Origin of the sequence: Gordonia bronchialis DSM 43247, assembly GCF_000024785.1 — a bacterium.
Taxonomy (GTDB): domain Bacteria; phylum Actinomycetota; class Actinomycetes; order Mycobacteriales; family Mycobacteriaceae; genus Gordonia; species Gordonia bronchialis.
Map to the genome: position 1 here is coordinate 2,514,885 of NC_013441.1, position 115,343 is coordinate 2,630,227.

Below are 115,343 nucleotides of genomic sequence, written 5' to 3' on the forward strand. Positions count from 1 at the left end.
CGGCCAAGGCCATCGGCCTGGTGCTCCCGGAACTCAAGGGCAAGCTCGACGGCTACGCCCTGCGTGTGCCGATCCCGACCGGCTCGGTCACCGACCTCACCGCGATCCTGGAGAAGAGCGCGACCGCCGAGGACATCAACGCGGCGATGAAGGCGGCCGCTGACGGCCCGCTCAAGGGCATCCTCAAGTACTACGACGCGCCGATCGTCTCCAGCGACATCGTCACCGACCCGCACAGCTCGCTCTTCGATGCGGGTCTGACCAAGGTGATCGGCAACCAGGTCAAGGCCGTCTCCTGGTACGACAACGAGTGGGGCTACTCCAACCGGCTCGTCGACCTGACCGGACTTGTCGGCAAGTCTCTCTGACGGGTCACTCACACACGCTAGGAGCACAGCTGCAATGGGTGTACCCACACTGAAAGACCTTCTCGCCGAAGGCGTTTCGGGCCGAGGAGTGCTGGTTCGGTCGGATTTCAACGTCCCGCTCGACGGGTCGACGATCACCGATCCGGGCCGGATCCTCGCCTCCCTGCCCACCCTGAACGCGCTGATCGACGCGGGCGCCAAGGTGATCATCACCGCCCACCTCGGCCGGCCGAAGGGGGAGCCGGACCCGAAGTTCTCGCTGGCGCCGGTGGCCGAGCGTCTGTCCGCCGAGTTGGGCCGCAACGTCCAGCTCGCCGGTGACGTCGTCGGCACCGACGCGCTGGCCCGGGCCGAAGGGCTGACCGACGGCGATGTGCTCCTGCTGGAGAACATCCGCTTCGATCCCCGGGAGACCTCCAAGGACGAGGCGGAGCGCGAGTCGCTCGCCAAGGCCCTGGTGGAGCTCGTCGGCGACGACGGGGCCTTTGTCTCCGACGGTTTCGGTGTGGTGCACCGCAAGCAGGCCTCGGTCTACGACGTCGCCAAGCTGCTCCCGCATTACGCGGGTCAGCTGGTGGCGGCCGAGGTCGACGTGCTCGCCAAACTGACCCACGACGTGTCCCGCCCGTATGCGGTGGTGCTCGGCGGGTCCAAGGTGTCGGACAAGCTCGGGGTCATCGAGGCGCTGGCACCCAAGGTCGACACCCTGGTCATCGGCGGTGGCATGGCTTTCACTTTCCTTGCCGCCCAAGGGCATTCGGTCGGAACCTCGCTGCTGCAGGAGGATCAGATCGAGGTCTGCAAAGATCTACTTGAGCGATTCGGTGACGTGATCCACCTGCCCGTCGACGTGGTGGTCGCCGACAAGTTCGCGGCCGACGCCGACGCCAAGACGGTCAATGCCGACGAGATCCCGGACGGCTGGATGGGCCTGGACATCGGACCGGAGTCGGTCAAACGCTTCGCGGCGGTGCTCGGCGGTGCGCAGACCATCTTCTGGAATGGTCCCTCCGGGGTGTTCGAGTTCGAGAAGTTCGCCGCGGGCACCAAGGGGGTGGCCGAAGCGATCGCCGGTGCCACCGCCAACGGCGCGTTCACCGTCGTCGGTGGCGGCGATTCGGCGGCCGCGGTGCGCACCCTGGGTCTGCCGGATTCCGGGTTCTCGCACATCTCGACCGGCGGCGGTGCGTCGCTGGAGTATCTCGAGGGCAAGGAATTGCCCGGACTGAAAGTGCTGGAGAACTGATGGCAGACCGTAAGCCCCTGATCGCCGGCAACTGGAAGATGAACCTGAATCATCTCGAGGCGATCGCGCTGGTGCAGAAGATCGCCTTCGCCCTGCCGGCGAAGTACTTCGACAAGGTCGACGTCACGGTGATCCCGCCGTTCACCGACATCCGAAGCGTGCAGACCGTCGTCGACGGTGACAAGTTGTTGCTCACCTACGGTGCGCAGGATCTGTCCGCACACGATTCGGGTGCCTACACCGGTGAGATCAGCGGTGCGTTCCTGGCCAAGCTGGGGTGCACCTTCGTGGTGGTCGGCCACTCGGAGCGGCGCACCATGCACGCCGAGACCGACGAGGTGGTGCTCGCCAAGACCAAGGCGGCGCTCAGGCATGGCCTGACCCCGATCGTCTGTATCGGCGAGGGCCTCGACATCCGCGAGTCCGGCGAACACGTCGCCTACAACGTCGCCCAGCTCAAAGGCTCGCTGGCCGGCCTGTCGGCCGAGGAAATCGGCAAGGTCGTCATCGCCTACGAACCGGTCTGGGCGATCGGCACCGGCCGCGTGGCCAGCGCCGACGACGCGCAGGAGGTGTGCAAGGCGGTTCGGCAGACGCTCGCCGAGATCGCCGACGACGCCACCGCGTCCTCGGTTCGTGTGCTCTACGGCGGGTCGGTCAATGCCAAGAACGTCGGCGACATCGTCGGACAGACCGACGTGGACGGCGCACTGGTCGGCGGGGCATCGCTGAAGTCGGACGAGTTCGCGACACTGTCGGCGATCGCGGCCGGCGGCCCCCTACCCTGAGATCCCTGCCCGGAGATCCCTGCCCGGAGATCCCTGCCCGGAACCGGGCCCGGTTGGGGGCTCGCGTAGACTGTGCCGGGTTGTCCTGCAGTGGACCACCCGTACAGACTTTGCCGACTAGAACAGGAACACACCAGTGTCAGTGGAAAGCGCACTCGATATCGGATTGATCGTGACCAGTGTGCTGCTCATCGTGCTCGTGCTGTTGCACCGCGGTAAGGGTGGCGGTCTGTCCTCGCTGTTCGGTGGCGGCGTGCAGTCGAGCCTGTCGGGTTCGAGCGTGGTGGAGCGCAATCTCGACCGCCTGACGATCTTCGTCGGGCTCATCTGGTTCATCCTGATCATCGGCGTCGGGGTCAACATCAAGTTGTCCTGACCCGTCGAGATCCGACACAGACCCGGTGGCACCACGTGCCACCGGGTCTGTCGTCTGAGTTGGGGTGTCGGCAGCGCGCCTCGTGTCCCGGCGTCCCCGAGATGCCCCGTGCGGGATCAACCGGAATACTGAACCCATGAGCCAATCCGTTCCCTCCCGGGGTGCCCCGGCGTGGCGTCCGTCCATCTCGATCGTCGATCACATCACCGTCGACGACGAAGGTCGCGCCCTCACCGAACCGCTACGTGAGGACATCCGTCTCCTCGGCGGGCTGCTGGGGGACGTGATCCGGGAACACTCCGGGGACGAGGTCTTCGAACTCGTGGAGGCGGCCCGCGTCGCGGCCTTCCGGATTCGTCGCAACGAGATCGATCGCGGTGAGCTCGCCGACATGTTCTCCGGGGTGAGCCTCGACGTCGTGATGCCGGTGATCCGTGCATTCTCCAACTTCGCGCTGCTGGCCAATCTGGCCGAGGACATCCATCGTGAGCGGCGGCGCGCCATTCACCTGCGGGCCGGGGATCCACCGCAGGACAGCAGCCTGGCGGCCACCTACACCAAACTCGCCGAGGCCGGCCTCGACGACGAGCAGGTGGGCCGCGCCCTCGCGGACGCCACAGTGGTTCCGGTGATCACCGCCCATCCCACCGAGACCCGTCGCCGTTCGGTGTTCGAGGCGCAGAACCGGATCACCGAACTCATGCGGTACCGGTCGCGTTCGGAGCTGACCCCGGCCGAGGACGACGTCGTCATCAAAGCCATTCGGCGCCAGATCCTCACGCTGTGGCAGACCGCGCTGATCCGGCTCGAACGCCTGACCATTCAGGACGAGATCCGTTCGGGACTGCGCTATTACGACGCGTCCTTCTTCGACGTCGTGCCCAAGATCAACACCTCGGTGCGTGCGTCGCTGCGGGCTGCCTACCCCGATGCGGGGCTCGCCGACGACCCGATGATCCGGATGGGATCGTGGATCGGCGGCGACCGCGACGGCAATCCGTTCGTCACCGACGAGATCGTGGAGATGGCCACCACTCTCGCCGCGCGCACCGCGATCGGTCACCATCTGTCGGAGCTGCACAAGCTCGCCGAGGAACTGAGCATGTCGACGCGCCTGATGGATCCGGGTGAGGCGCTCTATGAACTCGCCGGAGTGCCGGCCGACGACCCCAAGGCGGATGAACCGTTCCGTCTTGCGTTGCGCCACATACGCTCCCGGCTGGCCACCACCGCGACCGAGATGTTCGGTGAGGAGGTGATGAAGGCGGCGGACCTGTTTCTGGTGAACGGCAAACCCGCCTACGCCGACGCTGCCGAACTCCTCGCCGACCTCGACGTGATCGACGCCGCGCTGCGGCACGGCAAGGACGACATCCTCGCCGACGACCGTCTGCTCACGCTGCGAGAATCGGTGCGCACCTTCGGATTCAACCTGTCCGGGTTGGACATGCGGCAGAACTCGGATATGCACGAGGAGGTGATCGCCGAACTGCTCGCCTGGGCCGGGGTACACCCCGACTATGCGTCCCTCGACGAGGATGAGCGGGTGGCGATCCTGTCGGAGGAACTGCAGAAGCGCCGGCCGCTGACCCGTCCGGACGCCGATCTCAGCGAGCTGGCGGTCAAGGAGCTCGGCATCGTGCGGGCTGCCGCCCGCGCCGTCGCCACCTTTGGCCCGCAGGCCGTGCCGAACTACATCATCAGCATGTGTACCTCGGTGAGTGACATGCTCGAGCCGATGATCCTGCTCAAGGAAGCGGGTCTGATCGACATCGACGCCGAGAGCGGCACGCTGACCTCGACGGTGCGCATCGTGCCGCTGTTCGAAACCATCGAGGACCTCCAGCAGGGCGCCACCACGCTGCTCGCCGCGCTGGACCTGCCGTTCTACCGGGGGCTCGTCGACTCCCAGGCGGGCATGCAGGAGATCATGCTCGGCTATTCCGATTCCAACAAGGACGGCGGCTACATGGCCGCCAACTGGGCGCTCTACCGCGGCGAACTCGACCTGGTGGAGGCGGCCGCGAAGGCGGGAATCCGGTTGCGGCTCTTCCACGGTCGCGGCGGCACCGTCGGCCGGGGTGGTGGCCCGAGCTATGACGCGATCCTGGCGCAGCCGCCCGGCGCGGTGCAGGGGTCGCTGCGCATCACCGAGCAGGGCGAGATCATCGCCGCCAAATATGCCGAACCGGTGAGCGCCGAACGCAATCTGGAGACCCTGCTCGCGGCCACCATCGAGTCGTCGCTGCTCGATGTCGAGGGCCTCGGTGACGACTCCGAGGACGCTTACGCGATTATGGATGAGCTTGCCGCCCTTGCCCGTTCGGCGTATAGCAAGCTGGTACACGACACCCCGGGCTTCGTCGAGTACTTCACGACGTCGACCCCGCTGTCGGAGATCGGTGCCCTCAACATCGGCAGCCGCCCCGCCTCGCGCAAGCAGACCGAGAAGATCTCCGACCTGCGCGCCATCCCGTGGGTGCTGTCCTGGACACAGTCGCGCGCCATGCTCCCCGGCTGGTACGGAACGGGCTCGGCCTTCGCCGAGTGGATCGGCGACTCCGACGACCGGCTCGCCACCCTGCAGCGCTACTACACCGAATGGCCCTTCTTCCGATCCGTCATGTCGAACATGGCGCAGGTGCTGGCCAAATCCGATATGAACCTCGCTCATCGCTACGCCCAGCTCGTTCCGGATGAAGAACTGCGCGACAAGGTCTTCGGCATGATCGTCGGCGAACACGAACGCACCATCGCGATGTATTCGAAGATCACCGGAACCGACGACCTGCTCGCCGACAACGCGGCACTGAAACGCTCTGTCTACAACCGCTTCCCGTACCTCGAGCCACTCAATCTGCTGCAGGTCGAGCTGCTGCGGCGCTTCCGCGCCGGTGACGACGAGCCGCGGATTCGGCGCGGCATACAGCTGACGATGAATGGTCTGGCGACGGCATTGCGCAACAGCGGGTAGACCACGTCGTCCACCTTTGCTGGTTGGGCCTGGTTGCCGGCACGGGCGAGCGAAGTGAGACCGAGCCGCGTCGAAAACACTTGTGCGACAATGAAGGTCGCCGACCCGGGTATGCCAACTCGTCGGGCCCTGGACTCGGGCCCAAGTCCCTGGGTGCTGCGGCTCAGGCCAGTCGGTGTGCGTCGTTGCCGCACTCCGCGGGTGATACGTGTGGGTGCAGAGCGATCGAGTGATCGTAGTAGCGTTCGTTGAGCGGCAGGTAGGGGATCGGCTGTTCGTCGACAACGCCGTGCAGCCGCCCGGTCAGCGCCTCTTCGACGTCGGCGATGGTGTCGGCATCGACGTCTCGCGCCCGGGTGATCAGGTGTGGCCGTAGCGCGGACATGCCCGTGTACCACAGTGTTCCGTGCAGAAGGGGCCACAGTACGTCGTCGATGCTTCCGCTGATACCCCGGGGTCCCAGACTGCCCGGACGGTCGCCGGCCGTCACGACCGTCAGCGCCCGGCGCCCGACGAGGCCACCGTCACCGTACTTGCGTGCCCGTCCCGTCACCGGATCGAGGACATCGTAGGCGAATTCGCGTTCGAAGACGCGGTCGATCCAGCCCTTCATGATCGCCGGCATGCCGTACCACCAGAGCGGGAACTGCAGGACGACGAGATCGGCGTCGAGAAGCTTGCGCTGTTCGGCCTCGACGTCCGGCCCGCCTTCGGTGTGCAGAACCGGGTCCCATCTCATCGCGTACAGATCGGATTCGGTGACCTGCCAGCCGTCGGAACGCAGCGTGTGGACGCCGAGTGTGCGCAGATGCCCGGTCAGGGAGTGCGAATCGGGATGTGCCGAGACCCAGAGTGCGCGCATGGCATGCACAACGGTGCACGGGGCGCGCGGATTCCCGATGCGGTCGCGCGCACGTCCCGGAGAAACTACCATCTGGAAGTAAGGTTCCCGATCGGCTTCATTCGTCGGAACTCAGAGTTCCGACGGGACACACATCCAGGAGGTTTCATGCCGGCACCCACCGATGCGGAGTCATTCGCGCTGGGCGACTTCACGCTGCAGTCGGGGATCACCTTGCCTGACGCGCAACTCAGCTTCAAGACCTTCGGCACACTCAACGACGACAAGAGCAACGTCATCGTCTATCCCACCTGGTATTCGGGATGGCACACCGACAACGAGTGGCTCGTGGGCACCGACAAGTCGGCGCTGAATCCGGACAAGTGGTTCATCGTCATCCCGAACATGCTGGGCAATGGTGTCTCCTCGTCGCCGTCGAACACGCCGATGCCCTACGACCGGTCCCGATTCCCGCATGTCAGTGTCCTGGATCAGGTTGCCGCACAGCACAAACTGCTCACCGAGCACTTCGGCATCGCCAAGATCGCATTGGTGACCGGGTGGTCGATGGGTGCCGGACAGACCTACCAGTGGGCGGTCAGCCATCCCGAGATGGTCGAGCGAGCTGCACCGTTCTGCGGGTCCAGTGTCACGGCGCCGCACAACAAAGTCTTCCTGGAATCGCTCTGGACCGCGCTGATGGCCGATGCCATTTTCGACGACGGTGACTACTCGCCGGACCGCCCGCCGGTCAAAGGGCTGCAGGCGTTCGCGCGGATCTACGCTGGGTGGGGCTTCTCGCAGGCGTTCTACTGGGCCGAGGAATGGCGGAAGATGGGATACACCTCGTACGAGGACTTCCGATTCGGCTTCTGGGAGCGGTTCTTTCGAGATCGCGACCCCAACAATCTGATCGCACTGCTCCGTACCTGGCACGCCGCGGACGTCGGCGCGACGCCGGGATTCGACGGTGACACCCAGGCTGCGCTGCGATCGATCCGTTGTCCGCTGCTCGCCATGCCAGGCGAGAAGGACCTCTATTTCCCGCCCGAAGACGAGAAGTGGGCGAGCCAGTTCATCGAGCATGGCGAGGTTCTCGTCATCCCCGGCATCTGGGGGCATTTCGCCGGTGGCGGAGCGAATCCGGTCGACATCGCTTTCATCGACGAAGCGATCGCCGGCCTGCTCGATCGCCCGGGGCTGTCCGACATGTGATCACCGCATCGAGATCAGCCGGGCAGCGTCGATGCCGCCCCGTCGTCGAGGAACCAGATGGTCTCTTCGGTGCCGTGGGCTCCCGCGCACGGCCAGTCCGCCGGATCGGCTCCCGCGTGTGCGGCGGCCACGGCCTCGGCCTTGTCGGCACCCGCGACCAGGAACCACACGGCGCGGCTGCGATTGACCACGGGCAGCGTCAGGGTGATTCGGCGTGGCGGCGGCTTGGGTGAGTCCTCAACCGCCACAACCGACTTGACGGTCTCAGCGGTGGCCGCGGTGTGGGGGAACAACGAGTTGATGTGGCCTTCGCCGCCCATGCCGAGCAGATGTAGATCGAAGTTGGGCGCCACCCCGTCGGCGGAGTTCGCGGCCAGAACGGCGGCGTAGTCGGCCGCGGCGGCGTCGATGTCGTCACCGAGCGGACCGTCGGACGGTGCCATCGGATGTACCCGGTCGGGATCGACGGGGACCGAGTTCAGCAGCGCCCCTACGGCCTGGCCGTAATTGCGTTCCGAATCATCGGCGGGGACGAAACGATCGTCCCCCCAATAGATGTCGACCCGCGACCAGTCGATGCTGCCGCTGTCGGCGGCGAGTTCGGCGAGGATCGCGATGCCGTTGCTGCCGCCGGTGAGCACCACGCTCGCGACACCGCGGTCACGCTGGGCGGCGGTGACGAGGTCGACGAATCTGCGTGCCGCGGTGGACACCAGCTCGTCCTTGGCGTCGAAGACGAGTGTTTCGACGGACATCAGGCAACTCCTTCGACGATGATCTCGGTGACTCCGCGCAGTGCCTCGGCGTACACCTCGTCGCTGTCGAGGCGCCGCAATTCTTCGATCAGGCACATCGGCAGGTCGCGGTGCATCATCGCGACTCGACCGTCCGGCTTGCCCGGTGCGGTGATGATGGCGTTGTTGTTCTCGTCGACCGCGAGGATCGTCGGACCCTCCTCCCGATGGACCCGCACCTCGAAGCTGCCGACCCGGCGATACACCGGCACCCCGAGGGTGGCGCGCAACCAGCCGGCGAGCAGGTCCACCGACGGCGCGACCTGCTGGCCGGTGACCTCGACGCTGGTGATCGCCGTATGCGGCGGACGATCCACCGCCGACGCGAGAATGGCGCGCCAGTGCGTGATACGGGTCCAGGCGAGGTCGGTGTCGCCGGGGGAGTAGGTGGCCAGCCGCCGGGCGAGCACGGTCTCGGGATGCGCGGATCTGGTGGCGTCGAGGATTCGTCGCCGGCCGAGCTGACCGATGGGATCGGCGGCCGGATCCTCCGGCGCGGCACCCGGCCACCACGTGACCACCGGGGTGTCCGGCAGCAGGAACGGCGTGACGACGCTGTGCGGATGATCGGCGAGTTCGCCGGAGAGCGAGAGGATCACGACCTCCGAGGCGCCCGCGTCGCCTCCCACGCGGATCTCCGCGTCGAGCCGGCTGTCCTCGGATCGCTCACCGCGGGAGACCACGATCACGCGACTCGGGTGTTCCCGGCTCGCACCGATGGCACCTTCGATGGCGCCCTCGGTCGGCTCGCCGTGATCGGCGCACACCACCAGGGTGAGGACCCGGCCGAGGCTCACCGCACCGCCGGATTCGCGGACCTCGACGATCTTCTTGGCGACGTCGTTGGTGGAGGTGTCCGGCAGTTCGACGATCATGCGATCTCCTGATAGCTGATGTGTGCGGTCACGGCCGGCGCCAGGCGCGTCCCGTCCGGGCCAGCATCTTCTCGGCCGACGCCGGACCCCAGGTGCCCGATTCGTATTCGTCCGGCCGCCCCTCCGATGCCCAATGCTCGAGGACCGGATCGAGGATCTCCCACGACAATTCGACTTCCTCATTCACCGGGAACAGCGACGGCTCGCCGAGCAGCACGTCGAGGATGAGGCGTTCGTAGGCTTCCGGGGAGGCCTCGGTGAACGCCGTGCCGTAGCTGAAGTCCATGTTGACGTCGCGGACCTCCATGCTCGACGCCGGAACCTTCGATCCGAAGCGCATCGTGATGCCCTCGTCGGGCTGGACCCGGATCACCAGCGCGTTCTGGCTGAGCTCCTCGGTCATCGTCTTGTCGAAGGGCAGGTGCGGTGCCCGTTTGAACACCAGCGCGATCTCGGTGACCCTGCGCCCCAACCGTTTTCCGGTGCGCAGATAGAACGGCACCCCGGCCCAGCGTCGGGAGTCCACCTCGAGGGCGATCGCGGCGAAGGTCTCGGTGGTCGAATCGGGATCGAATCCCTCCTCGTCGATGAGTCCGGGTACCTTCTGGCTGCCCTGCCAGCCAGGACCGTACTGGCCGCGGGCGGTGTTCTCGGCGATCGGCAGGATGTTGCTCGTCGCCGAGAGCACCTTGATCTTCTCGGCCTGTAATTGCTTGGGCTCGAAGGAGATCGGTTCCTCCATCGCCACCAGCGCCATCAACTGCAACAGGTGGTTCTGGATGACGTCACGGGCGGCGCCGATCCCGTCGTAGTAGCCGGCCCGTCCGCCGAGTCCGATGTCCTCGGCCATCGTGATCTGCACATGGTCCACGTAGTGCGAACTCCACAGCGGATCGAACAGCTGGTTCGCGAAGCGCAACGCCAGGATGTTCTGCACCGTCTCCTTGCCGAGGTAGTGGTCGATGCGGAACACCGACGACTCGGGGAAGACGCTGTTGACGATCGCGTTGAGTTCCTTGGCCGACTGCAGATCGTGACCGAACGGCTTCTCGATGACCACGCGCCGCCAGCTGTCGCCCTCCACCTTCGCCAGCCCGCTGCGATCGAGTTGCTCGCAGACGGTGGGGAAGGCGTTCGGCGGGATCGACAGGTAGAAGGCGTGATTGCCGTCGGTGCCGCGTTCGACGTCGAGCCGGGCCAGCGTGTCGCGGAGCCGGTCGAAGGAGTCGTCGTCGTCGAAGGTGCCCTGCACGAAGCGAAAGCCCTCCGCCAGCCGCTCCCAGACCTCCTCACGGAAACCGGTTCGGGTGTGCTCGCGGACCGCGTCGTGCACCACGCCCGCGAAATCCTCGTCGGTCCAGTCCCGACGGCCGAAGCCGATCAGCGCGAACGACGGCGGCAGCAGCCCCCGGTTGGCGAGATCGTAGATCGCCGGCATGAGCTTCTTGCGGGCCAGGTCACCCGTGACGCCGAAGATGACCAGGCTGCTGGGACCGGCGATCCGGGGGAGGCGCTTGTCACGGGGGTCACGTAGCGGATTGGTCCAGCCGGTCGGGCCCTTGGGCACGTGGGTCAGCCCTTCGCGGCGGCGAGCTGTTCGGCGGTCGCGGTCAGCAGATCGTTCCAGGCATCCTCGAATTTGCTGACGCCCTCGCTCTCGAGAACCTCGAAGACGTCCGCGAAGTCGACGCCGAGCGCGGCGATCGCGTCGAAGACGGCCTGCGATTCCTGTCCGAGTCCGACGATCGAACCGGTGTTGACCCAACCGTGGTCGGCGAAGGCGTCCATGGTCTTGCCGGGCATGGTGTTGACCGTGTTGGGCGCCACCAGTTCACTCACATACAGAGTGTCGGGGTAGTCGGGGTTCTTGACGCCGGTCGACGCCCACAGTGCGCGCTGCGGCCGTGCGCCCTGGGCCAGCAGATCGGGGAAGCGTGACTCCACCTCGAAGATCTCCTGGTAGGCCTGATAGGCCAGCCGCGCGTTGGCCAGCGCCGCCTTGCCGCGCAGTTCCAGGGCCTCCGGGGTGCCGATGGCGTCGAGGCGCTTGTCCACCTCGGTGTCCACCCGCGAGACGAAGAACGAGGCGACCGAGTGGATGGTCGACAGGTCGTGTCCCGCGAGGGCGGCGGCGTCGAGGCCGTCGAGGTAGGCGTCCATGACCTCCTTGTAGCGCTCCACCGAGAAGATCAGGGTGACATTGACGCTGATGCCCTCGGCGAGCACCTTGGTGATCGCGGGCAGGCCCGCCTTGGTGGCCGGGATCTTGATCAGCAGGTTGGGCCGGTCCACGATCTTCCACAGCTCGATCGCCTGCGCGACGGTGCCGTCGGTATCGTGCGCCAGGCGCGGATCGACCTCGATGGACACGCGGCCGTCGACGCCGTTCGACTCCTCGAAGACCGGGGCGAGGACATCACAGGCGTTGCGGACGTCATCGGTGGTGACGGTGCGAATGGTGGCATCCACGTCGGCACCGCGTGCGGCGAGCTCGTTGACCTGGGCGTCGTAGCTGTTGCCCTTCGACAGCGCTGCCTGGAAGATCGACGGGTTGGTGGTCACCCCGACCACCGATTTGGTCGCGATGAGGTCGGCCAGGTCGCCGGAGGCGATCAGGTCGCGCGACAGATCGTCGAGCCACACCGACACTCCGGCAGCGGACAGTTCGGCGAGATTCTGGTTCTGGGTCACGGGGGTTCCCTTTCAGTGCTGTTTGTTCTCGATGGCGCGCTGCGCGGCCCCGACGACCGCCTCCGCGGTGATGCCGAACTGCTGATAGAGCACCTTGTAATCGGCGGATGCGCCGAAGTGGTCCAGGGAGACGATCTCGCCACCCTCGCCGACGATGCGGTACCACGGCATCGAGATGCCGGCCTCCACCGACACCCTCGGCACCGACGGCGGGAGCACGGAATCGCGGTACCCCTGGGGCTGCTCGTCGAACCACTCGACACACGGCATGGACACGACTCGCGCGTTGATTCCCTTGTCGGCCAATGCTTTCTGGGCCTCGACGGCGAGATGGACCTCGGAACCGGTGCCGATCAGGACCACCTGCGCGTCGGCGTCGGAGTCGCTGAGGACATAGCCGCCCTTGGCCACGCCGTCGGCCGACGTGCCGTCCAGGATGGGGATGTTCTGACGGGTGAGCGCCAGCCCGACCGGCCGGTTGCGGCGGGTGAGCAGGTGTGCCCAGGCGTGGGCGGTCTCGTTGGCGTCGGCCGGGCGGACCACGTCGAGCTGCGGAATGGCGCGCAGTGCGGCGAGGTGTTCGACCGGTTGATGGGTCGGTCCGTCTTCGCCGAGACCGATCGAGTCGTGTGTCCACACGTAGATCGGGTCGATCTCCATCAGGGCGGCCAGCCGGACCGCGGGCCGCATGTAATCGGCGAACTGCAGGAACGTGCCGCCGTAGGCGCGGGTCGGTCCGTGCAGCGCGATTCCCGAAAGGATCGCACCCATCGCGTGCTCGCGGATGCCGAAGTGCAGGGTTCGGCCGTACGGGTCGGCGCTCCACTTCTTGGTGCTGATCGACGGTGGACCGAAGGACTGGGCGCCGTCCATGGTGGTGTTGTTGCTGCCGGCCAGGTCGGCCGAGCCACCCCAGAGTTCGGGCAGCACCGGCGCCAGCGCACTCAGCACCTTGCCCGATGCACTGCGAGTGGCGACGTCCTTGTCGCCGGGGGTCCAGGTGGGCAGGGCATCGGCCCAGCCCTCCGGGAGTTCGTGGGCGGTGAGACGGTCGTAGAGCGCCTTGGCGTCGGGGTTCTTCTGCGCCCAGGCGTCGAAGGCGGACGTCCATTCGGCCTTGGCGGCCTCGCCCCGCTCAACCAGTTTGCGGGTGTGGGCGATCACGTCGTCGGCGACGTCGAAACTCTTGTCCGGATCGAAGCCGAGGACCTTCTTGGTGGCGGCGACCTCGTCGTCACCGAGCGGTGAACCGTGGATGCCGCCGGTGTTCATCTTGGTGGGGGCGGGGAATCCGATTATGGTCCGCAGGCAGATGATCGACGGCTTGTCCCGCACTGCCTTCGCCGCTTCGATCGCCGCCTCAATGGCCACCACGTCCTCGCCGCCCTCGACGGTCTGCACGTGCCAGCCGTAGGCCTCGTAGCGGGCGGCCACGTCCTCGGAGAGTGCGATGTCGGTGTCGTCCTCGATCGAGATCTGGTTCTGGTCGTAGAAGACGATCAGATTGCCCAGCTGCTGGGTGCCGGCCAGCGAACTGGCCTCCGATGTCACGCCTTCCTCGATGTCACCGTCGGAGGCGACGACGTAGATGAAGTGATCGAAGGGGCTCTGCCCGGCGGGTGCGTCCGGATCGAACAGGCCGCGCTCGTAGCGGCTGGCCATGCTCATACCCACCGCCGACGCCAGCCCCTGGCCGAGCGGTCCGGTGGTGATCTCCACGCCCTTGGTGTGACGGAACTCCGGGTGGCCGGGAGTCAGTGACTCCCAGGTGCGCAACGCCTCGAGGTCGGCGAGTTCGAGTCCGAAGCCGCCCAGGTACAGCTGGATGTAGAGGGTGAGGCTGGAGTGTCCGCAGGACAGGACGAAGCGATCACGACCGGCCCACGTGGTGTCGGCGGGGTCGTGGCGCATCACACGCTGGAACAGCGTGTAGGCCAGCGGTGCCAGACTCATCGCGGTCCCGGGATGCCCGCTGCCGCATTTCTGCACGGCATCGGCAGCGAGTACACGGACCGTGTCGACCGCGCGGGTGTCCAGATCGGACCAATCATCGGGATGGCGAGGGGTGGTCAGTGCGCGGATCTCGTCTGTGTCGGCCACGATCGTGGTGTCTCCTGTGCCTGCTCGGTGCTGGACGTTGAACATGCCGACAAGCTGTTCCCGGCGAAGGCGGGAATCATCGGGACGTCGGCCTGTGCTCCACCCAGAGTAATCGTCGCAGCGCGACCGTCGCGCAGCGAGTGGACGATGCCCACCCGGGGCAGGTCGAAGCGGTGCGGCCGACTCGATTCACGGATCGAGTCGGCCTACGTCTACCATGCTCTGTAGTAGCCCGCTGTGCAGTGATCCGACGGGCCCGATGAGGTCGGAGTCCCCGGTGTCGAACACCGTTGGGCGGGCAGAACGAGGAGAGGCCGTGAGGATTGGGGAGCGTGTGAGCGGAGACCACACCGCCGCATCCCGCTCTTCCCGGCCCGCCGGGACCCTGACTCCCGCAGATGCCGACGACGCCGCGCCGAGTCGGCTGCGACGCATTCAGCTGACCATCCTCGCCTACATCGCGCTGACCAAGCCGCGCGTCATCGAACTTCTTCTGGTGGCGACCATCCCGGTGATGCTGCAGGCCGACCGCGGACATGTCGACCTGCTCGTCATCGCATGCACGCTGGTCGGCGGCTGGCTCGGTGCGGCCAGCGCCAACACGCTGAACATGGTGGTCGACGCCGACATCGACCAGAAGATGAAACGCACGGCCCGCCGTCCGCTGGCCCGACGCGCGGTCGCCCCGCGCAGCGCGCTCGTCTTCGGGATCGTGTTGTGGGCGGCGTCATTCGCGGTTCTGACCGTCGCCGCCAATCTCCTGAGCGCACTGCTGGTCTCGGCGACGATTGTCTTCTACGTCGGCGTCTACACGATGATCCTCAAGCGTCGGACCTGGCAGAACGTGGTGTGGGGTGGCGCGGCCGGATGCATGCCGACGCTGGTGGGCTGGGCGGCCGTGACCGGATCTCTCAGCTGGGAACCGGTGGTGCTGTTCGGCGTCATCTTCTTCTGGACCCCGCCGCACACCTGGGCGCTGGCGATGCGCTACAAGGAGGACTACAAGGCCGCCGGCGTGCCGATGCTGCCGGTGATCGCCACCGAGGAACGCGTCACCCGTCAGATGGTGATCTACACCTGGCTGACCGTCGTGTGCTCGCTCATCCTGGTCCCGGCGACGAGCTGGATCTACGCCGCCGTCGCGGTACTGGCCGGCGCGTGGTTCGCCAGTCGGGTGCACATTCTTTACCGCGACACCCGCCGTGGTGCGGAGGTCGCACCGCTCAAGATCTTCCTGCAGTCCAACGAGTACCTCGCTGTGCTGTTCTGCGGGCTGGCGGTCGATGCGGTCATCGGTTTGCCGACCATCGCCAGTCTGTTCTGACGCGGCCTGAACTCACCCGGTCTGTCCCTGAACTCACCCTCTGTCTCTGACCGATCAGTCCGGAAGCAGGACCGTTGAACCCGTGGTGACCCGTCCCTCGAGGTCGGTGTGCGCCTTCTCCGCGTCGGCGAGCCGGTAACGCTGCCCGACGCGCACGTCCACCGAACCGTCCGCGACGGCCCCCAGGAATTCACCGGCCCGCCACCGCAGTTCGTCGGTGTCGGCGATGAAGTGGGCCAGCGTCGGACGGGTCACCGACAGCGAACCGGCGGCGCTGAGCCGTTGCAGATCGAAGGGCGGCACCGGGCCGCTGGCAGCCCCGAACAGCACGATGATGCCGCGCACGGCGGTCACCGCGAGGGACTGCTCAAAGGTGTCGGCTCCGACGCCGTCGTAGGTCACCGACACCCCGCGGCCTCCCGTGAGGTCACGAACCTGTGTGACGAGGTCGTCGCCGTAGCGCAACACGTGATCTGCGCCGGCGCCCGCGGACAGCTCGGCCTTCTCGTCGCTGGACACGGTGGTGATCACGGTGAGTCCGCGCTTCTTCGCCAGCTGGGTGAGTACCAGACCCACACCGCCGGCCCCGGCGTGCACCAGCACGGTGTCGCCGGACCGCGGGTGTGCGCTGCCGTCGAGCAGATAGTGGGCCGTGAGTCCGCGCAGCAGCGATGAACCGGCCGCGGCGTCGTCCACCCCGTCGGGGATGGGAACCAGCCGCGCGGCCGGCACGGCGACGAGCTCGGCGTAACTCGCCGGTCCGTCACACCAGCACACCCGCTGCCCGGCGGTGAGGTCGGTGACCTCGGCACCGACGTCGACGATGGTGCCGGCGCCCTCGCTGCCCGGGATGTAGGGCGGTGTGGAGGGATACATCCCGCGGCGGAAATAGGTGTCGATGAAATTGACGCCGACGGCCGAGGTCTTCACGAGTACCTCGCCGGGGCCGGGGATCGGATCGTCCACCGTGCCGTAGGACAGCACCTCGGGTCCGCCATGTCGGGTTACCTGAATCGCGCGCATGTCTTCTGTTTACACCGCCGCCGCGTGGGGTCTCGACAGTGAGGTCTTGTTACCGGGCGGTATGCTCACGGGCATGACTGACGCTGCGACGGAACACGATCCCGACGAGCAGAACCCGTCCACACAGAAGCCGGTCACGGCGCCGGCCCAGGTGGTTTCCTCGGTCCGCGGGTTCGTCGCCCGGGAGGGTGGGGAGGCCAAGGCCGTCCTGCAGCCGATCGGGACCGCGGGCGTACGCATCACGCTCGTCGGCGAGGACGGCGGGATCCTCGGTGACCGCGTCGTGGACGACATCGCGACCGCGCACGCGGTCGTCGACGCCGTCGAGGGTGTCGAGATCGCCGAGTGGGACCGTGATCTGACGTCGGCGGCCACCGTGAAGCCGTCGCACTACCGCAAGATGGCGGGCTGGGTGGCCGGTCAGAAGCGGTTCCCCAAGGCGCGCAACTCGGCGATTCTCTGAAGACTCCGGCCGTCAGCCGATCGGTTGGGGCTCGCGGTCGTGCTTGCGTGACGGCGCGAACTCCAGGATCAGCCAGGTGGCGCCGATCAGCAGCGCCGCGCTGCCGGCCATGTGCAAGATCACCAGCAGGATCGGCAGATCCGTCACGTACTGCACCACGCCGATGACGCCCTGGACGGCGAGCAACCCGACGAAGGTCAGCGCCGTACGTTGCTGCGGCACGCCGAGGACGCGGGTGAACACCACGAGCGCCACCGACAACCCGATCAGGACGAACACGGCGTCGGCGTGCAACTGCGTGGCGTGGTCGGGCGCCAGGCCGTTGCGGGGCGCATCGGCGTCCCCGGCGTGCGGACCCGACCCGGTGACCACCGTGCCCAGGTAGATGGTCACCCAGGTCACCAGATAGGTGAGCCACGAGAGGTATCTACCCAGACGCTGCGCCGACGACGGTTCCGGCGCGGCGACCTCGGTGTCCGGGTACGGCCGCGTCCGGTGCACCAGCACAGTGGACCCGGACACCAGCGCCATGGAGAGCAGGAAGTGCAGGGCGACGACCCACGGGTTGAGATCGGTGAGGACCGTGATCCCGCCGATGACGCCCTGAAATGGGATGCCCAGCGCCAGCACGGTCGCCAGTCGGCGATCGGCGCGGGTCGAGCCCGCGCGGCGCCAGACGGCCACCCAGGTGGCGATGGCGATCGCGATGAGCACCCAGGTCAGCATGCGGTTACCGAATTCGATCACGCCGTGATAGCCGAGTGCCTGGTGCGGGACGAAGGACGTGTCGGTACAGCGGGGCCACGTGGGGCACCCGAGCCCGGAGCCGGTCAGGCGCACCGCGCCGCCGGTTGCGACGATGCCCACGTTGGCGACCAGCAGGGCGATGGCCCAGCGATGGACGAACCGCGCGGTCGGCGTGCCGAAGTAGGGGACGCGGGACCACCGGCCGGCCACCGGCGCCGCGGACTGCGCCGTGGCGTCGTTCTCCTGACCGGCGCGAGCCGGGCTCTGTGATGTCGTCATTCGAACCTGAACCACCTCACCGCCAGCGCGGCGGCAACCGCCGACCACACCAGCAACACACCTATACCGAAGACGTCGACCGTCCCGTGTGACGCCCGTTCGAGGGCCTCGGTCAGTGCACCGGACGGGACACAGCGGGCCACCCACCAGACGGCGTCGGGCACTCGGGAATCCAGCACCACGAGACTGCCGATCCCGACGAGCGCGAACCAGGCCAGATTGGCCAGCGCGAGAACCACCTCGGCTTTCAGCGTGCCGCCGAGCAGCAGCCCCAGTGCGGCAAAGCAGGCGGTGCCGATGGCGATCACCACTGCACCGAGCGCGAGGCCGAGGATTGCGGGCCGCCAGCCGAAGGCGACGCCGATCGCGCCGAGGATCACCGACTGCGCGATCACCACCACCAGCACCGCGATCGACTTGCCGACGATGATGCCCCACCGCGGAATCGGGGTTGCGCCAAGACGTTTCAGCGCTCCGTACCGGCGGTCGAAGCCGACGGCGATGGCCTGGCCGGTGAATGCGGTGGACATCACCGCCACGGTGAGGATCGCCGGCACGAAGACGTCGGCGCGTGCCGCCGGACCGGTGCCGAGTCCGGTGTCGACGGGCAGCAGACACAGACCGATGAGCAGGGTGATCGGGATGAACATGGTGAGCAACAGTTGTTCGCCGTTGCGCAGCAGCAGTCGGAGTTCGAGACGCGACTGGGCTGCGAGCATCGCGGCAATGCCGGCGGTCTGCGGCCGGGGCGCAAAGGTGCCGGGCGGGAAGAGTTCACCGGGCCGGGCATCGGCAGAAGGTCCGCGGGAGGTTCGGGTCATGAGCGCAGTGCCCGTCCGGTCAGGTCGAGGAACACGTCTTCGAGGCTGCGGGTCTCCACCCGCAGATCGGTGGCCAGCACGTTGATCTTGGCGCACCACGCGGTGACGGTGGCCAGGACCTGAGGGGTGACCTGCCCGACGACGAGGTAGGTGCCCGGTGTCGCTTCGGTGCACTGGTAGTCCTCGGGCAGGGCGAGCCGCAGCATCGCGAGGTCCAGCCCCCGGGGAGCGGTGAAGCGCAACTCGTTCTCGGCGCCTCGACTGGTGAGATCGGCGGGGGTACCGGCCGCAACGCAGCGGCCGCGGTCGATGATGACGACCTGGTCGGCCAGTTCCTCGGCCTCGTCCATCAGATGGGTGGTCAGCAGTACCGACACACCATCGGCGCGCAACCGGTCCACGAGTTCCCACACCACCAGCCGGGCATGGGCGTCGAGCCCGGCGGTCGGTTCGTCGAGGAAGACCATCTCGGGCCGGCCGACGATGGCGCAGGCCAGCGACAGACGCTGCTGTTGCCCACCGGAGAGGCGTCGGAACGAGGTCCGGCGGGCCTCGGTGAGGCCGAGGGCGTCCAGCAGCCAGTCGGGATCGATCGGGTCTGCGGCATAGGAGGCGACGAGGCCGAGCATCTCCTCGGCGCGGGCGCCGGGATAGGCGCCTCCGCCCTGCAACATCACCCCGATGCGGGTGCGCAGCCTGTCGTTGTCGGCGTGCGGGTCCAGCCCCAGCACCCGGACCGAACCCGCGTCGGGGGTGACGAAACCCTCGCAGATCTCCACGGTGGTCGTCTTGCCCGCCCCGTTGGGGCCGAGCAGGGCGAGGATCGAGCCGCGTTCGAGGTCGAGGTCGAGGCCGTCGACGGCGGTGTGGCGGTCGTAGCGTTTGACCAGGCCGCGAACGGTCAGCGCGGCGTTCGCGCGCGGACCGGCCGGGCGGTGGGTGGCGCGATCACCGGAGGGGCGATCGACCAGGGGATCGTCGCCGTCCAAGCGATGAGACGTTGTGCCGCGCACACAGCTCAGACTATGCGCTCGACGGCGCTGGACGAAAAACGGTGGCCGGCGATGCGACGGGATTCACGAACCCGCACCCGCACGGGACTCCTCGTGCGGGTCGGCGTCGGCCGGTGGGTGTCGTCGTCGGCGCCGCCGGGTGAACGGGTCGTCCTCGAAGAACACCGCGGTGAGCACGGCCACCATGATCACCCCGGCCAGAACACCTTGTGCCAGCACCACTCCGCTGGTGTTGGAGCTGGTCGGCATGACGACGATCGCGATGATCGCCGACGCCGCGATGGTCGAAAGCCGGAACCACGGACCGGTCGCCCACGCGGCGAGTGGGATGACCGCCCAGAGCAGATACCAGGCCTGGACGAACGGGAAGAACAGCACGACTGTGGCCATGGACACACCGAGGGCGCCCAGCGGGTGCAGGCGCCCGCCCAGGGTGGCGAGCATCCAGCGCACGATGAACCCCGCCGCGATGAGCTGACCGATCGGGCGTGCGACCTCGAGAACGGCCTGGGTGTGATCGCCGAGCCCCAGGTTGACGCCCAACCGGCCGGTGGTCACCGACAGCAGCGTGGGCATCGACATCCAGGACCGGACGATCTCACCGGTCGTGAGGGTGCCGGTCCAGCCGAACCCGAGTCCGGTTCCCACACTGATGACCACGATCACCACGCCGGCGACGACCGCGTAGAAACCGGCCGACAGGGACAGCGCGTACACGGTCTGCCGCGATCGTTGCCACCACTGCTGCAGCGGTGCGCGACGCAGGGCGGGCAGCGTGGCCCCCCAGCGCAGGGCGAGCGCGATCCCGACGAATCCCAGCGAGAGCATCGAGGTGAACTTGACCATCGCCGACGCCGCGAGCACCGCGGCACCGCCGATGAGGATCCAGCCGCTGCGCGACGGCCAGAAGGACCCCGGGTTCCGCAACAGGTCGGGCCCGTAGATCGCGCGGAAGCTGAGCTCGAGACCCACCAGCATCAGCCCGAGCATCAGGGCCTCGTTGTGGATGCCACCGACCAGGTGCAGGATCAGCAGCGGATTCATCGCGCCCAGCCAGATCGCCGCCACCGACGACACCCCGCACCGTCGGGCCAGGCGGGGGAGCGCCCACACGATCAGCGCGATGCCGACCAGGGCGATGAGACGGTGCAAGAAGATGGCGGCGGTGATGTTCTCGCCGGTGATCGCGGTGATGCCCTCGCCGATCCATAGGAACAACGGACCATAGGGGGCAGGTGTGTCTCGCCACAGATTGGGTACCGACCGGGTGAGCACGTGATCGATGCCGAGTCCGCCCATCGGGCCGACGGCGTACGGATCCATCCCGCGATAGGCGATCGCGCTCTGGGCCAGGTAGGAGTAGACATCCTTGCTGAGCAGGGGCGGGGCGACGACGATCGGCGCGATCCACAGCAGCAGTGTCCGGTCGGCCTGCCGGCGGCTCATGCGCCGGGCCGGGCTGCGCCCGTTGCGGACCTCCACCGACAACCGGCCGACGGCGAAGCGCCCCAGCAGCAGCCACGCCACGACCAGGGTGAGGGTGCCGCTGATGGACAGCGCGAGCGCCGTCCCGAACATGCGCGACGGCAACGACAGCACACGCATGCCGGCGACCGGATTCTGCAGCACCGGGATCGCTCCGGTACCCAGTGACCCGATCAGTATGAGTACCGACCCGGTGGCGCCGAAGAGTTTGATGCGCCGGAGGCGACGGGACTCCTCGGCGTTGAGTGGGCCGACCTCACGCTCGTCGTCGTGGAGTCGGGCGACGGTCTTGCCGTAGTCACCGGGACGGTCGATCGCATCGTCGTCGGAGTTCGACGTCGTCGTGGTCTTGCTCAGTCCGAAGTAGTCCAGCGCACGGCGCAAGACTGTGGTTTCGGGCACAGAACGACTCTAGTGGCCGCCGCACACGGTCCGGTGAGCACCCCGCCACGTGTTGTTCGGGCGAGATCGCTCGCGTGGCTAAGGGCACCCTTGCTGGCAGTGCGGAATCAATTACGTCACACTCGTGTTGTGAAAACCATGGGGAACGAAGTTGCGCTGTCCGCAGACAGCTCCAGCGACGTCCCGTCGTCCGGTGACGTCATCGGACCGGCAGAGGGGACCGCTCATCACGACGGTCAGACCCGCGCTGCGGTCGTCACACTCCTCGTCGAAGACGGGCCGCTGACGGCGGGCGAGATCGGTGAACGCCTCGGCATCAGTGCCGCCGGCGTCCGCAGGCATCTCGACGCTCTGCTCGCCGTGGGTGACGTAGAGGTCTCGTCGTCGGGATTCGGTCAGCGTGGCCGCGGCCGGCCGGCGAAGTGGTTCCAGCTGACCGCGACGGGCCGCGGCAAGCTTCGGCACGCCTACGACGACCTCGCCGGGGCGGCCATGCGCAAGTTGCGCGCCGTCGCCGGTGACGACGCCGTCGAGGAGTTCGCCCGGGAACGGGTCGAGCGCATCGTGGCCGGGGTGCCGGCCAGCGGTGGCTCAACCAGCGTTGCCGACACCGTCGAGGCCATCGCCGACGCACTGACCAGTGCCGGTTATGCCACAAACACCCGTGAGGTGGGCACCGGGATGCAGATCTGCCAGCATCATTGCCCGGTCGCCCATGTCGCGACGGAGTTCCCGCAGTTGTGTGAGGCGGAGACCGCCGTGTTCACCGAACTGCTCGGCACACACGTGCAGCGCCTGGCGACCATCGCCAACGGCGACTGCGCATGCACCACCCACGTACCGCTGCAGTCGGTGCCCGACGACCCCGGCGAACGCAGCGCACGACACCGGAGCGACGCACAGCCCGCGCCGACTCTTGCCCAGCAACCCCCGCAAGGGACAACCCGAAAGGTCTCGCGATGACAGTCACCGAGCCCACCGGCACGAGTGCCCCGATGAAGGCAGCACCGCTCACCCAGGAGGAGACGATCGCCTCGCTGGGTAACTACGGCTATGGGTGGTCGGATTCCGACGTCGCCGGCGCGAGCGCCCAGCGCGGACTGTCCGACGCGGTGGTCGCCGACATCTCGTCGAAGAAGAACGAGCCCGAGTGGATGCTCGAGCAGCGGCTCAAGGCGCTGCGCATCTTCGACCGCAAGCCGATGCCGCACTGGGGCGCCGAGCTCGACGGCATCGACTTCGACAACATCAAATACTTCGTCCGCTCCACCGAGAAGCAGGCGACCACCTGGGACGAGCTGCCCGAGGACATCAAGAACACCTACGACCGGCTCGGCATCCCCGAGGCCGAGAAGCAGCGTCTGGTGGCCGGCGTCGCCGCGCAGTACGAGTCCGAGGTGGTCTACCACCAGATCCGTGAGGATCTGGAGCAGCAGGGCGTGATCTTCCTCGATACCGACACCGGCCTCAAGGAGCACCCGGAGATCTTCCAGGAGTACTTCGGATCGGTGATCCCGGCCGGGGACAACAAGTTCTCCGCGCTCAACACCGCGGTGTGGTCGGGTGGCTCGTTCATCTACGTGCCCCCGGGTGTGCATGTCGACATCCCGTTGCAGGCCTACTTCCGCATCAACACCGAGAACATGGGTCAGTTCGAGCGGACCCTGATCATCGTCGACGAGGGTGCCTACGTGCACTACGTCGAGGGATGTACCGCGCCGATCTACAAGACCGATTCGCTGCACTCCGCGGTGGTCGAGATCGTCGTGAAGAAGGGTGGCCGCTGCCGCTACACGACCATCCAGAACTGGTCGAACAACGTCTACAACCTCGTCACCAAGCGCGCCAAGGCCGAGGCCGGCGCGACCATGGAGTGGATCGACGGCAACATCGGTTCCAAGGTGACGATGAAGTACCCGGCGGTGTGGCTGACCGGTGAGCACGCCAAGGGCGAGGTCCTCTCGGTGGCGTTCGCCGGCGAGGGGCAGCATCAGGACACCGGTTCCAAGATGGTGCACCTGGCACCCAACACGTCGAGCAACATCGTCTCCAAGTCCGTCGCCCGCGGCGGCGGCCGGGCCTCCTACCGCGGCCTGATCAAGGTCAACAGCGGTGCGCACGGCAGCCGTTCGACGGTGAAATGCGATGCGCTGCTGGTCGACACGATTTCGCGCAGCGACACCTACCCGTACGTCGACATCCGTGAGGACGACGTGACGATGGGTCACGAGGCGACCGTCTCCAAGGTCAGCGACGACCAGTTGTTCTACCTGATGAGCCGTGGCCTCACCGAGGACGAGGCGATGGCGATGGTGGTCCGCGGGTTCGTGGAGCCGATCGCCAAGGAACTCCCGATGGAGTACGCGCTCGAACTCAACCGTCTCATCGAACTCCAGATGGAAGGAGCCGTCGGCTGATGGCAGATCCGACATTGCCCGTCAGCGCGGCTGCTGCCGCCCCCGTCAATAAAGGCGAGATGTTCACGTCTTTCGACGTGAACGCCTTCGAGGTACCCAGCCCGCGTGAAGAGGTGTGGCGGTTCACCCCGTTCCGCCGGCTGCGCGGTCTGCATGACGGTTCGGCCGAGCGCACCGCCGAGGCAGCCGTCACCGTGACCGGAGAGGCCGCCGGAGTCTCCGTGGAGACGGTCGGACGCGACGACGCCCGTCTCGGCGACGGCGGCGTGCCGTTCGACCGCATTGCGGCGCAGGCATATTCGTCGTTCACCCAGGCGACGGTGATCACCGTCGGCAAGGAGACCCAACCGGCCGACCCGATCGTCGTGACGGTCGAGGGCCCGGGTGCGGGCGAGGTGGGCTTCGGGCACCTGCAGGTGCGGCTGGAGCCGTTTGCGCGCGCCGTGGTGGTGCTCGATCAGAAGGGGTCGGGAACCTACGCGGAGAACGTGGAATTCGTTGTCGGTGATCAGGCTTCGCTCACGGTCGTGAACGTGCACGACTGGGCCGATGACGCGGTGCACGTGGCCGCCCATCATCTTCGGGTGGGGCGCGACGCGAGCATCCGGCATTTCGCGATCAGCCTGGGCGGCAACCTGGTTCGGCTCTCACCGGTGGTGCACTACGACGCACCCGGCGGCGACGTCGAACTGTGGGGACTCTACTTCGCCGACGCCGGACAGCACCTCGAGCAGCGGCTGCTCGTCGATCACAGCCAGCCCCACTGCCGCTCCAATGTGGTGTACAAGGGTGCGCTGCAAGGTGATACATCCGGTGACCGGTCCCGCGAGGCCCACACCGTGTGGATCGGCGACGTCCTGATCCGGCCGGCCGCCGAGGGCACCGACACCTTCGAGCTCAACCGCAACCTGGTGCTCACCGACAACGCCCGTGCCGACTCGGTGCCCAATCTGGAGATCGAGACCGGTGAGATCGTCGGCGCCGGACACGCCAGTGCCACCGGCCGTTTCGACGACGAGCAGCTGTTCTACCTGCAGGCGCGCGGTATCCCGGAGGACCAGGCCCGCCGCCTGGTCATCCGCGGCTTCTTCCGCGAGATCATCGCCAAGATCTCGGTTCCCGACATCCGGGACCGCCTTGAGGCGGCCATCGAGAAAGAACTCGAGATCGCCGGCGCCTGAGTCGTCTCCCAGCCCACCACTCACGAACGAGAGAACACCGCACACCATGACCACACTGGAAATCCGCGACCTGCACGTCGATGTCGCCCAGACCGACGCCGACGCCGAACCCATCCACATCCTCAAGGGTGTCGACCTGACGGTGAGTTCGGGTGAGACCCACGCCATCATGGGGCCCAACGGTTCCGGCAAGTCGACGCTGTCCTATGCGATCGCCGGCCACCCCAAGTACCAGGTGACCCAGGGGTCGATCACCCTCGACGGTGAGGACGTCCTGGAGATGAGCGTCGACGAGCGCGCCCGGGCGGGCCTGTTCCTGGCGATGCAGTACCCGGTCGAGGTGCCCGGTGTGTCGATGTCGAACTTCCTACGGACCGCGGCCACCGCCGTGCGCGGCGAAGCGCCGAAGCTGCGGCACTGGGTCAAGGAGACCAAGGAGGCGATGACCGCGCTGGACATCGATCCGTCCTTCGCCGAACGCAGCGTCAATGAAGGATTCTCCGGTGGCGAGAAGAAGCGCCACGAGATCCTGCAGCTCGACCTGCTCAAGCCGAAGATCGCGATCCTCGACGAGACCGACTCCGGCCTGGACGTCGACGCACTGCGCGTGGTCAGCGAAGGTGTCAACCGCTACAAGGACCGCGAGCACGGTGGCGTCCTGCTGATCACCCACTACACCCGGATTCTGCGCTATATCAAGCCGGAGTTCGTGCACGTCTTCGTCAACGGCCGCATCGTCGAATCCGCTGGTCCCGAGCTCGCCGACGAGCTGGAGGACAACGGCTACGTGCGGTTCACCTCCCCGGCCAAGGCGGGCTGACACCAAGCGAAGGAGGCGAGATGTCTCTCTCCACACAGACTGCTGCGCCGGGCGTCGACGTCGAGTCGCTGCGGGCCGACTTCCCGGTCCTCGCGCGCACCGTGCGCGACTCGAAACCGCTGGTGTATCTCGACTCCGGTGCGACCTCGCAGCGCCCGGTGCAGGTGCTCGACGCCGAACGTGAGTTCCTCACCCGGCACAACGCGGCCGTCCATCGGGGCGCTCACCAGCTGGCCGAAGAGGCCACCGACGCCTACGAGGACGCACGTGAGGTGATCGCTGGATTCGTCGGTGTCACCGCCGACGAGCTGGTCTTCACCAAGAACGCCACCGAGGCGCTCAATCTGGTGACCTACACCCTCGGCGACGACCGCAGTGCGGACGTCTTCGGCGGCCGCCCGCTCGGGGCGGGCGACACCGTCGTCATCACCGAACTCGAGCATCACGCGAATCTCGTTCCGTGGCAGGAACTCTGCCGGCGTACCGGTGCGACCCTGCGCTGGTACGGCGTCACCGACGAGGGGCGAATCGACCTCGATTCGCTGGAACTCGACGACACCGTGAAGGTGGTCGCCTTCACCCATCAGTCGAATGTCACCGGCGCCGTCGCCGACGTCGACGAACTCGTTCGTCGTGCCCGCGCGGTCGGGGCGCTCGTCGTTCTCGATGCCTGCCAGTCGGTGCCGCACATGCCGGTCGACTTCCGGGCACTCGACGTGGATTTCGCGGCGTTCTCCGGGCACAAGATGTTCGGGCCGTCGGGCGTCGGTGCGCTCTACGGGCGGGCGGAACTGCTGGAGTCCTTGCCGCCGTTCATCACCGGCGGCTCGATGATCGAGACCGTCACCATGGAACTCTCGACGTACGCGCCGCCGCCGCAACGGTTCGAGGCCGGGGTGCCGATGACCTCACAGGCCGTCGGTCTCGGTGCCGCCGTGCGTTACCTGCAGCAGATCGGCATGAGTGCGGTCGCCGAACACGAACACGCCCTCGTCGATCGCGCGCTGACCCGGCTGACGCAGATCGAAGGTCTGCGGATCATCGGACCCGACACCACCGAGAATCGCGGTGGCGCAGTGTCCTTCGTCGTCGACGGTATCCACGCCCACGACCTCGGGCAGATCCTCGACGACGAGGGTGTCGCCATTCGCGTCGGACACCACTGCGCCTGGCCGCTGCATCGGCGGTTCGGGATCGCGGCAAGCGCCCGTGCGTCTTTCGCGGCCTACAACACCCTCGCCGAGGTGGACGCGCTGGCCGACGCCATCGTCACCGCGCAAAAGTTCTTCGGGGTGAGGTGAACTCGGATGCGAATGGAACAGATGTACCAGGACGTCATCCTGGATCACTACAAGCACCCGCACGGGCGGGGTCTGCGCGAGCCCTTCGGCGCCGAGGTCCATCACGTCAACCCGACATGCGGTGACGAGGTCACCCTGCGGGTGGCGGTCTCCGACGACGGGCAGACGGTCACCGATATCTCCTACGACGGGCAGGGCTGTTCGATCTCGCAGGCCTCGACGTCGGTGCTCCACGACCAACTGGTCGGTGCGAGTGTGGATCACGCGATGGCGACGCTGACGGCGTTCAACGCGATGATGACCTCGCGGGGTAAGGACGAGGGCGACGAGGAGATCCTCGGCGACGGCATAGCTTTGGCCGGGGTGAGCAAGTACCCCGCGCGCGTCAAGTGCGCGCTGCTCGGCTGGATGGCGTTCAAGGACGCACTCGCACAGACCATCGACAACCAGACGGACGCGGAGTCAGCATGACAGAGAACACCACCGAAACACCCGCCACTGATGCACCTGTGACCGACACCAGCCCCTCCGGGTCGCCGACCGGGCCGGCCACCTCGCTGCCGGCAGTCGACGATGTCGAAGAGGCGATGCGTGACGTCGTCGACCCCGAACTCGGCATCAACGTCGTCGACCTCGGCCTGGTCTACGGCATCGAGGTCACCGACGACGCGGTCGCCAAGATCGACATGACGCTGACGTCTGCGGCCTGCCCGTTGACCGACGTCATCGAAGATCAGTCGCGTGGTGCCCTGGTCAACAGCGGCCTGTGCACCGACCTGGAGATCAACTGGGTGTGGCTGCCGCCGTGGGGGCCGGACAAGATCACCGACGACGGCCGAGACCAGTTGCGCGCGTTGGGGTTCACGGTCTAACTGCTCGTATTTTGGCTGGTTGAGCCGCCCTGTCAGCCGGTTGAGCCGGCACGGCGATCGTATCGAGCCGAGCCGTCTCGAAACCAATGGTGAGACAACGTAGTTCGTGACCACTACCTTGTGTTCGCCGGGGGGCCGACATAGTCGAGTCACCAGTGGTTTCGACGCGGCTCGGACTCGCAGGCTCGTCCGTGCCGGCTCAACCAGCTGAGAGGTGCCGGCTCACCAGCTGAGAGGTGCTGGCTCAACCAGCTGAGAGGTGCTGGCTCAACCAGCTGGGAGGTGCCAGCCAACTAGCTGAGGTACCACTCGACGAGCAGCGGTGGCTACCACTCAGCGGGTTGCCGCTCGGCGCGTGCGCGGGCACCCTGGACGTCATGGTCGAGCATGATCGACACTTCCGCCGGGTACGCCGATGGCGTCCGCCGGTGGGGGAGTCGCGAGTGGAGATGATGATCCGCGAGGCTACCGAGCGTGGCGATTTCGACAATCTGCCTGGTATGGGAAAGCCGTTGAACCTCAAGGGTCTTGATGACCCGGACTGGTGGGCGAAGCAGAAGATCAAAGACGAGGACCTCGATTCGTCGGCGCTGCTGCCGCCGACCCTGCAACTCCGCAAGGAGCGCGACGGATTCCCTGGGTCGCTGCGCGACATCGCCGACGAGACGGCGGTGCGCACCATCCTGGAGGATTTCAACCGGCGGGTGAAGCAGGACCGGTTGCGCCCGACGATGGGGCCGGCGTCGCACCTCGTGGCCCGCACCGTCGACGTCGAGGAGATGATCGAGGACTGGCGCGCTCTGCGCCGTCGCTGATGCGAGGGTGAGGAAATCGATTGGCCGGACCCCGCCGGGGGTTGTAGCCTGGACATGCGACTGGCGAGGCCGGATAACCGGCGAGGAGCGAATTTCACGACATCGACCGCCTGGGTGTCCACTTCGAGTATTCGAAAAGGACCATGTCGCGCCGTCATCATCGGGTCGGGTTTCGGTGCATTGACCGCCGCCCGCCGACTCGCGAAAGCCGAGGTCGACGTCACCGTCATCTCGCGCACCAGCCACCATCTTTTTCAGCCGTTGCTGTATCAGGTTGCGACCGGACTGATCTCGGAGGGACAGATCGCGCCCCAGACCCGCGTCGTCCTACGCACCCAGAAGAATGCTCGGGTGGTTCTCGGGGCGGTCGAACGTATCGATGTCGCCGAGGGGACCGTGACGGTGCGTTCGCTGGACCGTATCAGCGCGTTCGCGTATGACAGCCTGATCGTCGCGGCCGGCGCGGACCAGTCCTATTTCGGGCACGACGAGTTCGCCGAGTTCGCACCCGGCCTGAAGACCATCGACGATGCACTCGAACTGCGCGGCCGAATTCTCGGCGCCTTCGAACAAGCCGAACTCTCCGACAACCCCGAGGAACGGGCTCGGCTGCTGACCTTCGTGGTGGTGGGCGCCGGAGCAACCGGAGTCGAGATGGCCGGTCAAATCGCCGAACTCGCCTCCACCACACTTCGCGGGGCCTTCCGGTCCATCGATCCCACCGATGCGCGGGTGATTCCCATCGACGCAGCATGTGAGATCCTGCCCGCGTACGGCGGCAGGCTCAGTCGTCGCGCAGCTCACCGACTCGAACGCGCCGGCGTCGAGATCCGTCTCGAAACCATGGTGGTCGACATGGACTACGACGGGCTCGACGTACGTGACTCCGACGGACGTGTTCATCGCATCGATGCCCAGTGCAAGATCTGGTCCGCGGGCGTGTCGGGTAGTCCGCTCGGCCGCCAACTCGCCGCCCAGACCGACGTCGAGCTCGATCGGGCGGGACGGGTGAAGGTCGCACCCGACCTCACGGTGCCCGGGCATCCCGAGATCGCCGTCGTGGGCGACATGGTCTCGATCGACGGGGTTCCCGGGATGGCGCCCGCCGCGATACAGGCCGCGGCCTATGCTGCGGAAGGGATCCGGATGCGGCTTGCCGGCGAACCGACCATGCCCCGAGAGCGGTTCAGGTACTGGGACAAGGGATCGATGGCGACGGTGGCGCGGTACAGCGCGATCGCGAAGATCCCGATACCCGGGACCGCGAAGAGCGTCGAGCTGGCCGGATTCTGGGCCTGGGTCGGCTGGTTGGTATTGCACCTGTTGTATCTCGTCGGTTTTCGAAACCGGTTCACGACGCTGATCGATTGGATGTTCTCGTTCACCACGCGCAGCCGAAATCAGTTGGCCATCACCGAACAACAGGTGTTCGCCCGCACCGCCATCGACGAACTCGAGCAACGCCGACGCGACGACGCGGCCGCCTGAGACGAACGGGGACAGGTCTCGTGGTCCCGGTAATCGGGTTGCGTGTCTCGATACGCTGGCCCGGTGATGTTGACACTGCAAGCAGATCGCGTCGCCGGGACCCCGGCGACCGATCTCGGCTACCTGCTCCACAAGCATCCCGATCGGGTGCAGGAGTTCACCACCACGCAGGGGACGGCGACGGTGTTCTACCCGGAGGCGACACCGGAGCGGTGTCGGGCGGTCCTGCACGTCGACGGCGACGGTGTCACACCCGAACGCTCATCGGATTCCGACCGGTACGTCAACGACCTCCCGTACGCGGCGTCATCGCGACTCGTGGTCGCGATCGGGAAGGTCTTCGGCGACGCGCTGGCCGGACGATGCACGGCCCGACCGGAACTCGCGGACATGGCGTGGCCGTTGACCGTGCGGCTCCCGGCTGTCAGGGTGCGTGGCCCGCACGGTCCGGACGAGTTGTTCGGTCCGCTGGGGTGGACCCTCGGCGTCGCTCCGCAACCTCTCACACCGCCGGAGTGGGGTGACTCGGACTACGCGACCATCACCCTGACCGGTACGCAGCGCGTGTCCGATGCCCTGCGTCACCTATGCGTGCTGCTTCCCGCGCTCAGCGACAGCAAGCACTACTTCGTCTCCGACGCCGAAGTCGAGCGGCTGTTGCATCTCGGCGCCGGCTGGCTGGCGACCCACCCGTTGCGCGCCGCGATCGTGGAGACCGGCCTCAAACGCATCCGGCCGCTCGCCGACGACGCGCTCGCCCGTCTGGGCGTCGCTGAAACAACCGATCCACCGGCCCGGGAGTCGTTGGCGCGCAAGCGGTTGAGTGCGGTGGTCGACCTGGTCCGGGCATCAGGGGCGCGTTCGGTCCTCGACGTCGGCTGTGGAGAGGGCAGGCTCCTTGCCGGCCTGGCCGCCAGTGAGGGGGCCACGCGGCTCGCCGGCGTGGACGTCTCCACCGCGGAGCTGCGCCGCGCGCGCGGCAGGCTGGAGCGATGGCGGTCCGTGGACCTGTGGCAGTCATCGCTGATGTACCGGGACCCACGCTGCCGCGGCTTCGACACGGTGGTGCTGATGGAGGTCATCGAGCACATCGACCCCGACCGGCTGCCGGTGGCCACCGACTCCGTCTTCGGCGACATGGAACCGGAGACGGTCATCGTCACCACACCGAATCGTGACCACAACTCCGTCTACGGGGTCGACGGTTTCCGGCACCCGGATCACCGATTCGAGTTCAGCAGATCCGAATTCGCGCAGTGGGCCGCCGCGGTCGCCGCCGAACACCGGTATGCGGTCGAACTCGGCACCATCGGGGAGCCGGTGAAGGGACATGGATCACCCACTCAGACTGCCGTGCTCCGCCGCATCGACCCAACCACAGAGGAAACACCGTGAGCGCCATCGAGATCCCACGACTGTGCCTCGTCGTGCTCGTCGGTGTTTCCGGTGCGGGCAAATCGACGTTCGCGCACCGTCATTTCCGGGACAGCGAGGTCTTGTCGTCGGATGTCTTCCGCGGAATCCTCGCCGATGACCCGACGGATCAGTCGGCGACCTCGGACGCCTTCGAGGTCCTCCACGACATCGCGGGCCGCCGGTTGCGGCGGGGACTGCTGACCGTGATCGACGCGACGTCACTTCGCCCGGAGGACCGCGCCGGTCTGCTCGCGCTCGCCAAGGAACACGACGTCTTCGCCGTGGCGATCGTCCTCGACGTGCCGCTCGCCGAGCTGAGACAACGCGCGGCCGACCGCGACGACATCGACGACGGCGTGCTCCGCCGCCAGCACACCTTGCTGCGCCGGCACGGAAAGAATCTGCGCAAGGAGGGATTCCGATTCGTGTACGTGTTGGACGGAGTTGACGAGATCGACACGGTGACGATCAGCCCGACCCGGCTGTTCAACGACCTGACCGATGAGCATGGCCCGTTCGACATCATCGGCGACGTACACGGCTGTTTCGGTGAACTGTGTGAGCTCCTCGAGGAGTTGGGCGCGACGATCAGGTCCGACCCGAGTGGAACGGTGCTCGGAGTGCATGATCATCCCGAGGGCAGGCGCGTGGTGTTCGTGGGCGACCTCGTCGACCGCGGGCCCGACACCCCGGCAGTGCTGGCGCTGGTGATGTCGATGGTCGCTGCCGGTCAGGCGATCTGCGTGCGGGGCAACCACGAGGAGAAACTCCTGCGGGCACTCCGCCAACGCCGAGGGGGTCGTCCGGGCAGGGCGATCACCCTGTCACACGGGCTGGCCGAATCGATCGCCCAGCTCGAGGCGTGCCCGGATGACTTCGTCGACGCCGTCGTCGAGTTCCTGGATGGTCTTGTCTCACACTATGTCCTGGATGGTGGGCGACTGGTGGTTGCGCACGCCGGACTGGCGCAGCGCTATCACGGTCGGTCGTCGGGGCGGGTACGCAACCTGGCGATGTACGGCGAGACCACCGGGCGGACCGACCGGTGGGGATTCCCGGAGCGTCTGGACTGGGCGCGTGACTACCGCGGCGACGCGGTGGTGGTCTACGGACACACCCCGGTGACCGACGTCGCCTGGGTGAACAACACGCTGTGCATCGACACCGGCTGTGTCTTCGGCGGACGGCTGACGGCGCTGCGGTACCCGGAGTCCGAGATCCGGGCGGTGCCCGCCGACCGCGTGTACTGGCACAGCGACACGGTGACCGGGTACGGCGATTCCGACGCCGATGCCCGCATGCGGACGCGTCTGCGCCTCGACGACGTCGTCGGAAAGCGCAGCATCCGAACCGGATTCGGGCCAGCGGTGACCATCCGGGAGGAGAACGCGGCACCGGCACTGGAGGTGATGAGCCGCTTCGCGATCGACCCGCGTTGGATCCGGTATCTGCCGCCCACGATGAGTCCGGTCGGTAGCGAGTCAGCAGATCTTCTCGAGGATCCGGCAGCCGCCTTCAGCTTCTATGCCGGACTCGGTGTCGAGGACGTGATCTGTGAGCACAAGCACATGGGGTCGCGCGCCGTCCTGGTGGTCGTCCGCGACGACGACACGGCCCGCCGGGTCTTCGGCGTCGCCGGTGCGGGTGCGATCCACACGCGGACCGGACGTTCCTTCTTCGGATCGGCCGACACCGACGAGATGCTGGTGCGCGCACGACGCGCCGGCGAATCGGTCTTCGACCGGTTCGGGTGGTCCTGGATGATCCTCGACGCCGAGATCCTTCCGTGGAACATCAAGGGCGAAGGCCTGGTTCGGGAGCGGTTCGCGAGCGTGGCCGCCGCGGCGACCGCGGAACTCGACCTCCTCGCCGCAGAACTGGCGGCGGTGGGTCACCGTCTCGATCTCGGTGATCGCAGCGAGCGACTCGCTGCTCGCAGACGTGACGTCGACGCGTTCACGGCCTCGTACCTCGATCATGTGCAGGTCGGGGCGACGGTGTCCGATGTCCGGATAGCAGCGTTCGAGGTGTTGGCGGCGGGCGGGGCTGAGACCACGGCCACCTTCGAGAACCGCTCGCACGCCTGGCATCTCGAGGTGGCCGACGCGCTGGCCGAGGCTGATTCGTCGCTGTTCGCGCCGACCGCCCGGATGCACGTGTCGACCTCGTCGAGCCGGTCGCGGGATGCCGGAGCGGCCTGGTGGACCGAGCTGACCGCATCCGGCGGTGAGGGAATGGTGGTGAAACCGGCGGCCAATCTGGTGCGGGACACCAAGGGTGGTCTGGTGCCGCCCGGCGTGAAGGTCCGCGGTCGGGAATACCTGCGGATCATCTACGGGCCGTCCTACACCGACGATCTGGATCGCCTGCGTTCCCGCGACCTCCGGCACAAGCGCTCGATGGCGATGCGTGAGTATCAGCTCGGGCGTGAGGCCTTGGCCCGACATGCCCGGGGGGCACCTCTCTGGAAGGTGCACGAGTGTGTGTTCGCGGTACTCGCTCTCGAGACCGAGAAGGTGGACTCCCGGCTATGAGGCTTGGTGTCTAGTGTTCTGAGTCATTAATTCGTGTGCAGTAGTGGGCGATGGAGTCGAGGATCTGGTCAGCGGTCTTGACCCACACGTAGGGGCGGGGGTTGTCGTTCCAGGTCTCGATCCATGCTCTGATGTCGGCGTTGAGCGCTCTCACGGTGCGGTGGGTGGAGCGTTGGAGCTTCTTGGTGGTCAGTTCGGCGAACCAGCGTTCGACGAGGTTCATCCAGGATGAGCTCGTCGGGGTGAAGTGGACAACGAATCGTGGGTGCGAGGTCAGCCATCGTTTGACCGCGGGCGTCTTGTGGGTAGAGGCGTTGTCCATGACCAGGTGGACGTCGAGCTCGTCGGGCACCTCGGCGTCGATCTTGCGGAGGAATCCGATGAATTCCGTTGCGCGATGCCGTGAGTGAAGCGAACCGATGACTTTGCCCGACGCGATGTCCAACGCCGCGTACAGGCTGGAGGTGCCGTTGCGCACGTAGTCGTGGCTGGCCCGTTGCGGGGTGCCCGGGAGCATGGGAAAGATCGGCTGGGTGCGATCGAGCGCTTGGATCTGGGTCTTCTCGTCAACGCAGAGCACCAGGGCACGTTCGGGTGGGTTCATGTAGAGCCCGACGACGTCGCGGACCTTCTCGGTGAACATGGGATCTTTCGACAGCTTCCACGAATCCTGTTTGTGTGGAGCCAATCCGAACGCTCTCCATACACGCGAAACAGTTGACTGCGACATGTCGAGATGCTCAGCCATCGCCCGCGTCGACCAGTGTGTCGCATTCTTCGGAGTGGTCTCGAGAGTTGCGGTGATCAGGTCTTTGATCTGCTCGTCGCCGACGGTTCGAGGTCGCCCGGGCCGGGGTTCGTCGAGCAACCCCTCGCAGCGGTGCTCGACGAACCGGCCTCGCCATCGCCGCACGGTACCTCGGTTGAGGCCGAGTCGTTGTGCCACTTCGGTATTCGACCCGCCATCAGCGGCAGCGAGAACGATTCGTGAGCGCATCGCCAAACCCGAGGCCGTCGTTCGCCGACGCGCCCACCCTTCGAGCTCACGGCGCTCGTCATCGGTCAGAACAATATCCACTGCTCGCGGACCCCGGGTTGCCATTCCCTAGCCTAACAACCGAACGGAAATTAATGACTCAGGACACTAGCGCGGGGTGAGCACCGCGCGCGCCAGCCGCCGCCGGGTCCGGTTGTCGCATGCGGCGAACAATGCGGCCATGGTCGCGCTCAGGGCGGCCGCGTCGGTGCGGTCGGACAGGTAGGTGCGCTGACGGTGGGTGGGCAGGTCGAAGAAGGTGTCGAAGAAGTCGACGGTGGCCGGCGCGTCGAAGTCGAGCAGTGCGCGCAGCCCGACCTGCCGAAGGCGATGAACGATGCGGGCCCGGGTTGGCCACAACTGTCGATTCGGGTCGCCGCCGGCCGCTAGTTCCCTCGCCAGCGGGTCGGCGGCGGCCAGCGCGGCGGCGACGCTGTAGCCGGTGGCCGGATGCATGATCCCGGCGCGTGCACCGAACAGTGGGGGAGCATGTCGCCAGGGGGCACCCAAAACGCCGGTCAGCCGGAACGACACCGCCTCGGTGCCGGTGACTGCCGCCGCATCGACACCGATCGCGGCGAGCCGGCGACCCAGCCGCTCCCGCAGGGCGGCCACTTCGATGGCGGGATCGCCTGCGAGACAGGTCTCTTCGAGAAGGACACGGTCGGCGTCGAGCGGTACGGCGTACAGGAACGACGGCGTGGCGCCGAGTTCGTCACCGCCGACCTGATGGTGGTCGCGCCAGTCCATCAGGACGGCCTCGTGCTCCCCGAGAGCGGGCCGGGCGGCGGAGCGCGGCACGACGACACCCCACGCGGTCTGACGTGGACCGGCCCCGACGCTGCCGCGTGCGTCGATGACCGCAGCGGCGGTCATCGACGTGCCGTCGTCGAGCCGGATCGTCGTCGGGGTGATCGATCCCGCGCGCGCAGCGACCACGAATGCGTCGTCGACGGACAGACACCGTTGTAGCGCGGCGGTATCGAATACCGAGTACGGCCGTGTCACCGTGTGGTGGCGGCGGCCCCAGACAGCCACCGTGGACACCGACGCGGCGATGGTGCGGTCGGTGTCCAGCCAGTCGGGTATTTCGTCGGCCCAGCAGGCGTATGTCGAGCGCCACGGCCGGTCGGGGGCCGGGTCGACGAGCGTGACGGTGACGTCCCGCGCGAGCAACCGGTGGGTCAGGGCACGGCCGGCCGGGCCGGCCCCGACCACGATCACATCCGGCATGCGGGGATCTACTACATGGTGCCGGTCGAGAGCAACCCGCCGTCGACGGCGAGGGTCTGACCGGTGATCCATGCCGATTCGTCGCTCACCAGGAACGCCGCCGCCCGGGCGATGTCCTCGGTCTCGCCCAGCCGGCCCAGCGGATACCCCTTGATCGCGCGGGCCTCGTTCTCGCCGGCGATGAGGTCCTTGGCGAACCGGGTGCGCACGATGGCCGGGGCGATGGCGTTGACCCGGATGTTGTTCTTGCCGAGCTCCCACGCGAGTTCGGAGGTCAGCCGGATCATCGCCGCCTTGGAGGCGCCGTAGGCGGCGATCACACCGGACGACCGCAGTCCGGCGACCGAGGCGATGTTCACCACGGCCCCGCCGCGCTGCGACATCCCGGCCCGGAAGGCCTCCTGGATGAACCCGAGACCGGCGACCACATTGGTGTCGAAGATCTTGCGGAACGCGCCGAGGTCGGCATCCATCAGCGGACCGAACAGCGGATTGATGCCGGTGTTGTTGACCAGGATGTCGATCGCCCCACCCAGCTCGACGGTGGCCGCGACGGCTTCGGAGCGGTGAGTTTCGTCACCGGTGTTGCCCGGGCAGGCGGTCACTTTCGCATCGGGAACGGCCGCGCGGATCTCGTCGGCCGCGGCGGCCAGCGGCTCTGGCTTGCGACTCGTGATGACCACGGAGGCCCCGCGTCGTGCCAGTTCGGTGGCGATACCGAGACCGATTCCGCGGCTGGCGCCGGTCACCAGGGCGGACTTGCCGGTCAGGTCGGATGTGCTCGGGATGGATGTGGAGTGCGTCACGTCTGCAACCGTATCTGTTCGCCCGCCCGCCACCGATCGACTCCGGGTGGAAAAGGGGGGCTGAGGAGCCCCGGTAGACTGTCTCGTCGTGATCACCGCGACCGACCTGGAAGTTCGAGCGGGTGCTCGGACCCTGTTGTCGGCGCCCGGCGACGCGTTGCGTATTCAGCCCGGCGACCGGATCGGCCTCGTCGGCCGCAACGGTGCCGGCAAGACCACCACCTTGCGCATCCTGGCCGGGGAGACCGAACCCTATGGCGGCGCGATCCGCAGCAGCGGTGAGATCGGGTATCTCCCCCAGGACCCCAAGGAGGGCGATCTCGACGTCCTGGCCAAGGACCGGGTGCTCTCCGCGCGCGGCCTCGACGCCATCCTGCGCGACATGGAGAAGCAGCAGGCGCAGATGGCCGAGGCGGCCGATGACCGCGCCCGCGACAAGGCTGTCGCCAAATACGGGCGCCTCGAGGAGCGTTTCGCCGCGCTCGGCGGATACGTCGCCGAATCCGACGCCGCCCGCATCTGCCACAGTCTCGGTCTGCCGGACCGGGTACTCGGGCAGGCGCTGCGTACCCTGTCCGGCGGGCAGCGTCGTCGAATCGAGTTGGCGCGCATCCTGTTCGCCGCATCCGACGACTCCGGGAAATCCGACACGACGCTGCTGCTCGACGAACCGACCAACCACCTCGACGCCGACTCGATCACCTGGCTGCGCGGCTTCCTGCAGAACCACGAGGGCGGACTTGTCGTGATCAGCCACGACGTCGATCTGCTCGCCGACGTGGTCAATCGGGTCTGGTTCCTCGACGCGGTGCGCGGCGAGGCCGACGTCTACAACATGGGCTGGCAGCGCTATCTCGACGCGCGGGCCACCGATGAGCAGCGTCGTCGGCGCGAACGCGCGAACGCGGAGAAGAAGGCGTCGGCGTTGCGGGCGCAGGCCGCCAAACTCGGGGCCAAGGCCACCAAGGCGACCGCCGCACAGAATATGCTCAAACGTGCCGACCGCATGCTCAGCTCACTCGACGAGGAGCGGGTGGCCGACCGCACGGCCCGCATCCGGTTCCCCGACCCGGCCACCTGCGGCAAGACGCCACTGATGGCCTCCGGGCTCTCCAAGAGTTACGGATCGCTGGAGATCTTCACCGGCGTCGATCTCGCCATCGACAAGGGCAGCCGGGTGGTGGTGCTCGGCCTCAACGGCGCGGGTAAGACCACGTTGCTGAAACTGCTTGCCGGCGTGGAGAAACCGGACACCGGCTCGATGGAACCCGGATACGGGCTCAAGATCGGGTACTTCGCGCAGGAACACGACACGCTCGACGACATGGCGTCGGTGTGGGAGAACATTCGCCATGCCGCGCCGGACGCGGGGGAGCAGGATCTGCGTGGTCTGCTCGGTGCCTTCATGTTCACCGGCCCGCAACTCGATCAGCCGGCCGGCACCCTGTCCGGTGGTGAGAAGACCCGTCTCGCGCTCGCCGGTCTGGTCTCGTCGGCCGCGAATGTGCTGCTGCTCGACGAGCCGACCAACAACCTCGATCCCATCTCCCGCGAGCAGGTCCTCGACGCACTCCGCAGCTACACCGGTGCGGTCGTGCTCGTCACCCACGACCCGGGTGCCGCGGCCGCCCTCGACCCGCAGCGGGTGATCCTGCTGCCCGACGGGACCGAGGATCACTGGTCCGACGAGTACCAGGAACTCATCGAGTTGGCCTGACAGCGCGGATGCATTGACGCGCCAGGTCGGGCACCGTCGACGCCGGCGGCTCCCGACAACGAGATCGCGGGGTTCTCGTCCACGCCGGGAGCCTATCCTGCTCCGATGTCAGACCGTGGCGGCCGGCCAATAGCGCTTGCGCAGTTGACCTTTCACGAGCTTTCCGGTGGGTGTCCGAGGAAGGTCGTCGACGAAGTCGACCGATCGTGGCGCCTTGTAGGCGGCAATCGAATCCTTCGTGAACGAAATCAGCTCGTCGGCGAGTTCATCCGACGGCAGGTATCCCTCGGAGAGTTGCACGCACGCCTTGGCGACCTCGCCCAGATCGGGGTCGGGCACGCCGATCACCGCGACATCGAACACAGCGGGATGGTTGATGAGGACGTTCTCGGCTTCCTGGGGATAGATGTTGACGCCGCCGGAGATGATCATGAAGGCCTTGCGATCGGTGAGGTACAAGTAGCCCTCGTCGTCGACGTAGCCGACATCGCCTGTGGTGGACCAGTTTTCATGCTCCGGGTGCTGGGACTTACGGGTCTTCTCGGGATCGTTGTGGTACTGGAAGGGCACCGCGTCGCGCTCGAAGTACACCTGTCCCACTTCGCCGGTCGGGAGTTCGGCACCGTCCTCGTCGCAGACGTGGATGACGCCGAGGAGCGGTTTGCCGACCGAACCGGGGTGGTCGAGTGCTTCCTGCGGCCCGATGAAGGTGGCACCGGCGGCCTCAGTGGACGCGTAGTACTCGTGAATGACCGGACCCCACCAGTCGATCATCGCGCGCTTGACCTCCACCGGGCAGGGAGCGGCGGCGTGGACGGCCAGCTTCATGCTGCTCACGTCGTACTTGTCGCGGATCTCGGCGGGCAGTTTGAGCATCCGGATGAACATGGTGGGCACCCACTGACTGTGGGTGACGTGGTACTTCTCGATCGCGGCCAGGGCCGCCTCGGGCTCGAAGCGATCCAGGAAGACAACCGTCCCGCCCACGGAGTTGGTGACCCCGCAATACCGCAGCGGCGCAGCATGATAGAGCGGGGCGGGGGAGAGGTAGACGGTCGAGTCGTCGAAGCCGTACATCGGCGCGAAGATCGCGGTGTAGGCGTCCGGCACCTCGTTGACCTGACCCTCGGGCATCGGGGTCTTGATGCCCTTGGGCCGCCCGGTGGTGCCCGAGGAGTAGAGCATGTCGGTGCCCCGCGGCTGATCGGTCCGTGGTTCCGGCGAGGCCGACGCCAGGATCGCGTCGTAGTCCTCGAAGCCGTCGAGGGTGCCGCCCCAGACGATGCGATGTCCGGGCCGGGCGAGCACGTCGATCTCCCCGGAGGCGGCGACCGCGTCGGCCACCGAGGCCCCGGCGAAGAGCACCTTGGCGTTGCAGTCGCCAAGAATGTAGTTGGTCTCGGCGGCGGTCAGGTGATGATTGACCGCGGTGACGTAGAGGCCGCTGCGCAGTGCGGCCCAGTACACGTCGAAAATCCGCAGGTCGTTCGCGGACACCACCGCAATACAGTCACCCGGTGCCAGTCCCAGCGACTCGAGGTGATTGGCCAGTCGCGTGGAGTTGTCGTCGAGTTGCGCGTAGGTGACCTGCTCGCCGGTGGCAGCCGCGATGACGGCCGGCTTGTCGGGGGTGGTGGCGACGAAATTTCCTGGGAACAACGCAACTCCTCGTGCTTGGATGAACTACCCCGCCGACCTTATACCGAGCGATCATTCGGCACCGGCGTTTCCGGCTAGCCGATGGAACGATTATTGACTATCGGTTCAACGCCGCGCCAGGAACCGTTCCATCGTCCGTTCGGCGAGTGCGGTGATGGTCAGCGCCGGGTTCACCAGTCCCACCGCGCCCGGCACGAACGAGCCGTCGACGACGTACAGGTTCTCGTAGCCGCGCACCGCGCCGTCCATCGTCGCCGCGCGGTTCATCACCACCCCACCCAGGCCGTGATACGTGCTCGCCGACCCGAAGCCGGCCGCCCGCGAATAGACGGGCACGCCGCTCGTGGTACGTCCGTGCCGGATCTCCGCGCGCTGCCGGAACCGCTCGGCGAACGCCGCGCCGCGGCGGTCGAGATCGTTGCCCTCCGGGTGGGGGTAGTTGATGACTGCCGAACGGGTCGCGTGATCGTAGTCAATGGTGCCTCGCTCCTCGGTATGCGCCTGGATGAGGTTGGTGGTCAACGTCTTTCCGAGTGGTGCGGGCACCGGTGTGGAGTGATAGACCATCGATACCGGTCCGCCGGGCATATCGTCCTCGTAGACCCGGCCGAACCCGGGCCCGCCCTGCACGGCACCGTAGTCGTCGGAGAGTGCGGTCCGGGCGGTGAGGAAGTCACCGTTGGCGCCGAAGCCGTCGCCGATGCGGGGTGAGAGCCGGGGCAAGGTGCCCTTTGCCCTCGCCTCCACCAGCATCCGGGTGGTGTGGAAGGAGCCGGCCGCGAGGAACAGATAGTCGGCTTCGAGGGTCACCACTTGGACTGTGCGGTGGTTCTCGTCGATGACGCGCGCGGACACGACGAATCCTCGGCGACGTTCTCGCGGACGGATCTCGAAGACCTCGTGCATGGGTTTGATCGTGACGTGGCCGGTGGCCTCGGCGGCCGGCAGGTAGTTGTGGTCCACGGAGTTCTTGGCACCGCTGTTGACGCCGAAGCCGAGTTCACCGGTGATGATGGCGGGCTTGATGCGCCCGGCCAGCTCGTCGCGGACCACGTCCCAGTTGATGGCGTAGTCGAAGCTGACAGGCTCTTTGCCGTAACGGCGGACGGTGGCCCGCCAGGAGCGGGTGCCCACGTAACGCGGATGCGCCATGATGTCGGCCGGCAGGGGCGACGCGCCGAGCATCTTCTTTGCGCGCGGGTAGTACGTGCGTACCAGTTCGTCGTAGTCGGCGCCCCCGGGGAAGACGTGCTCGAAGTCGACGCGGCGGGGTACGGGTGTGAAGGCGCCGAAGGCCAGCGAACCGCCACCGACTCCGGCGCCGTACACCGCGTCGATGCCGTTTCCCTTGATGCGGTCGAGGATGCCCGGGTACCGCGTGACCGGGATGCCGATCGTGCCGGTCAGTCCGACCGTGTCGCTGAACCAGGCCGCGCGCCGGTCCGGGGAGGTGAACGTGGCAAAGGTGTTGCCGTCCGGGCGGATCGGCCAGCGCCGACCGCGTTCGAGAACGGTGGTGGAGATCCCGGCCCGGCCGAGACGCAGCGCCGCGACCGCACCGCCGAACCCGCTGCCGATGACGATCGCGCTGGGACCCGGTGCCGGCGTGGCGTGCGCCCGGGGTGCGACGGCGGCGTCCAGCGCGCCGAGGGCACCGAGGCCGGCGGCGCCGACCAGAACGGAACGGCGAGAGACGCCTTGGGTGGAAATGTCTCGTTTCACGAGACGTGACCGTAGCCTATGAATAAGGTTAGGCAAACCTGGGTATCGGGTAAGCCTGGGTACGGGGTGATGAGCGCCTCAGTGACGTGTCAGGAAGCGATCCATGATGCGTTCGGCGAGCGCGGTGATGGTGAGCGACGGGTTCACCAGGCCGACCGCGCCCGGGCAGAATGAGCCGTCGACGACGTGGAGATTGTCGTAGCCGATGATCGCGCCGTCCGGCGTCGCCGCCCTACCCACGACCACTCCGCCGAGACCGTGGAAGGTGCTCGCCGAACCGAACCCATAGGCGCGGTCGAACAGCGGAATCCCGTTGAGCGGGTATCCATGTCGTGTCTCGGTTCGCTCGTGGAAGTGCCGGGCGAAGGCGATCGCGCGCCGGTCGAGTGTGCTACTGCCGGCGCGATGTGGATAGGTGAGCCGGGTGCCACCGGTGGCGTGGTCGAAATCGATGGTGCCGCGCTCGTCGGTGTGTACCTGAATGAGATGGGTGGTGGCCACGCCGCCGAGTGGCGACGGGAAGGGACTGGCCTGGTAGACGATCGCCACCGGACCGCCGGGAAGACGGTCCTCCCGGATCCGCGCATATCCCGGACCTCCCTGCAGGGGGCCGTAGGGATCGCGCAGGGCGGTACGCACGATGAGGAAGTCACCGTTGGTGCCGAAACCGTCACCGATCCTGGCTGACAGATTCGGCAACAGTCCGCGTGCCCTGGCCTGCACGAGCAGCGATGTCGTGTGGAAGGAGCCAGCGGCCATGAACAGGTGATCGGCCTCGGCGCTGACCACCCGAACGGTGCGGTGCCGGTCATCGATCTGCCGGGCCCGGACGACGAAACCCGCTCGGCGAGAACGTGTTCGAATCTCGAAGACCTCGTGCATGGGTTTGATGGTGACGTTGCCGGTGGCCTCGGCGGCCGGCAGGTAATTGTGGTCCACGGAGTTCTTGGCCCCGCTGTTCACACCGTAGGAGAGATCGCCGATGCTCACGCCGGGGCGGGCCCGGCCGGCCAACTCCTCGCGGACGATGTCCCAGTCGACGGCGTAATCGATGAATCGCGGTGTGACGCCGTACCGCGCGATGACCCTCAGCCACGACCGTGCGCCCACGTAGTTGGGGTGGGCCAAAACATCCGCTGGCACGTTGCTCGCGCCCAGCATGCGCCGTGCACGCGGGTAGTAGATCCGGTCGAGTTCGGAATAGCCTGTGCCGCCTGGGAATACGAGTTCGAAGTCGGGTCGGTCGGGTTGTGCCGAGAACGCGCCGAACACCAGCGAGCCGCCGCCGACGCCCGCCCCGTACACCGTTTCGACGCCGTTTCCGGAGATCGTGTCCAGCACACCGGGATAGCGCTCCACGGGCACCTGCAGGGCGCTGGAGATCCCTGCGCTGTCCCGAAACCACGCGGCCCGGCGGTCGGGCCGGTCAAAGGTGGCAAACGTGTTCTGGTCGCGACGGATCGGCCATCGGCGGCCGCGTTCGAAAACCGTCGTGCGAAAACCGGCCTGTCCCAGACGGAGTGCTGCCACCGCACCGCCGAACCCGCTACCGATGACGATGGCCGTCGGCGTGTTCCCGGCCTGCGCGGGGTCCGTGGCTCGGCCGGTGGCCGTCGACACCGCGGCGAGTGCCCCGAGGCCGACCGCACCCCGAAGGACAGCTCGCCGGGGCACGACCGGGCCCCGGCTCGTCTCGTCGACATCGACCTGTGCCCGACGTATCGCGATGGGAGGCGACTTCACGGACCGACGGTAGGACCGCGAACCTGAAAACCAGCTGAAAAGCGGCCTCAGGTCCGTTCGGCTGCCGCGATGCCCGACGGTGGCGTGGCGCGCACCGATTCCTCGACGAGATCGAGGACGGCATGCAGATCCTCGGTGGGGCGTCCGGAGGCCAGCCGGGTGATCAGACCGTCGAGGACGAGGTCGAGATAGTCGAGCAGCACCGCGGTGGGTACGTCGCCGCGCAACCGGCCGGTCTCGCGGCCGCGCTGCAGCCGGTCCAGGGTGGCCTTCTCCAGGTCGGCCGAGTGCGCCGTCCACGCATCGCGAAATGCCGCGTCGGTACGCAACTTTCGGGCGATCTCCAGCCGGGTGCCCAGCCAGTCGAAATCCTGTGGCCGGGCCAGCACGTTACGCATGACCTGTACCAGACCCTGCTCGGCGGCGACATCGGCCATCCGCTCGGCGTCTTCTTGTGCGAGCGCGAGGAACAACGCCTCCTTGTCGCGGAAGTGATGGAAGATCGCCCCGCGTGACATTCCGGTCGACTCCTCGATGCGTTTGACCGTCGCACCGTCGTAGCCGAACTCGGCGAAGCAATGCCGCGCGCCGTCGAGAATCTCTCGACGACGCGCGGCCAGGTGATCATCGCTGACCTTGGGCACCGTTGGCTCCCTTGATCATTGAGTACCCCATGACTCCTGACGGCACGCGTCAGCTGTTGATCATGTTGCGCAGCACGTACTGCAGGATGCCTCCGTTGCGGTAGTAATCGGCCTCACCGGGCGTGTCGATGCGGACCTTGGCGTCGAACTCGATGGTCGAGCCGTCCTCCTTGGTCGCGGTGACATGCACGGTCGCCGGCGTCTCGCCCTCGTTCAGCTTCTCGATGCCGCTGATGTCGAAGACCTCGGTGCCGTCGAGCCCGAGCGACTTGTGCGACTCACCGTCGGGGAACTGCAGCGGGATGACACCCATACCGATCAGGTTCGAGCGGTGAATCCGCTCGAAGGACTCGGTGATGACCGCCTTGACGCCGAGGAGTGTGGTGCCCTTGGCCGCCCAGTCACGCGACGAGCCGGTGCCGTACTCCTTGCCGCCGAGCACGACGAGCGGGATGCCCTTCTCGGCGTAGTTCTGCGCCGCGTCGTAGATGAACGACTGCGGGGCCCCGTCCTGGGTGAAGTCCCGGGTGTACCCACCGGACACACCGTCGAGCAACTGGTTCTGCAGACGGATGTTGCCGAAGGTCGAGCGGATCATCACCTCGTGGTTACCGCGGCGGGCACCGAGCGAGTTGTAGTCCTTGCGGGCCACGCCGTGCGCGTCGAGATACTGGGCGGCCGGGGTGCCCGGCTTGATCGTCGACGCCGGCGAGATATGGTCGGTGGTGACCGAGTCGCCGAGCTTGGCCAGCACGCGGGCGCCCTTGATGTCGGAGACCGGGTCCGGCTGCGGCTTCATGCCCTCGAAGTACGGGGGCTTGCGCACGTAGGTCGACTCGTCATCCCACTCGAAGGTCTTGCCGTCCGGGGTCGGCAGGTTCTGCCAGCGCTCGTCCCCCTTGAACACGTCGGCGTAGTCGGCCGCATACTGCTCGGCCGAGATGGACGACGCGATGGTCTCCGAGATCTCCTCATTGGTCGGCCAGATGTCCTTGAGGAAGACGTCGTTGCCGTCCTGGTCCTGGCCCAGCGGATCGGACTCGAAATCGAAGTCCATGGTGCCGGCCAGCGCGTAGGCGATGACCAGCGGCGGCGACGCGAGGTAGTTCATCTTCACGTCGGGGTTGATCCGGCCCTCGAAGTTGCGGTTACCCGAGAGCACCGCGGTGGCGGTAAGGTCGTTGTCGTTGATCGCCTTGGAGATCTCCTCCGGCAGCGGGCCCGAGTTGCCGATGCAGGTGGTGCAGCCGTAGCCGACGAGGAAGAAGCCCAGCTTCTCCAGGTAGGGCCAGAGTCCGGCCTTGTCGTAGTAGCCGGTGACGACCTGCGAACCGGGGGCCATCGACGTCTTGACCCACGGCTTGGAGGTCAGGCCCTTTTCGACGGCCTTCTTGGCGAGCAGACCGGCACCGAGCATCACCGACGGGTTGGAGGTGTTGGTGCAGCTGGTGATCGAGGCGATGGTGACGATGCCGTGGTCGAGGATCATCGTGCCGCGCTCGGCCGATTCCACCTTCACCGGATTCGACGGCCGGCCCTCGGAGCCCTTGGCGGCGTTGTGCGCGGGCTCGTCGTCGGAGAACGAGAGCTTGGCGGCATCCGGCGAGGTGGCCGGTGCATCCGAGGCGGGGAAGCTCTCCTCGTTGGCCTCGTCGACTCCGTTGAGCTTGGGGGTGTTGCCCTCCTCGACGTAGTTGTGGATGTCCTTGCGGAAGGCGTTCTTGGCGTCCCACAACTCGATCCGGTCCTGCGGCCGCTTCGGCCCGGCGATCGACGGAACCACGTCGGCGAGGTCGAGTTCCAGGTACTCCGAGTACTGCGGCTCCTCGGCGTCCTTCTCCAGCCACATGCCCTGTTCCTTGGCATAGGCCTCGACGAGTTCCAGTGTCTCCTTGGACCGGCCGGTGAGCTCGAGGTAGTTGATGGTCTCGCCGTCGATCGGGAAGATCGCACAGGTCGAGCCGAACTCGGGGCTCATGTTGCCGATGGTGGCGCGGTTGGCCAGTGGCACCTCGGCGACGCCGTTGCCGTAGAACTCGACGAACTTGCCGACCACGCCGTGCTTACGCAGCATGTCGGTGATGGTGAGCACCACGTCGGTCGCGGTCACACCGGGCTTGGCGGCGCCGGTGAGCTTGAAGCCGACGACGCGGGGGATGAGCATCGAGACGGGCTGACCGAGCATCGCGGCCTCGGCCTCGATGCCGCCGACGCCCCAGCCCAGCACGCCCAGACCGTTTTCCATGGTGGTGTGCGAGTCGGTACCGATGCAGGTGTCCGGATAGGCGACGCCGTCCCGGACCATGACCGAGCGCGCGAGGTGCTCGATGTTGACCTGGTGGACGATGCCGGTGCCCGGGGGAACGACGCGGAAGTCGTCGAAGGCTCCCTGACCCCAGCGCAGGAACTTGTAGCGCTCCTCGTTGCGCTGGTATTCGATCTCCACGTTGCGCTCGAAGGCCTGCGCATTGCCGAAGGCCTCGATGATGACCGAATGGTCGATGACCATCTCGGCGGGTGCCAGCGGATTCACCTTGTCGGGGTCGCCACCGAGTTCCTTGACGGCGTCACGCATGGTCGCGAGGTCCACCACGCAGGGCACGCCGGTGAAGTCCTGCATGATCACGCGCGCCGGGGTGAACTGGATCTCCACGCTCGGCTCGGCGTTGGGATCCCAGTTCGCGATGGCCTCGATGTGTTCTTTGGTGATGTTGGCCCCGTCTTCGGTGCGCAACAGGTTCTCGGCGAGGACCTTGAGCGCGTAGGGGAGCTTCTCGGTGCCCTCGACGGCACTCAGGCGATAGATCTCGTAGCTGTTGTCGCCGACCTCGAGCGTGCCTCGCGCGCCGAACGAATTGATACTCACGTCTAATCCACTCTCCTGTCGAAGCCGACGGGCTGCGCCGGCGGTGCTCTCACTCCGCGTCGGTCCAGGGACGAACTGCCGCGGAGCCTTCGGTCGGCGAACGCCGCTTGTTCGTCGACATTGACCTTCACCGGCGGGCTGCACCGGTGTCACTCGCTCTCCGGCGACGGGGACCATCGGCGGGGAACCAGCGGCCGCGGTGGGCTACCGCGGCACTGCGTCCATGTTAACAGTACGAGCGTACTGCTAACAAGTTTGCGGCTCGACACGCCGTGGTGGGGGCCGCGTGCGACCGGAATTGACCGGCCCAGTTCATTCTGTCGTACGGTGCAGGACTAGGTTTGCCGGGCAGGCAGGTGTCCGCGTGAATTTAATGGTCGCGAAACGTTGAGGTGAGGAGGACCCGATGAGTCCCGATCCGCTGGTGCCGGGTTCACCGGGCACACAGGCCGGTGACACGGATTCACCGTCGATTCCCGGGCTGACCAATGTGGACATGAAACAGCTCGCCACCGATCTGGCGGCCGATCACGTTGCCGCGCCCAGCAACCCCGATCAGGTCCCGGCGTTGCTCGCCGTGGTCGCCGACGCGAAGGCCAAGGGGCACGACATCAGCCTCGTCGTGCTCGCCGACCAGCAGCCCAACTATTGGATCTACCGCGACATCGCGACCACGCTGCAGCACGACGTCGGTGGCACGGTCATCGTCCTGGGTCCCAACTCGGTCGGCAGCACCGGACCGGATTTCAGCCGATTCGTCCAGGAGCAGGCCACCAACAACCTCGACCTCAAGCAGCCCGCGGTCGCCGCACGTCAGATGGTCGATCAGATGACCGCGCCCACCCTGGACTGGACGGTCATCACGCTGGTGCTGATCGTCGTGGTGGTGGTGGGAGCGGTCATCGGCCGGCTGCGCTCGCTGCGGCAGCGCCGCTCCCGCGACGTGGTCGCGACCGCATTGGCCACCGAGACCCCCGCGGTCGACGGGGCGGCTCGCACCGAGCGCGTCGACCTGCGCTCCGACGACGCCTGAGGGCCGCTGCGCCGCCCCCGGCGCATCCGATCACGCGCGAATACCGCAGTCGACAGAAGGGCAACAGCCCTGACGTCACAGGCGTCACTCTTGTTGCAAAGTTGAGACCTTCTTCTTGCGCGACTCTTTTGGCCAGTTCACGGCATTTTCCCAGGTAATCACGTCAATGTAATTCGTTCTGACGGTTTTCCGTTGTGTCTGATGTGACGTACGGTTCTGATGTCACATGTGATGCGGGAGTCATCGCCAGGGTCTCATGTGCTGCATGGTGCAGTTGGTATCACCGTGACGGGGGAGTGTCCCGAAACCGGCGACGCCGGACGGGACGCGGGGTCGTCCACACGGATCGGCCCACACAGGATCGGTAAGGGAGTTCTCAGTGACGCGACGTACAACGGGCGCGAGCCACCGGGCGTCGTGGCTTGCGCGCCTGGGGGCACTGGTGGCCGTCGGACTGCTCGGGGTCGGTGGCACGGGGGAGGCGATCGGCGCTCCCGGATCGACTCGCACCACCTCGCCGGTGTCGGGGCTGATCAACCAGCTCGCCGAGGCGAATCAGAACATCGCGGACCTCGACAACGCGCTCGCCGTCCGCCAGGAGTACGTCAACCGGTCCGTCGTCGACTACCAGAACTCGCTCGCGGCGCAGCGCCTCGCGACTGTCGCCGCCCAGGGTGCCCAGCGCGCACTGCGCGATGCCGGTCGCCGGGTCGTCGCCGCACAGCACGACTTCGACCAGTTCGTGCGACAGGCCTATCGCCAGGGCGGCGAACAGGGCTCGATGGCCAACTACGTCTCCTCGCCCGACCCGCGTGCCGTTCTCGACCGCATGACGCTGCTCGATCAGATCAGCCAGCAGCACCAGGACACGATCCGCCGCCTGCAGGTGGCACGTAACCAGCAGGCCAACCAGGTGGCCGCGGCCGAGGCCACCAAACGCCAGGCGGCATTCGCCGCCACCAACGCGGCACAGCGTCGCACCGACGCGCTGGCCGCCTTCGACCAGGCACGCACGTTGCTGGGTTCCGAACGGCAGCGCCGCAGCACCCTGGTCAGTCGCCGCGACGCCATGCAGCAACAGCTCGACCGGATTCGCGGCGTCCAACCACGCCGGGTGGCCGATAGCAGCCCGGCCGATCTCCTCTCGAATCTGTTCCCGCCGCTCCCCGGTGCGCCGAATCGTGCCCCCGGCGGTCCGAACGCGACGCCGGCCGCCGGCGACAATGAGGCGTTGCGGGTGGCCGCCGAGGCCGCCGCACGGTTGGCACTCGACGTCGGTCAGAAACTGCTCGCGGGTCTCGTCGGCCAGCAACAGTTGCCGCATTCGGAACTGCTCAACGAGCTCGGACTCGGCGGCTCGGACATGACCGGCAGCGGTGGCGACTCGCTGAGCTCGCGGCTGGGCAGCGGGAGTCTGGGCAGTCTGTTCGGTTCCTCCGGGGGTGGCGGCGGCATGGTGCGCCCGGGTCTGCGCGGACCGCAGGCCGTCGAACTCGTGGTGAACCGGGCCCTGTCGCAACTCAACGTTCCCTACGCTTGGGGTGGTGGCGACGCCAACGGCCCGACCAAGGGCATCCGCGACGGTGGTGTGGCCGACAGCTTCGGCGACTACAACAAGACCGGCTTCGACTGCTCGGGCCTGATGATCTACGCCTTCGCCGGAGTCGGTATCGAACTGCCGCACTACACGGGGTACCAGTACACGTCGGGACCCCAGGTGCCACTGTCGCAGATGCGCCGCGGCGACATGATCTTCTACGGGCCCAACGCGAGCCAGCACGTCGCGCTCTACCTCGGGGACAACAAGATGGTCGAGGCACCGCAGTCCGGGGACGTGGTCAAGGTGTCGCCGCTGCGTACCGACGGCGCGATGCCCAACGTGGTGCGGCTGCTCTGAGCGCACGTCGCAGGGCCGGTGAGGCGTGTTGTCGATCGGCCGCCGGACGACGCGCCCACCCTTCTTGGCCGTATTTCAGCTGACGCGGCTAGGCTGACATCACATGTGACGCGCGCCGAGCCGTGCGAGCGGGCCGAGGCGCGTCACCGACATCGGGCATCATGCCCGCGGGTGGGGGTACCCCGTCGGACGACGGTCCCACCGGCACGGAGCAGACCGGGACGGACAGGAGCACGGGTTGACCTCATCGCACCCCCACGGCGATACCTCGGCAGATCTGGGCAAGCCGCCCGCCGGGACCGACGCGGTAACACTGACCGACGCCGACGTGAAGCTTCTCGAGCGCGCGATCTATGAGGTGAAGCGCGTCATCGTCGGCCAGGATCAGCTCGTCGAACGGATCCTGGTGGGTCTGCTGGCCCGCGGGCACATCCTCCTCGAAGGTGTGCCCGGCGTCGCCAAGACGCTCGCGGTGGAGACGTTCGCGACGGTCGTCGGCGGATCGTTCTCGCGCGTGCAGTTCACCCCCGACCTCGTACCCACCGACCTCATCGGTACCCGCATCTACCGGCAGGGCAAGGAGAAGTTCGACACCGAGCTCGGTCCCGTGGTGGCCAACTTCCTGCTCGCCGACGAGATCAACCGCGCACCCGCCAAGGTGCAGTCGGCATTGCTGGAGGTGATGGCCGAACGGCACGTGTCCATCGGCGGCACCACCTACCCGATGCCCGATCCGTTCCTGGTGATGGCGACGCAGAACCCCATCGAGAACGAGGGCGTCTACCCCCTGCCCGAGGCCCAGCGGGACCGCTTCCTGTTCAAGATCCTGGTGGACTATCCCTCGGTCGAGGAGGAGCGCGAGATCGTCTACCGGATGGGCAACGTCCCGCCGACGGCATCCCAGGTCCTCGACCCCGAGGCGATGCTGCGTCTGCAGAAGACCGCGGCCAATGTCTTCGTCCATCACGCGCTCGTCGACTACGTCGTGCGGGTGATCAATGCGACGCGTCGTCCCGCCGAGCTCGGCCTCAACGACGTCGCGGCGTGGCTGTCCTACGGCGCGTCGCCGCGCGCCACGCTCGGTATCGTCGCCGCCGCGCGAGCCCTGGCCCTGATCCGGGGTCGCGACTACGTGATCCCGCAGGACGTGGTCGAGATCATGCCGGACGTGTTGCGGCACCGGCTGGTGCTCAGCTACGACGCGCTGGCCGACGAGATCGACGCCGACCAGGTGATCACCCGGGTGCTGCAGACGGTCGGGTTGCCGCAGGTGGGTGCCCAGCCGGTCGCGGCGGGAGCGTATGCCGGTGGGGCACAATCCAATCCGGCGCAACCGGCGCCGCCGTCCGGTGGTCAGCTGCCTGGTCAGGCGCCGGCCAACGGCTACCCGGCACCCGCCAACCAGACGACTGCGCGGTATGGCGGCTAACAAGGATCTGCCCGACCTCGGTGCCGGATTGCTCGAGGAACCCCAACTCACGGCTGCGCTGCGGACGCTGGAGCTCACCGTGCGCCGCAAGCTCGACGGCGTGCTGCAGGGCGAGCACCTCGGTCTGATCCCCGGCCCGGGTTCTGAACCGGGGGAGGCACGCGAGTATCAGCCCGGCGACGACATCCGCCGGATGGAGTGGTCGGTCACTGCCCGGACCACGCAACCGCATGTGCGTCAGATGGTCGCCGACCGCGAGCTCGAGACGTGGCTCGTCGTCGACGCGTCGGCCAGCCTGGACTTCGGCACCGCCAACTGCACCAAACGGGAGCTGGCCGTGGCCGCCGCCGCCGCGATCGTGCATCTGACCACCGAGGGCGGCAACCGGCACGGTGCGCTGATCGTCACCGGCGACGACGTGGTGCGCATTCCCGCGCGCAGCGGTCGCGCCCACGCCCAGACACTGCTCAAGGCGATCGCGACCACCCGGCGGAGCTCGCCCGGCGTGCGCGGCGATCTCAAAGGCGGTATCGAGGCGCTGCGGCGGCCGCAGCGCCGGCGCGGACTCGCGGTGGTGATCAGTGACTTCCTCGGGCCGATCGACTGGGAACGCTCGCTGCGGGCGATCGGCGCGCATCATGAGCTGCTGGCCGTCGAGGTCCTCGATCGTCGCGACCTCGAGTTGCCCGACATCGGAGAGGTGACGCTCGCCGACGCCGAGTCCGGTGAGATCCGCGAGGTGACGGTGACCGACAAGCTGCGCGCCGACTTCGGTGCCGCGGCACGGGCGCATCAGCAGAAGGTGCACCGCACGATCCGCAGCTGCGGTGGCCCGGTGCTGACCTTGCGCACCGACCGCGACTGGATGACCGACACCATCAAGTTCGTCGCCCAGCGTCGGCGTGGCCTGGCGGCAGGGGTCGGATGAGCGGCGTCTTCTCCAACCCGTGGTGGTTGCTGCTGCTGCCCGCCGTGCTCGTGCTGGGTGCCACCTATGTCTATGTCCAGCGACTGCGGCGCAAACGGGCCTATACCTTCGCCAACCTGGAACTGCTGGACCGAGTGGCGCCGCCGCAGCGCAACCGCTGGCGGCACGTCCCGATCGCCCTGCTGCTGGTGTCGCTGATCCTGCTGATCGTCGCGCTGGCCGGCCCGCAGGCCGATCGGCAGGTCCCCCGCAACAAGGCCACGGTCATCCTGGTGATGGACGTGTCGCGGTCGATGAACGCCACCGATGTGGCACCCTCACGCATCCGGGCCGCCCAGTCGGCGGCCAAGAAGTTCGCCGACGACCTCACCGAGGGCATCAACCTGGGCCTCATCTCGTTTGCCGGGACACCGTCGACCCTGGTGTCACCGACACCCGATCACACCGCCACCAAGAAGGCCGTCGACAAGCTGGTGCTGGCCGACAAGACCGCCACCGGTGAGGGTATCTTCGCCGCGCTGGACCAGATCCGCACGCTCAACGCGGTGCTCGGCGGTCCGGAGGCGGCCCCACCGGCACACATCGTGCTGCTCTCGGACGGCAAACAAACGGTCCCCGATGAACCGACCGATCCGCGTGGCGCGTTCACCGCGGCCCGCAAGGCGAAGGAAGAGGGGATACCGGTGTCGACCATCTCCTTCGGAACCGCCTACGGCACCGTGGAACTCGACGGTGACCGTGTCCCGGTACCGGTGGACGACCCGTCCCTGAAGCAGATCGCGAACCTCAGCGGCGGCAACTTCTTCACCGCCTCCTCGCTCGACGAACTGAACGAGGTGTACGAGAAGCTGCAGAGCGAGATCGGGTACGAGACGAGACGCGGCGACAACTACCGGCCGTGGCTGATGCTCGGAACCCTGTTCGCGCTCGCGTCGGCCTTCGCCGCCCTCGGGATCAATCGGCGACTGCCTTAGTGGTTGCCACCGGACATTCGCCGGCGTTCCGCGCGGACCCGTGCAGGCAGCCAGAACATGAACGGATAAGTTGGCACCTATGACTGCAAGCAACGAAGCTCGAAGCGATCAGCGCGCGTCCCGCTCGGTCTTGGTCACCGGCGGCAACCGCGGCATCGGTCTCGCGGTGGCCCGTCGTCTGGCCGCCGACGGCCACAAGGTCGCGGTCACCCATCGCGGCTCGGGTGCACCCGACGGCCTGTTCGGTGTGCAGTGCGACGTCACTGATCCGGAATCATTGGACCGCGCCTTCGCCGAGGTCGAAGCGCATCAGGGTCCGGTCGAGGTCCTCGTCGCCAACGCCGGCATCACCGACAACATGCTCCTCATGCGACTGTCGGAGGAGTCCTTCGAGAAGGTCATCGACGCCAACCTCACCGGGGCGTTCCGTTGTGCCAAGCGCGCGACCAAGGGCATGCAGCGCGCCAAGTGGGGACGGATGATCTTCCTCGGCTCGGTGGTGGCGATGTCGGGGATTCCCGGCCAGGTGAACTACGCGGCATCGAAGGCGGGCCTGATCGGTATGGCGCGCTCGATCGCACGGGAGATCGGTTCGCGCAACATCACCGCCAACGTGGTCGCACCCGGCTTCATCGACACCGACATGACCGCCGCTATGGAGGACCGCTACATCGAGATGGCCAAACAGGCGATCCCGCTGGGCCGCACCGGGAAACCGGAGGACGTGGCCGCCGCAGTGAGCTTTTTGGCCTCCGACGACGGCGGCTACATCACCGGTGCCGTCATCCCGGTCGACGGCGGCATGGGAATGGGCAACTGATCGCGTCCGCCGACCGATGCCGCGCCGGTGACGCCGGGCCCCCGAGACCTCCCCGATGAACCCCCAACCTGATTCAGGAGCAGTGCAGTGAGCGGAATCCTGGACGGCAAGACCGTCCTCATCACCGGCATCATCACCGACGCCTCGATCGCCTTCCACGCCGCCGCGATGGCGCAGGAACAAGGCGCCAAGGTGCTCATCACCGGCATCCCGGAGCGTCTGCGGCTGATCGACCGGATCGCCAAGCGGCTCCCGCAGGAGGTGCCGCCGGCCATCGGACTCGACATCACCAACGAGGACGACCTGTCCGGGCTGGCCGACAAGATCCGCGAACTCGCCCCAGAGGGGATCGATGGTGTCATGCACTCGATCGCCTTCGCGCCGCGCACCCTGATGGGACCCGACGCCCTGCCCTTCCTCGAGGGCCCGGGACCCGATGCGGCAAAGGCATTCGAGATCTCGGCGTGGAGCTACGCCTCGCTGGCCCGTGCGGTACTGCCGGTGATGAACGAGGGCGGCTCCATCGTCGGCATGGACTTCGATCCGCGGACGGCGCTGCCGTACTACAACTGGATGGGCGTGGCCAAGGCGGCGCTGGAGTCGGTGAACCGCTACGTCGCCCGCGAGGTGGGTGAGGCCAAGAACATCCGCTCGAATCTCGTTGCGGCCGGACCGATCAAGACGCTGGCCGCCAAGGCGATTGCGGGTACGGCGACCGACGACGCCAAGCAGCTGAACATGCTCAACGAGTACTGGGACGGCGCATCGCCGATCGGCTGGAACGTCGACGACCCCACCGTCGTCGCGAAGTCGGTGTGCGCGTTGCTCTCCGACTGGCTGCCGGGCACCACCGGCTCGATCGTGTACGTCGACGGCGGGGCGAGCCACAACACGTGGTTCCCGGCCGACGGTTTCGTCGGCGGGGCGTGATCCGCGCGTCATGACCGTCACGCCGAGGGCCGGGAGCATGCCGAACTCGCCGGGGGGTGCGACCGCCGGCGCCTTCGACGCCGTCCTGTTCCTGTCCTTCGGCGGACCCGACGGTCCCGACGATGTGATGCCCTTCCTGGAGAACGTGACCCGTGGCCGCGGAGTGCCACGCGAACGCCTCGAAGAGGTGGCTGAGCACTATCTGCACTTCGGTGGGGTCTCGCCGATCAACCGGCTCAATCTCGACATGATCGACGCGCTGCGCGGCCGACTTGCGGCGCACGGACGTGAGGTTCCGGTCTACTTCGGCAACCGCAATTGGCATCCGCTGGTCTCCGACACGGTCGTCGAGATGTACCGCGCCGGTCATCGTCGGATCCTGGTGTTCCCGACCTCGGCGTGGGGTGGGTATTCGGGCTGCCGGCAGTATCACGAGGATGTCGACCGAGCTCGGCATGATCTCGCCCGGCTCGAACCCGCCAGCAGCGCACCGGATTCGGGCCTGGTGTTGCGCAAGCTCCCGCAGTACTGGTCGGAACCGGCGTTTCTCGATGCCGGTGCCGACGCCGTGCGCCGCGCCATCGCGTCCCTCCCGCGCCGAGACACCCCGCCGCGCCTGGTGTTCACCGCGCACTCGGTGCCCACCTCCGCCGACCGCGCCTCCGGTCCGGCCGACGCGGGCGGCGGGCTGTACTCGCGGCAGGTGCTGGCCGCCGCGACCGCGGTCGCGCAGCGTCTCGGATACCACGACTTCGACCAGGTGTGGCAGTCCCGGTCGGGGCCGCCGCAGGTGCCGTGGCTCGAGCCCGACATCTGCGATCACCTCGAAGATCTTGCGTCCCAAGGTGTTCGGCAGGTTGTCGTGTATCCGATCGGCTTCATCTCCGATCATCTGGAGGTCATCTGGGACCTCGACAACGAGGCCGCCGAACTGGCCGAACGCCTCGGGATGGACTATGCCCGTGCCGACACGGTGGGCACCGATGACCGGTTCATCGAGATGATCGTCGATCTCGTCGAGCGCTACGCCGACGGCGGCGGCGACACCGAGGCGATGGGGTGCGGCGACAACGGGAGTCCGTGCCGCCGGGACTGTTGTGTGCCCGTGGCGCGGCCGGCACGTACTCGAGCCGCGGCGAGCGACCGACCCACGGCGAACTGACCTCGATTCCTGGCGCACGATGCGATCCGGGTGCATGCTCGTCAATCGGGGGCCGTGATCTCGGTGTCCCCGAGATCCGGCTCCTGGATCTGATCACAAGCACACCGACGTATCAGGAGATGTCTCACATGGCACTGGCCGACAAGTTCGACAAGGCATACGAGGACAAACCGATCGACGAGCTGGCGAATGCACCCGTCGCCGCTTTGCAGGGGGTCAGCGACTCCGACGCCGAGCACCTCGCGGCGGCGTTCAACATCAAGACGGTCAAGGACCTGGGTACCAACAAGTACTTCCTCTGGGCGCAGGCGGTGGCCAAACTGGCCGAATGACGTTCGGCGACACCGTGGTCAGCGCGACGATCGGAGTAGTTCGGCGATCGTCGCGTTGACCGCCGCCGCGCGGGCGGTGCGGGCCAGCCCGGCCAGTCTGCGGAATTCGGTGTCGACGGCGTCGAGGTGGCCTGCGGTCTCACCGATGGCCACACTCTGGGCGCGGGCGAGGTCCACGATCGCCTCGATCCGTGCCGCACTGTCCACCAGTCGGGCGGCACGTGCGTCGTCGTGGGCGGCCGGGGGAAGGGGCACCTGATGGCGCAGGGTCAGGGCCGCCAGACGGGCGCGCAGGTCACCGACCGCGGCCGCGCGGGCACCGCCACCGAGACCGGCGAACAGTTCGGCCGCATCCCGGACCGATTGGCGCAGTTCGTATTCCAGGTCACCCGCGGACGGCCCGCCGGAGCCCAGCGCGCCGACATCGAGCGGCTGCGGGTAGCGATACACCGCCCATCGGCAGACGAGGTCGTCGATTCCCGACAGCGGGGTCGAACCGACGACCGAGGGGATGAGCGCGAGTGGTCCGCTCCCGCCCGACCGGGCGACCGCGTCGCCGACGACGAGGACCTCACCCGCCGCGAAGGCGGCCGTCGTCGCGGGAGCGGGGGGTAGACCCGCCGGATCACCGGCTCCCGGGAGCCGGACGATCATCTCGTCGGCGCCGCGGATCAGGGCGAGCAGACCGAGAACACCGGTGTGGGCCGTCTCGTCGGTGTGATCGTCGATCACGTGCTCGGCCGCCGACGCGGTGAGCGCACCGATCACGTGATCGGGGGAACAGGCGCCGGCGATCCACGCAGCACCCCACCCACCGAGCGTGCAGCTCGGCCAGGCGGCGGGGAGTTCACGGATGTCGGCGCGGGTCATAGGGATTCCACGATACTTGCCGCCGTCGCCGCCCACACACGGACCACCTGGTGGTGCACCAGTCGGGCGTGGCACCCGCACGCGCGCGCGTCCGCGCAATACGGTGGCTTCTCGTCGGCAGTCCCCGACGGCCGCTCGGCGAATGACGAGCGCGCCCGCGTCGGGGCGAAACGGTGAGAGGTGTGCGATGGATGACCGTTACGGGCGCGATGTGCTCGCCCGTCCGCAGCGTGCCAAGGCCCGCGTGCCCGAGGTGGCCGCCGACACCGACCTCGTCGTCGAGGATGCGGCGTCGGGTTTCTGCGGTGCGATCGTCGGACTGGAGAAGAGCTACTCGGGGGATCTCGTCCGGCTCGAGGACCGGCACGGACGCAGCCGCGTGTTCCTCATGCACCCGGCCGCCTTCCTGATCGACGGCAAGCCGGTGACGCTGGTGCGGCCGCGGACCCGTGGCCCCCGACCCGCTGCCCGCACCGCATCGGGATCACGGGCCGCGCCGGTCACCCGGGCCCGGACCGCGCGGGCCAGCCGCATCTTCGTGGAGGGTGCGCACGACGCCACCCTGGTGGAACGGGTCTGGGGCGACGATCTGCGCGCCGAGGGTGTGGTGGTGGAGAGCCTCGACGGACTCGACAACCTCGACGAGGCGCTCGCCGACTTCGGACCGGCCGCTCATCGCCGGGCCGGCGTGCTCGTCGACCATCTGGTCGCCGGCTCCAAGGAGGCCAGACTGACCACCGGTGTCGGCCCTCACGTACTGGTGTGCGGGCACCCGTTCGTCGACGTCTGGGAAGCGGTGAAACCGGCCTCGGTCGGCATCGACGCCTGGCCGCGGGTGCCGATGGGCACCGACTGGAAGACCGGTGTCTGCACACGATTGGGTTGGGGTGAGCCGCGCGACGGGTGGCGCCGAGTGCTTGCGGGGGTGTCAGATTTTCGCGATCTCGAGGTCGATCTGCTCCGGTCGGTCGAGGAACTCCTCGACTTCGTCACCGCAGCGGCCGACGACGACTGACTTCCCGCGCCCCTCGTGTGGGGCCGACGATTAGCGGTGGCCGGGACCGACCGTCGGTGCGCGTACTTCTGGCAGACTGGACTCATGAGCGCGCTGCTGTGGCTGGCCGCCGCGATACTTCTGGTCATCGCGGAGATGTTCGGTGGCGAGTTGTTCTTGTTGATGCTGGCCGGTGGTGCCGTCGGTGCGGCGGGCGCGGCTCTTCTCGGCGCCCCGGTCTGGCTGGAGGTCGTCGTCTTCGCGTTGATCTCGGTCCTGCTGCTCGTGGGTGTCCGGCCGGTTGCCAAGCGGCACATGCTGAGTCGGCCACGGGTTCTCACCAACACCGAGGCACTCGAGGGTCGGCACGCGATCGTCACCGAGCAGGTCGACGACCACGACGGCCGGGTGAAGATCGACGGCGACGTGTGGTCGGCACGCTCGATGAATCCCGGCGAGGTGATCGCGGCTGGTGAACAGGTGATGGTGGTGCAGATCGACGGTGCCACCGCAGTGGTGTGGCGCGGCTGAACTCCCGGGTCCGGCCGATGAACGGGTGTGAAGCCCGGAAAGGTGTTGCGTGATGGAGTATTTCGGCTTGGCGATACTCGTTCTGCTGGCCCTGCTGGTGGTGGTGGTGCTGGTGAAATCGGTGGCGCTCATCCCGCAGGCGGAGGCGGCGGTCATCGAGCGGCTGGGTCGCTACACCCGGACCGTTTCGGGGCAACTGACTCTGCTGGTGCCGTTCATCGACCGCATCCGCGCACGCGTCGACATCCGGGAGCGGGTGGTGTCCTTCCCGCCCCAGCCGGTCATCACCGAGGACAACCTGACGCTGTCCATCGACACCGTCGTGTACTTCCAGGTCACCAATCCGCGGTCGGCGGTCTACGAGATCGACGATTACATCGCCGGTGTCGAGCAACTGACCATCACCACGCTGCGCAACGTCGTCGGCGGCATGACCCTGGAGGAGACACTCACCTCCCGTGACTCCATCAACGGTCAGTTGCGCGGAGTGCTCGACGAGGCCACCGGACGCTGGGGCCTGCGGGTCGCGCGGGTGGAACTCAAGTCGATCATGCCGCCGCCGTCGATCCAGGAATCGATGGAGAAGCAGATGAAGGCCGACCGCGAGAAGCGGGCCACCATCCTGGCCGCGGAGGGTCAGCGCGAATCGGCGATCAAGACCGCCGAGGGTGCCAAGCAGTCGCAGATCCTGGCCGCCGAGGGCGCCAAGCAGGCGGCGATCCTGGGCGCCGAGGCCGAGCGGCAGTCGCGCATCCTGCGAGCTCAGGGTGATCGTGCGGCGGCGTATCTCAACGCCCAAGGCGAGGCCAAGGCGATCGAGAAGACCTTCGCCGCCATCAAGGCGAGCAAGCCGACACCGGAACTGCTCGCCTACCAGTATTTGCAGCAACTGCCCGAGATGGCCAAGGGGGAGGGCAGCAAGGTGTGGGTGGTGCCGTCGGATTTCGGTTCCGCTTTGCAGAGCTTCGCGAAATCCTTCGGCGTTCAGGGCGACGACGGCGTCTTCCGCTATCAGGCTGCCGACGACCCGGTGCCCGAGGTAGACGAGTCGGAGACCGAGGACTGGTTCTCGCTCACCTCCGACCCCAAGGTGGCCCAGGCGGTGGCCGAGGCCGAGGCGGTGGCGCGCACCCCCGTCGAACCCGAGCTCCCCCGACGCGCCGACCGGCTCTCGATACCCGACCCCGAACCCATCGAAGCGCCTGCCGTGCCGAATCCCTCTGCCGTGCCGAATCCTGCTGTCGGCCAAGCGACGTGGACGGACCCGCAGGGCCGCGCACCGCAGCCCGGGCAGTCGGCCCCGCCGGTCCAGCCGTATCCCGGACAGGCCTCTTACCCGGGGCAGGCCCCCTATCCGGGGCATAACCACGCGGCGGGCCCATCCGAGAAGTGAACCTGACCACGATCGAGACCTGGGACACCGGTGCGCTCGACACTGTGGCCAAGCATCTCGATGTCCGCAGTCCCGACGAGATCGCCGCGGTGCTCCCGACCGCCGATGGTGTGGCCGCCTGGTTCGGGCAGCCCGGTGGCGCGGCATTGCTCGACGGGCGTGATCCGCGCGATCCGAACACCGCCGCGGCGCTCGGCGCCGCCCGTCGGCTCGCGATGGACACCTCGACGGCCGCCGCCCATCTGCAAAGCCAGCTCGCGACGCTGCGTGGTCTGGCCGAGGCGGCGTCGCTGGTCGTCGAACCCGACGGGCAGGTGACGACCGCGCCGGGAGCCGGGCCCGACGCCGGTCGCGAGCGGCTGCGGTCACGTCTGGAGTTCTCGGCGCGGGCCCTGATCGATCAGGCAACCGCGGTGACCGATGAGGCCAACCGCATCGTGTCGGCCATCCGCAGTGGGCAGATCACGGCCCGCGGTGCGACCACGATCCCGGATGCCGTCGCGGCCGGTGCCGCGCTCGGCGGACTGATGCCCGGCGCCCCGCCGAGGGGCGCGACGCCGGCCGCTGTGCGCGCCGCCTGGGAAGCGTTGCCGCGCCAGCAGCAGCGTGAGCTCATCTCGAGCCACCCGGAGTGGCTCGGCAATGTGCCCGGAATTCCCAGCGCCGTGCGACACGAGGTGAATGTGGCACGCCTGCCGGGGGTGCGCGCACGCCTGCAGGAGGTCGCCGATCGTCTTCGCGCACAGGTGAATCGGCACTTCTTCAAGGGCTGGTTCACCAATGAGGATGCCGGACTCAGACAGGTCTGCGCCAAGATCGCCGACGTCGAGAAACTCCAGGAGCTGATCGGCGAGAACTCGTGGAGCCCACAGAATCCGGAAGGCCGGATGCTGTTGCTGCTGGACATGGACTCCGGCGAGCAGGGCAAGGCCGTCGTCGCGATCGCGAATCCCGATGACGCCGACCATGTCTCGGTGACGACCCCGGGAATGGACACCAATATCCGCAACAGTTTCGCCGGCGCGATCGGCGAGACCGAATCGCTGCGGCACGAGGCCTACCGGCAGCTTCGTCTGGCCGGGCGCGACGGCCAGAGTGTCTCGACCATCATGTGGCTGGGCTACGAGCCACCCGACAATCGCGGATCCCGGTTGCCGGGCTGGAGCTTTCTGGAAGTGGCCCAACAGGATCGGGCGACCAACGGCGCCCCCGACCTCGTCGCGTTCTATCGCGGCCTGGATGCGACGTCGAACAAGACCGATCCGCATCTGGTGGCGTTCGGGCACTCCTACGGATCCCTCACCCAGGGCATCGCCCTGCAGCAGCCGGGCGGCCATCCCGTCGACGACGCGGCGTTCTACGGTTCACCCGGCTTCGAAGCGGGAACCGAAGCCGAACTGGGCCTGGCCCCGGGGCACGGGTACGTCATGCAGGGGGATCGGGACTGGATTGCGAAGTTCCAGTCGCGCAGGCGATTCGGCCTGAACGGGCCGGCGCCGCTGGCCACCACGCTGCGCCGGCTCGACGTCGGCCCCCGAACGACGCCCGATGGTGTCGAGCGGGAGGGCGCGCACACGCACGCCGATTACCCGCGCAACGGCTCCAACTGGCAGTTGCGCACCTCGGGATATCACCTCGCCCGTATCCTGGCCGGCCTGCCACCGGACTGACTGACCGCTCTGAACGATCCTGGCCGATCAGGTGATGATGAGGGTTCCGGCGCCGACGGCCCCGACCGCCCACAGCACCGACGCGAACGTGCCCATGATGAACTGCTCGGAGGCGTGCGGAGCCCGTAGCTCGGGGTAACGGGCCAGGCTCTTGACGGCGAGGATGATCGCGAGGCCCTCCGGCCAGCCGGCGAGCAGCGTGGCCGCCACCGCCAGACGCTCGAGGTGACCGATGACCCGGCCGCCCCGCAGCGGACCGGCGGCATCGGGATCGCCGTGCGGCGCGGTGCCGGGTTCGGTGTCGTCGTTCCTGGTCACCACACCGCCGCCGGCGAGGACACCACGCACGATGGGTGAACCGCCGGTGACCGCGGCGAGCGCCGCGACGACCCGGGCGATGACCCCGCCGGCGCCGGTCGCGCAACCGGAGGCGGCTGCCAGCAGCGCGGCCAGCCCGACGAGGACCAGCAGGACCGCGGAGGTGGCGATGTCCACGCGTACCGGATGATCGGTCCAGCCCGGCATCCGCGGACGCGCGACGGCGACCGCCGGTGCCAGGACCGCGGCAACGGCCAGCAGAATGATGGCGACGATGATCATGGGCGCATCCCCGGATCGTCCGCTGCCTGCGTGAGCAGGTCGGCCACCAGCGCGTAACTGTCGGCGTCGACATCCCACGCGGCGGCCCGCAGGCGCTGCGACATCGCCTGCGGGGAAATCCCCAGGTGTTCGGCAGCGTCGGCCTGGGTCATCCCGGAGCGCACCAGGGCGACGGCCTCGCTTCCGGCGGGGCTCCGGCGGCCGACGACGTCGGCGAGGAGACGTGCGGCGGTCTGCGCGTGAGTGCACCAGCGCGGTGATGTCCCGCGGACCGCCAGGGGGACCCGCTGGTTCTTGGCGGCCTCGACTGCGTCGCGCGCGAGTTCGAAGGCGGGTCCGCGGCCGGCGCGGGTCGACGGTGGCAAGGGGAGGGACACCGGTCCGATCCCGACTCCCACGCTCCAATGGCCGTCGGCGGCCAGGTCCACCGTCAGCTGCGCGGTGGTTGCCGCGTCGTCGAGGACGGCCTGGATCTCGTCGCCGGCGGTGCGCTCGAAAGGGCGGACCGTACGGCACTCGGCGAGTCTGTCGAGCACCTCGTCGACGCGATCGATGTCGCTGCGGCTGCCGCGCTGGTCAACGGTCATGACGAACATTGATCAAGTGTAAAAGCTTGATTCTCGCAATTCAAGCCGTATGGCTTGATGAACGGCCATTGCAACAGTCAAGCCTGCTGGCTTGATGTCGTCGAATCAAGGGGACGGCCGGGGTCTGGGTCGCGAACGGGTAGGCGAGCATCGAGAACCAGCCCGGCGATCCCGACGGCGAAGAAGAGTCCGGTCAGGACCAGCAACACCGGATTGCGATTACCGGTCAGGGCGTCACCGAGGAACACCACCGCGGCGGTTCCCGGTGCCATCCCGATCACGCTGGCGACCGTGAACGGCACGATCCGTACCGATGACAGGGCCGAACAGTAGTTGGCCACCGAGAACGGACAGGCGGCGATCAGGCGCAGCGAGCCGACGGCCAGCCATCCACGACGGCTCAGCCGATACTCGACGGCGGCCACCACGGGCTTCTTCAGGTAGGGCTGGACGCGTGCCCGGCCAAGGCGACGGACCAGCAGGAACGCGGCCACTGCCGCCACCGTCGACGCGATCATCGCCCCGGTGAAACCGACCACCGGTCCGAAGAAGATGCCCGACATCACCGTGAACGTCGATCGCGGAATGGGGGCGATGGTGATGATCGCGTAGGCGGCGAAGAACAGCCAGGCGAACCAGGGGCCCAGCGACTGCCCCCAGGACCGGACGACCGCCACCGAGGGCGTCGGCAGGAAATAGGTGCATGCCAGGATCACGACCACGACGACCGCGGCGATCGCGGCAGCGCGCAGGGCGCGGCGGTCGATTCGGCTGTGCGTCGCGGACGACTCGACGGGCCGGGTGGGGGTGTCGGGCACCCCGTCACTGTACGTTCGGACTCCGACGGTGGTCTTCGTCACCGTCTCCGCGTCGATGACCGGGCCGAGCGAGCGATCGGCTAAGGTCGTGTACGCGCTCGCACAGAGCATCACCGGAGGTGTGCTACCCCACATGTCAGAACATACTGACCAGCAGAAACCCGCGCCGGGATCCGAATCCGGACTCGACGAGGCGTACCAGGCGTGGTCGCAGGCCGCAGCCGCGGTTCTCGCCAAATCCCGTCGCGTCGCCGTCGAGGAGCTCCCCGCCGATGCTGACACGCTGCTGTCCACCACGACCCCCGACGGACTGACCATCCGTCCCCTCTACACCCGTCGCGACGAGACGGCCGAACCCGGGCTTCCGGGCCGTTTCCCGTTCGTCCGGGGGAGCGATCCGCGTCGCGATGTGACGGTGGGCTGGCGCGTCACCGAGCGCTTCGGTGACGACGACACCCCCGCCAAGGGTGTCAACGAGTCGATCCTCGAGGCGATGGCCAACGGCACCAGCGGTCTGTGGTTGTCCGTGCGCGACGGTGACGGGTCCGGTCTGTCGACCGCAGATCTCGGTACCGCACTCGCCGGCGTCTACCTCGATCTGGTGCCGGTGACCCTCGACGCGGGGGAGTACGCCGTCGAGGCCGCCCGCGAACTCCTGCGGTTGCGCACCGAGGCCGCCAAGGCGCCGCAGGCTGCGCCGGTCACCGCCGGGACCACACACTCGTTCGGGCTCTCCCCGCTGACCGCCGCCTTCTCCGGGCGCGCCACGGTCGACGCCGACGCCGCGGTGGCACTGGCCACCGGCGATCTGCCGGCCGGGGTACGGACCTTCCGGGTCGAGGGTGGTGACTTCGCCACCGCCGGCGCCGACAACGGTCTCGAACTCGCGCTCGTCGTCGCCGCGGCCGTTACCCATCTACGCGACCTCACCGCCGCGGGTCTGTCCGCCGCCGCGGCACTCGAACAGATCACCTTCGGCGTCTCCGCCGACGACGACCAGTTCGCGACGATCGCGAAATTGCGTGCGCTGCGCAAACTCTGGTCCCGCGTGGCCGATGTGCTCGGCGCGCGTGAGTCCGGCGGTGCACTCACCCACGCCGTCACCGATCTGTCGATGTTCTCCCAGCGTGACCCGTGGGTGAACATGCTGCGCAGCACCATCGCCGCTTTCGGTGCCGGTGTCGGTGGCGCCGACCAGGTCACCGTGCTCGGCTATGACGCGGCGCTGCCCGCCGATCTGCGCACCTCGAGCGCCACCTTCTCGCGTCGCATCGCGCGCAACACCCAGCTGTTGCTCCTCGAGGAGTCGAATCTCGGCCGGGTCCTCGATCCTGGCGGCGGCTCGTGGTTCATCGAGTCCCTCACCGACGATCTGGCCGCCAACGCCTGGACGGTGTTCACCCAGATCGAGGCGGCGGGCGGCTACCGCAGCGCGCTGGAGAGTGGATGGATCGCCGACCGGGTCGGTGCGTCGCTGGCCACCCGCGACGTCGAGGTGGCTCATCGTCGCACGTCGGTCACCGGCGTCAACGAGTTCCCCAATCTCACCGAACGGTCGCTGGGGGCAGGGGCATCAGAGGCCGCCGACGGACTCGTGACCGGTACACCGCGTCTGGCACGGGTGGGACGCGCCTTCGAGGCATTGCGGGATCGTTCCGACGTGAGCCTCGCCGAACGCGGCGCCCGACCATCGATTCTGCTGCTTCCGCTGGGCAGTGTCGCCGAACACAATGCGCGTACCACCTTCGTGGCGAATCTCCTCGCCTCCGGTGGCATCGAAGCCGTCAATCCGGGGCCGCTCACCGCCGACACCATCGCCGAGGCGGTCGGCGGCGCCGCCACCTCCATCGCCGTGCTCTGCGGAACCAAGCAGCGCTACGCCGACGACGGGCCCGCCGCATTGGCTGCCGCGCGTGCAGCCGGACTGGACCGCGTACTGCTGGCCGGTCCGGACAAGGAGTGGCCGGACGGTGCGGACCGTCCCGACGGGTCATTGCGCGTCGGCATCGACGCCGTGGCGACCCTGACCGATCTGCTCGATCAGCTCGACGAGAATGCGGGCGCAACCGCGCCGGTGGGAGCATCATCATGACTCAGACGCAACCCCAGGCACACAATAAGGCGGTCCCGTCGTTCGCCGACGTCCCGCTGACCCCGGCGACCGCCGACGACGCTGCCGCGCAAGGGGATTCGTCGCCGGCCGGCGACGCGGCGGTCCGTGAACTCGCGGATGCGCACGGCTACAGCGTCGAGCAGATCACCTGGAGCACACCGGAACAGATCGACGTCGCCCCGGTGTACACGCGCACCGACCGTGACGCCATCGCCACCGATGCCGAGCACCCCTATCCGCTGGATTCGGTCCCCGGCGAGGCGCCGTTCATCCGCGGGCCGTATCCCACGATGTACGTCAATCAGCCGTGGACGATCCGCCAGTACGCGGGATTCTCCACCGCCGCCGAGTCCAATGCGTTCTACCGCCGCAACCTGGCCGCCGGTCAGAAGGGCCTGTCGGTGGCCTTCGACCTCGCCACCCACCGCGGCTACGACTCCGATCACCCGCGCGTCGCCGGGGACGTGGGCATGGCCGGGGTCGCCATCGACTCCATCCTCGACATGCGCCAGCTCTTCGACGGCATCGACCTGGGCAGCGTGTCGGTGTCGATGACGATGAACGGCGCGGTGTTGCCGATCCTCGCGCTCTACGTGGTGGCCGCCGAGGAACAGGGCGTACCGCCGGAGAAGCTGGCCGGGACCATCCAGAACGACATCCTCAAAGAGTTCATGGTCCGCAACACCTACATTTATCCGCCCAAGCCGTCGATGCGGATCATCTCGAACATCTTCGAGTACACCAGCCAGAAGATGCCGAAGTTCAACTCGATCTCCATCTCCGGCTACCACATCCAAGAAGCCGGTGCCACAGCCGATCTCGAGCTTGCCTACACGCTTGCCGACGGTGTCGAATACATCCGCGCGGGCCTCGACGCCGGGCTCGACATCGACAAGTTCGCGCCACGACTGTCCTTCTTCTGGGGCATCGGCATGAACTTCTTCATGGAGGTCGCCAAGCTGCGTGCGGCGCGGCTGTTGTGGAGTGAACTCGTCGCCGATTTCGCGCCGAAGAACGCGAAATCGCGGTCACTGCGCACACATTCGCAGACCTCGGGCTGGTCGCTGACCGCACAGGACGTCTTCAACAACGTGGCCCGCACCTGTATCGAGGCCATGGCCGCGACCCAGGGCCACACGCAGTCGCTGCACACCAACGCCCTCGACGAGGCCATCGCGCTGCCCACCGACTTCTCCGCGCGCATCGCGCGCAACACCCAGCTGCTGCTGCAGCAGGAGTCGGGGACCACGCGGCCCATCGACCCATGGGCCGGTTCGGATTACGTCGAATGGCTCACCCACCAGCTCGCCCAGAAGGCCCGCGCGCACATCCGCGAGGTCGAGGAGGCCGGCGGGATGACGCAGGCCATCAACGAGGGCCTGCCGAAACTTCGCATCGAGGAGGCCGCGGCCCGCACCCAGGCGCGCATCGATTCGGGGCAGCAGCCGCTCGTCGGCGTCAACAAGTATCAGGTCGCCGACGACGAGGAGATCGAGGTCCTCAAGGTCGAGAACTCCAAGGTCCGCGCCGAACAGCTCGAGAAGCTGGAACGCCTTCGCGCTCAGCGTGATCAGGCCGCCGTGGACAAGGCCCTCGAGGATCTCACCCGTGCCGCCGCATCGAGCGATGGTGGTCTGGAGAACAACCTGATGGCCCTGGCCATCGAGGCAGCCCGTCATCAGGCCACCGTCGGCGAGATCTCGGACGCGATGGAAAAGGTCTATGGTCGCCATCAAGCGGAGATCAAGACCATCAGCGGGGTGTACCGGCATGAGGCAGGAGACGTGAGCAACGTCGACGCGGCCATCGAGGTCGTCAAGAAGTTCGCCGACGCCGAAGGCCGTCGTCCGCGCGTCCTGGTGGCCAAGATGGGCCAGGACGGCCACGACCGCGGACAGAAGGTGATCGCGACCGCCTTTGCCGACCTCGGCTTCGACGTCGACGTGGGTCCGCTGTTCGCCACACCGGAGGAGGTCGCCGCGCAGGCCGCGGACAACGACGTGCACGTCGTCGGCGTCTCCTCCCTCGCCGCGGGTCACCTCACCCTGGTGCCCGCGCTGCGCGAGGCGCTGGCCGCTGTCGGCCGGCCCGACATCATGATCGTGGTCGGCGGCGTGATCCCGCCCGGCGACTTCGACGAGCTGTACAAGGCCGGCGCCGCGGCGATCTTCCCGCCGGGCACGGTGATCGCCGATTCCGCCGTCGAGCTCGTCACGAAACTGGCCGACAACCTCGGACTCGAGCTGGCCGGCGTCGCCGGCGAGTGATGGCCGAACAGCGCGAATCCACACCGTCGCAGACCACCGTCGCGCGCCGGCGCATCGATATCGATGCCCTCGAACAAGCGGTGCTCGCCGACAGTCGCGCCGACCTCGCACGGGCCATCACCCTCGTCGAGTCCACCCGGCCCGACCACCGCGCCGCTGCGCAGGAACTGCTGCTGCGGCTGACCCCGCACGCGGGCAAGTCGTTCCGCGTCGGCATCACCGGCGTTCCCGGGGTGGGGAAGTCGACGACCATCGAGGCGCTCGGCATGCACCTCATCGAGCAGGGCCACAAGGTCGCGGTGCTCGCGGTCGACCCGTCGTCGACGCGCACCGGTGGCTCGATCCTGGGCGACAAGACCCGGATGGGCCGGCTCTCGGTGGACAAGAACGCCTACATCAGGCCGTCGCCGACGTCGGGCACCCTCGGCGGGGTGGCCAAGGCCACACGTGAATCCATCGTGCTGGTGGAAGCCGCGGGCTTCGACGTCGTGCTGGTCGAGACCGTGGGTGTCGGGCAGTCCGAGGTCACCGTCGCCAACATGGTCGACACCTTCACCTTCCTGACCCTCGCCCGGACCGGTGACTCGCTGCAGGGCATCAAGAAGGGGGTCCTGGAACTGGCCGACGTGGTGGTGGTGAACAAGGCCGACGGCAAGCACCTCAACGAGGCGAGATCGGCTGCGCGAGAACTGAAGAACGCGCTCAAGCTGATCTATCCGCACGACGTGCTGTGGACGCCGCCGGTCCTCACCATGAGCGCGATGGAGAACAACGGCGTCGCCGAGTTCTGGGAGACGGTCCGCGAGCACAATCGGGTGCTCACCGAGGCGGGGGAGTTCGACGCCCGACGCAATCAGCAACAGATCGACTGGACCTGGGCGATGGTGCACGATCTGGTGCTGTCCCGGCTGGAGAACTCGACGGCCGTCAAGGGCATTCGCCGCGACGTCGAACATCGTTTGCGCACAGGCGATCTCACCCCAGCGCTGGCAGCGCAGCAGATCGTGGACGCCTTCGACACCCAGGAGTGACAGGGGTGGCGCACCGACGATGCGCGGGCCTGCTACGTTGCTTAGGTTTACCTAAGGTACGGCAGGCGGCGGGCGGTTTCCGCCGATCGAGGAAGGTGGCGATGTGTCCGGTGGGGTGATGAGGACCGGCCTTCGGGTGGGAGTCTCGGTCTTGGCGGTGTTCGCCATCGTGCTCGCGACAGTGGCGACCACGATGTCGGCACCGGTGGCTGCCGCACCGGGGCGCGCCGGGGATCTGGTGAGCGTCACCGACATCACCGATCGGCCCGATGCCAAGGTCAAGGGCGCCGGCAAGGTGTATCTGATCACCTACCTGTCCCCGGATCACACCGGCAAGCTCATTGCGGTCCGGGGCACCGTGATGGTTCCGGCGAAACCCCGGACCGGAGGGTGGCGCATCGTCGGCTACGCGGACGGGACCGCCGGTCTCGGTGACCAATGCACGGTCACCGACCGCATGGGACATGAAGGGCGCTACGACAATTGGATCGGACCGTGGTTGCGCGACGGCTACATCATCGCGGCCACCGAGTACGCGGGTGTCGGCAGCCCCGGCGTTATCGTTGCGCTGGTTGAGCCGCGGCTTTCCGGACGTGTTGGTGAGCGGCGGCCTTCTCGTACCGCTGGTCGAGTCGCGGCCTTCTCGTTCCGCTGGTTGAGCCGCGATGGTCGAGCGAAGCGAGACCGCCGCGCGTCGAAACCACAGTGAGACAACAGCGTCCGCACCAACGGTCCACCCATCAGACACGTCGATGTCCAACGCGCAAAGTGGACGGGTGTGCCGAACTGCGCAGACCCTCACCTCGCCATTTCGTTTCGACGCGCGGCAGGCGAGCTTCGCTCGTCCGTGCCGGCTCAACCATGGCTCAACCAGCGGGGGCGGCTCGATCGGCTGGGGGTAGGCCGCGGCTCAACCAGCGCGGGGTTCAGAACTTCGAGGCGACTTGACCGAGGTTCTGGGTGACGTAGTCGACCGACGGGGCGCTCGGGACGCCGAAGGCGGGCGAGGTGTCGTTGTTCAGGTAGACGACGGTGCCGTTGCGCACTGCGGTCAGGGTGTTGTAGCCGGGGATGCGGTTCAGTGCGGCCGGGTCGCCGAGCGTATAGGCGAGCAACATATCGGAGTCCAGCTGGTCGATGCGCTCGGGCGAGAGCCGGGACCGAGTCGTCGAACCGTCATGTTGCGCGGCGAGCTGAGGATTGAGAGTGAAGCCCAACTCGGTCAGCAGCGCGGCCGCCGGATCCTTGACCGAGTTGATGGCTCCGAATCCGCCGGTGGACTGGAACAGTGCGTAGGTGAGCGTCTTACCTTGTGCCCCAGCGTGTTCGGACTTGAAGCTGTCGATGTTGCGCTGGGTCTTGGCCACCAGGTCGGCTGCCTGCGATTCTTTGCCGAAGATCTTGCCGGTCGCGGTGGCGATGTCCTGCCAGGTGTCCACCGGGCCGTTCTTGTTGAGCACGGTGATCGTCGGGGCGAGTTTGGTGTAGCCGTCGAGCAGATCCTTGTCGAGCGTCTGTCCGGCGATGATCAGATCGGGATCGAACCGAGCGATGTCATCGACCGTGGGCATGGTGTCGGCCGCGGTGACCACCACTTCCGACTGGTGTTCCGGCGTCCACGCGAACTTGTTGTTCGGACCACCGTAGCCCTGCTGGACGAACTCGGCGGTGATCGGGACATCAAGCGCGGCAAGGGTTGCCGTCCAGTTGTTCAGCAGGCTGATCACCCGGGTCGGATTCTTGGGTACCTCGATGCTCGCGGTTTGCCCGCCGAGCAGGTCGATGCTGACCTGGTGGTTGCCCTCGTCCTCCGCCGACGAGGAACAGGCGGTCACCACGCCGAAGTGCGAGCAAGGCGATCAGAACGGTTCGTGGGAACCGGCGGGATGTCGTCACAGCGTTTCGCCAATCGTCGGGTTTCGTCGAAAGAAATTGGGGCAGAAGGTGTTTCGTGCAGTTTGCCCACGTGGACATAGGTCTCACATGTCCAGCGTCGCACCACCGTCGACGCGAAGGTCGTGCAGGGTGATGTGCCGGGCGGCGTCGGAGAGCAGGAAGGCCACCGCCTCGGCGACGTCGGCCGGTGTGGCGATCCGCTGCAGCGGGATGCCGAGCCGAAACTGTTGCGGATCGCCGGCGAGGACGGTGTCACGGTCGGCCGGCGACGACCACATGCCGCGCAGCATGTCGGTGTCGGTGGAGCCGGGGGAGACGATGTTGACGCGAACCCCCGACGACGCCGCGGCCAATCCGACACTGCGCGTATAGGACGTTGCGGCAGCCTTGGACGCCGCGTATGCGGCCAGCGCTGTGCGGGGCACCGTCGCGGCATTGCTCGAGATCACCACCGCGGAGCCGGAGGCGCGGGCCACCATCGCGTCGAGTGCCACGTCGAGCATGTTGCGGACTCCTCCCGCATTGACGGCCATGCAGCGATCCCAGTCGTCGGTGAGCACACCGGCGGCACTCACCATGAGGTCGATCGGTCCGTGCTCCGATTCCGTTACGCTCCAAGCATTCTGGACCTGTTGGCGATCCGCGACGTCGACCACTCGGATCCCGGATGCCGAGACCACGTCCCAGGCGTGGACCTCGGCCCCGCCGGCCGCGAGGAGTTCGGCGACAGCCGCGCCGATCCCACCGGCGGCACCGGTGACAACCGCTCGGTGACCGGCCAATTTCCCGGCGGCCGGGGATTCGGTGGTCATGATCGCCGAGACCCGGCACCGACGCCAACACCCACTGCGAGTGCCTCGAGGACCTCGGCGGTCGAGACCACCCGACCCGCACGCTTGCCGATATAGTCGGCGGCCATCTGGTGTTCTTCGCGGGTGAAATCGCCCATCGCGTCGACGACGAAGAACGGCGCCACATCGCTCATGAACGCCTCGGTGGCGCTGATCATGCAGCCCATGTGGGCGTAGACGCCGATGACGATGAGCTGATCGCGGCCGTGATGGGCGAGCAATTGCCGAAGATCGGTGCGCTGGAAGCCCGAGTACCGCCACTTGGTGACCCGGATGTCGTCGGGGCCGGGGGCGAGCTGCTCGACGATCTGCTCGTCGGGGCCGGACTCGAGTCCCGCGCCCCAGAAGTCGGCGAGGATGCCTCGCCGGGACGGGTGCTGGTCGCCCGGCTGCGCGGTGTAGATCACCGGGACGCCCGCCCGCACACATCGATCGCGGATGTCGACCATGTTCGGCAGCGCCGTCGCCATCGGTTGCTCCTCGAGTCGGTAGGCGTCGAGGAAGTATTGCTGCATGTCGTGGATCAGCAGTGCTGCTCGGTCCGGATCCAGGGTCCAGTCCACGCGCACGGGGAACGGACCGGCGGGTATCTCGTACGGGGGGATCGGAGGTATGGCCACCCCATTAGGGTAGCCTCACTTGATGTGAAGGTTGCTCCCTGGCCCCCGAACCTTGTCGAACGCTACCGCGACCTGGGACTCTGGTCCGGCCACACCTTCAACGACGTGCTGCGGTCCCGGGCGCAGGAGCCGGGCAGCGAGCAGCGTCTTGCGGTCATCGACGCCGAGCGCCGACTCACCTACCGCGACCTCGACGACCGGGTGAGCCGTCTGGCCGCTGGACTGATGGCAGCCGGTATCGGACCCGAGGACCGGGTCGTGGTGCAGATCCCCAATCGCGTCGGCTACGTGGAGGCGGTGTTCGCGCTGTTCCGGCTCGGCGCGATTCCGGTGTTCACCTTGCCCGCAAATCGGGAGAGCGAACTGGTCCCGATCGCCCGGGCCGCTGGGGCGGTGGCGATCATCTCGCCGGGCGCCGACCCGGCAACCGACTTCCGCGCGCTGGCCGAAACGGTGATGGCGCAGGTGGATTCGGTCGGCGTGCTCATCGACGCCGACGATCTCGAGGCGCACTTCGCCGACCCGGTCGAACATCGGCGCTCGGACCCGGGGGAACTCGCCTTTCTGCAACTCTCCGGGGGCAGTACCGGCATCCCGAAGCTGATCCCGCGCACACACGACGACTACCTGTACAGCGTGCGCCGGAGCAATGAGTTGTGCGGCGTCACCGCCGACACCGTCTACATGGCGACTCTGCCTGTCGCACAAAACTTCCCGATGAGTTCACCGGGTATCCTCGGCGCGATGCTGGCCGGTGGCACGATCGCGTTGGCCGCGTCGCCGCAGCCGTCGATTGCCTGGGCGCTGATACAGGACGCGGGCGTGACGATGACCGGGCTGGTGCCGCCACTGGCCCGGTTGTGGACCGAGGTCGCCGAGCGCGGAACCGATTTCGATCTGTCCTCTCTGCAGACCATCCAGGTGGGTGGCGCACGCTGCCCCGACGAACTGGCCCGCCGGATCGGCCCGGCCCTCGGCGTCACCCTGCAGCAGGTCTTCGGCATGGCCGAGGGGCTGGTCTGTTACACGCGGCTCGACGACCCGATCGACGAGGTCACCACCACCCAGGGCCGGCCGATGTCCGACGACGACCAGCTGCGACTCGTCGACGAGAACGGCGACCCGGTGACGTCGGGGCCCGGGTTCCTGGAAACGCAGGGGCCGTACACGATTCGCAGCTACTGGCAGGACGCCAGTCCGTCGTCGTTCACGCCCGACGGGTGGTACCGCACCGGCGACGTGGTGGAGTTCAGCGACCGCGGCAACCTCATCGTGCGCGGGCGGGGTGGGGACCGGATCAACCGCGGCGGCGAGAAGGTGTCCGCCGAACAGGTCGAGGAACAGCTACTCGGGCATCCCGATGTGCGTGATGCCGTCGTGGTCGGGGTTTCCGACGCCTATCTCGGCGAACGGACCTGCGCCTACATCATTCCCGCGGATCCGCAGGTACCGCCGACGCTGGCCGGGATCCGCCGGCACGTACGCGCGGCGGGACTCGCCGAATGGAAGCTCCCCGACGTGGTGAAGGTGATCGAGGCATTCCCGGAGACGGGTGTCGGCAAGGTCAGCCGTCGCCGTCTGCGGCAACTGCTCGCGGGCTGAGCCCCCCGAGGGTGGCTCCGATCCCCGTCCGGATCAGTGGTCTGCTCGACCGGTCGGTGTCCCCGCACGGTAACGAGCGCGCGCAGCACGATCATCGCGACGATCGCCAGCGCCGCCATCGCGATGCCGTAGTAGACGAGGGCATCCGCGGCACCCCAGATCGAGCCGAAGGCGCCCGCGACGAGTGCGCCGACGGTCACCCCACCGACCTCCTGAGCCATCCAGATCCCGTTCACCCGGCCCAGGAGTGGCCCGGGGGTGTGCTGCTGAATCAGCGCGTAGCGCAACACCTCCTGCACGGCTTCGATGAACCCGACCACCAGCAGGAGTCCGAGGGCGAGCCACAGGACCGGAGCGAGTCCGAACAGGATCTGCACGCCGAAGGCCAGCAGCAGCGCACTCAGCAGGACCAGACCGGGCCGTCGCAGGACGGTCATCCATCCGCTCGTGAGCGCCGCGATCATCGCGCCGGTCGCCACCGCGGCGTAGAGCAGGCCGGTGGCCGCCGGGTTGTCGTCGAAGCGCTCGGCGACCAGCCCGGGGAGCAGGGCGACCACTCCGGCCCCGAGCATCGCGAGCACGCCGACGACCATCACCCCGGTCACGACTCGCTCACCCGCCAGGAAACGCAGCAGCGACGGCGGTCCGGCCGGCCCCGACTCAGCCGATGTCTCGGGCGCACCTGAGGAGCCGGCCGAAACGGAGGCCCCGGAGGACATTGGTGCGTCGGCGGCCGGGGGGTCACCGGCGATGGGTGCCGTCGGCGGCATGGACGGCAGACCGAGCAGGATCAGCACGGTGACGCACGCCAGGGCGGCGGCGGTCACATAAGCCCACTCGACCCCCGCCGCGGCGATGACGAGACCGGCGACACCCGGTGACACGGCCGTACCGATGCGTACCGTCAGCGAACTCAGGGCGCCGACGGCCACGAGCTTGTCCCGCGGGATCAGCGTGGGTACCGCGGCCATCAGCGCCGAGGTCGACAACGCGCCGATCAGACCGTCGACCGCTGCGAGCAGGTAGAGGATCCAGACCCGGGGTTCGCCCCCGAACACCCCGAAGGCGTTGGCCGCCAGACCCGCGAAAGACAATGCCGCCCCGGACCGTCCGACGAGGATCAGGTACTTGCGGTCGAACCGGTCGGCCAGGAGTCCGCCGACCAGCATCCCGACGAAGGTGGTGATCCCGGTGACGGCGGTCGCGGCGCCGACCTGCGCACTGGACCGTGTGAGATCCCACATCTGCACCGGAACCGACACCAGGAGCAGCCCGATCGCGACGAGCGAGATGAGTCGCGCCACGAAGATCCGCCGGAAGGGCGCGCTCTCGCGCAGTGGTGACAGATCGATCAGGACCGAACTGCTCATCGGTGAGCTCCTCGCTGTTCGTCGGGCCGGGCTACCTCGCGCAGCGCGGCCAGCCACCGCTCGGCGAGTGCTCGGACCGATTCGTCGTCGATCACGCCGGGCTGATAGGTCCAGGACGCCCGCATGCGGGTCCCGTCCGGACCGTCGACGGTGGTGATGTCGACGACCAGCCCGTGACCGGCGGGCATGGTGCCGCCCGCGCCGATGTCGGCCGACTCGGGCGCCATACCCCAGTCGCCGAACTCGAAGGACCGATACCGGCCGAGGTAATTGAACTCGATCCCCGCCGCGGCACTGATCCCCGCAGCGGCCGTGCCGGACAGATACCGCAGGACACCGTAGCCCAGGCCACCGTCGGCGCCGGGCAACAGGTCGTCGACCCGACCGTGCCCCTCGAGGTCGACGAGCGTCGGCCTCCCGGCTGCCGCACCGAAGGCCCCGAGGAGCACATCGTCCACCGCGACCCCGAGCGCTGACGGTGTCGGTCCGAGTAGACGGCCGGACACCTCGGTATCCACCTCGACGACGTGGCGACGGGCAGTGTCCTCGGTGTCGACCGCCGGGTCGATCCGACGCCGGAACAGTGCGCCGGCCGTTGCGGCGGCATCGACCAGATCGCCTGTCCAATAGGGCAGTTCGGTAGTGCGGTCGAGACCGGCCACGGTGTGCGCCCAGGCGGCATACGGCGTGGGTGCCGGCGGCAGTCCGAGCGACGGCTCGTCGACGCCGTCGGCGAGTTGGGTGTAGACCGCGAGCAGTTCGGGAACCAGCGACCGCCACGACACGCCGTCGACCACCAGGTGGTGGATCTGCAGCAACAGCCGTCCGGGGTCATCGCCAAAGTCGATCCACGTGGCCGAGATCATCTGTCCGGCAACCGGGTTCAGGGCCTCCCGGGCCTGCCGCGCAACCGCCTTGACATCCCGGTCGGTGCTGCGGGCCACCACGGGATCGGGTGCCGTTGCACCGACGTCGAACCGCCAGGGTCGCTCGTCGGCCACCAGGCGTGCGCGCAGCATGTGGTGACGTCGCAGCAGGACCCCGATCGCCCGGGCCGCGAGGTTCGGATCGAAGTCGGCCGGAACACGCAGCAGCGCGGACTGGTGGAAGCCGCGGATCCGGTCGGCGTCGCCGTCGACGAGTTCTTCGAGCCAGCGCACGATCGGGAGGGCGGGCACCGGTCCGGAGGTGATGTCGGCGACCACCGTCCGTGCGGCACCCGGCGCGCCGATCGCCGCCGCGAGTTCGGCGGTGGTGCGGTGGCTCATCACGTCGCGGGGGGAGACAGCGACCCTCTGCGCGCAACCGGGAGACGAGTTGCATAGCGACGATGCTGTCCCCGCCGAGCTCGAAGAAGTCCTCGTCGAGACCGACCTGTTCCGGGGGCAGGCTGACGACGTCGGCGATCGCGCGGGCCACCGCGAGCTCGTCAGCGGTCTGTGGGGCGCGAACGGCCGCGTCGGTCACCGGGTCGGGCAACCCCCGCCGATCCAGTTTCCCGTTCGGCAGGGTGGGCATCCGGTCAAGGCCGACGATCGCCGCCGGAACCATGTAGTCGGGCAGCACATGTCGGAGATCGGCACGCAGCGCCACCGGATCGGGAACACTGCGCGGATCCGCCACCACATAACCGATCAGACGACCGGCCCGGACGATCACCACGGCCTGGCTCACCCCGGGCCGCGCGAGCAACGCCGCCTCGATCTCACCCAGTTCGACGCGGTACCCGCGGATCTTGACCTGATCGTCGCCGCGGCCGCGGTAGACGAGCTGCCCGTCCCGCGTCCAGCGAACCGTGTCTCCGGTCCGGTACATCCGGGTCCCGTCCTCGCCGAACGGATCGGCCACGAAGCGTTCCGCGGTCAGGTCGCCGCGACCCAGATAGCCGCGGGCCAGCCCGGCACCGGCCAGGTAGAGTTCGCCATCCACACCGTCGGGTACCGGCCGCAATGCGTCGTCGAGAACATAGGCGCGCGCTCCGTCGACCGGGCGCCCGACGATCGGGTGATCTGCGTCGGATGCCCGCGCGACGAGAGCACCGACGGTCGCCTCGGTGGGCCCGTAGAGGTTGTAGGCGTCGCTGTCCGGTAGCGCGCCCAGTTCCCGCCACTGGTCGTCCGGAATGGCCTCCCCCCCCGAAACCGATTGCCGCCATGGACTGTTCGGCGCCGCCGAGCTGTCGCAGGTGGGAGGGGGTGAGTTCCAGGAAGTCCCATCTCTCCTCGCGGAGGCGGGCGGCGAGCGCGTCGGCGTCGCGTCGGGTGTCCTCGTCGACGATGCTGATCTCATGCCCGTCGAGCAGCCACAACTGCGGCTGCCAGGACGCGTCGAAGGCCAGCGACCACGCGTGACCGACCCGGAGCCGTTCCCGTCCGGCGCGCCGCTTGGCCGGTCGTGCAGCATCCGCCGGTGGCTGGCGAACAGGTTCGCGAGACCGCGGTGGGAGACCACCACACCCTTGGGCGTGCCGGTCGATCCCGAGGTGAAGATGACATAGGCCGGATGATCGGGGCGGAGCGATACGGTACGCCGCACAGTATTCGGTACGGGAGCTCCCGGTGCCAGGATCGGATCGTCGAGTCGGTCGATGACGCGTCGCGGTGCCGCGACGCGGCACATCGCGGCCACCCGGTCCCCGGGTGTACCCGGTTCGATCGGCAGACAGGCGGCACCGGAGTACAGCACCCCGAAGATCGCCTCGAGTGCGACGATCCCGCGGGGCAGGCAGATCGCGACGACATCCTCGGGGCCGATTCCGTCGTCGGCGAGGCGACTCGCGATGAGCCGCACCCTCGCGTCGAGGTCGGCGAAGGTGCGTCGCCCGTCGGCGCCACGCAACGCCGGCGCATCCGGACCGCGCGCGACCACCGCGTCGAACAGTGCCGCGAAGGTCGACGCCGGCGCGGCGGGCCGATGCAACTCACGTAGTTCGGCCGGGGTGCGGATGTCCAACCCGCCCAGCGGCGAATCCGGCCGGCTCGCCATGTATTCCAGAATGGCGACGAGTCGGGTCGCCATCGCCTCGATCGTCGGACGGTCGAAGAGATCGGTGCTGTATTCGATGACCCCCCCGACCCGAACGCGCCCGTCGGACGCATCCTCGGTGAAGTCGAAGGACAGATCGAACTTCGCGGTCGTCGGCGCGAGCGGACCCGAACCCTCGGTGATCGCCGGCAACCGGCCGTCGACGTAGACCACCATCGTCTGGAAGAGCGGGTTCAGCGCGCTGGAACGCGCCGAGGTCACCTCGTCGACGACCTGCTCGAACGGCACGTCGCGATGATCGAAGGCGGCCAGATCGGTGTCGCGAACGCGGCCGAGCAACTCGCGCGCGGTGGGATTGCCGGACGTGTCGGTGCGCAACACCACGGTGTTGAGGAAGAACCCGACCAACTCGTCGAGGCGGGCGTCGTTGCGCACGGTGACCGGTGTGCCGAGGGGGATGTCGGGGCCTCCGCCGAGACGCGCCAGCAGCACCGCCACCGCGCCCTGCACGACCATGAACATCGAGGTTCCGGTGGCAGCGCCGAGTTGCCGTAGCCGGTCGACGAGGTCGGGGTCCAGGGCCAGGAACACGCCGTCGCCCCGTCCGGAGGGCCGCGGTGGGCGCGGCCGGTCATAGGGCAGTGTCAGTTCCTCGGGTGCCCCGGTGAGTGCGGCACGCCAGAACGCGAGCTGTGCGTCGCGCCGGGCACCGGAGATCGTCTCGCGTTGCCACGCCGCGAAATCCGAGTACTGCAACGCCAGCGGCTGCCAGTCGGGAACCCGGCCGGCCTGACGCGCCGTGTACGCGCGGTCGAGGTCGGCACGCAGCGGAGCCGCCGACCACTCGTCGGTGGCGATGTGGTGGATGGTCACCACAGCCAGGTCGCCGGTGGCGGCCACCCGGATGGGGAGTTCGTCGGCCAGGTCGAAAGCGTATGCGGCAGAGGCGAACAGTGCCTCGGTTCCGGGCACGATATCGACCGGGACCACCGGGTCGGCGACGACGAGCGGCGCCGCGTCGGGATAGCGAGTCCGCAGCACCTCGTGGCGCATCACCACGTCGTGCACGGCCGCGCGCAGCACCTCGTGGTCGATGGGCTCGCCGCCCAGTGCGCCGACACCGCCGGGCCGCCACAGCAGCGGCACGTTGTAGGTCGACGACGGGCCGTTCACCGCATGCAGCGTCAGCATGCGTTCCTGACCGAAGGACAGAACCGCTCGACGATCCGCGCGCCGGGTGAGCTGTGCCGCCGGTTGGGTGTCCGGCTGGGTGCCGTCCCCGCCGGACAGATGTGCCGCCAGACCAGCGACGGTGGGCCGGTCGAACAGGGTACGCAGGCCCACCTCATAGCCGAGGGTCGCGCGGATGAGGTTGATCGCCTTGATGCCCAGCAGTGAATGACCGCCCAGCGCAAAGAAGTCCGCGTCCACGTCGTGAACCGGGGCGCCCAGCACGACGCCGAAGATCTCGGCGAGATCGGCTTCGAGCTCGGTCCGCGCAGCCGTGCCGGTGTCGGCGCCCAGTACCGGCATCGGCAATGCGCGTCGGTCCAGTTTCCCGGTGTGGTTGAGCGGGAACTCGGCCAGCACCGTGATGGGCGCGGGGATCATGTAGTCGGGCAGCCGGCCGGTGAGTTGCTCGATGATCGTCGGCACGAGACGGCCCGGATCGGCGGCGGGATCCGCGGGAATCACCCACGCGACCAATCGGTCTCCGGTCGCGGCGACGGCCGCACCGTCGACGACCGCGAGATCCCGGATGGCCGCCTCGATCTCACCGATCTCGACCCGGTTGCCGCGCAGCTTGACCTGGGAGTCGGCGCGACCCACGTACTCGAGCAGCCCGTCGCGTCGTCGCACGACGTCGCCGGTTCGGTACACACGCGCACCGGGGACCTCGCCGGTCGGGTCGGCGATGAAGGCGGCAGCGGTCAACCCACTGCGGCCGAGATAGCCGCGGGCCAGGGCATCGCCGCGGACGTACAGTTCGCCCACCGCTCCGTCCGGGACGCGGCGCAGGGAACCGTCGAGCACCAGAAGCGTGGTGGCCGCGATCGGTCGCCCGATGGGCACCGTGGGCCCTGCGGTATCGGGCGCCGCGAGCTGATCGGTGACCACGACGGTGGTCTCGGTGGGGCCGTAGGCATTGATCAACGCGAGGTGCGGTGCCGCCGTCAACACCCGGTGGGCCAGGTCCGCGGTGAGGGCCTCGCCACCGGCGATGATGCGACGCAGGCTGCCGTCGCCGGCCATCATCGGAACGAACAGGTCCAGCAGCGACGGCACGAACACCGCTGTCGTCACACCGAATTCGGCGATGATCTGCGCCTGCCGCACCGGATCACGGTGCACACCCGGTTCGGCCACCAGGGCTGTGGCTCCGCAGACGAAGGGCAGCACCAGTTCCCAGACGGCGCCGTCGAAGCCGACGGGTGTCTTGACCAGGACGGTGTCACCGGGACCGAACGGATCGCCGGGCATCGTGGCCTGCCGCCAGGTCAGTACGTTGACCACACTGCGGTGGTCGACGACGACGCCCTTGGGCCGTCCCGTCGACCCGGAGGTGTACACGACGTAGGCGGCATTGCCGGCCGCGGGGCGCGGCACGATCCCCACATCCGGGACCGGCCCGCCACCGAAGACGTCCTCGCCCTCGAGGTCGATGAGCGTCAGATCCGCAGGACACCAGGGCATCTCGACGCCTGATGCGTCGGATACCACCGCGACGGCACCCGAGTCGGCCAGCATGAACGCGATGCGATCGGCGGGCAGATCGACGTCGACGGGCAGATAGGCGGCGCCGGCGCGCAGCACACCGTGCACCGCGACGAGCAGTCCGATGCCACGCTCGGTGGCGACCGCGACGACGTCGTCGGGACCCACCCCGTTCTCGTGGAGTCGCATCGCGAGACGCCCGGTGGCCGAGTCGAATTCCCGATAGGTGAGAGTCGCGCCGGTGGTGTCGCGCAGCGCGACGACGTCGGGATGGGCCGCGATCGCGGCATCCAGCAGATCCACGAGCGTCGTCTCGGCGCCGGTCGCGGCGGGCGGACCGGACTCCAGTTGCCGAAGGGCGTCGATCTCGTCGGCGTCGAGGAGATCGATGGCGTCCACACCGATGCGTGGGTCGGCCGCCACCGCGTCCATCACCCGGGTGAGATATGCCAGGAGTCGTTGTGCCGTCGCCGGAACCCGCTCTTCCAGGTCACCGTCGGCTATCTGCCCCTCGGGGTCGTACCCGGCGAGTTCCTCGGCATCCCGGCGACCTTCGAACCGCTCACCGCGGCCGCGGCGAAGTTCGATCTCGCCTTCACCGCCGTCGACGTCACCGCCACCGGTGAGTTGACCATCGCGCTGGAGTACGCGACCGATTCCGGGGCACAGATCAGGTTGGACTCGTCGGCGTACTGGGCCACCAGCCGCAGCGTCTTGCGTTCACCACCACCGCCGATCATCACCGGGACACGGCCCAGCGGTGCGGGGGAGTTGATGGCGTCGTGGACCCGATACCACTTGCCGTCCAGGCTCGGTCGCTCCGAACGCAACATCCCCAGGACGATGACGAGGGCTTCCTCGAGCTTCTCGAATCGGTCGGTGAAGGTGCCGAATTCGTAGCCGAGCGCATCATGTTCGAGTTCGAACCAGCCGGCACCGATCCCGAGCTGGGCGCGCCCCTCGGACACGACGTCCAACGCGGTGACCGTCTTGGCCAACAGTGTGGGGTTTCGGTAGGTGTTGCCGGTGACCAGTGCCGAGAGACGCGCCCGCGAGGTGTGCTGGGCCAACGCGGCGAGCAGCGTGTAGCACTCGATCATCTCCTGGTCGGGGGTACCGAGGATGGGGAGTTGGTAGAAGTGGTCCATCACCAGGATGGTGTCGAAACCGGCGGTCTCGGCGTCGACGGCCTGGCGGGTGATGGCGGGGAAGAGGCGTTCTGGTTCGACGCCCGGGTAGGTGAAATTGGGGATCTGATATCCGAGTCGGGTCACGTCGACGACGGTACGCCGGAGATCACGCGTCGTCCGGCCGAATCGGCGGCCGGCCTCACGGCGTTCGGTGGGATGACGAAGTCGACTCGGGCATCACGGTTTTCGCGAAGGCGCCGATCCGCTCGAGGAGTTCGTCGAAGACCGCGTCCACATCCGTCGCGGTGGCGATCCGTGCGTTGGGTGCGCCCGGGGTCATCGATCGTTCGTCGGCGACGGTCATCCCACGGGTGTGCGTGCCGGTCAGTTCCACCGCCACCCGCGCCCCCACGGTGGTGACGATGTCCGGGGCGATGGCGACAATCGCCGCGAAGGGATCGTGCATGTGCGCGATGTACCCCTCGTCGTGGAGATCATGGAATTCGAAGTAGAACCGCACCGCGTCCGTGAGATGGCGGACGACGGGGTTGTCGGCCACCGAGCGCAGGCCCGGTTCGTCGCCGGGATCCGGGTACTCCAGCGGTGTGCTGCCCGCGGCGGCGGCCAGCCGCACCAGGTGATCGGGTGTCATGGCGATCGTCTCGGTCAGATCCAGGGCGCAGACGATCGGCGCCGGTGCGTCCCCGATACCGAAGGCGTCGAAGACCTCCGCGGCGGCCTCCGGGTCCACCGCGACGTTCCATTCCGCCACCGGCGTGGTGTTGCCGTGGGTGTGAAATGCCCCACCCATGATGACGAGGCGGCGCAGCAGCGACGGTAATTGCGGATCTCGCCGGACGGCGGTGGCCAGCGAGGTCAGTGGCCCGGTCACCAGGCCCACCAACTCGCCCGGGTGCGCGCGGGCGGCGTCGATCCACGCGTCGGCCGCCCCGATCGGGCTCGCAGGTGCGGTGGCCGCGGGGAGTTCGGCATATCCGACGCCGAGCGGACCGTGGGTGTCCTCGGTGGTCATCAGCGGTACCGACAGCGGGGTGGGCGATCCCACGTGGACCGGTATCTCCGACCGGCCGCACATGGCCAACCACGCGAGATTGTTGGCGACGACCACGTCGACGGGGACGTTGCCGGCGGTCGATGCCACGCCGACGAGGTCCACATCACGCCGGGCGAGCAGGTACAGCAGGGCGAGAGAGTCGTCGATGCCGGTGTCGCAATCGAAGAAGAGTCGCTGGGTCACCACACCATTGTCGCCAATGGTGATCCGCGCCGGTCCGGGTGGACATCATCATCGAGATACGTACGGTGGGGACACATGACGACTCACCCTTTTGCTTTCGAATGGACGGAAACAAATCGCGAGTGGTTCATCGAGAATCCGATCCGGATCGCCGCGTACGTCCTCGTCGCCCTCATCGTCCGATATGTCCTGCACCGCATGATCGACCGCGCGACACGACGCCCACGACCCGCCGGTGTCGGCGCATCGACGTCGAAACCCGCGCTCATCCGGCATCTGCGTGAGCGCTCACCGTCGTCCCGCAACCCGGACGTGGCCGAACGCCGCGCCCAGCGGGCCCGCACGATCGGGTCGGTACTGAAGTCGACGGTTTCGATCATCCTGCTCGTCTGGGTGGTCCTGTCGGTGCTCAGTGTGCTCGGCGTCAACATCGCACCGTTCATCGCCTCGGCCGGAATCGTCGGTCTGGCAGTCGGTTTCGGCGCCCAGAACCTGGTGCGCGACTTCGTGACCGGAGTGTTCATGCTGCTCGAGGACCAGTACGGCGTGGGCGACATCGTCGATCTCGGCGAGGCCATCGGCGAGGTGGAGAGCGTGGGCCTGCGGGTCACCACGCTGCGCGACGTGGACGGGACGCTGTGGTACGTGCGCAACGGTGAGATCGCCCGGGTCGGCAACATGAGCCAGGAGTTCGCGGTCGCGCGGGTGGACGTACCGGTGTCGCCGGCCGCCGATGTGGACAAGGCACAACACGTCGCCGAGCGGGCCGCGATCGAATCGGCCGAGCGGGATTCCTCCGACATGCTCGGCAGTGTCGACATGCTCGGAGTGCAGGCGGTCGCCGCCGACCAGGTGGTGTTGCGGCTGACCGTCAAGACGCGCGCCAACGCCCAGTGGGCAGTGGCCCGTCGGCTGCGTAGCGACATCCTGCGCGCGTTCGTGGAGAACGACGTGGCCCTGCCGTACCAACCGTGGGCGCAGGCGGCCACCTCCGGCTGAGACCGGTGCGCCGACCCGACCCCGGCGAGCAGAGATGAATCGAGCCCCGATCCATGGGATCGGGGCTCGATCTGTGTCCGAGGGGGGACTTGAACCCCCACGCCCGTTAATAGGGCACTAGCACCTCAAGCTAGCGCGTCTGCCATTCCGCCACTCGGACTTGTCGACTGCGGCGAGCGGGTCGCCACAGCAGCGCGCACAACCATAACCGAGGTTGCCCGGCTAACCCAAATCCCGTAGGAGTGAGGTGTGAGTTCCCAGTCCCACACCGCGCGCGCGGTGGACGAAGTCGTCGATCTGGTGAGCCGGTTGATCCGGTTCGACACCTCCAACACCGGTGAGCCGGAGACCACCCGGGGTGAGGAGGAATGTGCCAAATGGGTGGCCCAGCAACTGGAGGAGGTGGGCTACACCACCCAGTACGTGGAGTCCGGGCAGCCGGGCCGCGGCAACGTGTTCGCCCGGTTACCCGGTCCGCCGGACGCCGATCGGGGGGCGCTGCTGATCCACGCCCACCTCGACGTGGTACCCGCCGAACCGGCCGACTGGAGCGTGCATCCGTTCTCCGGCTCGATCGCCGACGGCTACATCTGGGGCCGCGGCGCGATCGACATGAAGGACATGGCGGGGATGGCACTCGCGCTGGCCCGGCAGTTCAAACGCGACGGAATCGTCCCGCCACGGGAGCTGGTGTTCGCCTTCCTCGCCGACGAGGAGGCCGGCGGGAAATGGGGATCGCACTGGCTGGTGGAGAATCGGCCGGACCTCTTCGAGGGCATCACCGAGGCGGTGGGTGAGGTCGGCGGTTTCTCGTTGACCGTCGACCGCCCGGACGGCACACAGAAGCGTCTGTATCTGGTGGAGACCGCGGAGAAGGGCATCGCGTGGATGCGCCTGAGGGCGAGTGCGACCGCCGGGCACGGGTCGTTTCTGCACGCCGACAACGCGGTCACCGAGGTGGCCGAGGCGGTAGCGCGCATCGGGCGGCACACCTTCCCGCTCGTCATCAGCGACTCGGTGGCCGAATTCCTGGCCGCGGTGTCCGCCGAGACCGGCCTGGATCTTCGCCCGGACGCTCCGGATCTGGAGACCTCGCTGTTCAAACTCGGCAACCTGGCCCGGATCATCGGGGCGACACTGCGCGATACGGCCAACCCCACCATGCTCAAGGCGGGATACAAGGCCAACGTCATCCCGCAGAAGGCGGAGGCGGTCATCGACTGTCGTGTCCTGCCGGGCCGGCAGGCCGCCTTCGAGAAGGAGATCGACGAACTCCTCGGGCCGAACGTGACACGGGAGTGGATCAGCAAACTCGACTCGTACGAGACGACTTTCGACGGGCATCTCGTCGACGCGATGAACGACGCGATACTCGCCCACGACCCGGACGGAAAGACGGTGCCCTACATGCTCTCCGGCGGGACGGATGCAAAGGCGTTCGCCAAGTTGGGAATCCGATGCTTCGGCTTCGCGCCGCTGCAGCTGCCGCCGGAACTGGATTTCGCCGCACTGTTCCACGGGGTGGACGAGCGGGTGCCCGTGGATGCACTTCTGTTCGGCACCAACGTGTTCGAACACTTCCTGCACAACAGTTGATGCCGGTGTGCCACGGTGGGGAGCACTACTGTGGTGTGGAGATGATTTCTCTACGAGAAAGGTTGACCCGATGCCGAGTTTCGATCCGTACGGTCCGCTGCCGAGCCTGCCCGGTTTCACCCTGACGTCGGACAGCATCAGCGATGGTGCACCTCTGCGCAATCAGCAGGTGAGCGGCATCATGGGAGCGGGTGGCCAAGACCTCTCGCCGCAGCTGAGCTGGTCGGAATTCCCCTCGGACACCAAGAGTTTCGCGGTCACCGTGTATGACCCGGATGCACCGACCGCGTCGGGATTCTGGCACTGGGCAGTCGCCGACATCCCGGTGTCGGTGACCAGCCTGTCCGAGGGGGCCGGCGACGATGACGGCAGTGGCCTGCCCGACAGTGCGGTCACCCTGGCCAACGACGCGTCGGCCAAGCGGTTCATCGGGGCCGCACCGCCGCCCGGGCATGGTCCGCACCGCTACTTCGTGGTGGTCCACGCCGTCGACGTCGAATCACTCGACCTCCCCGAGGGTGCAACCCCGGCCTACCTCGGGTTCAACCTCTTCTCGCACGCGATCGCCCGCGCGAGCATCGTCGGCACCTACGAGCAGCCGTCGGAAGACGTCTGAGGACCGCAACGTCCACGAGGTCCTCATCGGGAATTCGTCGGCCCGGCAGGTTCCCGACGAGGTTCTCGCCGGGATCGTCGACGATGTGTTCCGGCCCCGGTCAGTCTGGCACCGGTCAGTCTGGCACCGGTCAGTCCGTCGCCGGCCGGTTCCCATCCGAACCGACCGCGTCGGCGATGGAGCGTAAGCCTTGTGCCCGAACGCGTTCGGCGAGCCCGGCATGGATCTGCGAAACCCATAGCGGGCCCCCGTAGATGAAGCCGGTGTACCCCTGCAGGAGATCCGCGCCGGCGCAGATCCGCTCCCACGCCTGCTCGGCGGTCTCGATACCGCCGGCGCTGACCAGGGTCACTCGTCCGCCGACGCGTCCGTAGAGGCGGCGTAGGACGGTGAGGGACCGATCACCCAGGGGTGCCCCGGACAGTCCACCCGCCCCCATCGCGGCGACCTCGTCGGCGGGGGTGGTCAGGCCGTCACGGGAGATCGTGGTGTTGGTCGCGACGATCCCGGCCAGACCGAGTTCCACCGCGAGGTCGGCGACGGCGTCGATGTCGTCGTCGGCGAGGTCGGGTGCGATCTTGACCAGCACCGGGACCGACACCTCGGCCTGCACTGCGGCCAGGATCGGCCGCAAAGCGTCGACCGCCTGCAGGTCACGCAGGCCCGGCGTGTTGGGTGAGCTGACGTTGACGACGACGAAGTCGGCGTGCGGCCCGAGCAGGCGCGCCGAGTACCGATAGTCCTCGACGGCATCCTCGACCGGCACCACCTTGGTCTTGCCGATGTTGGCCGCGATCGGGATGCGGACCGGGCCACTGCGCGCTGCGGCGAGATGACCGGCCGCCACGTCGGCGCCTGGATTGTTGAAACCCATCCGGTTGATCAGCGCACGATCGGCGGGCAGGCGGAACAGCCGGGGCGCCGGATTGCCCGGTTGCGCCCGGCCGGTGATGGTACCGATCTCGGCGAAACCGAAACCCAACTGGCCCCAGGCATTGACGGCGTGCGCCGACTTGTCGAAACCCGCCGCCAGCCCGAACGGGGCCGGGAAATCGACCCCGAAGACGCGCTGATGCAACACGGGATCATGTGGCGCAAGGACTTTCGCGGCCATCTGGCGCAGCGGCGTGACCCGGCCGGTGAGGCTGATCGCCCCGAACGCGATGCCGTGGATGCGTTCGGGCGAGAGCAGGAACATCAGTTTGAGCAGCAGGGGATATACCGCGCCGTTCACGGTGTGCAGTGCGCGCCTCAGCATGCCGGTGCATCCCGTTGGCGCGGTGGACGTTTGCGACGCAGCAGAACCTTACGGGTGCCGTCGGAGTAGAGCCGTACCCGCGACAGTTCCCACCCGCCGAACTCGGCTTCGAGGGCAAGTCGCATGGATGCGGTCACCCGCGTGATCTCCGGCGGCAGTCGCAAAAGCACGCACTCGTAATCTTCGGAGGTGACCTCCCAGCCGTCGGGATGGCGGGAACCGATGCGAATCCCCGTGCGGCCCTGGCCGGCCGGACGGCGGCGGCTACCGTGCATCGTCACCGACCCGGCTCGACGGTACCCCGAGGTGTCGCACGCTCGGTGAACGGCTGATAGACCTGCAGACCGCCATCGCGTCCACCGAGGACGTAGACGGTTCCCGCGACGCCGTCGGTGGCCAGGAGATCCGGTTGGGCGGGCGTGGCGAAACGGGTGATCTCTCGTGGTTCACCGTCGGCAAGGTCATAGGCCACCACCTCGTTGTTCCCGGTTGTCGACACCCAGAGCAGGTTTCGGGTGTCGTCGTAGTCTACGGCGTACGGCCCGTCGGGCACGGGATAGCGGAAGCGCATGACCAGCGGTGAGCCGAAGAATCCGATGATCTCGTTGTCGCGGGTGTTGGCCACCAGGACGCGGCCGTAGTGGTCGACGGTGGAGGTGGTGGCCCCGTTTCCGGCGCGCAGCGCGGGTTTGAGGTCTCCGGTGTCGATGTCGACCGGCGTCACCGAGGATTGGGCGCGGTCGAGGACGACGACCTGCTCGGTGGCCAGATCGGCGCCCGGCGGGGACACGGTGATGTCATCGACACGCACGAAGCCGGCGATGTCGCGCTGCTGGCGTAGCTCACGGTCGAAGACCACGACGTGGCCCGTGGCCGTGCCGATCAGGATGCGGCCGTCGGCGGTGACGGCGATCGCTGTGGGCGCATCCACCCCGGTGGGTGTCGATGTCGGGCGTCCCGAGGCGTCGATACGCACCAGGGTGCGCGGTCCCGCGCCGATCACCGACGCGTCGGCGTCCGCGGCGATCACCGTCAGCTCAGGGGTCGGTGTACGGGTGGCGGTCGCCTCAGCGCGGTTCAGGGCAGCGGTCCCGTAGCGCAGGACCTCGGTGCCGGCCGGTCCGAGAATGAACAGGTTGGTGCCGGCGACGGCCATGTCCCGTGCGCCCGCCGGCGCCGCGACGATGGTGCCGGGCGGGGTGCGGACCGGTCCCGGCGGAGACGCGACGGCACTGGCCGGGGTCACCGTCGGCACATCCGGTCGATCGTCGTCCGATGAGCCGCACCCGGCTGCCACCGACACCACCAGGGCGGTCAACAGCAGTGTCGTCAGGACGGACCGGCTGCGGCGGCGTCGCGGTTCGTCGCGATGCGTTCTCCTCGGCACAGGCATGCCCACCATCTTGCGCGAAGCGCGGGTGTGGCCGTCCGGCGGGTTGGCCGCCGCGCCGCGTAGCATCGGGCGCCGTGACTCATGCGTACAGGCCGGGGGGTCCGGCGTGACCGACTCGATGACCTGGGCCCAGTCGATCGTCCTCGGGACGTTGCAGGGCCTCACCGAATTCCTGCCGATCTCGTCGTCGGGGCATCTGCGGATCGCATCCGAGCTGATGTTCGGTGGTGACGCCGGGGCGTCGTTCACGGCGGTCACCCAGCTCGGCACCGAAGCCGCGGTGCTCGTCTTCTTCGCACGCGACATCGTCCGCATCATCGCGGCCTGGTTCCGCGGACTGTTCCACGCCGACGAACGCGGACTCGACTACCGGGTCGGCTGGTATGTGATCTTCGCAACCATTCCGATCGGGCTGATCGGCTTCGTCTTCAAGGATGAGATCCGTACCACCGGGCGCAACCTGTGGCTGGTGGCGACGGTGCTGATCCTGTTCTCCGGGGTGTTCTGGCTGGCCGAGCGGTACGGGGTCAAACGCCGCTCCATGGAGCAGCTGACGTTGCGCGACGGTCTGGTCATGGGCGCGGCACAGTGTCTGGCGCTGGTCCCCGGCGTGTCCCGCTCGGGAGCGACCGCCAGCGCCGGTCTGTTCCTCGGCCTCCAACGCGAGGCCGCCTTCCGCTTCTCCTTCCTGCTGGCCATCCCGGCGGTCACCGCCTCGGGACTCTTCAGCCTCCCGGATGCCTTCTCGCCCAGCGGTGAGGGCATGGAGGCCAGTGGGCCGCAGCTGCTCGTGGCGACCGTGATCGCGTTCGTCGTCGGTTATGCCGCGATCGCCTGGCTGCTGAAGTTCGTCAGCCACCATTCGATGAACTGGTTCGGGCTCTACCGGGTCGCGCTGGGCGTACTCGTGATCGTGCTGCTGTCGACCGGCGTCATCAGCGCCACCTGACCTGTTCGGACCCCCAGCGCCTAGGGTTGAGCCATGACCGTGATTCTCGTCCGGCACGGACGCTCGACGGCCAACACCTCCGGCGTTCTCGCCGGCCGGACGCCGGGCGTTGGTCTCGACGACACCGGTCGCGCCCAGGCGCACGACCTGGTCCGCCGTCTCGGGGTCTGCCTCGACGACATCGACGTGGTGGCGCGTTCGCCGCTGCAGCGCTGCGCCGAGACAGTGGCACCGCTGCTGGCCGCCCTGGGTGCCCGCGACGGTGCGCGTCCGATCCCCGAGGTGGTCGTCGACGATCTGGCCGAGGTCGACTATGGGGGATGGACCAATCGTCCGATCCGCGAGTTGCTCGGCGAACCACTGTGGAAGGTCGTCCAGCAGCAGCCGTCGGCGGCGGTGTTCCCCGACGGGGAGGGCCTGGCCGACGTCCAGGCACGGGCGGTGAGCGCTATCCGGTCGCTCGACCGGATTCACGGCGGCGAGGACGGCTCGGGCGTGTGGGTGGCCTGCTCACACGGCGACGTCATCAAGTCGATCATCGCCGACGCGATGGGTATGCATCTCGACGCGTTCCAGCGCATCGTCGTCGAACCGGCGTCGATCAGTGTGATCCGCTACGGGTCGACGCGCCCCTACGTGCACACGGTGAACAGCACCGAGGTGCTGTCGGTTCCGAAACGCCGGCGGCACGACGGCGACGACGACGCGGTGGTGGGCGGTGCCACCGGCACCGATCGCGACGGATCCGCGCCGCCGGACGCCGCGGCGACGCTCTCCGCCTCGGCCGGGTCTGCGGTACCGGGGACGGGACCGGGATAATGGGAGCGACCACCAAGGAGGTGATGTGATGTCACGCGCGATTCACGTGTTCCGCAGCCCGGACCGCTTCATCGCCGGAACCATCGGCCAGCCGGGCGATCGGACGTTCTACCTCCAGGCCGTGCACGAGACACGCATCGTCAGTGTCATGCTCGAAAAGCAGCAGGTGCAGATCCTGGCCGATCGCATCGGAGCTCTCCTCGAGGAGATCCATCGCCGGTTCGGCACGCCGATACCGCCGGCGACCGATCGGGTGGGGGATCTGAGTCCGCTCGTCATGCCCGTGGACGCGGAGTTCCGGGTCGGCACCATGGGGCTCGGCTGGGATGCCGAGTCCGAGGCCGTGGTGGTCGAACTGCTCGCCATCACCGAGGGGGAGTTCGACGAGAGTGTGGTTCTCGACGACACCGACGAGGGTCCGGATGCGGTGCGGGTGTTTCTGACGACCGAGGCGGCCCGCGAATTCGCGGCGCGCTCGTCGAGGGTGATCTCCGCCGGTCGCCAACCGTGCCCGCTGTGCGGTGACCCACTCGATCCGGACGGCCATCTGTGCGTGCGCACCAATGGCTACCGGCGTGACGCCCAGCTGAGCAAGTCGCTCGACTTCATCGACCCGGATGTCTTCAACAGCCTTGCCGCACAAGGAGATCTGGACCGACTCGAATCCTCCGAGGAATTCGGCGAGGACGATCCGGACGACAACGGACCCGACCCGGACGGTCCCGAGCCGGATTCTCGCGCCTGATGACCGCGAGCCGGCCGGCCGGCGCCCGTCCGTGATGGCGGCCGACATCCTGCGCGACGGAGAACTCGTCATCCTCGGTCGGATACCGTCGGCGAGCAACACCACCCTGGTGTGCGACGCCGTGATCGGCGGTGCTGATCTGAGCGGTGCTGATGCGGACGGGAACGAGCTGCGCTGCGTGTACAAGCCCGTCCGCGGGGAGGTGCCCCTGTGGGACTTCCCGGACGGCACCCTCGCGGGCCGGGAGGTCGCGTCGTACCTGATCTCCGATGCCCTCGGCTGGGGTGTGGTCCCCAAGACCATCCTGCGTGACGGGCCACTGGGTCCCGGGATGGTGCAGCGATGGATCGAGACACCCGACAACACCGAACACCCCGTACCCGAACCGAACCCGCGGGTCGACCTCGTGGACCTCTGTCCCGCCGACACCGTGCCGGTCGGTTACCGGGCGGTGCTGCGGGCGCTTGATCCGCTCGGCGAGCCGGTGGTCCTAGTCCATGCCGACGATCCCCGCCTGCAGCGCATGGCGGTACTCGACGTGGTGCTCAACAACGCCGACCGCAAGGGCGGGCACGTGCTGGAAGGACTCGACGGCGGGGTGTACGGCATCGACCACGGGATCTGCCTGCACGCCGAGGACAAGCTCCGGACCGTGCTGTGGGGGTGGGCGGGTGAGCCGGTACCGGCGCACCTCGTCGCCGACCTGACCGCGCTGGCCGACCGGCTCGAATCCGACGACGCCGATCTCACGATCGCGCTGGCCACCCACATCACCGCCGACGAGATCGACGCACTCACCCTGCGCGTGTTGCTGCTGGCCGAGACCGCGACGATGCCCATGCCGCCGGGCCATCGTCCCATCCCGTGGCCACCGTTCTGATCCCGAGTTCGGGGCGCTGGGCCCGGCCCATACAGTGGAGGCATGCAGTCGTGGCCTGATCCCGAAGTCCCGAAGCTGTCCGGGGACTCGCCGGCGCTCCGTCTCTACGACACGGCCGACCGTGCTGTCCGCCCGGTCGCACCCGGCCCCACGGCCACCCTGTACGTCTGTGGGATCACGCCCTACGACGCGACCCACCTCGGCCACGCGGCCACTTACGTGACCTTCGATCAGGTCAACCGGGTCCTACGCGATCAGGGCCATGACGTGCACTACGTGCAGAACATCACCGACGTCGACGACCCCCTGTTCGAGCGGGCCGAACGCGACGGCGTCGACTGGCGTGAGCTCGGCTCCGAGCAGATCCAGTTGTTCCGCGACGACATGACGGCCCTGCGGGTCCTGCCCCCGCGTGACTACATCGGCGCGATGGAATCGGTCGACGAGGTCATCGAGGCCGTCGAGAAACTCCTGGCGTCGGGCGCGGCGTACGTGGTGGACGATCCGGAGTACCCCGATGTGTACTTCCGCACCGACGCCACCGAGCAGTTCGGCTACGAGTCCGGATACGACCGCGCGACCATGGCGAGGTTCTTCGCCGAGCGTGGCGGCGACCCCGACCGCGCGGGCAAACGCGATCCGCTCGACGCGGTGCTGTGGCGTGCCGCGCGAGACGGCGAACCGTCCTGGGAGGCGCCCTTCGGTCCCGGCCGGCCGGGCTGGCACATCGAGTGCTCGGCCATCGCGCTCAACCGTCTGGGCATCGAGTTCGACATCCAGGGCGGCGGCAACGACCTGATCTTCCCGCACCACGAGTTCTCCGCGGCCCACGGCGAGGCACTCACCGACTCCCGGCGCTTCGCACGGCATTACGTGCACACCGGCATGGTGGGTCTCGACGGCGAGAAGATGTCCAAGAGCCGGGGCAACCTCGTATTCGTGTCGGTGTTGCGGCGCGACGGCGTCGACCCGGCCGCCATCCGGCTGGCGCTGTTGGCCGACCACTACCGGTCCGACCGGATGTGGACCGATGACGTGCTCGCCACCGCCGTCGACCGGCTGCAGCGCTGGCGCACCGCAGCCGCGGCCCCCGCCGGACCGGATGCCGCGCCCACCGTCGCGCGGCTGCGCCAGCACCTCGCCGACGATCTCGACACCCCCAAAGCCCTTGACGCCGTGGATGCCTGGTGCGCCGACGTGCGCACCGGGATCGGTTCGGATCCCGCGGCACCGGCGCAGATCGCGCGGGCGGTGGATGCCCTGCTGGGCGTCGTCATCGCCTGATCCGGCCCGATCCGCCCGAAACGGGGCGCAGTGGGTACAGTTCTCGCGTGGCTCGCGTGCAGGAGATCAAGCCGGACACCGAATCCGGGGTGTGGACCGTCGTCACCCGGACGTCGACATATCTGCTCGACCTGGATGAGAAGACGTTGCTGCGGGCGCCGGGCGTGGGCGGCACCGGTGACGAGGAGTGGACGGTGAGCCGGCTGCGGCGGGATTCCGAGGACATCCCACTGCTCGGCGTGAAGTCGTGCCGGGTGGGGGAGTCCGCACAGTTCTGGGTGCGCGCAGCCGACGATCCCGACGTCCGCACCTGGCGGATCACCACGCCGGTGGTGTCCATCGAGCGAATCGGCTGACCGCTACCCGCCGCCGAAGCTGCCGGGGCCGCGTCGCTTTAGATAGCGCTCGAACTCCGCGGCCAGGGCGTCCCCGTCGATCTTGGCCATCACCTCGTCGGGATCGACCTCGGCGTCACCGCGCTCCTCGAGACCGCGCACGTACTCGGCGATCTCCTCGTCGTCCTCGGTCATCTCGGTGACCGCCCGCTCCCATTCCTCGGCCTGCTCGGGCAGTGTGCCGAGCGGCACCTCGATGTCGAGGACCTCCTCGACCCGGGTGAGCAATGCCACCGTGGCCTTGGGATTGGGTGGCGTGGACACGTAGTGCGGGACCGCGGCCCAGAACGAGACAGCCGGCATCCCGCCCTGGACGAACATGTCCTGCAGCACGCCGGTGATGCCGGTCGGTCCCTCGTAGCGGCTCTCGGTGAGGTTGTAGCGGGCAGCGGACTCGCTGCTGAAGGCGCTGCCGGTGACCGGGACCGGCCGGGTGTGCGGGGTGTCGGCGAGTAGCGCGCCCAGCATCACGGTGGTCTCCACGCCCAGCTGCTCGGCGAGGTCCACGATCTCGGCGCAGAAGCCGCGCCACCGCATATTCGGCTCGATGCCGCGCACGAGTACGATGTCCCGGTCGGCGCCGGCGGGGCTGCAGTACGAGATCGACGTCGTCGGCCAGTCGATACGGCGGGTGACGCCGTCGATCTGCTTGATGGTGGGGCGGTTGACCTGAAAGTCGTAGTAGTCGTCGGAGTCGATGTCGGCGAGCGGCTCGGCGTCCCACATGAGGGCCAGATGCTCGACGGCGCTGCTCGCCGCGTCTCCCGCGTCGTTCCATCCCTCGAACGCCGCGAGCAGGATGGGACGGCGGAGCACGGGAAGGTTCGGCATCTGCTCAGCGTTCACTGAACCAGCCTACGACCGAACCCCGAGAGAGAGCGAACTACGCTGACAACCATGTCTTCTGTTTCCCGTCCCGACCACAGCACCGATCCGGCCGACTTCGACACGACGTTCATGTCGGCGATGTCGCGCCGGGTGCTGATCGGCGACGGGGCGATGGGCACCATGTTGCAGGCGGCCGACCTCACGCTCGACGACTTCAACGGACTCGAGGGTTGTAATGAGATCCTCAACGACGCCCGCCCCGATGTGCTCGAGGGCATTCATCGCGCCTACTTCGAGGCCGGTGCCGACGCGGTGGAGACCAACACCTTCGGCTGCAACCTGTCCAACCTGGGCGACTACGACATCGCCGACCGGATCCGCGAACTCGCCTACAAGGGCACCGGCATCGCACGCGGCGTCGCCGACGAGATGGGTCCGACGGCCAATGGCACCGATCGTTTTGTGCTCGGCTCGATCGGGCCCGGAACCAAATTGCCCAGCTTGGGGCACACGACCTTCGCGGTCATCCGGGACGCCTACTTCGAATGCGTCGCCGGGATGCTCGACGGTGGTGCCGACGCGATCCTGATCGAGACCTCGCAGGATCTGCTGCAGGTCAAGGCGGCCGTGGTGGCCGCCCGGCGCGCCATGGACAAACTCGGTCGTCGGATCCCGATCATCTCCCACGTCACCGTGGAGACCACCGGCACGATGCTGCTCGGCTCGGAGATCGGTGCCGCCCTGACCGCGATCGAACCACTCGGCGTCGACATGATCGGGCTGAACTGCGCCACCGGGCCGGCCGAGATGAGCGAGCATCTCCGATACCTGTCCCGGCATGCGCGGATCCCGGTGTCGGTGATGCCGAATGCCGGGCTCCCCGTGCTCGGCCCCAACGGTGCCGAGTATCCGCTGTCCCCGGAGGAACTCGCCCAGGCCCTGCACGGCTTCGTCGCCGAGTTCGGACTCGATTTCGTCGGCGGCTGCTGCGGCACCACACCCGAACACATCCGGCAGGTCGCCGAGGCGGTCCACGGGGCGACCCCGGCTGCCCGCACCCCCGAACACGCCTCGGAGACGTCGTCGCTCTACACCGCGGTGCCCTTCGATCAGGACGCCAGCTTCCTGGTGATCGGTGAACGGACGAACACCAACGGCTCCAAGGCATTTCGCGAGGCAATGATCGCCGGGGACTATCAGCGCTGCCTCGACATCGCCAAGGACCAGACCCGCGACGGCGCCCACATGCTCGACCTCAACGTCGACTACGTGGGACGCGACGGTGCCGTGGACATGACGGCCCTGGCGAGCCGGTTCGCGACGTCGTCGACGTTGCCGATCATGCTCGACTCCACCGAGCCCGAGGTCATCCGGGCGGGGCTGGAGACTCTCGGTGGACGGTGTGCGGTCAACTCGGTGAACTACGAGGACGGCGACGGCCCGAACTCCCGGTTCACCCGCATCATGCAGCTCGTCGTCGAGCACGGGGCCGCAGTGGTGGCGCTGACCATCGACGAGGAGGGGCAGGCCCGCACCGCGGACTGGAAGGTGCGCATCGCCGAGCGACTGATCGCCGACATCACCGGCAACTGGGGTCTCGCCGAGGAGGACATCATCATCGATGCCCTCACCTTCCCGATCTCCACCGGTCAGGAGGAGGTGCGCCGCGACGGCATCGAGACCATCGAGGCGATCCGGCGCATCCACGAGGCGCATCCCGAGGTGCACTTCACGCTGGGCATCTCCAACATCTCCTTCGGTCTCAACCCGGCCGCACGCCAGGTCCTGAACTCGGTGTTCCTGCACGAGTGCGTGCAGGCCGGGCTCGACACCGCGATCGTGCACGCCTCCAAGATCCTGCCGATGGCCCGGATCCCGGAGGAGCATCGCAAGGTTGCCCTCGATCTGGTCTATGACCGTCGGGCGCCGGGGTACGACCCGCTGCAGAAGCTGATGGAACTGTTCGAGGGTGTCTCCGCGGCGTCGGCGCGCGAGTCGCGGGCCGCCGAACTGGCGAAACTGCCGCTGTTCGAGCGCCTCGAACGGCGCATCGTCGACGGCGAGCGCAACGGCCTCGAAGACGATCTCGACGAGGCGATGACCACCGTCCCGCCGCTGAAGATCATCAACGAGACCCTGCTGAGCGGCATGAAGACCGTCGGCGAGCTGTTCGGGTCCGGACAGATGCAGCTGCCCTTCGTGCTGCAGTCCGCCGAGGTGATGAAAACCGCTGTGGCACACCTTGAACCGCATATGGAGTCCACCGGCGAAGACGGCAAGGGCAGGATCGTGCTGGCCACGGTCAAGGGCGACGTGCACGACATCGGCAAGAATCTGGTCGACATCATCCTGTCCAACAACGGCTACGAGGTGGTCAACATCGGCATCAAGCAGCCGATCACGAACATTCTCGACGTCGCCGCCGACAAGAAGGTCGACGTCATCGGGATGTCGGGGCTGCTGGTCAAGTCGACGGTCGTGATGAAGGAGAACCTCGAGGAGATCAACGCCCGCGGACTCGCCGACGAGTACCCGGTGCTCCTCGGTGGTGCCGCCCTCACCCGGTCCTATGTGGAGAACGACCTGTCGGAGACCTACGAGGGCGACGTGCACTATGCGCGCGACGCCTTCGAGGGATTGCGTCTGATGGACGAGATCATGGCGACCAAGCGAGGGGAGGGGCCGGACCCGGACAGTCCGGAGGCCATCGCCGCGGCCGAAAAGGCCGCCGAACGCAAGGCCCGCCACGACCGGTCCAAGCGAATCGCCGCCAAACGCAAGGCCGCCGAGGAACCCGTAGAGGTGCCCGCGCGCTCGGATGTGGCCGCCGACAACGACATTCCCGCTCCACCCTTCTGGGGAACCCGCATCGTCAAGGGCGTTCCGGTCGCCGACTACCTCCAGCTCCTCGACGAGCGTGCCCTGTTCCTGGGGCAGTGGGGATTGCGCGGCGCCCGGGGCGGGGACGGACCGTCGTATGAGGATCTCGTCGAATCCGAGGGCCGCCCGCGGCTGCGGTACTGGATCGATCGGCTCGCCACCGAGGGCATCCTGCAGCATGCCGCCGTCGTGTACGGCTATTTCCCCGCGGTCAGCGACGGCGACACCGTGCACGTGCTCACCGAGCCGCGCCCAGATGCCCCGGTGCGCTACAGCTTCGGCTTCCCGCGTCAGCAGCGATCACGCTTCCTGTGCATCGCCGACTTCATCCGGTCGCGTGAGGATGCCATTCGCGACGGCCACGTGGACGTGTTGCCGTTCCAGCTGGTCACCATGGGTCAGCCGATCGCGGACTTCGCCAACGAGTTGTTCGCCGCCGACGCCTACCGTGACTACCTGGAGGTGCACGGTATCGGCGTGCAGCTGACCGAGGCGCTGGCCGAGTACTGGCATCAGCGCGTCCGTAGCGAACTCCGCTTCGGCGAACGCACCATGGACAGCGAGGACCCCGACGAGGCACAGGGCTTCTTCGACCTCGAATACCGCGGTGCCCGTTTCTCTTTCGGGTACGGCGCATGCCCCGACCTCGACGACCGGGCCAAGATGATGGAATTGCTTCAACCCGAACGGATCGGCGTGCACCTATCCGAGGAACTGCAGCTACATCCCGAGCAGTCCACCGACGCATTCGTGCTGCATCACCCGGAGGCGAAGTACTTCAACACCTGAGCCGCGCCACCAGCATTGACTCCACATAGTTGTAGCGCTATAACGATTGTATGCATACAAGTGATTCGCCGGCGTTGTCAACGCCGACGGCAACCGAACTCTGGTTCGTCATGAACAGTCTCGTACGCGATCAGGCCACCGAATCGAGCGCTCGGATCAGTGCGCGGATCGACATGCCGTTCAGCCGGTTTCGCGCACTGCGTCGAATCGCGGTCGGGGAGATGACCCAGACCGAGCTGGCCCGACGGCTGAGCATCGACGCCCCCGCCACGAGCGTCATCGTGAACGATCTGGTCGATCGCGGGCTCGTCATCCGCACCGAGCACGCCACCGACCGGCGATTCAAGGTGGTGGCCATCACCGCCGCGGGCCGTGCGGTCGTCGACTCGGTGACCGCCGACGACACCGCGGCCCCGCCGATGTTCGACGCGCTCGACGACGATCGGCGTCGAGCGCTCGGAGAGTTGCTCGAACTGCTGCGGTCGGCGGCCGAATCGTGAACGCGCGCATCGCCGCGCCGACGCATACCGACGCTGCCACCCTGGGTGTGCGACGTCGGATCGCCATCCTCGCGACCTGTTGCCTGAGCCTGTTCATCGTCGGCATCGACACCACCGGACTCAACGTCGCACTGCCGTCGATCGCGTCGGACCTCGGCGCCTCGGGGTCGCAACTGCAGTGGGTGATCGACGCCTACACGCTGGTTCTGGCCAGCCTGCTGCTCCTCGGCGGATCGATGGGGGACCGCTTCGGCCGACGCCGGGTCTTCCTGACCGGCCTGACCGTGTTCGCGCTGGGGTCGGTCCTGTGCTCGCTGGCGGTGTCGCCCGCAATGCTGATCGGTGCGCGGATGTTGCAGGCGGTCGGCGGGTCGATGCTGAATCCGGTGGCGATGGCGATCGTGACCAACACGTTCACCAATCCGACCGAGCGTGCGCGCGCCATCGGCATGTGGGGGGCCGCCTTCGGGCTGAGCATGGCACTCGGGCCGGTGATCGGAGGTGCGCTCGTGCACTCCTTCGGTTGGGCGTCGATATTCTGGCTCAATGTGCCGGTCTGTGCCGTGGCGATCGTGCTCACCCTCACGCTGGTCCCCGAGTCACGCGCGGAGCGTCCGCGTCGCCCGGACCCGGGAGCGCAACTGCTGATCCTGGTGTTCCTCGCGACCCTGACCTTCGCGATCATCGAGGGTCACGGCCTCGGGTGGTCCTCGGCGGTCGTCGTCGGCTCGTTCATCGTGGCCGCGGTGTCATTCACCGGGCTCGTGATCCTCGAGTCCCGACGAACCGAACCGATGATCGACCTGCGGTTCTTCGGCAGCGCACCGTTCAGCAGTTCGGTGCTGACCGCGATCCTGGCGTTCGCTGCGATCGGCGGTTTCCTTCTGCTCAACACGCTCTACCTGCAACAGGTGCGCGGACTCTCACCGCTCGAGGCCGGTCTGATGACCCTGCCGATGGCCCTGCTGGCGCCGGTGTCGGGCTGGTTGGTCGGTAGCCGCGGTGCCCGGATGCCCATGGTCCTCGCCGGCGTCGCCATCGTCGGTGCGGGTCTCATGCTGATGCGCGTCCGCGTGGACACGAGCTTCGAGTACCTGGCCGTCGCGTACCTGCTCCTCGGTGTGGGATCGGGCCTCGTCAACGCACCGATCACCAACGCCGCTGTCTCGGGAATGCCCCGAGCGCAGGCCGGAGTCGCGTCGGGCATAGCCTCGGTCAGCCGGCAGGTGGGAACATCGCTGGGCGTCGCGATCTTCGGCGCTGTCGCCTTCCGCGAGGTCGGCGATCAGGCCGACCTCGCAGCGGCCGCACGCCCGGCCTGGCTGATCATGGCGCTGTGCGGGCTGGCCATCATCGTCGTCGGGATCGCCGCGACCGGCCGCTGGGCCGCGTCGACGCTTGACCGCACTCGCGAACGAATCCTCGCCACCGAGACCGCTCCGGCCGTGCGCGCCGAAACCTGAACCCAGGGGCACAGTGACGCGGATAGCGCACACAACTAGTGCGCGAGCTTGAGGCCAACCACGGCGCCGACGATCACCAGGATCAGCGCGACCTTCAGGATCGACGCCGACTCGGCGCCGGTGACCATCGCGTAGGCAACGGTGAGCGATGCACCGATTCCGACCCAGACGGCGTAGGCCGTGCCGGTCGGCAACTCCCGCATCGCATAGGCCAGCCCGGCCATCGAGGCGATCAGTGCAACCGCGAACAGGATGGTCGGCGGCCAGCGACTGAAACCCTCGGACTTACCGAGCGCGGTGGCCCACACCGCTTCGAGCACACCCGAGATGATGAGAATGATCCACGACATTCCGAACCTCCAGGCGCCGTCTTGTCGCTGGCCGGGTACGGCGCACCTCGTCCGGTGATCGTCTCTGATCACCGTCCACGGTAGCAACGAACCGGACGCGTGGGTGGTGATCTCGGTCGCCACCGGGACCGGCATCGACGAACACTCCCAGGCTCCGTCCACCGTCCCCACAGCTTCGGCGTCGACGGTGGACGTCATGACCCACACAGCTCTGCCCGCACGAGCCGAGTCCCCCTCGCCGCCGGCCTCGGTGGCCGACAGGTGCGGGCCGGACAACCACCCTGCGACCGAAACCGTTGCGGCCGTACACACTCCCGCACGGTTGATCCGATGGGCGGTGCTCGCGGTGATCATCGCGGTCGCCGTCGCGATCCGGCTCCGCTTCCTCGACGTCGAGACGATGGACTATCGGGCATTTCTCAGTCGGTGGTACGACACCCTCGACTCACAGGGATTCTCGGCGTTCTCGTCGCAGTTCGCCGACTACAACTACCCCTACCTGTATCTCCTCTGGGGACTCACCGCACTCGGCGTACCGTCGCTGATCGGCGTCAAGGCCATCTCGATCGTCTTCGACTTCGTGCTCGCCTTCTTCGCCTATCGGATCGTCGGCCTGCGAACGGACCGATACTGGTTGCGGGCCTTGGCTTTCGGTGTGGTGGCGATGCTCCCGTCGGTGATCGCGAACAGTTCCTACTGGGGACAGGCCGACGCCATCTATTCGGCTTTCACCCTGGGTGGCGTGTACTTCCTGATGCGCGCCAACCGCCACGGCGACCTTCGGACACCGGGTCGCTCCTGGCGGGTCGGTTCGGTCTGGGCATGTGTGATGTTCGGGCTGGCGGTGTCGTTCAAACTGCAGGCGGTCTTCGTGTTCGGGCTAATCGCCTGGTTGCTGATCCGTCGACGCATCCCGTGGTATGCCCTGCTCGCGATCCCCGTCGTCTACGTGGCGTTCGTGATTCCGGCGGTGGTGGCGGGCGAATCCTGGGGCAACGCCCTGTCGGTCTATCTCGATCAGACCGGTTCCTACAAGCAGTTGACGCTCGGTGCGGCCAATCTCTATCAGCTCATCTCGATCTCCGGGAACGCCACGTGGCTGGCACATCTGGGCATCGCGACGGCCGGCGCCGTCGTCGTGGCCTTCCTCGCCTGGTCGGTGTGGAAGAAGCCCGCGGTGACCCCCACCTCCATCGTGGTGGTGGCCACCGCCTCGGCAGTGGTCGTGCCGTTCCTGCTGCCGGCGATGCACGACCGGTACTTTTACACCGCCGAGGTTCTGACCGTGATCGCAGCATTCTTCCTGCCGCTGTGGTTCGCGTTGATCCCGGTACTGGTCCAGGCCTCGGCGATCGGCGTCTATCACTCGTCGCTCACCGGTGATCAGGGCATGTCGGATCGGGGCCAGGTGATGGGCGGTCCGGGTGGCGGCCGCAACCACGCGGGACCGGGCCGGCCGTTCGATGGCCAGGGCGGACCCGGTCCGGGGCATGCCGCCGGCGGAGGCCATCCCGGCGGCAGGCACGGGTCATCGAGCGGGGGGTACACCTCGGGACGCGGCGACACGGCTCTGACGGTCTACGCCACGATGATGGGCCTGGCCGTTCTCGGTATCGTCGCCGCCCTCACCGACGTGCTTCGGCGCCCTATGGGCTCCACCAGCGCCTCGCGTCCACCAGTCGCAGATGTGGTCGACGACGACGTCCGGGGTACGTACCCAGCGGAGGTGGTGTCGTGATCCGCCTGGGGGACAGTCCTTCTCGGTGTAGGTCCACACGGTTCGGGAGTCGTCGGCGAAGCACTCTTCGAGCGCCGCGGCCGCGCCCGGGGGGACCAGGACGTCGGCGTCGAGGCGGACCGCGAGTGTCGGCACCGTCCCCGGCTTTCCTCGTGCTCCGAATGGGAGGCGTCCGGTGCGCACCATCCGGGCCCACTCCCGCATGAGTGTCCGCGGGGTCGGCGCCCCGAAACCCGGTGTGGGCCAATATCCGACGATGGCCGTCACAATCGGGACAGCCGCGGCAACCGCGTATTCGGCGACACCGCCGCGCGGATAGTGTCGGTGCCAGGGGAGTGAACCGGCAACGGTGACAAACCCGTCCGGCTGCGATGCCTCGTCCGCGACGACGGCGATGTGTGCGCACAACTGCGCCCCGAGGCTGTGGCCGAGCACGATCACGGGGCGGGTGGGATCATCTGCGCGGCAACGCTTCACCGCCGCGACAAGATCGGCCGACTCGTCGGCGTAGGCCCAGTCGTGCCGCCGCGACGGGGGCCGGGTGTCGGTATCGAGTCCGCGGCGGGGGACCGTCGTCGCCGACCAGTCGTGCTGGGCGAACGCATCCTCGAGTGCGCGGTAGTAGCGGGCCGGGACACCCATCGCCGGGGCGATGAGAACATGCGGTTCGTGTCGGCGGTTCATGTCACGAGCGTGGCGCCGGCGGGGACCGGAAGCCACTACCCCGGAGGTAATGAAACACTTGCGCCGCCCGCCTGCGCTTCGTTATAGGAACACTAGTGTCCCGTGTTGGAAATTCGTTGACGATTCCGACGCCCAGGCGGCGCCTCGCTGCGTTGGCGTCGTCGCAGGTACATCCAGTAGCTGCGTCCTCCGCCGCCTTGCGATGCATCCACCTGGATCGCCGGACTCGCGCCAACGAATTTCCAACACGGGACACTAGGATGACCGTCATGGCGACGGTGACGACCCCGACTCTGAATCCGGTCGGCACCATGCTGCGCCGCTGGCGTGCACACCGATCGATCAGTCAGCTCGATCTCGCCTACGACGTCGGGGTGTCGCCCCGCCACCTCAGTTTCGTGGAGACCGGCAAATCACGGCCGTCGCCGAAGCTCATCGAGACACTCGCGGCCCGCCTGGAAATCCCGTTGCGCGAGCGGAATGCGTTGCTCGTCGCCGCGGGTCACGCGCCCCGCTACACCGAGCAACCGCTCGATGCCGAAGCGATGACGCGCGTACGCACCTCGATCCAACGGGTTCTCGACGCGCACAACCCGAACGTCGCCGTGGCACTTGACCGTACCTGGAATGTGGTACTCGCCAACGATGCGGCGGCCCGGCTGCTGACGACACTGCCCGAGTCCCAGCGGACCACCCCGGTCAACCTGTTCCGGGCATCACTGCACCCGGACGGTTTCGCGCGCATGACCCGCAACTTCGACGTGTGGGGGCGCTATCTCGTCGATCTGCTCCACAGACTGGCCCGGGTGACCGGCGACGACCGACTGGCCGCGCTCGAGACCGAGATCGCCACCTATCCGACGGTCATCGCCCTCGATGAGAGCCCGGCTCTGCCTGGACCCGGTGAGCCGACGTTGCTCGTGCCGCTCGAACTCGATGTGGGCGGTCAGGAACTGTCCTTCTTCTCGACGCTCACCACCTTCGGGTCGCCACGTGACATCACGCTCGAGGAGATGACGATCGAGCTGTTCTACCCGGCGGACGCTACGACCGAATCGTGGGTTGCGATGATGCAGGGGTGACTGCCGCCCCCGACACCACGCCGACCCGACCCGTACCCGCCGCCGTGTTGTGGGACATGGACGGGACGTTGCTTGACTCCGAACCGATCTGGGACGTCGCGATGGAGCATTTCGCTCTGCGGCAGGGGATCGTGATGGGTCCGGCGCTGCGCGAGTCGACGCTGGGCAACGCGCTGCCGGACGCGATGTCGAAGGTGTACGCCGCAGCCGACGTGGCACCGGCGGACCGCGACGTGCCGGCGGATGCGCGCTGGCTCCTCGACCACGTGGGCGAGTTGTTCGCGGCCGGCGTGCCCTGGCGACCGGGGGCCGCCGATGCACTGGAGATGGTGGCCGCGGCCGGGATACCGATGGCCCTGGTCACCAACACCGTCCGCGAGCTCACCGAGGTGATGCTCGACATCCTGGGACGGTCTCGCTTCGCCGTGACGGTGTGTGGGGACGAGGTGGCCGCGGGCAAACCGGCGCCCGACCCCTATCTGCGGGCCGCGCATCTTCTCGGGTGCCGTCCCGATCGATGCCTGGCCATCGAGGACTCGCCGGCCGGCGCGGCGGCGGCCAGTGCGGCGGGATGTCCCACGCTGGTCATCCCGTCGGCAGCGCCGGTGGCACGCGGGGCACTTCGCGTCTTCCGGGAGTCACTGGTGGGTCTGTCGCCGGCGGATGTGACATCGGCCTATCAGGGTGTGCACTGAACTCCGGACCCGCCGCCGCGACCTCGCGCGGGCCCGAATCAGGCGACGTGCAAAAATGGGGTCCCGTGAAGACATTCGAGGAGCTGTTCGCCGAACTGAGCGACAAGGCGCAGACCCGACCCGCCGGTAGCGGTACTGTCGCCGCCCTCGACTCCGGCGTCCACACTCTCGGCAAGAAGATCATCGAGGAGGCCGGCGAGGTCTGGCTGGCCGCCGAGCACGAATCCGATGAATCGCTGGGGGAGGAGATCTCCCAGCTCCTGTACTGGCTGCAGGTGATGATGATCAAACGTGGGTTGTCCCTGCCGGACGTCTACCGCCATCTCTAGGAGTCGGCGTGATCGCCATCCCGGCCCCGACGCAGACGTCACCTCTTCCGGCAACCAGTAAGGACCACCCATCATGTTGCGCGTAGCCGTTCCCAACAAGGGCGCGCTGTCCGAGTCCGCCTCGGCGATTCTCGCCGAGGCCGGATATCGCAAGCGTTCCGATGCCAAGGACCTCACCGTCCTGGACAACACCAACGACGTCGAGTTCTTCTTCCTCCGTCCGAAGGACATCGCCATCTACGTCGGGGCGGGCACCCTCGACCTCGGTATCACCGGACGTGATCTCGCCGGTGACTCGGGTGCGAGCGTCGACGAGGAACTGTCCATGGGCTTCGGTTCGTCGACCTTCCGCTATGCCGCTCCCGCCGGATCGCCGTGGTGCGTCGCCGATCTCGCGGGTAAGCGCATCGCGACGTCGTATCCGAACCTGGTGCGCGCCGACCTCGAACGGCGCGGCATCGAGGCCGAGATCATCCGCCTCGACGGCGCGGTGGAGATCTCGATCCAGCTCGGCGTGGCCGACGCCATCGCCGACGTCGTCGGATCGGGTCGCACGCTGCGCCAGCACGGGCTGGTCGCCTTCGGGGATTCGCTCTGTGACTCCGAAGCGGTTCTCATCTCGCGTACCGGCACCGCCAACGAGAAGGCCGCCCGCCAGTTCATCGCCCGGGTCCAGGGCGTCGTCTTCGGTCAGCAGTACGTGATGATCGACTACGACTGCCCGCGCTCGCTGCTCGATCAGGCCACCGAGCTGACACCGGGACTCGAATCGCCGACGGTCGCCCCGATGGCCGATCCGGACTGGGTCGCAGTACGTGCGATGGTGCCGCGCCGCGACCACCAGAACCTGATGGATCAGCTCTCCGACCTCGGCGCGCGCGCCATCCTGGCGACCGATATCCGGTCCTGCCGTTTCTGACGCGACGAGCGTTCAGCTGCCGCCCTGTTTGTTGAGCAACACCGTCTGCGCCGAGCGTCCGATGAATCCGTCGGCGTCGTAGAGATCGGCGAACGTCGCGCCGAAGCCGTGGGCGCCGGTGGCCATGTCGGCGTCGATGCCCAGCCACGGTCCGCGGGGTTTGGTGATGAGGTGCACGGTGGTGTCGGTGTTCATCCAGCTCCACTCGTCGGGCCGCAGTCGTGTTCCGAGTCCGTTGGCGACGTCGAGCACGGTGAAGATCGATTCGAGATCGGCGATCTGTTCACCCGCGACGAGGTCGATCGCCGGTCGCAGCCACACGGCCGGGGTGTCACCGGTGCGGCCCTCGGTACGCGCGGACCGCACCGTGCCGATGAAACCGATTGTCCCCCAGTCGACTCCGAGTGATTCATCAGCGGTGACGCCGATCTGCGAATCGACGTCGTCGGGACCGGCCGCCAGCGCCGGCAGCGGCGCCCGTTCGATCGGGCCGGAGTCCGCGGTACGCATCCGCCACCCGATCGACTGTGCGGCGAGCCGGAAACCCCCGTCGGGTTGCTGCACCTCGAGGTCGGCGCCGATCAGGGTGATCTGCCGGCCGGGCCGCAGGACACGGACCCGCACCCGGTTGACGCCGAGTCCGATCGGTCCGAGGATCTCGGTGGTCACGCGGGTGAAGTGCTGGTCGGGATCCGGCGCGCAGCGCAGCAGGGCCCGCATGAGCAGACCGGCGGGTGGGCCGCCGTGCTGGATGGTCGGCGCCCACACACTTAGTGTGGCCTCGGTGGGCCGGAAATAGTCGCGGCCGTCGGACTCGTCATCCGGTGCCGGGAGAGACTCGTAGTAGGACGTGTACTGCACAGACGAATTCACCACGCGAACAGTCTATGGGGGTCGTCATAGTCGAGGTCGCCGGGGACCCGTCAGTCGGCGACGAAACCCGGCGGGGGACCCGGATAGGGCGGGACCGTACCGCCGAATTCGGGACACCGTGTCTTGTGCTCACACAGCGAGCACAGCCGTGATCGCTTGGGCCGGAAGTCGCCGGTTGCCACCGCTTCCCGGATGGCACGCCAGATGGCGATCAGCGTGCGCTCGAAACGTTCGAGTTCATCGCGGTCCGGGGTGTAGGTGAGCTGTTGTCCGTCGGCGAGATACATGAGTTGCAGCCGGTGCGGCACCACCCCGCGCGTCCGGAGGATCGCCAGCGCATAGAACTTCATCTGGAACAGTGCACGGGACTCGAATGCCTCGCCGGGGGCGCGGCCGGTCTTGTAGTCCACCACCCGCAGCTCACCGGTCGGCGCGACATCGATGCGATCGATGAAGCCGCGCAAGCGCACCTGCTCGGATTCGAGCTCGACGTGATGCTCGACGGCATCCGCCTCGAAGGCCGTCGGGTTCTCCATTGTGTAATACGTCGCGATCAGCTTGTGGGCGTCGGCGAGGAACTGCGACTCGCCGACGTCGGCGACCACGCGGGCGAGATCGGGATCCGCCTCGCACAGGGCACCCCACGCACCCTCGACCAGCAGATCGGCCGACTCCTGCGTCCGCAGCTCCGCGGGCATGTCGAAGAGGTTCTCCAGGGCGGCGTGCACCACGGTGCCGCGGGTCTGCGCCGGGGTGGGGGTCTCCGCGAAGCGGTCGATGGCCCGATAGCGGTACAGCAGGGGGCATTGCTTGAAATCGGCGGCCCGCGATGGTGAGAGCGCCAGCGGCCGCCCCGGATGGCCGGGCGGCGCGACGGGCGGCGGTGCAACGGGCGGGGCGGTATCCGGTGGGGACCCGGCATCAGCGGTGGTACTCACATTTGGCAGGGTAGGACGCCGTACTGACATCTCTGCGCCACGACACCGTTGTGCGCGCATCTCGTCGTCGGGAAGGATCCCACGTTGCCCACCTCCGGTCCGTTCGCCATCGGCGATCGAGTCCAGCTCACCGACGCCAAGGGCCGCAAGTTCACGGTCCATCTCGAGGCGGGCAAGCTGTTCCACACCCATCGTGGGGCGATCGCCCACGACGATCTCATCGGTGCCCCCGAGGGCAGCATCGTCGCCGCGACCAGCGGGACGCAGTATCTGGCGCTGCGACCGCTGCTCGTCGACTATGTCCTCTCGATGCCGCGCGGCGCCCAGGTGATCTACCCGAAGGACGCCGCCCAGATCGTCGTCGAAGGGGATGTTTTTCCCGGGGCCCGGGTGCTCGAGGCCGGAGCGGGGTCGGGGGCACTCACCTGTTCGCTGCTGCGGGCGGTCGGCGAGTCCGGTGAGGTGGTGTCCTACGAGATCCGTTCCGACCATGCCGAACACGCGGTCCGCAACGTCGAGACGTTCTTCGGTGGCCGGCCGGACAACTGGAACCTCGTGGTCGAGGACCTGGCCCGGTTGCCCACCGACGAGAGGTTCGACCGCGTCGTGCTGGACATGCTCGCGCCCTGGGAGCCGCTCGACGTGGTGCGCACGGTGTTGAAACCAGGCGGGGTGGTAACGATTTATGTGGCAACCGTCACCCAGCTGTCGCGGATCGTCGAGGCCCTGCGCGAGCAGGAGTGCTGGACCGAGCCACGCGCGTGGGAATCGCTGGTCCGGGAGTGGAGTGCGGTGGGCCTCGCGGTGCGTCCGGAGCACAAAATGCAAGGCCATACCGCGTTTCTCGTCACCGCGCGCCGCCTCGCCGACGGGACGACGACACTGCGTCCCCAGCGTCGTCCGTCCAAGGGATGACAGACCGCTGTTCGCAAATCGGTTTACGTGACGGAACAACAGCGAATACGTTGAGAAGACGCATATTTAACACACCGTCAACATCACCGTTCGCTCGGTGGAGGGCGATTCCCGGCCGGTCCCGGTAGCGTGGAGTCACGGCGCAAGCATTCCGGTCGAGGGATCGGGTGATTGCCGGGGAGAGGAGTCAGCAATGACCGAATCTGACCGCCACGACACCCCTAAGGGTGATCGTCGGATTTCCGAGGGCGCCGGTGCGTCCCCCGATGAATCGAACCCCACGGATTTCGCGCCCGAGGAATTCACGCCCGCCTATACCCCGCCGCTCGCGCGCAGCGGTACCGAGCGTCCGTCGTTCGGCCGGCCCGCCGCCGACAACAAGGAACTGCAGGAGCGCGTCGACAATCTGACGGCCCGCAACGCAAAACTGCTCGACACCCTCAAGGACGCGCGCCAGCAACTCGTCGCACTGCGCGAGGAGGTCGATCGCCTCGGTCAGCCGCCGAGTGGTTATGGCGTGTTGCTCGAGGTCCAGCCCGACGCCACCGTCGACGTGTTCACCTCCGGCCGCAAGATGCGGTTGACCTGCTCGCCCAATATCGACACCGAGACCCTGCACAAGGGCCAGACGTTGCGACTCAACGAGGCACTGACCATCGTCGAGGCATGCGAATTCGACACCGTCGGCGAGATCAGTACGCTGCGTGAGGTTCTCGGCGACGGGAAGCGCGCCCTGGTGGTCGGCCACGCCGACGAGGAGCGAGTGGTCCATCTGGCCGAACCGCTGCTCGGTGAGGTCGACGGCGAAGACGGCAAACGTCGCAGGCTGCGTCCCGGCGATTCGCTGCTCATCGACACCAAGGCCGGATTCGCCTTCGAGCGGGTGCCCAAGGCCGAGGTCGAGGACCTGGTCCTCGAAGAGGTTCCCGACGTGGGCTATGAGGACATCGGCGGTCTGGGCCGGCAGATCGAGCAGATCCGCGACGCGGTGGAACTGCCCTTCCTGCACAAGGATCTGTTCCGCGACTACGCGTTGCGACCGCCCAAGGGTGTGCTGCTCTACGGTCCGCCCGGATGTGGGAAGACCCTCATCGCCAAGGCGGTGGCCAACTCACTGGCCAAGAAGATCGCCCAGGCCCGGGGTGACGATGCCAAGGAGGCCAAGTCCTACTTCCTCAACATCAAGGGCCCGGAGCTGCTCAACAAGTTCGTCGGCGAGACCGAACGCCACATCCGGTTGATCTTCCAGCGCGCTCGCGAGAAGGCCTCCGAGGGCACACCGGTCATCGTGTTCTTCGACGAGATGGACTCGATCTTCCGGACCCGCGGGTCGGGTGTGTCCTCCGACGTGGAGACCACCGTGGTCCCGCAGCTGCTCAGTGAGATCGACGGTGTCGAGGGACTCGAGAACGTCATCGTCATCGGTGCGTCGAACCGCGAGGACATGATCGATCCCGCGATCCTGCGCCCCGGCCGGCTCGACGTGAAGATCAAGATCGAGCGCCCCGACGCGGAAGCGGCGATGGACATCTTCTCCAAGTACCTCGTCGAGACCCTGCCGGTGCATGCCGACGACCTCAACGAGTTCGGCGGGGATCGGACAGCCTGCATCAACGCCATGATCGAGCGCGTCGTCGAGCGGATGTACGCCGAGAGCGACGACAACCGCTTCCTCGAGGTCACCTACGCCAACGGCGACAAGGAGATCATGTACTTCAAGGACTTCAACTCGGGTGCGATGATCCAGAACGTCGTCGACCGGTCCAAGAAGTACGCGATCAAGTCGCAGTTGGAGACCGGCGCGCCGGGACTGCGGGTGCAGCACCTGTTCGATTCGATCCTCGACGAATTCGCCGAGAACGAGGACCTCCCGAACACGACGAATCCTGATGACTGGGCCCGGATCTCGGGTAAGAAGGGTGAGCGGATCGTCTACATCCGCACGCTGGTCACCGGAAAGAGTTCGGGAGCGAGCCGCGCCATCGACACCGAGACCAACACCGGCCAGTACCTGTAACCCGGCCGGTTGTCCCCCGACCGGTGGACGTGTCGGTGTGGGGACCCCACCCAGGCACTAGAGTCAGTCGGTGATGAACAGCATGTCGATGACGCGGGGCCGGGTCACGGTCGACGGTGGTGTCGTGCATCCGCTCGGGGATCGTCAACGGATCACGTTGGGCCGCACGCCCGACAATGACATCGTGATCAATCACCCGATGGTGTCGCGGCATCATCTGGCGGTCGAGTGGCGCGGATCCGCCTGGTGCCTGGTGGACACCGGAAGCACCAACGGCTTCTATCTGAACGGTCGGCGCCTGCCCGAACTGACCCTGACCGGTCCCGTCGCGGTCCGAGTGGGCGACGCCGCGACGGGACCGGTGCTCGACTTCGCGGTCGAGCCGGCCGGTCCATCTCGCGGGCAGGTCTCGGCACCGACGTTGCCGCCACCGGTCGCCGGGCCGCCCCCGGCAGCTCGACCGGGGCCGCCGTCGGCCGGCTTCCGTCCGCCCGGAGCACCCGGTTCGGGCAGCATGCCGATGCGGGTACCCGCGCCGGGGAGCTACTCCCGCGAGAACGGCCTCGAGCCGATGCCGCAGGAACTACGCAACGCACCCCACCTGCAGTCACTGCAGCAGAACGTGTCGGCGGTCTACAAACTACCCGGAGCCGCCACGCCACCGCCGCGAGAATCCATCTCGCTCAAGGGTGTTCAGAGCATCGGCCGCACCCCCGACAACGACATCGTGGTCAGTGACGTCCTCGCCTCGCGTCACCACGCCCGGGTGAGCACCGCACAGTCGGGTCTGGTCATCGAAGACCTCGGCAGCGTCAACGGCACCTTCGTGAACGGTCGTCGGGTGGGACGCGCACCGCTGAGCGACGGCGATGTGGTGACCATCGGCAACAGCGACTTCGTCGTGTCCGGTGGCACGTTGATGCGCGGGCAGGGCCGAGAGGCCGTCGCCGGCGGCCTGCACGTGCACGGCGTCAGTCTGGTGGTCGACGGCGGCAAGCGTCTGCTCGCCGACGTCGAGTTCAGCGCGAGCCCGGGCACGCTGACCGCGGTCATCGGTCCGTCCGGTGCGGGCAAATCGACGGTCTCGAAGATCGTCGCCGGCCTCAACTCGCCGACGAGTGGGCAGGTCACCTTCGAAAGCCGCAGTGTCCACGCCGAATACGACGCTCTGCGCACCCGTATCGGGATGGTTCCGCAGAAGGACGTGCTGCATCACAAGCTGACACTGCGTCAGGCCCTGCGCTATGCCGCCGAACTGCGACTGCCGCCGGATCTCTCCAAGGCCGACCGCGACAACGTCATCAACGGTGTGCTGTCGGAGTTGCAACTCACCGAACACGTCGACACCCGGGTCGAGAAACTGTCCGGCGGACAGCAGAAGCGGGCGTCGGTGGCGATGGAACTGCTGACCGGACCGTCGTTGCTCATCCTGGACGAACCGACCTCCGGGCTCGACCCGGCGCTGGACCGTCAGGTCATGGCGACTCTGCGACGCCTCGCCGACGCCGGTCGTGTGGTCCTGGTGGTGACCCACTCGCTGACCTACCTGTCGATGTGCGATCAGGTGCTGCTGCTCGCGCCGGGCGGCAAGACGGCGTTCTGCGGTGCGCCCGCCGGGGTGAAAGCCGCGATGGGCACCGACGACTGGGCCGAGATCTTCTCCTTCGTCGCCGATCAGCCCGACACCGCGCACATGCGTTTCCTCGATCGCAACCGGCGACGACACCGGCCGCCGCCACCGCTGCGGCCACCCGGGCCGCCGATCCCGGTGCCGCACACCAGCTTCTTGCGGCAATCGAGCACCGTTGCCCGCCGGCAGGTCCGTCTCATCTTCGCCGACGTCGGGTATCTGGCGTTCCTGATCCTGCTGCCGGTGGTGCTCGGAGCGCTGACCCTGGTCATTCCGGGTGAGAACGGATTCGGCTTCGCGGTGACACCCGAGGGGCCCGGCAAACCACCCAAGGACGCCGGCGAAGCGGTGCAGGTTCTGGTGGTGCTCGTCGTCGGCGCCGCGTTCATGGGAGCCGCGTTGACGGTGCGCGATCTGGTCGGCGAGCGCGACATCTTCGAACGTGAACGCGCGGTGGGATTGCGTCCGGGCGGCTATCTCTGGGCCAAGATCCTCGTCTTCTTCACCGCGGCGGTCCTGCAGAGCGTCGTGATGGTGGCGATCGCGTTCGTCGGACGGGGTGTTCCCGAGGAGGGCGGGCCGCTGATCAGCCCGCCGGTCGATCTGGTGATCGCGATCGCGGTACTCGCATGCGTGTCGACGCTCGTCGGCCTCACCATCTCCTCGATGGTGAAGTCCAATGAACAGGTCATGCCGCCGCTGGTCATCGTGATCATGGTGCAACTGGTGTTCTGCGGCGGTCTGTTCGCTCTGGACAAGCCGGGGCTCGAACAGTTCTCCTGGATCTTCCCGTCGTTCTGGGGCTATGTGGCGGCCGCCGGATCGGTGGACCTGACCAAGATCAACTCGTTCGCCCCGCAGACCAAGGGCAACGGTCT

Annotated in this window: 94 protein-coding genes, 1 tRNA gene, 3 pseudogenes and 1 riboswitch (2 of these 99 cut by a window edge); of the genes and pseudogenes, 58 read left to right on the forward strand and 40 right to left on the reverse strand. The window is 67.7% G+C overall.

What is annotated here, in order from left to right:
• The 5 genes from gap to ppc form a co-directional block, all read left to right on the forward strand.
• Positions 1-368: the 3' portion of a type I glyceraldehyde-3-phosphate dehydrogenase gene (gene gap, locus GBRO_RS11750; protein WP_012834160.1), read on the forward strand. 649 nt of this gene lie to the left of the window's left edge; only the last 368 of its 1,017 coding nucleotides appear in the window; the start codon falls outside the window, past its left edge; its stop codon occupies positions 366-368.
• A 34-nt stretch (positions 369-402) separates the two neighbouring features.
• A complete protein-coding gene (locus tag GBRO_RS11755; protein ID WP_012834161.1) occupies positions 403-1,614 on the forward strand; it encodes a phosphoglycerate kinase in 1,212 nt (403 codons plus the stop codon).
• Complete coding sequence (tpiA, locus tag GBRO_RS11760) at positions 1,614-2,402, forward strand: triose-phosphate isomerase (protein ID WP_012834162.1); 789 nt, start codon at positions 1,614-1,616, stop codon at positions 2,400-2,402. The genes GBRO_RS11755 and tpiA overlap by 1 nt, the downstream gene beginning before the upstream one ends.
• Positions 2,403-2,544: 142 nt before the next feature.
• The gene (gene secG, locus GBRO_RS11765) at positions 2,545-2,778 is read left to right on the forward strand and encodes a preprotein translocase subunit SecG (protein ID WP_041919865.1); all 234 of its coding nucleotides are present in this window, start codon (positions 2,545-2,547) and stop codon (positions 2,776-2,778) included.
• Between the two features lie 136 nt (positions 2,779-2,914).
• A complete protein-coding gene (gene ppc, locus GBRO_RS11770; RefSeq protein ID WP_012834164.1) occupies positions 2,915-5,752 on the forward strand; it encodes a phosphoenolpyruvate carboxylase in 2,838 nt (945 codons plus the stop codon).
• Between the two features lie 163 nt (positions 5,753-5,915).
• On the opposite strand, the gene GBRO_RS11775 is transcribed toward ppc, so the two are convergent.
• On the reverse strand, positions 5,916-6,614 hold the full coding sequence (locus tag GBRO_RS11775) for an NAD(P)H-dependent oxidoreductase (RefSeq protein WP_012834165.1): 699 nt from the start codon (positions 6,612-6,614) through the stop codon (positions 5,916-5,918).
• A 147-nt stretch (positions 6,615-6,761) separates the two neighbouring features.
• On the opposite strand from GBRO_RS11775, the gene GBRO_RS11780 reads away from it, so the two are divergent.
• The gene (locus tag GBRO_RS11780; RefSeq protein ID WP_012834166.1) at positions 6,762-7,808 is read left to right on the forward strand and encodes an alpha/beta fold hydrolase; all 1,047 of its coding nucleotides are present in this window, start codon (positions 6,762-6,764) and stop codon (positions 7,806-7,808) included.
• A 14-nt stretch (positions 7,809-7,822) separates the two neighbouring features.
• On the opposite strand, the gene pgl is transcribed toward GBRO_RS11780, so the two are convergent.
• From pgl to tkt, 5 genes are read right to left on the reverse strand one after another with little or no spacing between them, the layout of a single operon-like run.
• Positions 7,823-8,563, reverse strand: coding sequence for a 6-phosphogluconolactonase (gene pgl / locus GBRO_RS11785; protein WP_012834167.1), 741 nt, complete (start codon positions 8,561-8,563; stop codon positions 7,823-7,825).
• A complete protein-coding gene (locus GBRO_RS11790) occupies positions 8,563-9,477 on the reverse strand; it encodes a glucose-6-phosphate dehydrogenase assembly protein OpcA (protein ID WP_012834168.1) in 915 nt (304 codons plus the stop codon). The genes pgl and GBRO_RS11790 overlap by 1 nt, the downstream gene beginning before the upstream one ends.
• Positions 9,478-9,505: 28 nt before the next feature.
• Complete coding sequence (gene zwf, locus GBRO_RS11795) at positions 9,506-11,044, reverse strand: glucose-6-phosphate dehydrogenase (RefSeq protein ID WP_012834169.1); 1,539 nt, start codon at positions 11,042-11,044, stop codon at positions 9,506-9,508.
• A 5-nt stretch (positions 11,045-11,049) separates the two neighbouring features.
• Positions 11,050-12,168, reverse strand: a complete 1,119-nt coding sequence (gene tal / locus GBRO_RS11800; RefSeq protein WP_012834170.1) for a transaldolase — start codon at positions 12,166-12,168, stop codon at positions 11,050-11,052.
• A 12-nt stretch (positions 12,169-12,180) separates the two neighbouring features.
• Positions 12,181-14,268 (reverse strand): transketolase, encoded by a 2,088-nt coding sequence (tkt, locus tag GBRO_RS11805; RefSeq protein WP_012834171.1) that lies wholly within the window; start codon positions 14,266-14,268, stop codon positions 12,181-12,183.
• A gap of 259 nt (positions 14,269-14,527) precedes the next feature.
• On the opposite strand from tkt, the gene GBRO_RS11810 reads away from it, so the two are divergent.
• A complete protein-coding gene (locus GBRO_RS11810) occupies positions 14,528-15,592 on the forward strand; it encodes a heme o synthase (RefSeq protein ID WP_085950365.1) in 1,065 nt (354 codons plus the stop codon).
• Positions 15,593-15,646: 54 nt separating this feature from the next.
• Here the strand turns inward: GBRO_RS11810 and GBRO_RS11815 are convergent, their stop codons facing one another.
• On the reverse strand, positions 15,647-16,615 hold the full coding sequence (locus GBRO_RS11815; RefSeq protein ID WP_012834173.1) for a quinone oxidoreductase family protein: 969 nt from the start codon (positions 16,613-16,615) through the stop codon (positions 15,647-15,649).
• Between the two features lie 73 nt (positions 16,616-16,688).
• Between GBRO_RS11815 and GBRO_RS11820 the strand changes: the two genes are divergently transcribed.
• Positions 16,689-17,078: a hypothetical protein gene (locus tag GBRO_RS11820; RefSeq protein WP_223374082.1), complete on the forward strand. Its 390-nt coding sequence runs from the start codon at positions 16,689-16,691 to the stop codon at positions 17,076-17,078.
• Between the two features lie 12 nt (positions 17,079-17,090).
• On the opposite strand, the gene GBRO_RS11825 is transcribed toward GBRO_RS11820, so the two are convergent.
• The 4 genes from GBRO_RS11825 to mptB form a co-directional block, all read right to left on the reverse strand.
• Positions 17,091-18,104, reverse strand: coding sequence for a COX15/CtaA family protein (locus GBRO_RS11825; protein ID WP_012834175.1), 1,014 nt, complete (start codon positions 18,102-18,104; stop codon positions 17,091-17,093).
• Positions 18,101-18,925 carry an ABC transporter permease gene (locus tag GBRO_RS11830; protein WP_012834176.1) on the reverse strand — a complete coding sequence of 275 codons (825 nt, stop codon included), beginning with the start codon at positions 18,923-18,925 and terminating at the stop codon, positions 18,101-18,103. The genes GBRO_RS11825 and GBRO_RS11830 overlap by 4 nt, the downstream gene beginning before the upstream one ends.
• On the reverse strand, positions 18,922-19,938 hold the full coding sequence (locus tag GBRO_RS11835) for an ABC transporter ATP-binding protein (RefSeq protein ID WP_012834177.1): 1,017 nt from the start codon (positions 19,936-19,938) through the stop codon (positions 18,922-18,924). The genes GBRO_RS11830 and GBRO_RS11835 overlap by 4 nt, the downstream gene beginning before the upstream one ends.
• Before the next feature lie 63 nt (positions 19,939-20,001).
• Complete coding sequence (mptB, locus tag GBRO_RS11840) at positions 20,002-21,825, reverse strand: polyprenol phosphomannose-dependent alpha 1,6 mannosyltransferase MptB (RefSeq protein WP_012834178.1); 1,824 nt, start codon at positions 21,823-21,825, stop codon at positions 20,002-20,004.
• 138 nt (positions 21,826-21,963) lie between these two features.
• Between mptB and GBRO_RS11845 the strand changes: the two genes are divergently transcribed.
• The 11 genes from GBRO_RS11845 (at position 21,964) to GBRO_RS11895 (ending at position 34,669) form a co-directional block, all read left to right on the forward strand.
• Positions 21,964-22,788: a helix-turn-helix transcriptional regulator gene (locus GBRO_RS11845; RefSeq protein WP_012834179.1), complete on the forward strand. Its 825-nt coding sequence runs from the start codon at positions 21,964-21,966 to the stop codon at positions 22,786-22,788.
• The gene (gene sufB / locus GBRO_RS11850; protein ID WP_012834180.1) at positions 22,785-24,242 is read left to right on the forward strand and encodes a Fe-S cluster assembly protein SufB; all 1,458 of its coding nucleotides are present in this window, start codon (positions 22,785-22,787) and stop codon (positions 24,240-24,242) included. Before GBRO_RS11845 ends, sufB begins: the two co-directional genes overlap by 4 nt.
• The gene (gene sufD / locus GBRO_RS11855; RefSeq protein WP_012834181.1) at positions 24,242-25,423 is read left to right on the forward strand and encodes a Fe-S cluster assembly protein SufD; all 1,182 of its coding nucleotides are present in this window, start codon (positions 24,242-24,244) and stop codon (positions 25,421-25,423) included. Before sufB ends, sufD begins: the two co-directional genes overlap by 1 nt.
• 46 nt (positions 25,424-25,469) lie before the next feature.
• Positions 25,470-26,243, forward strand: coding sequence for a Fe-S cluster assembly ATPase SufC (sufC, locus tag GBRO_RS11860; protein ID WP_012834182.1), 774 nt, complete (start codon positions 25,470-25,472; stop codon positions 26,241-26,243).
• Between the two features lie 20 nt (positions 26,244-26,263).
• Entirely contained in the window at positions 26,264-27,544 is a 1,281-nt protein-coding gene (locus tag GBRO_RS11865) for a SufS family cysteine desulfurase (RefSeq protein WP_012834183.1), read from the forward strand.
• Between the two features lie 6 nt (positions 27,545-27,550).
• Complete coding sequence (gene sufU, locus GBRO_RS11870; RefSeq protein ID WP_012834184.1) at positions 27,551-28,015, forward strand: Fe-S cluster assembly sulfur transfer protein SufU; 465 nt, start codon at positions 27,551-27,553, stop codon at positions 28,013-28,015.
• Positions 28,012-28,416: a metal-sulfur cluster assembly factor gene (locus GBRO_RS11875; RefSeq protein ID WP_012834185.1), complete on the forward strand. Its 405-nt coding sequence runs from the start codon at positions 28,012-28,014 to the stop codon at positions 28,414-28,416. Before sufU ends, GBRO_RS11875 begins: the two co-directional genes overlap by 4 nt.
• A gap of 377 nt (positions 28,417-28,793) precedes the next feature.
• A complete protein-coding gene (locus GBRO_RS11880) occupies positions 28,794-29,231 on the forward strand; it encodes a DnaJ family domain-containing protein (RefSeq protein WP_041920454.1) in 438 nt (145 codons plus the stop codon).
• 54 nt (positions 29,232-29,285) lie between these two features.
• A complete protein-coding gene (locus tag GBRO_RS11885; protein ID WP_012834187.1) occupies positions 29,286-30,719 on the forward strand; it encodes an NAD(P)/FAD-dependent oxidoreductase in 1,434 nt (477 codons plus the stop codon).
• A gap of 66 nt (positions 30,720-30,785) precedes the next feature.
• Complete coding sequence (locus GBRO_RS11890) at positions 30,786-32,114, forward strand: 3' terminal RNA ribose 2'-O-methyltransferase Hen1 (RefSeq protein WP_012834188.1); 1,329 nt, start codon at positions 30,786-30,788, stop codon at positions 32,112-32,114.
• On the forward strand, positions 32,111-34,669 hold the full coding sequence (locus tag GBRO_RS11895) for a polynucleotide kinase-phosphatase (RefSeq protein WP_012834189.1): 2,559 nt from the start codon (positions 32,111-32,113) through the stop codon (positions 34,667-34,669). The genes GBRO_RS11890 and GBRO_RS11895 overlap by 4 nt, the downstream gene beginning before the upstream one ends.
• A gap of 10 nt (positions 34,670-34,679) precedes the next feature.
• Here the strand turns inward: GBRO_RS11895 and GBRO_RS11900 are convergent, their stop codons facing one another.
• The 3 genes from GBRO_RS11900 to GBRO_RS11910 are packed head-to-tail and all read right to left on the reverse strand — an operon-like array spanning position 34,680 to position 37,744.
• A complete protein-coding gene (locus GBRO_RS11900) occupies positions 34,680-35,771 on the reverse strand; it encodes an IS630 family transposase (protein WP_012834190.1) in 1,092 nt (363 codons plus the stop codon).
• 42 nt (positions 35,772-35,813) lie between these two features.
• Complete coding sequence (locus GBRO_RS11905; RefSeq protein WP_012834191.1) at positions 35,814-36,938, reverse strand: lycopene cyclase family protein; 1,125 nt, start codon at positions 36,936-36,938, stop codon at positions 35,814-35,816.
• An 11-nt stretch (positions 36,939-36,949) separates the two neighbouring features.
• Positions 36,950-37,744, reverse strand: coding sequence for an SDR family oxidoreductase (locus tag GBRO_RS11910; RefSeq protein ID WP_012834192.1), 795 nt, complete (start codon positions 37,742-37,744; stop codon positions 36,950-36,952).
• 88 nt (positions 37,745-37,832) lie between these two features.
• On the opposite strand from GBRO_RS11910, the gene GBRO_RS11915 reads away from it, so the two are divergent.
• Positions 37,833-39,461 (forward strand): ABC-F family ATP-binding cassette domain-containing protein, encoded by a 1,629-nt coding sequence (locus GBRO_RS11915; RefSeq protein ID WP_012834193.1) that lies wholly within the window; start codon positions 37,833-37,835, stop codon positions 39,459-39,461.
• 108 nt (positions 39,462-39,569) lie between these two features.
• On the opposite strand, the gene GBRO_RS11920 is transcribed toward GBRO_RS11915, so the two are convergent.
• From GBRO_RS11920 to GBRO_RS11940, 5 genes are all read right to left on the reverse strand, one after another.
• Positions 39,570-41,120, reverse strand: a complete 1,551-nt coding sequence (locus tag GBRO_RS11920) for an acyl-CoA synthetase (protein WP_012834194.1) — start codon at positions 41,118-41,120, stop codon at positions 39,570-39,572.
• Positions 41,121-41,225: 105 nt separating this feature from the next.
• A complete protein-coding gene (locus tag GBRO_RS11925; protein WP_012834195.1) occupies positions 41,226-42,842 on the reverse strand; it encodes a GMC oxidoreductase in 1,617 nt (538 codons plus the stop codon).
• A gap of 78 nt (positions 42,843-42,920) precedes the next feature.
• Positions 42,921-44,516 carry a GMC oxidoreductase gene (locus tag GBRO_RS11930; protein ID WP_041920456.1) on the reverse strand — a complete coding sequence of 532 codons (1,596 nt, stop codon included), beginning with the start codon at positions 44,514-44,516 and terminating at the stop codon, positions 42,921-42,923.
• 116 nt (positions 44,517-44,632) lie between these two features.
• Positions 44,633-45,229 carry a TetR/AcrR family transcriptional regulator gene (locus GBRO_RS11935; RefSeq protein ID WP_012834197.1) on the reverse strand — a complete coding sequence of 199 codons (597 nt, stop codon included), beginning with the start codon at positions 45,227-45,229 and terminating at the stop codon, positions 44,633-44,635.
• 49 nt (positions 45,230-45,278) lie between these two features.
• Complete coding sequence (locus GBRO_RS11940) at positions 45,279-48,095, reverse strand: aconitate hydratase (RefSeq protein ID WP_012834198.1); 2,817 nt, start codon at positions 48,093-48,095, stop codon at positions 45,279-45,281.
• Positions 48,096-48,501: 406 nt separating this feature from the next.
• Between GBRO_RS11940 and GBRO_RS11945 the strand changes: the two genes are divergently transcribed.
• The 9 genes from GBRO_RS11945 to GBRO_RS11985 all read left to right on the forward strand — a co-directional run bounded on the left by GBRO_RS11945 (position 48,502) and on the right by GBRO_RS11985 (position 57,600).
• Positions 48,502-49,128, forward strand: coding sequence for an Rv1476 family membrane protein (locus GBRO_RS11945; protein WP_012834199.1), 627 nt, complete (start codon positions 48,502-48,504; stop codon positions 49,126-49,128).
• A gap of 379 nt (positions 49,129-49,507) precedes the next feature.
• Positions 49,508-51,025: an NlpC/P60 family protein gene (locus GBRO_RS11950; protein ID WP_012834200.1), complete on the forward strand. Its 1,518-nt coding sequence runs from the start codon at positions 49,508-49,510 to the stop codon at positions 51,023-51,025.
• 238 nt (positions 51,026-51,263) lie between these two features.
• On the forward strand, positions 51,264-52,454 hold the full coding sequence (locus GBRO_RS11955; protein ID WP_012834201.1) for an AAA family ATPase: 1,191 nt from the start codon (positions 51,264-51,266) through the stop codon (positions 52,452-52,454).
• A complete protein-coding gene (locus GBRO_RS11960; protein ID WP_012834202.1) occupies positions 52,444-53,382 on the forward strand; it encodes a DUF58 domain-containing protein in 939 nt (312 codons plus the stop codon). Before GBRO_RS11955 ends, GBRO_RS11960 begins: the two co-directional genes overlap by 11 nt.
• The gene (locus tag GBRO_RS11965) at positions 53,379-54,356 is read left to right on the forward strand and encodes a VWA domain-containing protein (RefSeq protein WP_012834203.1); all 978 of its coding nucleotides are present in this window, start codon (positions 53,379-53,381) and stop codon (positions 54,354-54,356) included. Before GBRO_RS11960 ends, GBRO_RS11965 begins: the two co-directional genes overlap by 4 nt.
• 79 nt (positions 54,357-54,435) lie before the next feature.
• Positions 54,436-55,176, forward strand: a complete 741-nt coding sequence (fabG1, locus tag GBRO_RS11970; protein WP_012834204.1) for a 3-oxoacyl-ACP reductase FabG1 — start codon at positions 54,436-54,438, stop codon at positions 55,174-55,176.
• Between the two features lie 87 nt (positions 55,177-55,263).
• A complete protein-coding gene (gene inhA, locus GBRO_RS11975) occupies positions 55,264-56,106 on the forward strand; it encodes an NADH-dependent enoyl-ACP reductase InhA (RefSeq protein ID WP_012834205.1) in 843 nt (280 codons plus the stop codon).
• A gap of 37 nt (positions 56,107-56,143) precedes the next feature.
• Positions 56,144-57,268, forward strand: a complete 1,125-nt coding sequence (locus GBRO_RS11980) for a ferrochelatase (protein ID WP_012834206.1) — start codon at positions 56,144-56,146, stop codon at positions 57,266-57,268.
• Positions 57,269-57,396: 128 nt separating this feature from the next.
• Complete coding sequence (locus GBRO_RS11985) at positions 57,397-57,600, forward strand: hypothetical protein (RefSeq protein ID WP_012834207.1); 204 nt, start codon at positions 57,397-57,399, stop codon at positions 57,598-57,600.
• An 18-nt stretch (positions 57,601-57,618) separates the two neighbouring features.
• Here GBRO_RS11985 and GBRO_RS11990 read toward each other — a convergent pair whose 3' ends face one another.
• Positions 57,619-58,470, reverse strand: coding sequence for a hypothetical protein (locus GBRO_RS11990; RefSeq protein WP_012834208.1), 852 nt, complete (start codon positions 58,468-58,470; stop codon positions 57,619-57,621).
• Positions 58,471-58,657: 187 nt separating this feature from the next.
• Here GBRO_RS11990 and GBRO_RS11995 point away from each other — a divergent pair, with 187 nt between their 5' ends.
• From GBRO_RS11995 to GBRO_RS12010, 4 genes are all read left to right on the forward strand, one after another.
• Complete coding sequence (locus GBRO_RS11995; RefSeq protein ID WP_012834209.1) at positions 58,658-59,485, forward strand: DUF3097 domain-containing protein; 828 nt, start codon at positions 58,658-58,660, stop codon at positions 59,483-59,485.
• A gap of 84 nt (positions 59,486-59,569) precedes the next feature.
• Positions 59,570-59,995 carry an NfeD family protein gene (locus GBRO_RS12000; RefSeq protein WP_012834210.1) on the forward strand — a complete coding sequence of 142 codons (426 nt, stop codon included), beginning with the start codon at positions 59,570-59,572 and terminating at the stop codon, positions 59,993-59,995.
• Between the two features lie 52 nt (positions 59,996-60,047).
• Complete coding sequence (locus GBRO_RS12005; protein WP_012834211.1) at positions 60,048-61,388, forward strand: SPFH domain-containing protein; 1,341 nt, start codon at positions 60,048-60,050, stop codon at positions 61,386-61,388.
• A complete protein-coding gene (locus GBRO_RS12010; protein WP_012834212.1) occupies positions 61,385-63,058 on the forward strand; it encodes an alpha/beta hydrolase in 1,674 nt (557 codons plus the stop codon). The genes GBRO_RS12005 and GBRO_RS12010 overlap by 4 nt, the downstream gene beginning before the upstream one ends.
• Positions 63,059-63,085: 27 nt before the next feature.
• On the opposite strand, the gene GBRO_RS12015 is transcribed toward GBRO_RS12010, so the two are convergent.
• The 3 genes from GBRO_RS12015 to GBRO_RS12025 all read right to left on the reverse strand — a co-directional run bounded on the left by GBRO_RS12015 (position 63,086) and on the right by GBRO_RS12025 (position 65,174).
• Positions 63,086-63,658: a hypothetical protein gene (locus tag GBRO_RS12015; protein WP_012834213.1), complete on the reverse strand. Its 573-nt coding sequence runs from the start codon at positions 63,656-63,658 to the stop codon at positions 63,086-63,088.
• On the reverse strand, positions 63,655-64,254 hold the full coding sequence (locus GBRO_RS12020) for a hypothetical protein (RefSeq protein WP_012834214.1): 600 nt from the start codon (positions 64,252-64,254) through the stop codon (positions 63,655-63,657). Before GBRO_RS12020 ends, GBRO_RS12015 begins: the two co-directional genes overlap by 4 nt.
• 68 nt (positions 64,255-64,322) lie before the next feature.
• The gene (locus tag GBRO_RS12025) at positions 64,323-65,174 is read right to left on the reverse strand and encodes a TVP38/TMEM64 family protein (protein ID WP_012834215.1); all 852 of its coding nucleotides are present in this window, start codon (positions 65,172-65,174) and stop codon (positions 64,323-64,325) included.
• A gap of 22 nt (positions 65,175-65,196) precedes the next feature.
• Here GBRO_RS12025 and GBRO_RS12030 point away from each other — a divergent pair, with 22 nt between their 5' ends.
• The 4 genes from GBRO_RS12030 to GBRO_RS12045 all read left to right on the forward strand — a co-directional run bounded on the left by GBRO_RS12030 (position 65,197) and on the right by GBRO_RS12045 (position 71,183).
• Positions 65,197-67,155 (forward strand): methylmalonyl-CoA mutase family protein, encoded by a 1,959-nt coding sequence (locus tag GBRO_RS12030; protein WP_012834216.1) that lies wholly within the window; start codon positions 65,197-65,199, stop codon positions 67,153-67,155.
• Positions 67,152-69,443 carry a methylmalonyl-CoA mutase gene (gene scpA, locus GBRO_RS12035; protein ID WP_012834217.1) on the forward strand — a complete coding sequence of 764 codons (2,292 nt, stop codon included), beginning with the start codon at positions 67,152-67,154 and terminating at the stop codon, positions 69,441-69,443. The genes GBRO_RS12030 and scpA overlap by 4 nt, the downstream gene beginning before the upstream one ends.
• Positions 69,443-70,474, forward strand: a complete 1,032-nt coding sequence (gene meaB / locus GBRO_RS12040; RefSeq protein ID WP_012834218.1) for a methylmalonyl Co-A mutase-associated GTPase MeaB — start codon at positions 69,443-69,445, stop codon at positions 70,472-70,474. The genes scpA and meaB overlap by 1 nt, the downstream gene beginning before the upstream one ends.
• Before the next feature lie 136 nt (positions 70,475-70,610).
• Positions 70,611-71,183 (forward strand): hypothetical protein, encoded by a 573-nt coding sequence (locus GBRO_RS12045; RefSeq protein WP_052298263.1) that lies wholly within the window; start codon positions 70,611-70,613, stop codon positions 71,181-71,183.
• Between the two features lie 217 nt (positions 71,184-71,400).
• On the opposite strand, the gene GBRO_RS12050 is transcribed toward GBRO_RS12045, so the two are convergent.
• The 3 genes from GBRO_RS12050 to GBRO_RS12060 all read right to left on the reverse strand — a co-directional run bounded on the left by GBRO_RS12050 (position 71,401) and on the right by GBRO_RS12060 (position 73,841).
• Complete coding sequence (locus GBRO_RS12050; RefSeq protein WP_227892883.1) at positions 71,401-72,309, reverse strand: ABC transporter substrate-binding protein; 909 nt, start codon at positions 72,307-72,309, stop codon at positions 71,401-71,403.
• A gap of 144 nt (positions 72,310-72,453) precedes the next feature.
• A complete protein-coding gene (locus tag GBRO_RS12055; protein WP_012834221.1) occupies positions 72,454-73,182 on the reverse strand; it encodes a 2,3-dihydro-2,3-dihydroxybenzoate dehydrogenase in 729 nt (242 codons plus the stop codon).
• Positions 73,179-73,841: an isochorismatase family protein gene (locus GBRO_RS12060; protein WP_012834222.1), complete on the reverse strand. Its 663-nt coding sequence runs from the start codon at positions 73,839-73,841 to the stop codon at positions 73,179-73,181. The genes GBRO_RS12055 and GBRO_RS12060 overlap by 4 nt, the downstream gene beginning before the upstream one ends.
• 24 nt (positions 73,842-73,865) lie before the next feature.
• On the opposite strand from GBRO_RS12060, the gene GBRO_RS26985 reads away from it, so the two are divergent.
• Positions 73,866-75,443, forward strand: a complete 1,578-nt coding sequence (locus GBRO_RS26985; protein ID WP_012834223.1) for a (2,3-dihydroxybenzoyl)adenylate synthase — start codon at positions 73,866-73,868, stop codon at positions 75,441-75,443.
• Between the two features lie 23 nt (positions 75,444-75,466).
• Here GBRO_RS26985 and GBRO_RS26535 read toward each other — a convergent pair.
• The 5 genes and pseudogenes from GBRO_RS26535 to GBRO_RS12085 form a co-directional block, all read right to left on the reverse strand.
• Positions 75,467-76,813: pseudogene (locus tag GBRO_RS26535) on the reverse strand (MFS transporter); the annotation flags it as partial.
• A complete protein-coding gene (locus GBRO_RS26990) occupies positions 76,810-78,081 on the reverse strand; it encodes a condensation domain-containing protein (RefSeq protein WP_227892884.1) in 1,272 nt (423 codons plus the stop codon). The gene GBRO_RS26990 and the pseudogene GBRO_RS26535, both read right to left, overlap by 4 nt.
• An 85-nt stretch (positions 78,082-78,166) precedes the next feature.
• Positions 78,167-82,945 (reverse strand): annotated as a pseudogene (locus GBRO_RS12075) (amino acid adenylation domain-containing protein); the annotation flags it as partial.
• A gap of 68 nt (positions 82,946-83,013) precedes the next feature.
• Positions 83,014-83,787, reverse strand: coding sequence for an LLM class F420-dependent oxidoreductase (locus GBRO_RS12080; protein WP_012834226.1), 774 nt, complete (start codon positions 83,785-83,787; stop codon positions 83,014-83,016).
• A 55-nt stretch (positions 83,788-83,842) separates the two neighbouring features.
• Positions 83,843-84,901, reverse strand: coding sequence for a nucleoside hydrolase (locus GBRO_RS12085; RefSeq protein ID WP_052298399.1), 1,059 nt, complete (start codon positions 84,899-84,901; stop codon positions 83,843-83,845).
• 75 nt (positions 84,902-84,976) lie between these two features.
• Here GBRO_RS12085 and GBRO_RS12090 point away from each other — a divergent pair, with 75 nt between their 5' ends.
• Positions 84,977-85,900: a mechanosensitive ion channel family protein gene (locus tag GBRO_RS12090; protein ID WP_012834228.1), complete on the forward strand. Its 924-nt coding sequence runs from the start codon at positions 84,977-84,979 to the stop codon at positions 85,898-85,900.
• A 74-nt stretch (positions 85,901-85,974) separates the two neighbouring features.
• Here GBRO_RS12090 and GBRO_RS12095 read toward each other — a convergent pair.
• Positions 85,975-86,060, reverse strand: a tRNA-Leu gene (locus GBRO_RS12095).
• An 89-nt stretch (positions 86,061-86,149) separates the two neighbouring features.
• On the opposite strand from GBRO_RS12095, the gene GBRO_RS12100 reads away from it, so the two are divergent.
• Together GBRO_RS12100 and GBRO_RS12105 are read left to right on the forward strand one after the other, a co-directional pair.
• Complete coding sequence (locus tag GBRO_RS12100) at positions 86,150-87,496, forward strand: M20/M25/M40 family metallo-hydrolase (RefSeq protein WP_012834229.1); 1,347 nt, start codon at positions 86,150-86,152, stop codon at positions 87,494-87,496.
• A 70-nt stretch (positions 87,497-87,566) separates the two neighbouring features.
• Positions 87,567-88,112 carry a YbhB/YbcL family Raf kinase inhibitor-like protein gene (locus GBRO_RS12105; RefSeq protein WP_012834230.1) on the forward strand — a complete coding sequence of 182 codons (546 nt, stop codon included), beginning with the start codon at positions 87,567-87,569 and terminating at the stop codon, positions 88,110-88,112.
• Between the two features lie 130 nt (positions 88,113-88,242).
• On the opposite strand, the gene GBRO_RS12110 is transcribed toward GBRO_RS12105, so the two are convergent.
• The 3 genes from GBRO_RS12110 to GBRO_RS12120 are packed head-to-tail and all read right to left on the reverse strand — an operon-like array spanning position 88,243 to position 90,763.
• Positions 88,243-89,370 carry a quinone-dependent dihydroorotate dehydrogenase gene (locus GBRO_RS12110; RefSeq protein WP_012834231.1) on the reverse strand — a complete coding sequence of 376 codons (1,128 nt, stop codon included), beginning with the start codon at positions 89,368-89,370 and terminating at the stop codon, positions 88,243-88,245.
• Positions 89,364-89,645 carry a DUF5703 family protein gene (locus GBRO_RS12115; RefSeq protein ID WP_012834232.1) on the reverse strand — a complete coding sequence of 94 codons (282 nt, stop codon included), beginning with the start codon at positions 89,643-89,645 and terminating at the stop codon, positions 89,364-89,366. The genes GBRO_RS12110 and GBRO_RS12115 overlap by 7 nt, the downstream gene beginning before the upstream one ends.
• Before the next feature lie 2 nt (positions 89,646-89,647).
• A complete protein-coding gene (locus tag GBRO_RS12120) occupies positions 89,648-90,763 on the reverse strand; it encodes a YncE family protein (RefSeq protein WP_227892885.1) in 1,116 nt (371 codons plus the stop codon).
• 106 nt (positions 90,764-90,869) lie between these two features.
• On the opposite strand from GBRO_RS12120, the gene GBRO_RS12125 reads away from it, so the two are divergent.
• From GBRO_RS12125 to GBRO_RS12150, 6 genes are read left to right on the forward strand one after another with little or no spacing between them, the layout of a single operon-like run.
• Positions 90,870-91,712, forward strand: a complete 843-nt coding sequence (locus GBRO_RS12125) for an undecaprenyl-diphosphate phosphatase (protein ID WP_012834234.1) — start codon at positions 90,870-90,872, stop codon at positions 91,710-91,712.
• 33 nt (positions 91,713-91,745) lie between these two features.
• Entirely contained in the window at positions 91,746-92,531 is a 786-nt protein-coding gene (locus GBRO_RS12130; protein WP_012834235.1) for an MSMEG_4193 family putative phosphomutase, read from the forward strand.
• 28 nt (positions 92,532-92,559) lie between these two features.
• Positions 92,560-93,276, forward strand: coding sequence for a DUF3090 domain-containing protein (locus GBRO_RS12135; protein WP_012834236.1), 717 nt, complete (start codon positions 92,560-92,562; stop codon positions 93,274-93,276).
• A 34-nt stretch (positions 93,277-93,310) separates the two neighbouring features.
• Positions 93,311-94,156 (forward strand): SCO1664 family protein, encoded by an 846-nt coding sequence (locus GBRO_RS12140; RefSeq protein WP_012834237.1) that lies wholly within the window; start codon positions 93,311-93,313, stop codon positions 94,154-94,156.
• A 42-nt stretch (positions 94,157-94,198) separates the two neighbouring features.
• Positions 94,199-95,440: a cysteine--1-D-myo-inosityl 2-amino-2-deoxy-alpha-D-glucopyranoside ligase gene (gene mshC, locus GBRO_RS12145; RefSeq protein WP_012834238.1), complete on the forward strand. Its 1,242-nt coding sequence runs from the start codon at positions 94,199-94,201 to the stop codon at positions 95,438-95,440.
• A gap of 47 nt (positions 95,441-95,487) precedes the next feature.
• A complete protein-coding gene (locus GBRO_RS12150) occupies positions 95,488-95,796 on the forward strand; it encodes a hypothetical protein (protein ID WP_012834239.1) in 309 nt (102 codons plus the stop codon).
• Positions 95,797-95,799: 3 nt separating this feature from the next.
• On the opposite strand, the gene GBRO_RS12155 is transcribed toward GBRO_RS12150, so the two are convergent.
• On the reverse strand, positions 95,800-96,681 hold the full coding sequence (locus tag GBRO_RS12155; RefSeq protein ID WP_041919871.1) for a PAC2 family protein: 882 nt from the start codon (positions 96,679-96,681) through the stop codon (positions 95,800-95,802).
• Positions 96,682-96,732: 51 nt separating this feature from the next.
• Between GBRO_RS12155 and metH the strand changes: the two genes are divergently transcribed.
• The 3 genes from metH to GBRO_RS12170 are packed head-to-tail and all read left to right on the forward strand — an operon-like array spanning position 96,733 to position 102,295.
• Entirely contained in the window at positions 96,733-100,332 is a 3,600-nt protein-coding gene (gene metH / locus GBRO_RS12160) for a methionine synthase (protein WP_012834241.1), read from the forward strand.
• A gap of 50 nt (positions 100,333-100,382) precedes the next feature.
• On the forward strand, positions 100,383-100,832 hold the full coding sequence (locus GBRO_RS12165) for a MarR family winged helix-turn-helix transcriptional regulator (protein ID WP_012834242.1): 450 nt from the start codon (positions 100,383-100,385) through the stop codon (positions 100,830-100,832).
• Complete coding sequence (locus tag GBRO_RS12170) at positions 100,829-102,295, forward strand: MFS transporter (protein WP_012834243.1); 1,467 nt, start codon at positions 100,829-100,831, stop codon at positions 102,293-102,295. The genes GBRO_RS12165 and GBRO_RS12170 overlap by 4 nt, the downstream gene beginning before the upstream one ends.
• Before the next feature lie 35 nt (positions 102,296-102,330).
• Here the strand turns inward: GBRO_RS12170 and GBRO_RS12175 are convergent, their stop codons facing one another.
• The gene (locus tag GBRO_RS12175) at positions 102,331-102,645 is read right to left on the reverse strand and encodes a DMT family transporter (RefSeq protein ID WP_012834244.1); all 315 of its coding nucleotides are present in this window, start codon (positions 102,643-102,645) and stop codon (positions 102,331-102,333) included.
• 10 nt (positions 102,646-102,655) lie between these two features.
• A riboswitch (guanidine-III (ykkC-III) riboswitch) is annotated at positions 102,656-102,720 on the reverse strand.
• A gap of 28 nt (positions 102,721-102,748) precedes the next feature.
• On the opposite strand from GBRO_RS12175, the gene GBRO_RS12180 reads away from it, so the two are divergent.
• The gene (locus GBRO_RS12180; RefSeq protein ID WP_012834245.1) at positions 102,749-104,383 is read left to right on the forward strand and encodes a membrane protein; all 1,635 of its coding nucleotides are present in this window, start codon (positions 102,749-102,751) and stop codon (positions 104,381-104,383) included.
• A gap of 375 nt (positions 104,384-104,758) precedes the next feature.
• On the opposite strand, the pseudogene GBRO_RS27535 reads toward GBRO_RS12180, so the two are convergent.
• A pseudogene (locus GBRO_RS27535) lies at positions 104,759-105,067 on the reverse strand (alpha/beta fold hydrolase); the annotation flags it as partial.
• A gap of 269 nt (positions 105,068-105,336) precedes the next feature.
• Between GBRO_RS27535 and GBRO_RS12185 the strand changes: the two are divergent.
• From GBRO_RS12185 to hisG, 4 genes are all read left to right on the forward strand, one after another.
• A complete protein-coding gene (locus GBRO_RS12185; RefSeq protein WP_012834247.1) occupies positions 105,337-106,149 on the forward strand; it encodes a helix-turn-helix transcriptional regulator in 813 nt (270 codons plus the stop codon).
• Positions 106,146-106,844 (forward strand): HAD family hydrolase, encoded by a 699-nt coding sequence (locus GBRO_RS12190; RefSeq protein ID WP_012834248.1) that lies wholly within the window; start codon positions 106,146-106,148, stop codon positions 106,842-106,844. The genes GBRO_RS12185 and GBRO_RS12190 overlap by 4 nt, the downstream gene beginning before the upstream one ends.
• 65 nt (positions 106,845-106,909) lie before the next feature.
• On the forward strand, positions 106,910-107,173 hold the full coding sequence (locus tag GBRO_RS12195) for a phosphoribosyl-ATP diphosphatase (RefSeq protein WP_041919872.1): 264 nt from the start codon (positions 106,910-106,912) through the stop codon (positions 107,171-107,173).
• A 73-nt stretch (positions 107,174-107,246) separates the two neighbouring features.
• Positions 107,247-108,092 (forward strand): ATP phosphoribosyltransferase, encoded by an 846-nt coding sequence (gene hisG / locus GBRO_RS12200; RefSeq protein WP_012834250.1) that lies wholly within the window; start codon positions 107,247-107,249, stop codon positions 108,090-108,092.
• A gap of 12 nt (positions 108,093-108,104) precedes the next feature.
• Here the strand turns inward: hisG and GBRO_RS12205 are convergent, their stop codons facing one another.
• The gene (locus GBRO_RS12205) at positions 108,105-108,968 is read right to left on the reverse strand and encodes a thioesterase family protein (RefSeq protein ID WP_012834251.1); all 864 of its coding nucleotides are present in this window, start codon (positions 108,966-108,968) and stop codon (positions 108,105-108,107) included.
• 47 nt (positions 108,969-109,015) lie between these two features.
• Positions 109,016-109,903 (reverse strand): RecB family exonuclease, encoded by an 888-nt coding sequence (locus tag GBRO_RS12210; RefSeq protein ID WP_012834252.1) that lies wholly within the window; start codon positions 109,901-109,903, stop codon positions 109,016-109,018.
• A gap of 84 nt (positions 109,904-109,987) precedes the next feature.
• On the opposite strand from GBRO_RS12210, the gene GBRO_RS12215 reads away from it, so the two are divergent.
• The 3 genes from GBRO_RS12215 to GBRO_RS12225 all read left to right on the forward strand — a co-directional run.
• Complete coding sequence (locus tag GBRO_RS12215; RefSeq protein WP_012834253.1) at positions 109,988-110,818, forward strand: tRNA (adenine-N1)-methyltransferase; 831 nt, start codon at positions 109,988-109,990, stop codon at positions 110,816-110,818.
• A 193-nt stretch (positions 110,819-111,011) separates the two neighbouring features.
• Positions 111,012-112,835: a proteasome ATPase gene (arc, locus tag GBRO_RS12220; protein ID WP_012834254.1), complete on the forward strand. Its 1,824-nt coding sequence runs from the start codon at positions 111,012-111,014 to the stop codon at positions 112,833-112,835.
• Positions 112,836-112,923: 88 nt separating this feature from the next.
• Positions 112,924-115,343: the 5' portion of an FHA domain-containing protein gene (locus tag GBRO_RS12225; protein WP_041920466.1), read on the forward strand. 112 nt of this gene lie beyond the right edge of the window; the window shows 2,420 of its 2,532 coding nt (coding positions 1-2,420); it begins with the start codon at positions 112,924-112,926; the stop codon falls past the right edge of the window.

What these genes read in the sequence shown, in the direction of transcription:
- fabG1 (WP_012834204.1), top strand. Translation starts at nt 54,436, where the DNA reads ATGACTGCAAGCAACGAAGCTCGAAGCGATCAGCGCGCGTCCCGCTCG.
- GBRO_RS11985 (WP_012834207.1), top strand. Translation starts at nt 57,397, where the DNA reads ATGGCACTGGCCGACAAGTTCGACAAGGCATACGAGGACAAACCGATC.
- mshC (WP_012834238.1), top strand. Translation starts at nt 94,199, where the DNA reads ATGCAGTCGTGGCCTGATCCCGAAGTCCCGAAGCTGTCCGGGGACTCG.
- sufC (WP_012834182.1), top strand. Translation starts at nt 25,470, where the DNA reads ATGACCACACTGGAAATCCGCGACCTGCACGTCGATGTCGCCCAGACC.
- sufD (WP_012834181.1), top strand. Translation starts at nt 24,242, where the DNA reads ATGGCAGATCCGACATTGCCCGTCAGCGCGGCTGCTGCCGCCCCCGTC.
- arc (WP_012834254.1), top strand. Translation starts at nt 111,012, where the DNA reads ATGACCGAATCTGACCGCCACGACACCCCTAAGGGTGATCGTCGGATT.
- GBRO_RS12030 (WP_012834216.1), top strand. Translation starts at nt 65,197, where the DNA reads ATGTCAGAACATACTGACCAGCAGAAACCCGCGCCGGGATCCGAATCC.
- GBRO_RS11820 (WP_223374082.1), top strand. Translation starts at nt 16,689, where the DNA reads ATGACTGACGCTGCGACGGAACACGATCCCGACGAGCAGAACCCGTCC.
- GBRO_RS12185 (WP_012834247.1), top strand. Translation starts at nt 105,337, where the DNA reads ATGGCGACGGTGACGACCCCGACTCTGAATCCGGTCGGCACCATGCTG.
- GBRO_RS12105 (WP_012834230.1), top strand. Translation starts at nt 87,567, where the DNA reads ATGCCGAGTTTCGATCCGTACGGTCCGCTGCCGAGCCTGCCCGGTTTC.
- GBRO_RS11900 (WP_012834190.1), bottom strand. Translation starts at nt 35,771, where the DNA reads ATGGCAACCCGGGGTCCGCGAGCAGTGGATATTGTTCTGACCGATGAC.
- GBRO_RS11890 (WP_012834188.1), top strand. Translation starts at nt 30,786, where the DNA reads ATGTTGACACTGCAAGCAGATCGCGTCGCCGGGACCCCGGCGACCGAT.
- sufU (WP_012834184.1), top strand. Translation starts at nt 27,551, where the DNA reads ATGCGAATGGAACAGATGTACCAGGACGTCATCCTGGATCACTACAAG.
- GBRO_RS11790 (WP_012834168.1), bottom strand. Translation starts at nt 9,477, where the DNA reads ATGATCGTCGAACTGCCGGACACCTCCACCAACGACGTCGCCAAGAAG.
- GBRO_RS12120 (WP_227892885.1), bottom strand. Translation starts at nt 90,763, where the DNA reads ATGCCTGTGCCGAGGAGAACGCATCGCGACGAACCGCGACGCCGCCGC.
- GBRO_RS11815 (WP_012834173.1), bottom strand. Translation starts at nt 16,615, where the DNA reads ATGCGCGCGATTCAGGTAACCCGACATGGCGGACCCGAGGTGCTGTCC.
- GBRO_RS11755 (WP_012834161.1), top strand. Translation starts at nt 403, where the DNA reads ATGGGTGTACCCACACTGAAAGACCTTCTCGCCGAAGGCGTTTCGGGC.
- GBRO_RS12020 (WP_012834214.1), bottom strand. Translation starts at nt 64,254, where the DNA reads ATGTTCGTCATGACCGTTGACCAGCGCGGCAGCCGCAGCGACATCGAT.
- GBRO_RS12115 (WP_012834232.1), bottom strand. Translation starts at nt 89,645, where the DNA reads ATGCACGGTAGCCGCCGCCGTCCGGCCGGCCAGGGCCGCACGGGGATT.
- sufB (WP_012834180.1), top strand. Translation starts at nt 22,785, where the DNA reads ATGACAGTCACCGAGCCCACCGGCACGAGTGCCCCGATGAAGGCAGCA.
- GBRO_RS11995 (WP_012834209.1), top strand. Translation starts at nt 58,658, where the DNA reads ATGGATGACCGTTACGGGCGCGATGTGCTCGCCCGTCCGCAGCGTGCC.
- GBRO_RS11865 (WP_012834183.1), top strand. Translation starts at nt 26,264, where the DNA reads ATGTCTCTCTCCACACAGACTGCTGCGCCGGGCGTCGACGTCGAGTCG.
- GBRO_RS11775 (WP_012834165.1), bottom strand. Translation starts at nt 6,614, where the DNA reads ATGCGCGCACTCTGGGTCTCGGCACATCCCGATTCGCACTCCCTGACC.
- GBRO_RS11875 (WP_012834185.1), top strand. Translation starts at nt 28,012, where the DNA reads ATGACAGAGAACACCACCGAAACACCCGCCACTGATGCACCTGTGACC.
- GBRO_RS11945 (WP_012834199.1), top strand. Translation starts at nt 48,502, where the DNA reads ATGAGTCCCGATCCGCTGGTGCCGGGTTCACCGGGCACACAGGCCGGT.
- meaB (WP_012834218.1), top strand. Translation starts at nt 69,443, where the DNA reads ATGGCCGAACAGCGCGAATCCACACCGTCGCAGACCACCGTCGCGCGC.
- GBRO_RS11965 (WP_012834203.1), top strand. Translation starts at nt 53,379, where the DNA reads ATGAGCGGCGTCTTCTCCAACCCGTGGTGGTTGCTGCTGCTGCCCGCC.
- GBRO_RS11990 (WP_012834208.1), bottom strand. Translation starts at nt 58,470, where the DNA reads ATGACCCGCGCCGACATCCGTGAACTCCCCGCCGCCTGGCCGAGCTGC.
- GBRO_RS12130 (WP_012834235.1), top strand. Translation starts at nt 91,746, where the DNA reads ATGACCGTGATTCTCGTCCGGCACGGACGCTCGACGGCCAACACCTCC.
- pgl (WP_012834167.1), bottom strand. Translation starts at nt 8,563, where the DNA reads ATGTCCGTCGAAACACTCGTCTTCGACGCCAAGGACGAGCTGGTGTCC.
- GBRO_RS11845 (WP_012834179.1), top strand. Translation starts at nt 21,964, where the DNA reads ATGGGGAACGAAGTTGCGCTGTCCGCAGACAGCTCCAGCGACGTCCCG.
- GBRO_RS11980 (WP_012834206.1), top strand. Translation starts at nt 56,144, where the DNA reads ATGCCGAACTCGCCGGGGGGTGCGACCGCCGGCGCCTTCGACGCCGTC.
- GBRO_RS12015 (WP_012834213.1), bottom strand. Translation starts at nt 63,658, where the DNA reads ATGATCATCGTCGCCATCATTCTGCTGGCCGTTGCCGCGGTCCTGGCA.
- GBRO_RS11825 (WP_012834175.1), bottom strand. Translation starts at nt 18,104, where the DNA reads ATGACGACATCACAGAGCCCGGCTCGCGCCGGTCAGGAGAACGACGCC.
- GBRO_RS11960 (WP_012834202.1), top strand. Translation starts at nt 52,444, where the DNA reads ATGGCGGCTAACAAGGATCTGCCCGACCTCGGTGCCGGATTGCTCGAG.
- GBRO_RS11880 (WP_041920454.1), top strand. Translation starts at nt 28,794, where the DNA reads ATGGTCGAGCATGATCGACACTTCCGCCGGGTACGCCGATGGCGTCCG.
- GBRO_RS11810 (WP_085950365.1), top strand. Translation starts at nt 14,528, where the DNA reads ATGAGGTCGGAGTCCCCGGTGTCGAACACCGTTGGGCGGGCAGAACGA.
- GBRO_RS11905 (WP_012834191.1), bottom strand. Translation starts at nt 36,938, where the DNA reads ATGCCGGATGTGATCGTGGTCGGGGCCGGCCCGGCCGGCCGTGCCCTG.
- GBRO_RS12140 (WP_012834237.1), top strand. Translation starts at nt 93,311, where the DNA reads ATGGCGGCCGACATCCTGCGCGACGGAGAACTCGTCATCCTCGGTCGG.
- GBRO_RS12025 (WP_012834215.1), bottom strand. Translation starts at nt 65,174, where the DNA reads ATGCTCTGTGCGAGCGCGTACACGACCTTAGCCGATCGCTCGCTCGGC.
- GBRO_RS12055 (WP_012834221.1), bottom strand. Translation starts at nt 73,182, where the DNA reads ATGACCACCGAATCCCCGGCCGCCGGGAAATTGGCCGGTCACCGAGCG.
- GBRO_RS26990 (WP_227892884.1), bottom strand. Translation starts at nt 78,081, where the DNA reads ATGAGCCACCGCACCACCGCCGAACTCGCGGCGGCGATCGGCGCGCCG.
- GBRO_RS12165 (WP_012834242.1), top strand. Translation starts at nt 100,383, where the DNA reads ATGCATACAAGTGATTCGCCGGCGTTGTCAACGCCGACGGCAACCGAA.
- tpiA (WP_012834162.1), top strand. Translation starts at nt 1,614, where the DNA reads ATGGCAGACCGTAAGCCCCTGATCGCCGGCAACTGGAAGATGAACCTG.
- GBRO_RS12175 (WP_012834244.1), bottom strand. Translation starts at nt 102,645, where the DNA reads ATGTCGTGGATCATTCTCATCATCTCGGGTGTGCTCGAAGCGGTGTGG.
- GBRO_RS11885 (WP_012834187.1), top strand. Translation starts at nt 29,286, where the DNA reads ATGCGACTGGCGAGGCCGGATAACCGGCGAGGAGCGAATTTCACGACA.
- GBRO_RS12090 (WP_012834228.1), top strand. Translation starts at nt 84,977, where the DNA reads ATGACGACTCACCCTTTTGCTTTCGAATGGACGGAAACAAATCGCGAG.
- GBRO_RS12005 (WP_012834211.1), top strand. Translation starts at nt 60,048, where the DNA reads ATGGAGTATTTCGGCTTGGCGATACTCGTTCTGCTGGCCCTGCTGGTG.
- GBRO_RS12110 (WP_012834231.1), bottom strand. Translation starts at nt 89,370, where the DNA reads ATGCTGAGGCGCGCACTGCACACCGTGAACGGCGCGGTATATCCCCTG.
- scpA (WP_012834217.1), top strand. Translation starts at nt 67,152, where the DNA reads ATGACTCAGACGCAACCCCAGGCACACAATAAGGCGGTCCCGTCGTTC.
- GBRO_RS11780 (WP_012834166.1), top strand. Translation starts at nt 6,762, where the DNA reads ATGCCGGCACCCACCGATGCGGAGTCATTCGCGCTGGGCGACTTCACG.
- metH (WP_012834241.1), top strand. Translation starts at nt 96,733, where the DNA reads ATGTCTTCTGTTTCCCGTCCCGACCACAGCACCGATCCGGCCGACTTC.
- GBRO_RS11830 (WP_012834176.1), bottom strand. Translation starts at nt 18,925, where the DNA reads ATGACCCGAACCTCCCGCGGACCTTCTGCCGATGCCCGGCCCGGTGAA.
- hisG (WP_012834250.1), top strand. Translation starts at nt 107,247, where the DNA reads ATGTTGCGCGTAGCCGTTCCCAACAAGGGCGCGCTGTCCGAGTCCGCC.
- ppc (WP_012834164.1), top strand. Translation starts at nt 2,915, where the DNA reads ATGAGCCAATCCGTTCCCTCCCGGGGTGCCCCGGCGTGGCGTCCGTCC.
- GBRO_RS12000 (WP_012834210.1), top strand. Translation starts at nt 59,570, where the DNA reads ATGAGCGCGCTGCTGTGGCTGGCCGCCGCGATACTTCTGGTCATCGCG.
- GBRO_RS12135 (WP_012834236.1), top strand. Translation starts at nt 92,560, where the DNA reads ATGTCACGCGCGATTCACGTGTTCCGCAGCCCGGACCGCTTCATCGCC.